The 95054-nt window shown below is 47.0% G+C and carries 43 protein-coding genes and 3 pseudogenes; 4 read left to right on the top strand and 42 right to left on the bottom strand.

Features of this window, described 5'->3' with window-relative positions:
- Positions 1–559 (top strand): transposase (locus tag KKG35_03185; GenBank protein ID MBU1737116.1); only part of this gene is annotated, 559 nt, incomplete at its 5' end.
- 52 nt (positions 560–611) lie between these two features.
- On the opposite strand, the pseudogene KKG35_03180 reads toward KKG35_03185, so the two are convergent.
- The 24 genes and pseudogenes from KKG35_03180 to KKG35_03065 form a co-directional block, all read right to left on the bottom strand.
- A pseudogene (locus KKG35_03180) lies at positions 612–932 on the bottom strand (site-specific DNA-methyltransferase).
- 55 nt (positions 933–987) lie between these two features.
- Complete coding sequence (locus tag KKG35_03175; protein ID MBU1737115.1) at positions 988–1326, bottom strand: nucleotide pyrophosphohydrolase; 339 nt, start codon at positions 1324–1326, stop codon at positions 988–990.
- A 22-nt stretch (positions 1327–1348) separates the two neighbouring features.
- Positions 1349–2284: an HNH endonuclease gene (locus KKG35_03170; protein ID MBU1737114.1), complete on the bottom strand. Its 936-nt coding sequence runs from the start codon at positions 2282–2284 to the stop codon at positions 1349–1351.
- Between the two features lie 41 nt (positions 2285–2325).
- Positions 2326–2567 (bottom strand): annotated as a pseudogene (locus tag KKG35_03165) (DNA methylase).
- 76 nt (positions 2568–2643) lie between these two features.
- Entirely contained in the window at positions 2644–3012 is a 369-nt protein-coding gene (locus tag KKG35_03160) for a four helix bundle protein (GenBank protein MBU1737113.1), read from the bottom strand.
- An 8-nt stretch (positions 3013–3020) separates the two neighbouring features.
- Positions 3021–3872 (bottom strand): Bro-N domain-containing protein, encoded by an 852-nt coding sequence (locus tag KKG35_03155; protein ID MBU1737112.1) that lies wholly within the window; start codon positions 3870–3872, stop codon positions 3021–3023.
- Positions 3873–3880: 8 nt separating this feature from the next.
- Positions 3881–4114: pseudogene (locus tag KKG35_03150) on the bottom strand (DNA damage-inducible protein D).
- A 117-nt stretch (positions 4115–4231) separates the two neighbouring features.
- Positions 4232–7285, bottom strand: coding sequence for a DEAD/DEAH box helicase family protein (locus KKG35_03145; GenBank protein MBU1737111.1), 3054 nt, complete (start codon positions 7283–7285; stop codon positions 4232–4234).
- 112 nt (positions 7286–7397) lie between these two features.
- The gene (locus KKG35_03140) at positions 7398–8195 is read right to left on the bottom strand and encodes a DUF2034 domain-containing protein (protein MBU1737110.1); all 798 of its coding nucleotides are present in this window, start codon (positions 8193–8195) and stop codon (positions 7398–7400) included.
- 743 nt (positions 8196–8938) lie between these two features.
- Entirely contained in the window at positions 8939–9211 is a 273-nt protein-coding gene (locus KKG35_03135; protein ID MBU1737109.1) for an HU family DNA-binding protein, read from the bottom strand.
- A 207-nt stretch (positions 9212–9418) separates the two neighbouring features.
- Positions 9419–10393 (bottom strand): thrombospondin type 3 repeat-containing protein, encoded by a 975-nt coding sequence (locus KKG35_03130; protein MBU1737108.1) that lies wholly within the window; start codon positions 10391–10393, stop codon positions 9419–9421.
- 14 nt (positions 10394–10407) lie between these two features.
- Entirely contained in the window at positions 10408–11388 is a 981-nt protein-coding gene (locus KKG35_03125; protein MBU1737107.1) for a hypothetical protein, read from the bottom strand.
- A gap of 70 nt (positions 11389–11458) precedes the next feature.
- Positions 11459–16447: a chitobiase/beta-hexosaminidase C-terminal domain-containing protein gene (locus tag KKG35_03120; GenBank protein ID MBU1737106.1), complete on the bottom strand. Its 4989-nt coding sequence runs from the start codon at positions 16445–16447 to the stop codon at positions 11459–11461.
- A 273-nt stretch (positions 16448–16720) separates the two neighbouring features.
- Complete coding sequence (locus tag KKG35_03115) at positions 16721–17602, bottom strand: hypothetical protein (GenBank protein MBU1737105.1); 882 nt, start codon at positions 17600–17602, stop codon at positions 16721–16723.
- Between the two features lie 3 nt (positions 17603–17605).
- Entirely contained in the window at positions 17606–22840 is a 5235-nt protein-coding gene (locus KKG35_03110) for a chitobiase/beta-hexosaminidase C-terminal domain-containing protein (GenBank protein MBU1737104.1), read from the bottom strand.
- A 129-nt stretch (positions 22841–22969) separates the two neighbouring features.
- On the bottom strand, positions 22970–23752 hold the full coding sequence (locus tag KKG35_03105) for a hypothetical protein (protein MBU1737103.1): 783 nt from the start codon (positions 23750–23752) through the stop codon (positions 22970–22972).
- A gap of 50 nt (positions 23753–23802) precedes the next feature.
- On the bottom strand, positions 23803–28956 hold the full coding sequence (locus KKG35_03100) for a chitobiase/beta-hexosaminidase C-terminal domain-containing protein (GenBank protein MBU1737102.1): 5154 nt from the start codon (positions 28954–28956) through the stop codon (positions 23803–23805).
- Between the two features lie 88 nt (positions 28957–29044).
- A complete protein-coding gene (locus tag KKG35_03095; protein ID MBU1737101.1) occupies positions 29045–29416 on the bottom strand; it encodes a hypothetical protein in 372 nt (123 codons plus the stop codon).
- 29 nt (positions 29417–29445) lie between these two features.
- A complete protein-coding gene (locus tag KKG35_03090; GenBank protein ID MBU1737100.1) occupies positions 29446–30249 on the bottom strand; it encodes a hypothetical protein in 804 nt (267 codons plus the stop codon).
- Positions 30250–31052: 803 nt separating this feature from the next.
- Positions 31053–31652 carry a radical SAM protein gene (locus KKG35_03085; protein ID MBU1737099.1) on the bottom strand — a complete coding sequence of 200 codons (600 nt, stop codon included), beginning with the start codon at positions 31650–31652 and terminating at the stop codon, positions 31053–31055.
- Between the two features lie 2 nt (positions 31653–31654).
- Complete coding sequence (locus KKG35_03080) at positions 31655–33523, bottom strand: AAA family ATPase (protein MBU1737098.1); 1869 nt, start codon at positions 33521–33523, stop codon at positions 31655–31657.
- On the bottom strand, positions 33516–34664 hold the full coding sequence (locus KKG35_03075) for a hypothetical protein (protein MBU1737097.1): 1149 nt from the start codon (positions 34662–34664) through the stop codon (positions 33516–33518). Before KKG35_03075 ends, KKG35_03080 begins: the two co-directional genes overlap by 8 nt.
- Positions 34661–37123 carry a hypothetical protein gene (locus tag KKG35_03070; protein ID MBU1737096.1) on the bottom strand — a complete coding sequence of 821 codons (2463 nt, stop codon included), beginning with the start codon at positions 37121–37123 and terminating at the stop codon, positions 34661–34663. The genes KKG35_03075 and KKG35_03070 overlap by 4 nt, the downstream gene beginning before the upstream one ends.
- The gene (locus KKG35_03065) at positions 37120–42636 is read right to left on the bottom strand and encodes an AAA family ATPase (protein ID MBU1737095.1); all 5517 of its coding nucleotides are present in this window, start codon (positions 42634–42636) and stop codon (positions 37120–37122) included. The genes KKG35_03070 and KKG35_03065 overlap by 4 nt, the downstream gene beginning before the upstream one ends.
- A gap of 307 nt (positions 42637–42943) precedes the next feature.
- On the opposite strand from KKG35_03065, the gene KKG35_03060 reads away from it, so the two are divergent.
- On the top strand, positions 42944–43498 hold the full coding sequence (locus tag KKG35_03060) for a hypothetical protein (GenBank protein MBU1737094.1): 555 nt from the start codon (positions 42944–42946) through the stop codon (positions 43496–43498).
- Between the two features lie 170 nt (positions 43499–43668).
- Here the strand turns inward: KKG35_03060 and KKG35_03055 are convergent, their stop codons facing one another.
- The 16 genes from KKG35_03055 to KKG35_02980 all read right to left on the bottom strand — a co-directional run bounded on the left by KKG35_03055 (position 43669) and on the right by KKG35_02980 (position 81397).
- Positions 43669–45276 carry a hypothetical protein gene (locus KKG35_03055; GenBank protein MBU1737093.1) on the bottom strand — a complete coding sequence of 536 codons (1608 nt, stop codon included), beginning with the start codon at positions 45274–45276 and terminating at the stop codon, positions 43669–43671.
- Positions 45277–45605: 329 nt separating this feature from the next.
- Entirely contained in the window at positions 45606–46154 is a 549-nt protein-coding gene (locus KKG35_03050) for a hypothetical protein (protein ID MBU1737092.1), read from the bottom strand.
- Positions 46154–47401 (bottom strand): DUF4297 domain-containing protein, encoded by a 1248-nt coding sequence (locus KKG35_03045; GenBank protein ID MBU1737091.1) that lies wholly within the window; start codon positions 47399–47401, stop codon positions 46154–46156. The genes KKG35_03050 and KKG35_03045 overlap by 1 nt, the downstream gene beginning before the upstream one ends.
- A gap of 353 nt (positions 47402–47754) precedes the next feature.
- Complete coding sequence (locus tag KKG35_03040; protein MBU1737090.1) at positions 47755–48240, bottom strand: hypothetical protein; 486 nt, start codon at positions 48238–48240, stop codon at positions 47755–47757.
- A 90-nt stretch (positions 48241–48330) separates the two neighbouring features.
- Entirely contained in the window at positions 48331–50472 is a 2142-nt protein-coding gene (locus KKG35_03035; protein ID MBU1737089.1) for a UvrD-helicase domain-containing protein, read from the bottom strand.
- Positions 50473–56862 (bottom strand): DEAD/DEAH box helicase, encoded by a 6390-nt coding sequence (locus KKG35_03030; protein ID MBU1737088.1) that lies wholly within the window; start codon positions 56860–56862, stop codon positions 50473–50475.
- A gap of 12 nt (positions 56863–56874) precedes the next feature.
- Positions 56875–59556, bottom strand: coding sequence for a DEAD/DEAH box helicase (locus tag KKG35_03025; protein ID MBU1737087.1), 2682 nt, complete (start codon positions 59554–59556; stop codon positions 56875–56877).
- Positions 59557–59565: 9 nt separating this feature from the next.
- Positions 59566–67182, bottom strand: a complete 7617-nt coding sequence (locus KKG35_03020) for a hypothetical protein (protein ID MBU1737086.1) — start codon at positions 67180–67182, stop codon at positions 59566–59568.
- On the bottom strand, positions 67183–71910 hold the full coding sequence (locus KKG35_03015) for a hypothetical protein (GenBank protein MBU1737085.1): 4728 nt from the start codon (positions 71908–71910) through the stop codon (positions 67183–67185).
- A complete protein-coding gene (locus KKG35_03010; GenBank protein MBU1737084.1) occupies positions 71910–74759 on the bottom strand; it encodes a DEAD/DEAH box helicase family protein in 2850 nt (949 codons plus the stop codon). The genes KKG35_03015 and KKG35_03010 overlap by 1 nt, the downstream gene beginning before the upstream one ends.
- A 262-nt stretch (positions 74760–75021) precedes the next feature.
- A complete protein-coding gene (locus KKG35_03005) occupies positions 75022–75504 on the bottom strand; it encodes a hypothetical protein (GenBank protein MBU1737083.1) in 483 nt (160 codons plus the stop codon).
- 18 nt (positions 75505–75522) lie between these two features.
- Positions 75523–75690 carry a hypothetical protein gene (locus KKG35_03000; GenBank protein MBU1737082.1) on the bottom strand — a complete coding sequence of 56 codons (168 nt, stop codon included), beginning with the start codon at positions 75688–75690 and terminating at the stop codon, positions 75523–75525.
- Positions 75691–75740: 50 nt separating this feature from the next.
- Positions 75741–76031, bottom strand: a complete 291-nt coding sequence (locus tag KKG35_02995; protein ID MBU1737081.1) for a hypothetical protein — start codon at positions 76029–76031, stop codon at positions 75741–75743.
- A gap of 286 nt (positions 76032–76317) precedes the next feature.
- Positions 76318–78306 carry an SUMF1/EgtB/PvdO family nonheme iron enzyme gene (locus KKG35_02990; protein ID MBU1737080.1) on the bottom strand — a complete coding sequence of 663 codons (1989 nt, stop codon included), beginning with the start codon at positions 78304–78306 and terminating at the stop codon, positions 76318–76320.
- 35 nt (positions 78307–78341) lie between these two features.
- Positions 78342–79904, bottom strand: coding sequence for a hypothetical protein (locus tag KKG35_02985; protein MBU1737079.1), 1563 nt, complete (start codon positions 79902–79904; stop codon positions 78342–78344).
- A gap of 20 nt (positions 79905–79924) precedes the next feature.
- On the bottom strand, positions 79925–81397 hold the full coding sequence (locus KKG35_02980) for a trypsin-like peptidase domain-containing protein (GenBank protein MBU1737078.1): 1473 nt from the start codon (positions 81395–81397) through the stop codon (positions 79925–79927).
- A 243-nt stretch (positions 81398–81640) separates the two neighbouring features.
- Between KKG35_02980 and KKG35_02975 the strand changes: the two genes are divergently transcribed.
- On the top strand, positions 81641–83854 hold the full coding sequence (locus KKG35_02975) for a DUF87 domain-containing protein (protein ID MBU1737077.1): 2214 nt from the start codon (positions 81641–81643) through the stop codon (positions 83852–83854).
- A gap of 276 nt (positions 83855–84130) precedes the next feature.
- Here the strand turns inward: KKG35_02975 and KKG35_02970 are convergent, their stop codons facing one another.
- Both KKG35_02970 and KKG35_02965 read right to left on the bottom strand, forming a co-directional pair.
- On the bottom strand, positions 84131–91825 hold the full coding sequence (locus KKG35_02970; GenBank protein MBU1737076.1) for a fibronectin type III domain-containing protein: 7695 nt from the start codon (positions 91823–91825) through the stop codon (positions 84131–84133).
- A gap of 491 nt (positions 91826–92316) precedes the next feature.
- Entirely contained in the window at positions 92317–92520 is a 204-nt protein-coding gene (locus tag KKG35_02965; protein ID MBU1737075.1) for a hypothetical protein, read from the bottom strand.
- Between the two features lie 740 nt (positions 92521–93260).
- Here KKG35_02965 and KKG35_02960 point away from each other — a divergent pair.
- Positions 93261–94448, top strand: a complete 1188-nt coding sequence (locus KKG35_02960) for a site-specific integrase (protein MBU1737074.1) — start codon at positions 93261–93263, stop codon at positions 94446–94448.
- Positions 94449–95054: the final 606 nt, after the last annotated feature.

Here is a 95054-nt window from a genome sequence, read left to right as displayed (position 1 = left end):
TGCCGGTTACCTATCCAACGCCAGGAAATGGGATTGGCTCTCCAAGAAGCTCCTGCTTTCCATGTTATCCGAGAAACCGGCCGTTGCCGTAAAGGAGTACAGAAAATTCATCCAAGGCGAAGAAACTCAGGAAGTGCTGGGTTTTTTCGGTAAAAAAAATCTGCCTTCTGTTTTCGGAACAGATACTTTCGTTCAATGGGTAAAAGATGAGTTCTTCGAACGGAACAGACACCAAGAAGTACCACAATCCTGGCAACTAGCTCCGTCAATTCCGGATATCAAGGAAACAGTCTGCCAGAGTTACGGAATTCCTATCACAGCACTGGCAAAGACCGTACGTGGTCAGGCAAATGGACCAAGGAACCTGGCTATCTATCTCTGCAGGAAACTCAGCCGGGAGAAATTAGAGGATATTTGCAAAGAATTTGACCTGGGCAGTTACAGCTCAGTCAGCAGTGCTGTTATTCGCACGGAAAATCTACTTGCCAATGACAATCGTCTTCGGAAAAAATTTGCAGAAATAAGGATAAAACTGAGCAAGGGTCAAGCAAAGACTTGACCCCTTTATCTTTATGACCCCTTTACTAGGTCTAGACCCCTTTACTAGGTCCTCACACCCTAAAAACTTTCATCACTTCATCGCCAAGGTGGTTGATTACTTTGACGGCGATGCGACCGGTTTTTGGTTTGTCGAAGGGGCGGGAGGTGTCGCTGTTTAGAGTGGCCCAGGCTTCTTCGTTGATCTCTGCTTTGAGGGTGGTTTTGAGGGCCTTGTATGGGTCGTTGGCGCCCAGGAAGTAGGCGTGGCGGACGAAAAAGCTTTCTTCGTTGTAGTCGGTGTCGATGAACCAGCAGGCGATGCCGGAGGCTGAGTCGCTGCGGACTTCGCCGGTGTTGGGGTCGAAGACGTCGACGCCGTTGACCTTGACCTGGGAAAAGTGGTCGGTGGTTAGTGTCGAGTGAAAATCGGACAGAGATTTACCGTTTTCAGTATTCATCGTATTTCAAAGCCTTGCCTTTGACTTTCAGGGCGGGATACTTTTCTCTGTTTTTTTCCAATTTGTCCCGTGCCGCCTGCAACGGGTCGATACCCAGCCGATCGGCCAGGTTGAGCAGATAGATGAAGACATCGCCGATTTCGTCTTTGACGAGAGCTTTTTTCTCATCCGGCAGATTCTGGCTTTGTTCCTGAGTGAGCCACTGAAAATGTTCTGTTAGCTCCCCTGCTTCAACCATGAGCGCCATGGCAAGATTTTTCGGGGAATGAAACCGGCCCCAATCCCTTTCCTCACGGAATTTGATGAGTTCCTGCAGTAACTTTTCCAACTATCCCTCCTTGCCGGCCTGGTTATGGCCGGAAGATATTTTCATTGTGCCACGCAATATAGTCACCAGCCGGCCTCTCAATTGCCTCGCTTGGCATAACGATTAAGGGCTTGCCGTGCATGGCGTAATAATCACGGCCGTTCTCAAACTCTTCCTTGATTCTGCGGCTTACTTCAACATTCAAGCTGTCGGTTATCGTCATATATCCTCGATCAAAAAGGATATGGAGATCGGAACGTAGCAGCAGACCATTATTCACCCGATTGGGGCAACTCTGAGCAAATGGTTTGATGTGCGCGGCCTCAAGGACCGGCAAAGTACGTTCACCGGTGACAGCGCATCGGCGTTGATAAGACTCCGTGACCAGAACTCGGAAAGCTCCTTGGCCTAAACGGACTTTGGTCAGATATTCCGATCCGTACTGGGGTTGATCTTCCGCAGCAACAAGAGCCGTGCTTGCTCCCGTGTCATCCAATAACGGATTTTGTTGGAGACGGTCCATTACCGCACGCCAGAGTGACATGCCATGAGAATCCGCAGTGCTGTATGTTTTGCCCTGCACAATGCTGCGCCCCCAGTTGGTCGGCGCCGGAATCCAGTCCTCTTCCCTGAAGAAGAACGGTTCTGCGAGAATTGAACACCCAATAAAAGGATTTGGATTGTTGTCATTCCGAAGCGCGGAAATCATGCGCAGAAGGGATTGCGAATCAGGAGCGCCGTTTTTTTCCTTAAATGCTTCCCACGCGAGAGAAAGTGGAAGGATTGAATGCCGGACAAAATAACCGCCGCCGGCAATGTGGTTGTGAGGTGATTTAAGTTTAAAAAGAAACAGGTCGCCAGGCTGGACGGCCGAGAATTGACTTTTGCCGCTTGGCCTCCAGAAATTCACCTCATCCGGCTGCCGCTGGCGAAGAAAGTTATACCAATTATTGTCGGTGACACCCACCCAGAATTTCATGCTGTGCCCTTTGTCATTTGCATCTTGCTCCTCATACCTTCCTTCTCCTGGATGTAGAGGGTGGGGCCTGGACAATCAGATCCGACCAGTCCTGCTCATCCTTGCCGCGCCAGACCAGTTGCGGGTCCAGATCGCGGTTGCGGCGTTGGTAGGCGACCTGCACCGGGCTCTTGTCGGCCTCGTGCATGATCGACTGATGCTCGGCGGTGGGGATGTTTTTGCGACTCGCTTCAGCGTGGGTCAATGTTTCCACGGTTTTGCTATCTGTCTTCTTCATGGCCATGTTGTTTGTTCCTTGTCGCAAAAAAGAGTGAAGTTTGAAGAGTGAAGGGTGAAGAAAACTTCTCTCTTGCGGGTGACTATTTTCCTGAATTGCTCCTGGTTTTCTTTAGGATCGTTGTCAGGATGGCAATCAGTTGATTCGATTCATCACTCAAGTCCTTCAAATTGAGGTCGGTTACAATTTCTGCCGCTAACAGCAACCGAAGCCAATAATTAGTTTCACGGGCTTCCTTACAGGCAATGGAGTATTTGGCGATAAAGTCCGCCTTGCTCTGGCTGCCTTGCCCCTCTTCAACGTTGGCGCCGATTGATGTCCCGGCCCTTAAGAGCTGGTTGGCCAACGTACGGCTTACACCAGGCGCCTGTTCAAGCACCTGGCACAATTTCACAACCCGACAGGCAAACGCAAACGTACGCTCCGGCAAGTCTCTCCTCGGCTCTAACATTTCACTCTTCACTCTTCACTCTTCACTCTTCCAATTTTCCGCATCGCCGCTTCCGGAATCTCCTTGAAATTCTCCCTGCTCGATACCCTCCGCCCTGATTTCCTCTCCAGATCTTTTCTGGCACTGCCGGCAACCGTTCCGCCTTCAATGGCAGCACTGCGATTCTTTTCATAGCCCTGGGCATTCTGGTTACGTGCAATCTCGGTGGTGGAGGCCTCGCCCAACATGGTGAAGATCAACTCCAGGTCGCTCATATGGTCACGAAGGTTGTCCGCCGGTTTATCAAGGCTCTTGAAGGCCTTATACTCCGAAGGCGTCATGCCGAAGGTGGCGCGGCTGATCTCGGCGGTGAGAATGGCATATTCGAGCTGTTCCTTGACTCCGCGTTTCTTCCATTCATTGGTCAACTCGTCGCGAATGGCGATTCCGCGCACTCGCTTTTCAATCCATTCGTCGCTATATCCCTTGGCCTTGTATAATTCCCGCATACGCTTGGCGGTCAGTTCGGGATTTTCTATCTCCTCCAGGCGTTCGTAGCCGACCCTGGCCAGCCAGCGTTTGAAGGGTTCGGCTTTGGGCGAGGGAATGGACTGGATGATCCGAAGCAATCCTTCTGTATCCGAACAGTCGGTCTCCCGTAATTTGCCGTCCGGGGCTTGCAGTTTGAACTGTCGACAGATTGTCGACAGTTCAGTCCCGCTGATTTTTTCCCGTTTTTTTATGTGGTACCAATAATCCCGTGGCTTCGGGCTGTCGGTCAGGACTGCAACCACATCAATGACCGAAAAATACCAGCGCTGCTCAGCATCACTCCACACTGAACGAATTTGTCGTGTCTCAAACAGTTTAATATTGCTCATGGGCCGTTGCTCCCTGACGACTTGACCATTTTCCCGACGTCGGCAAAATGGTCGGCGATTTGATGGTTGGAGATCTCACAGGCGGTTTTGGCCTTGGAAATAACATTCAGGAAATTATCCCATTTGGTATAGCCGAGAAGGTGCTGGAGATCGCGGGCAAGCCAGAACTCGATGCCATTCTCGGTCTGCTGGGCATGCGCCTCGAAATTATCGGTCAGAGACCGGACAATCTCAGTTTTCATATCTTTTCTCCCTCATACCGACCAGATTGCGGGCATACTTCATAATGAATAAAAATCAGCTGTTTATTATGCATGTGGTTGGTCATGTGCATAGAAAAACGGCTTTTTGTATACAGATCAGCCTTCTCGATTCGCAACGGTCTCGATCATCTTGTTGAACAGCGATTCCACCCTGGCTTCAAAATCGCTCTCGATCCGATAGACCTCGGTAAACTCGGCAAAGGCCCAGTGACCATACCGCTCCAGGTTGTTCACCCCCGGCACCCAATAGTTCTCCATGGTGGCCTTCTTCAACTTGGCATCTTCGCGGCGGAGACCTTTGATCTCGACGATGAGATGCAGCGGGTCATCGTCCCCTTTCCCGTCATCAACCAGAACGATAAAATCCGGGATATAAGTCCTGGTCTCTGAGCCATAGCGATAGGGCACTTCCAATCCCAGATTGTGGTTCTTGACGTAGGCTCTCACCTTGGGATGGGATTCGGCCACCCGGCAGAACTCGGCCTCCCAGTCGCTATCCAGGATCACCCAGTTGATATGGCACCGGCGGGCGTCGGTTTGCCAGCGATCTTTTTTTGAGGTGTTGAAGTTGACGTGGATAGTGGAGCCGACCGGATTGTAGGGATCGAGAACCGCCTTGATCGGCATCTCACCCTGTTTTGCCCGGGTGATACCGTCGGTAATCAGCTTGCATGCCATGTCGGCGAGCATCTTGTATTTGAGTTGTGCAGGATAGGTTCCACCTGTGCAAACCAGATATCCATCCAGCCATTGGCGGGCGATCCGCTTTAACTGACCGAAAAGATGGAGTTGGGGCTCATCGTTGGCATCCCGCCAGCTATGGAGGACCAGGTGTGAAGTCAGTTCATACACCACCTGGGAGGGGCGGACATCACCGGTATGGACCAGTGTTAAATCAACCGGTACGCCAATGATGCCGGAGTTACGGGTCTCAGTGGCGCCGACTAACTCCGGAGTGAGTTCAAGGACGGAATCATCATTGAAGGTGGCGGTAAGCCGATCCTCGGGCAATTCGACTCGATAGCCTTGCACCCTCGGGAATCGTATTTCCAGATGGTCGCGCTCTGGACGCACTGCCTTGACCTGGACGGTTTCCCGGGGCGGTTGCGGGGGGGCCACTACCGGCTTGGCCGTGAAGTCGAAGGGAATGCCCAGTACATCGGCATACTCGACATTGAACAAGCCTTCCTCGTTCAAATCATAGGACTGACGACGCAGGGCGCGGCCGATGACCTGTTCGCAGAGCAGCTGGGTACCAAAGGCACGGACACCAAGGACATGGGTAACCGTGTTGGCATCCCAGCCTTCGGTGAGCATGGAGACCGAGACCACACAACGGATCGAGTCTCCCAAGGTTCCAGGCTTGCCGACGGTATTCATGACTTCGCGCAGCAGATCCTGATCGGTAAGGTTCTCTGCCTGGCGGCGATCGCCGGTGCGTTCGACAATTTCCCGGCGGAAACGGTCAATCTCATCGGCGGCCATCTGGCGGAAATTATTGTCCAGACCTTCGCCGGATTCGAGTTGTTCACTATCAATGAGGAGGGTCCGGGGCCGGCCATGCGGGTTCCCATGTTGATCGTGATTCCGGAACAGTTCCAAACGGCCAAATTCAAGCTGGCTGGTGCCATCTTTGTTGATTCTCTGGAAACCGGAGATCCAATCGTACACCAGTTTGGAGGTCGAGGTGTTGTTACAGACCACAATAAAACAGGGAGAGACTGAGATATTTTCTTTTCGCCAGAGTTCGTAAGTCTTCTCGTAATGACCATATAAGGCAAGAAGAGCGGTCTGCAGTTGAGTGGGGATATCAAGCGGATTAAGAGTGGCGCCCTTGCCCCGACCCTTTTTCGGCATCTTGGCGCGGATGTGTTCCCAGAGGTTGCGAAACATCGGCATCTCGCCGCCGGGGATATTGTCGGCCACCGGGACGCGAGGTAATTTGACAATGCCGCATTCGATGGCATCCATCAGCGAAAAATCGCTCATGGTCCAGGGGAAAAGGGTGCCTTCTCTATATCCTGAGCCACTGAGAAAGAACGGGGTGGCAGAAAGATCGTAGACACGGGTGATGCCAAGCTTACGTTTGACGGTTTCCAGCCCGGTAATCCACATCCGGGCAGCCTCGTTGTTCTGATCCGCCTCTTTCTTCTCATCGCTCTTCAGTTTCTCTGACTCATCCTCTTCCGGTGGCTTCTCCCGATAACAGTGATGGGCCTCGTCGTTGATTACCATGATGTTCTTGATACCCATCAAGTCCGGCATCACCCGCTGGATCATCTGCCCCTCGGTCTCCAGGGTGTTCAACTCTTCACCGCCACGGCCCTGGAGCAGAAGCCGGCCACCCTTGGATATTTCCAACCGCTCGCGAAGTTTGAATGCGTGGTAGTTGGTGATGACGATCTTGGCCCGCTCCAGATCACCAAGCATGTCGCTCGGGATCAATTCTCGGCTTTGATAGTAGCTGTCCGGGTCGTTGGGCTGCAGGACCCTTAATCGATCACGGATGGTAAGACCGGGAGCAACGATAAGAAATCCGCGGGTGTACTTCTTGCTGGTTGGGCGCCGCACTGCATTGACGGTCTGCCAGGCGATCAACATGGCCATGACCGTGGTTTTACCAGCGCCGGTGGCCAGCTTTAAGGCGAGGCGCATCAACTCTGGATTGGCTTCGTCGTTGGCATTTGCCATGTGTTCGAGAAATTTCTTGCCTGCCTTGTGGGTTGGCGCAACCTCAGTCAACCATATGGCGGTTTCGACCGCTTCGACCTGGCAAAAGAATGGTCGAATGCCGCTGAAGCGATGGTGTCGCCAGTGCTGGAGCAGTCGGGCGGTTTCCGGGGTGACATGCCAGTCGTTGGGGTTTGGCAGGTCGCGCCAGGCATCGACCTGACGACGAAGTTCATTGATGTGGGGTATTTCCGCGTACTGCTGTTCGGTGGAAGAAACCGTGGCATCGACGAACAATGATTGCTGTTGGGCCAAGCCTTTACGTTTGCGGGGTTTGGGAATCGGAGTGATGAATTTGGCGGGGCGACGTTCTTCTGCAATTGCCTGGGTTGGCTGCCCTTGATCATCAAGTTCCCAGTGCCGGGAGGGATAGGCGTAGGGAGAGTTTAAGATGGGCTTCTCGAAAAAACGATTATCCAATTTTTTGTATTCTCCATGCACCTATAGAGGGGAGTATTCAAATACAGATCACCTAACAAACAACCACAATTTACACAACAAATGGCCATTGAACAATTACCAATATCAAAGATCATCCATTTCCAACATACTTCTCAGTCTTTTTGCATGTTGGGAAGTTCGAACAACCCCAGAATTTCGATCCGGCATGTTGCCCTTTCTTGGCTATCCGAAGGACCATCTCCGCGCCACATGCAGGGCACCCCTTTTTTACATTCTCTAAGACAGATGACGGTTTTTCAATCCGGTGCTCTTTTTTAACCTCACCAATCATCGCTAACAGCTTTGTGCCATTAATCAATTCAACAGAGTTGCTATTCGCAAAATCGATCGCATCTTTAGTGAATTCTCCGGAAGAAATCACAATCCCTTTTTGCGCTCCTTGTGAAGCCATGACACCGAACAGTTCCCGGATCACTTTCACCCCAACCTTCAATATTTTCCAATGCTTGCATTGGACAAGGGTGGTCATGCCATCCTTGTTCAAAACCAGATCAACTCCACCATCAGGACCAGCGCCATGGTTTTCGACCACAGAGTAGCCTTGTCGCCGGTAGGCTTCACCGACCAATTCCTCAAACTCCTTCCAGCCAAGAGCCCTGATCGAAACAATATCTTTTTGCGAATCAAGCCTTTTGGTTTTTTTCATAGAGTTAACTGCGGATAACGCCGCACAACCAAGCAAGACCATTGAAACCATTTTTCCCAGTATCGGAGAGGATGGAGCCATGGCTTTAAGATAGAAATTTTCGAACTGGATAGCTGGTATGAGATAATGAGAAACAGCAAAAACTATGAATGCCGTTATAACACTTACCCTCCAGGAAAGAATACAAAAGACATCTATAAGGCTGTCATTTCGTTTGGCCAATCTTCCTGCCTCGTAATGTTCTATAGTTCATGATTAAATCCTTTGGAAAAGCAATTTAACCGAGAAGCATAAATTATCAAAGAACTTGTCAGGTGCATACAGGCAGTAATTCTGTCAGAGTCGTGTTTCCTCTGGCTATCGGTTATTTTTTATGCCACCTCGTCGATCATGTTCACGGCCCAGCGATGGACTAGATCGGTAAAATTTGTAAGGCGCATGACCTCGCGCAGACATTTTATCGTCTCCTTACGGTTACCATAGCCTTCCCAGAGAACTTCCGCCTTAACGAGCGAGTCAGGCTTGCGCTATTGCATTATCTCCAAGCACGAGCAACTTTTTTTGGTGCTGCTTGAGAAAAGCAAAATATCCACCCGGCGTCGCTATCGCCTGGACATTTCTTGATGCCCGCATGGGGAGGAGAACAAAAAAAGGGCCTGCGAAATGAATCGCAGGCCCTTTGTATTTTCTGGTGACCCCTACGGGATTCGAAGCGCTCCTCCCGCTTGTGCGGAACGATGACAAGCAGTGAAAAACAATGATCTATTTTACTAATATTATTAGCTTTTTTAGAAACCTGCTTCTCTGTCTAGATATCACTCGTTTTCATCAGATATCATGGTTTTGCATGCAAATTAGGCACAATTTTAGGCACAATTTTCATCCGGGAAGATGGTTAGGACAAAAAGAAAGGGCGTTTGACATGAGGAGTATGTCAAACGCCCTGATCAAGATAATGTTATGTATCAATTCACTGCGTCAGCCAGTTTGGTGCCAGGTTTAAATTTAGCCACATTCTTTGCTGCGATCTTAATAGTCTTGCCTGTTTGAGGGTTACGGCCATCTCTGGCTGCTCTCTTGGTCACGGAGAAAGTACCGAATCCGATCAATGAAACCTTATCACCTTTTGCTAAAGATCCTGACACTGCACCCATCATTCCATCAAGCGCTTTTCCTGCTGCTGCATTGCTGATGTCTGCTACTTCTGCCATTGCTGCGATAAGTTCCGACTTATTCATATTGCCTGTTCTCCTTTCGTTATTCATGGGTTGAATGTTTATCAGTTTTTCTTTTTACCACATTTGCCGAGTACTTCTGCCAAAGTTTTGACTGAAATTCTCAAGCCATCTTCAGTTTCGGAAATCACCTTTTGGTATCTTCAGAATTGGGAGAAGTTCAGCACCATCAAAAAATGCTGCTGCTATTCTCTCCCAACTCCTTACCAGTTATTCAATTGAAACGTTATCTATTGTTACCGCTCCACTCTGATAATCGATTATCAAAGAATCAATGACCGTTGGTGCACCAGAGTTAACCGGACTATATGCGCAGTCATAACCACCTTTGATGGTAATATCTATTGCCTTGTCAAGCCGCAAAGGTCCACTCAAATAGTTGCTTTGGATCTTTACAGTGAAGGTCGCCGGCTGCAAATCATAAACGGCCTGGAGTCCCTGGCTGTAATCACTACCCCCTTGTTTGCGTATCGGCATGGTTAACTGACATGGGTCTCCATTATTACCTATTCCATCACCATCGGTATCGGTATCTTCTGCAGGGTCACTTGGGAAGGCATCACACCCATCTGGAACCAGATCACCGTCAGCATCGGCATTGTCATCAAATCCGGGACACACATCGCTTGAATCCGGCACTCCATCACCATCAGCATCAGGGACCAAGTTTACTGCACCAAAAACCACCCCGCCGGGCATTGTGTCAAGATCTTCATGGGCAGCAGTCCGGTAATTGACATATGTCCCTCCCTCTGCATAAGTCAGAGTAAATGCCGGGACATTGGCACTTACTCTGGTAAATATCATCTGCCCGAGAAGAATGTCTGGGCCACCATAACCATCAGTCGGGTTTGCTATATCAAGTCGACCACCTATCATCTTGACTCCGGAAACATCAACAGCGGGGCTCATGTAAACCGAGTTCGTAACACCATCTCCTAAATACCAAACCGCATTATTACGACTGACACCACTTGAGGAAACATCTGCAGGATCAAAGTTAAGGGTCACCCCGAAACTCATAAGATTACAGTCGAGAGTCGTCGCGTAAATGTTAACGATGGCATTGGAATCACTGTAAGTTCCAGAGCCATAAACGTTAACATTCGGCACCGCTTGAACGTTCCCGGCTGAAAACATCAAGACGAGTAATGTGGCAAATATATACGAGAATCTATTGATCATTGATCACTCCTTCCTTAGCAACCCTCGTCAACATTGCCATCACAGTTGTTGTCGATGCCATCTGCACAAACCTCGGCTATTCCAGGTTTGATGTTTGGATCACCGTCGTTACAATCTCCGGTCACTTCTGTGAAGGTATCACCGTCATCATCCACATCAAGCCCGACCTTGCCGTAATTACCGGCGAACCAGTCCAAATCGACGCCGTCGACATTACCGGTTTTATCGTGGTCCCCGAGTTTGAGATATCCCTGATCCGTTGTCACCTGGTCATATTCGGCCTGTGGGACATAGCCCTGATGAACCGTGACATTAGGATCAAGGCTGGCCTGGAACTCCTGGAGATCGGTCAAGCCGTCTCCATCGGTATCACTAACCCCGTCCGCCGTGGTCAGGTTGGAGAAGTTTGCTGTCTCCCACTCGTCAGCGATACCATCACCATCAGTATCCTGGCTGTAAGCCGCATTAAGCATAAATGCATCACAGGCGTCCCCTGCTCCGTCTCCATCGCTGTCGACCTGAGTTGGGTTGGCTATTGAAGGACAGTTGTCAGCAGTGACCACTGTCACCAGTTCGGCAGCGGCAAAATGATCAACCGGCCGGGTACATGAAGTTGTATCTGTTGCTCCGCTGTAATATCCATCACCATCCACATCCGGATACCAGGTCTGACCGGGATGCTCATAGGGGCCTGTTGTTGGATCATCATTACAATCAGTACTGTCGAGGACATAACCCGGTTGTGGGCAGGTAGTGATCGTAATAGCCAAATCACCAAAACCATCTCCATCTGCATCACGATATAATGGGTCTACGCAACCGGATGCGGTAACAACCTGGGTCATGTTGCCGTTCGAGTCATAGGTATAATTGATCGTACCTGAAGAGTAAGTGGCTGAGGTCAGCCGGTTCAGGTTGTCGTAGGTATAGGTCACATTTTCGGCCGATACCGTAGACGCCATGATCAGAGAGATCAGTACTATCAGTTTCTTCATCCCCAACTCCTTAAATGTTGCATGCAATTCATATCCTTAAAACCTGAAAAACTTTTATTATTATCTTCCTTTAATTTCCATAAACCCCGGCCTGTCGCATCCCGCCGGAACTGAACTTCGGCAGGGAGGAAATATCTCTGACAATCACCGAGTGCTTGCTCAGAGCCGAAGTCAGTTGAGCATAGAGCTTCTTACTTGCACGACTCACATCCCGGGCCCGCTTTTCTTTCATCCGTTTCTGGTCATCCTTGTCCCGATAACCGTAGCGGTTGGTCTGGAGATTCATGATCTCGTTGTCAATACTTCTTTCTATAGCTGAACGGGTCTGCCTGTCGGCAAAATTTGGAGAAAGGAGTTTGCCGAACTCACGGCGGAAATAGCCTGATGCGTAGCTTTTTACGCTGAGATATTTTTTCGGTGAACTAGATTTTTTAGTACTAAAAGTCCCTGAATTTTGTGGAGAATCTATTAAAGGTTCAACTTTAGCCTGTAAGGTTGGGCTTTTAGGTGGCGTAAAACTGTTCTTTGGTGCAGGTCCCCATACAGTTTTACTTTGTTTTACCATCTGTCCATTTCCTGTGTTACCTAAAGAGAACTCTTGTTTTGCCCCCTCGGGGACAGAAGTGCCTTGATTTAAATAATCAAACTGGAAGCTATCTTCAGCGTCTTGTGGTGGCCCTTTTAGTGGCATATCTATATCTTCTTGGATTGAATAAGAATGGAGACCAGCATCAGTTGTCCCACCAGGCCTTAGTTGTCTACCAACATCATCTTGTCCTGTTACAGCGATGTATACCCATGGCCCAAAATATGAGACCACAAATGCTGCTAGCATTATTGTAGGTAAAATCACAATATCTTCACCATTCGGATCAAGCTTCAAGAGAGGATTGTTAAGACCATATTGAAATAAGTTCATTCTTTGTGCATCATCCATATCCCCCTTCACCGGATCTTTACTCATAAATCTTCTGGTCTCAGGATCATAGAACCTGGCTCTCATAAATTGGAGACCGGTCGGCTCCTGCATTACTCCGAACTTGCCTACATAGGTGAACTGGTTGTCATGAACTGTCTCGCTGCGGTTCAGCTCACCGAACGGAAGGTAGGCATATTTGTCGGTCACAGTTGCCGTGGCATCGGTGATCGCCACCGTGCTACCGATTGGATCGTAATGGTAATAGAGCCGTTCACCGGTAGCTCCATCGATCGAGTAGAGCAGACCGTCGCCGTAGATGTAATATTTGCTGACCGCGTTGTTCTCGTCCATCTCGGCCAAAACGAACTCCATCTCGCCGATCACGTCCAATAGGTAACGTGTCTCGATTCCGCTGTTAATTGATGCCAGACGCTGGCCGTCGCTGTTGTACTGGTAGCTGAAGGTATCCGAACCCTGCACCACGCCAGTCAATTGGTCGTCGTAGTTGTAGTCGTATTGGCTGACCACATTACCGTCATCGCGGCTGGTCCGATTACCCTGATTGTCGTGGGTATAGGTCTCGCCAGTACCGGTCAGTACCCGGTTGCCGTCATCGTGGATGAAGGCATCGCTGTAGTTATCGAGCAGCGGCACCAGCGGCTGGGTCATATCAACGGCCGTTCTATTGCCAATCTCGTCCATGGTGTAAGTGTAACCGGCGATCAGAGCAGTGGCCGGATCGCGATCTTCCTTGGTCAAAAGTCGCCCGGCATCATCATAGCTCAAGCCGACCGTGGCCCCATTGCCCATAGCTTTACCGACCAGTCGTCCAGCCACATCGTAGCTGTAGGTGGTGGATACCCCGCCCCAGTCGCTTACTGAAGCCAGCCGGTTCAATTCATCATAGGTGTAGAAGACGATCAGATTGCCGGGGTAGCGGATCGAGGTCCGGCTACCGTTGGGGTTATAGGTATAGCTTACTGTCTTCCCGTAGGGATCGGCGACCGAGGTCACCTGGTCGAGTGAGTTATAGGTAAAGGTGGTGGTCCCCACCCCACCGGTGGCGGTCAACCGGTTGCCAACCGCATCGTAAGTATAGGTGGAGATCGCCAAACCTGGATGGTTGATCTGGGTCAGGCGGTTGTTAGCATCATAGACGTAAGAAGTTGTACCATTACCGTCAGTCAACACGATCAGGTTACCGAGTTTGTCATAAAGCATGGCAGAGCGGTTGTTCAGTGGATCGGTTTCGGCAACCAAACGGTTCAGCTTGTCGTATTCGTAGGTGGTGACCTTGTTCCGAGTGTCTGTCGTCGAGATCCGGTTGCCCAGGACGTCGTAGGCGGCCGTCACGACCCCGCTCTCAGCATCGGTCACAGTCACCAGTCTGCCCAGTTCGTCATAGGTAAAACTGGTGGTATTGTTCCGGGCATCGGTAACGGTCAGCAGTCGGCCCAACTCATCATAAGTATTAGTGGTGACGTTGTTAAGCGGATCGGTGACGGTCAGTAAACGGTTTAGAACATCATAGGTTGATGAGGTGGTATTAGTCAGGGCATCCGTTACAGACAACTGGTTACCGTTGGCATCATAGGTGTAGGTGGCGATGTTGCCTAAGGCATCAGTGGTCGAGACCAACCGGTTCAGAGCATCGTAGGCCATAACCGTCTCGTTACCCAGGGCATCGATGGTCTTGATCTTATTACTGTTGGCGTCGTAATCACTACGCACCGTGTTGCCGAGGGAGTCAGTGGCCTGGATCACATTGCCGAGTGCATCATAAACCGCCGAGGCTGTCGCCCCCTTGGCGTTGGTCACCACTTTCCGCCTGTCTAAGAGGTCGTAGGTGTAGGTCTCGGTATTACCCAGCGGATCGGTCTTGGAAACTAAGCGATCCTTGGCGTCATAAGTGAAGGTGGTCTTATGGCCCAGGGCATCGAGATGCTCCAGCTTGTTGCCGTTATCATCAAAGGCAAACTGGCTCACCCCGCCCGTACCGTCGGTCACCGAGATCAGTCGATCCATGCTGTCGTATTCGTAGGCTGTTGCCCGACCCAGCTGATGAGACTCGGTCAACTTCCGCCCGACCCCATCGTAGGTGAACTCGCTTCGGTTTGTCAGGGTATCGATCACCGCCGTTTGGTTGCCGAACTGGTCATACTCGTAGGTTGTGACGTTGTTCAGGGCATCGGTAACCGTTTCAAACTGACCGTAGGCATCGTAGGTATAGGTGGTAGTGTTGGTCAGGGCATCGGTGGCGGTAAGCAGATTCCCGTTAACCGGATCGTAGGTAAAGGTAGAGACGTTGTTGTTGGCATCAGTCTTGGTCAACGGGTTATTCTTGGCATCATAAGTTGCCGAGGTAACCCGCCCCAGCGGTTCGTTCTTGGTCAGGACGTTGCCGCTTGGGTCGTAGATATAGCTGGTGGTATTGCCGCGCTTGTCGGTGACCGAATCAAGATTGCCACTTGTGCCGTAAACATAGGTCGCGACATAACCAAGGGCATCGGTTTCCTTAACCAGCCGCAGTAACTCATCAAAATTGTGATAGCTGATATTACCCAGGGCATCAACGATCTTGGTGGTCCTGGTTGCCACATCGTATGTGTAAAGGGTCATGCCACCCAGAGCATCCTTCTGGCTCGATACTACCCGCCGGGCGGAATCATAGACATTAGTCATCACCACGTTGCCCATCGGATCGGTAACGGTCAGCAACTGGTGATTGGCATCAAAGGTATAATTGGTAATCTTGCCATCCAGGTTGGCTGAGCTGACCAGCCCCCCATTGGCATCATAGGTAAAGGTAACCGAACGGCTGATCGGGTCGAGGATACTGGTGATCCGGCTGTTGGCGTCATAGGTGAAGCTTATAGTGCGACCAACAGTATCGGTTATCGAGGTCAGTTCACTGCCGCTGTAGTTGAAAGTGATGGTATTGCCGTACTCGTCAACAATCTCGGAGATCTGGTTTGCGATATTGAACCGGTACTCGATCATATCTTTCTGGCGCAGGGTGAAGGTGCTGTCACCATTGTCGATCAGGGTCGAGAACACCCCATACATCGGAGTGAATCCACCACCACCGTCAGGACTCCAGACCTCGGTCCGTCCATCACCCCAGCGGACTATAACTTCTCCGCTACCGCCAATTGAAAGCGAGATATTGTAGTTATGAGTCCAGCCAAAGCCCAGCGGCCCGTCCGTACCATCCTGAGAGTTATAGGTTCTCTCAAAGGCGAAAGACATGCCGCGCCCGGGAATGGCCAGATCAGCCATACCATAGACAAAGTTGCCGGTAGAGGTGTTGACCGAATCGGATGAGTAGCCGGAATTAGTATTGGTCCCGAAGACCGTCGCGTCCCTGGTCAGGATAATGTCATGTGCTACCGATGTCTTGCAGAGTTTAAGCCGCTCCTGGTAGGTAACGTAACCCGGAGAAGCTGTAGTCGCCTCTTCGATCAGGTAATAATCGCGCGGCAACCCGGTAAAGGAGTAGTTGCCGTTTATATCAGTAGAAGTGGAATGGCCTGAATCAAGGGTGATAGTGACTAGTGGCATCCCTTCATCAGTGGTGGCATCCTTGACCATCCCGGTGATCGACAGGTTGGAGCCAGTGCAGATCTCGTACTCCTGGCTGACCACATTCCCGGTGTTGCCAACCATATCAACCGCGAAGGCTTTAAGTGTGCTATCAGCGCTTACTGAGACCGGACCGGAGTAGACATTTGATGCGATGGTTGGCTCACTACCGTCAGTTGCGTAGTAGATGGTTGACTCTTCACTGGCTGTAATCGCCACCGACTGGGGATCCATGAAAGTTCCGCCAGTTGGGGAAATAGTCGTTGCCGGTGGGGTAGTATCAAGAATGATCGAATCACTACAAGCACCCGACCAGTCGCCATTGCCGTTCTTGTACTTGACAAAAACTTTGCGCGGCCCGTCGTTTGCCACCAAATTCCATGATTTATCTGTAGCGTAGAGTTCCGGTGATGACCAGGCAACCCCGTTGTCTGAAAGTGACATTTCAGCACAGCCGGTCGAATCACCGCAGATCAGGCCCAGGTTGACCGAAATTGACGAAGTTATCGCTGCCCCACCATCAACGATAATCCCGCAGGTGGTAACGTTTGCAACCACAACATTTCTGGTTTTACAAGAGATGGAATAATTACTACTAACCGAGTTGCTGCATAGCGGCTTGTTGATTCCATCTGAAACTACCAGATAATTGGTCGATCCTCGCGCACCACTCCCGTGATTCTCCTGTATAGAAGTTATATCGTAATTACTGCTACTCATAGCCGCAATAGAGCAAACTGGGACCGTAGTGCTAAACAGTAAAACTACACTTAATATTAATTTCACAATACCTATCCGGAACATCAATTATTTCTCTAGATTAAAATCTGCTTACTTAACTTTTATTATCCAAACTACTTCATAGTGTGGCGGGGTAGTTTCAGTAACAGATGTTTTGTAGGTGTTGTAATTTGAGCCAGCAAAACCATTTCCTATTTGCCAGTTCTTCGCAAACACCTCAGAACCTCCTGCACTGTCAAGATACATATAATGGTCGTTAAAATTTGGGCTACCTTGTCCCCATCCGCCTATACCTACATAAAGCCCAGATTGTCGTATACGCAAAGGTGAGTAATGATTATGGCTTGTTGCACCTCCCACAGCACCACTAGAAGTACTCCCTTTTAGGAACCTGTTTTCTCCGTTAAGATTAGGAATCGCTTGACCATCATAAGGACTTTCAGGATCAGATAATGTCTGCCCATTGCACTCAACCCAGACACCTTCCAGAGGTGGGGTGTTTGGCATTGATTTAGCCCAAGACATAATAGTCCCCACCGGCAATGCCAACTGGCTTACAGTTTCCGCCTTTTTAGCATATCCACCGCTGGTTATTCGCTGTCTGGGGACCATCTCAGGGTCTGCGCCAACTGAGACTCCAAGATAGAGCGTATCAGTTTGAAAGACAGTTGAAGTCAAGGCCTGGACAGTACCAAGCTGGACATTGAACTCTCCGTTAGATACTTGGACACTTTGTGCCTCGCTCCACAGTTCATTGCCGCCTGTTTCGGCATCGTAGATTTTGAAGGTCATGCTGAGAGTGTTGGTGACTGGCTGACCCTGGCTATCGTTCAGGAAACCCTGGTAGCTGATCAGATTGGGAACCGCGAATGAGTTTGATGCAACAAGAATCATCGCGGCTACGATTAACTGGAGTGTGATCAATGTTCTTTTCATGCTTAAACCTTTTTGTTTTAGGTTCTTAATTAACATTATTTAATTCCCATAAGCCCCGACCCGGTTACGATTACCAGAGTTAAAGGCAGGCCTTGACGACAACTCCTGAATCAAAACATGATGTTTGCTATAAAGTGAGGTCAACTGAGCGTAGAGCTCCCGCTCAAGCCGATCCTTCTCCCGCCGCATTCTTTCCCGTTCTTCTTGACGATCTTTCTTAGCCTCAGCACGAGCCCGTTTTCGAAGTTTTGACTCAAGGCGGCGCTGTTCCGCGACGAATCTCTGCTCTTCCCTTCGTTGCCGAGTAAGTTCACGAATTTCCGCCCATGAACGTTCCTTTTTCTCACTCATCATGCTAACAACGGCAATCTCCGAGGGTGTTTTTACCTCTGCAGCGGTGGAAACAGATCCACTCATCATTTCTTCAACTAATATTTCAACGGTCTTTTCAGCGTCTGAACCTGAAGTTAGGCCTGTTATTATTGCTTTACTTGCAAGTTCTCCGACAAGACTTGAAAATAGGTGCGTTGCGTGTTTACCGTAGAACATGGTCTTTAAATGAGTTGGAAGTCTGCCCCTGATTTTAAGCAAAGATCCTGATGCAGCCCCAATGACTCCGCCGGCAATAAAATCTGGGACGTCACCGAGAACTTCATCACCTGTCGGTGCTCGCAGTGAACGCTCTGCTGATTTTTCAAAAGCAACCGCGGTAAGTCCCCCGACAAGCCCCCCCACCGGACCCAACATAGCGCCGATCCCTGCCGCAACCCCTCCCACACCGCCTAAAGCAAAAGCTTTGGCAGCACCTCCAAAAGTAGCATCCTCATTATTTTTCAAATATTTTGTTGTAGTAGATATCCCACCAACAATCCCTGTCACAATAGGCACAAATACTACCCATGCAAATTCACCATCAGGATCAATGTATGTTATAGGATTTCCTTTCGCGTAGCTGTACTGGTTCAAAGTCTGACTATCCTTCATATCCCCCTTCACAGGGTCCTTGCTCATGAACCTCCGTGTATCTGGGTCATAGAACCTGGCCCGCATAAACTGCATCCCGGTTGGCTCCTGCATTACCCCAAACTTACCGATATATCTAAAGGGATTACTGTCGGCACTATCAACTACCGCCGCCGGCTTGCCATAAGGTAGATAAGCGTATTGGTTAACCTCGATCCCATCCTTATCCGTGATAGCCACCGTGCTGCCGATAGGATCGTAGTGGTAGTAGTGCCGTGTCCCGGTCGCCGCATCAATGCTGTACAACAGGCCATCGCCGTAAACGTAATAGCGATAAGCGTTGTTACTGCCGTCCATCTCCGCCAGCACATATTCCATGCCGCCGTTGGTATCGAGCAGGTAGCGGGTTTCAGTGGAGTTCATCACCGAGGACAACCGGTGGCCGGCACTGTTGTAATGGTATTCGTACACCGTGGCGCCATCGACCACCCGGTCGAGCAGGCCGTCGTCGTTGTAGGAGTAATTGATTGCCTTAACACCATCATCCTGCCGGGTGCGGTTGCCCATGACGTCATGGTTGTAGGTCTTGCCGTTGCTGGTTGAGAGTTGATTGGCTTCATTATGAATAAAAGAATCATTGCTGTCGGCAATCATGGGCAGTAGAGGCTGCTCCATCTCAAGACCGGTGCGGTTACCATTAGAATCTATGGTTAAGATATAGCCAGCGACCAGGCTGCCGTGGGCATCCAGATCGGTTTTGGCGATGAGCCGGTTGGCGTCGTCGTAGGAGTAGGCCACGGTGGCCTCATTACCCATGGTCATGCCAGACAAGCGACCAAGGGTATCGTACTGATAGCTGGTGGCGATTCCTCCCCAGTCCTCCACCCTGGTCAGCCGGTCCTGGGCGTCGAAGTAGTAGTAGACCGACCGGTTGCCGGGATAGCGGGTGGAACTCCGATTGCCGTTGGGGTCGTAGGTATAGCCCACGGTCTGGCCGAAGGGGTCGGTGACCGCCGCAACCTGGTTCAACTCGTCATAGCTGTAGATGGTCGTGCCCATGCCGTCCACCACGCTGAGCCGATTGCCGTTGGCGTCGTAGCTGTAGGTTGCCGTGCTAGCGGCCCCAGGATAAATCATGCTGACCAACCGATTGTCCTTGTCGTAACTGTAGGTCGTGGTCCGGTTGTCCGCTTCGGTCAAGGCCGCCAGGTTCCCCAGCACGTCATACTCCATGGACACGGAATTGCCCAGTGGGTCGCTTTCCGACAGCAGGCGGTTCAAATCATCATAGCTGTACTCGGTGGTATTGGATCTGGTATCGGTCAGCGTTAGCCGATTGCCCAAGGCATCATAGGTGGCTGCAACCACGCCGCCTTCGGCATCGACAACCTGGACTAGGCGGCCTAGGGAATCGTAGCTAAAATTGGTCTGTTTGTTCTTGGCATCCGTGACCCTGATGAACCGGCCGAGTTCGTCATATTCGTTGGTCACCGAGTTGCCAAGATGGTCGGCCACCGTCTTCAGGCGGTCTCTGGCGTCAAAGGTATATGTGGTCAGATGACTTTGGGCATCGGTGACCGTTAACCGATTGCCGTTGACGTCATAGGCATAGCTCTCCGTCACCCCAAGCGGCTCGGTGATTGAAACGAGACGGTTCAAGGCATCATAGACAAAGGTGGTTACATTGCCCTTGGCATCAACGGTTTTGACCCGGTTGCCGTTGGCGTCGTACTCGTGACGGGCACTGTTGCCCACGGGATCGATGCGCTGGATCACATTGCCCAAGGCATCATAGATCGTCTGGGTGGTCCTGCCCATGGGGTCGGTCAACGCGACACGCCGGTCCATCTTGTCGTATTGATAACTCTCGGTTCGACCCTCCGCCGAAGTCCGACTGATCAACCGGTTTTTGGCATCGTAGGCAAAACTGCTGATATTACCCTTGGCGTCGACATGCTGCACCTTGTTACCATTGGCATCGTAAGTGAACGAGGTGGTCTTGCCCAGAGCATCGGTGATGGAGAGCAGCCGGTCCATGGCATCATAATCGTAGGCCTTTGAGCGGCCCAGCGGGTGATTCTCCGTCAGCTTGCGGCCCACTGCGTCGTAGGTGGAGGTGCTGCGATTGCCCTGGACGTCCTGCACCGCCACCAGATCGCCGCTGGCCTGGTCGTATTCAAAGCTGGTTACCGTCTCCAATGTGGTACCCACGGCATAGGTCTCGGTCAGCACCTGGCCGTATTGGTCATAGGTGTAGGCGGTCACCACATGCAGCGCATCCTCCTCGCTAAGTAGGTTCCCGTTTGTCGGGTCATAGGTGTAGAGCGTGGTGTTGCCCTTAGCATCAGCCTTGGAAGTTGGATTGTTGTTGGCGTCGTAGAGGGCGGAGGTCACCCGGCCCAGCGGTTCGGTCTTGGTCAGCACGTTGCCGTTTGCGTCATAGGCATAGGTGGTCTCGTTGCCCCGCTTGTCGACGGCGCTCACCAGGTTGCCCCGGTCGTCATAGGCATAGGTGGCCTCATGGCCAAGCGCATCGACCTCCCGCACGAGCTGCAGGTACTCGTTGTAGTAGTGGTACGAGGTGTTGCCATAGGGGTCGGTCACCGTGGTCGACTTATTGACCCCATCGTAGCTGTAGAGGGTTTCGGCGCCGATGGCGTCGCGCTGGCTCGATACCACCCGCTTCTGCTCGTCGTAGGTGTTGGAAACCGCGATATGGTTCAGCGGGTCGGTGATGGTGAGGATCTGGTGGTTGGTGTCATAGGTATAAGCGGTGCTGTTGCCGCCCAGGTCGAGCACGTTGACCAGATCGCCGCTGCCGTCGTAAACGTAGTTGACCGATCTCCCCAGGGGGTCGAGCAGCCGGGTGATATGGCCGAAGGTGTCGTAGGAGATGCTGATGGTCCGGTCCACCGTATCGGTGATGGAGGTCAGGATGCCACCTTCGTAGTTGAAGAGAATCCGGTTGCCATGGGCGTCGACGATGGAGGCGATCCGGTTATCCCCGTTGAAGTTGTACTCGGTCATGTCCTTCTGGCGGATGGTATAGGTGTTGTCGCCATTTTTAGTCAGCGAACTGAACACGCCGTAGCGGGGGGTATAACCGCCGGATCCGTCCGGGGTCCAGGTTTCTGCCTTGCCGTCGCCGAGGCGGACCGTCACCTCGTTGTCGGCACTCACGGCCAGATGCACATTGTAGCTGTGGGTCCAGCCGATGCCGAAGGGCCCGTCGGTGCCGTCCTGCGAGTTATAGGCCCGGACGAAGGAGAAAGGCACGCCCCGGCCGGGGATCTGCAGGTCGGCATTGGCGTAGACGTAGTTGCCGGTGGCGGTGTTCACCGGCCCGTCGCCGTAGCCGGAGTTGGAAGAGAAGCCGAAAACCGTGTCCGGCCGGCTCAGGATGATGTCCTCGTTGGCGATGCTGGTCTTGCACAGCTCCAGCTCCTTCTGGTAGGTCATGTAGCCGGGGGTCACGGTGGTGATCGATTCGATGCGGTAGTTGCCGCGCGGCAGGTTGGTGAACGAGTAGTTGCCGGCGGCGGTGGTGGTGGCGGTGTGACCGCTGTTCAGGGTGACCACCACATAGCCCATGCCCTTGTTGTTCAGGGTGGCGTCCTTCACCACGCCGGAGATGGACATGTTCGAGCCGGTGCAGATGGTATAGCTTTCGCTGGCCACCGGCCCGGCATTGCCGGCCACATCGACGGCAAAACTTTTTATGGTGCTGTCCGCGCTGATGGCAAGCGGAGTTGTGTACTGCGGCGAGGTGTCGGAAGGGTCGCTATCGTCGATGGTGTAGTAGATCGCCCCCTGCTCGCTGGCGGTCAGGGCCACGGACTGGCCGTTCATGTAGGTGTCGCCGGTCGGCGAGATGGTGACCAGCGGGGCGGTGGTATCGAGCATGATCGAGTCGTGACACACCCCGGACCAGACCCCGTACCCGTTCATGAACTTGACAAAGACCTGCCGTTCGCCGTCGTTATTCGCCAACTGCCAGGGCATGGAGGTGGCATAGTCATAAGGCTCGGACCACCCCACCCCGTTATTGGAGACTTTTACCTTGGAACAGCCGCTGGGCGAACTGCATACCAGGCCGAGATCGACCGAAGTTGCTGCGGTGATGGCCTCGTCGGAATTGATATAGATGCCGCAGGAAATGCCGCCCGGCAAAGGTGCAACCGCCCGGCATTCGACGGAATAGTTGAAGCTGACCGAGTTCTCACAAGGCTGAGATGTGATGACATCGGCGACAACTTGGTAGTTCGCGGATGCCCTGTTGCCGCTGCCATTATTCTCCAGCAGAGACGACACACCATAGTTGGTGCTGGTCATTCCAGCTGAAGAAAGGGCTGGGATTAATAGGATTGATATAAATTTTGTTATTAATATTGAGCTAAATATTAATCTCACAATACGCATGTCCTGTGTTTAAAAAACTCTTTATTTAACTTTCATAATCCAGACGACTTCATAATATGAAGGTAAATGAGATGCTGAACGGTTTGTAAAATCTCCAATCCCGCCACCATAATATCCCGCAGAAATATACACAGCCGCGTCAGTTTTGTTTGCATTAGCGACATTGCCCGCACCCATAAACTGGGTGTTTACATGCCCAATATTATGGCCATGAGAAGTCGCCCCTCCCGACAACCCACTTCCCACAGCACCTCTTAAAAATCTATTTTGACCGTTCAAATCAGGAATAACCTGCCCATTTAATGGACTATCAACATCGACCAAAGTTTGACCACCACATTCCACCCATCCTTCTGGCAAGGATGGCACTCCCGGCATAGATTTCATCCAAGCCATTACAGCACCTATTGGAGAAATAGTTTCCTCGACTAAGGCCGCTTTTTGGGAATATCCTCCGGTCATTAATTGCTGCCTTGGTACCATTTCAGGATCAGCTCCGACCTGGATTCCGAGGTAAAGGGTATCAGTCTGAAACACTGATGAAGCCAGAGGATGGATAGAACCAAGCTGGACATTGAAAATACCGTTTGATGCCTGAACCGATTGGGTCTCACCCCAGAGTTCGGTGCCGCCGGACGGGACATCATAGATCTTGAAGGTGATGCTGACCGTCGAACTGATCGGGTTACCACCACCATCATTCAGGATACCTTGATAGCTGATCAGGTTGGGAACTGCCCCGGCGGTTACCGTCAGCATCAAAACCATCGCCAAAGTCATTAATGCTACAAATGCTCTTTTCATCACTAGTCCTGTATGTCTGAAGTTATAAAATCAAACCTCTTGTTTTTTGATTATCTGGAGTAAACCCCGCCGCCGCCACCTGAGTTAAAACTAGGCAGGGCATTAAGGTCGTAAACTATTACAGAATGCTTACTAACCGACCGGGCATAGTTTTCATACATTCTTTTCTGGTTGGCTTTTGCCTGTTGCCGCTTTGCCTTACGCCGATCCCTATCTTTACGTTTCCGCCGCTGTTCTTCTTTATATATCTCTCTTTCCGACCTGGTTTCGGTTTCTTCTTGGCCACAATCTGCAACACAGGAAACCGAGAGGACTATATTGTCCCAGTTAACTCCGCCGCCTGATCTGTCTTCAGTAGCGGCATCTGATGAGCCATTAGTTTCTTGGCTATACACGTCGCTAGCTTGCTCATAAGAGACGATCTCCCCATTCCCCGCAAATTCAGAAGATTTTTCTATGCTTTTTCTATAAATGCATTCCTCGTCAAAAGGACTACAGCCGTTTTTGACTCGATTGTACATGTATCTAAGGTTGTCTAATCTTGCTGCGTAGGTATACCCTTTCGCATAACCTACCCAGTGGGTGGCACTCCACTGTGCCTCATATTTCTTACCCTTAAACCCTTCATACAATCCGACACCAAACATTCCAATTTCCCAACCGGCGGCAATAGCAAGCGAGGCTTTACCAACAAAATTTGCCGCAGATGTCAGAGTCATAGCTTTTAAATTTAGTTCCGCCGCTGCAAGCATCGTCTGCAAGTTAGTTTGAGGGTTCTGGTCGAAATATTGAACCGTTGACGATGTAATCAATCCTAAAACTGAAGTTAACAACTCACCCCTTGGATCAACACTAGAAGTCACGTTGCCTTGTACATATGCATATGGACTCAAGCTCTGACTATTATTCATACCACCCTTAACCGGGTCCTTACTCATAAACCTACGGGTCCCTGGGTCATAGAACCTGGCTCGCATGAACTGGAGACCGGTCGGCTCCTGCATAACTCCGAACTTGCCAACATAGAGGAAGGGATTGTCGTGGGTGGTCTCGCTACGATTTAACTCGCCAAACGGCAGGTAAGAGTACTTGTCGGTTACTGAGCCGGTGGCATCTGTAATCGCCACGGTGGAACCGATCGGATCATAGTGGAAATAGAGCCGTTCGCCAGTGGTGCCATCTATAGAATAAAGCAAACCATCACCATAGATGTAATACTTGCTGACCGCATTGCTATCATCCATCTCGGCCAGGACAAATTCCATCTCACCAATCACATCGAGCAGGTAGCGGGTCTCTATCCCTTTGTTGACAGAAGCAAGCCGCTGACCATCGGCATTGTATTGGTAGCTGAAAAAATCAGTCCCCTTGGCTACCCCGGTCAACAGGTCGTCATGGTTATAGGTGTAATCGGTGATTACACCACCATCATCCAGGCTGGTACGGTTGCCCAGATCATCGTGGGTGAAGGTCTCACCGGTGCCGGTTAGCACCCGGTTGCCATCGTCATGGGTGAAGACATCACTGTCGTTGTCGAGCAGTGGCACCAGAGGCTGGGTCATATCGACTGCAGTGCGGTTGCCGACCCCATCCATGGTAAACGTATATCCGGCAATCAGGGCGCTGGCCGGATCGCGATCCTCCTTGGTCAACAGCCGCCCGGAATCGTCATAGGTAAAACTTTCTACCGAACCGTTACCAAAGGTCTTGGCCGCCAGACGCCCGGCATCATCGTAGGCGTAGGTTGTTGAAACACCGCCCCAGTCGCTGACCGAGGCCAGCCGGTTAAGTTCATCGTAGGTGTAATAGACAATCTTGTTACCCGGATAACGGATCGATGTCCGGCTGCCAGCCGGGTTATAGGTATAACTCACCGTCAATCCATGGGGGTCGGTAGTCGCGGAAACCTGGCCAAGGGAGTTGTACGTGAAGGTCGTGGTGCCAACCCCACCATCGGCAGTCAACCGTTTTCCCTCTGCGTCATAGGTGTACGAAAAGGTTGCCGAGTCGGGATCGGTCTTCAGCAACAACCGGTAGTTCTGATCATAAGAATAAGTGGTGGTGCCATCTGCATTGGTGAACGACAATAAGTTGCCGACCAGATCATAGACCATAGTCTCGGCAGTTGTGACAGCATCACCGATCGGGTATTCGACCCGGGTCAGACGGTTTAAGACATCGTATTCATAGTTCGTTGTCTTACTGCGGGTATCGGTCAGTGAAATCCGGTTGCCCAGTTCATCGTAGGCAGCGGTAACTATCCCGTTTTCTGCATCGGTGACCGTAACCAATCGGCCTATTTCGTCATAGGTAAAACTGGTGGTGTTATTGCGGGCATCGGTGACGGTTAACAACCGCCCCAGGTCATCGTAAGTATTGGTGGTGACGTTATTAAGCGGATCGGCAACGGTCAACAACCGGTTCAGAACATCATAGGTCGAGGTGAGGGTCTTGCTCCGGGCGTCAGTAACGGTCAGACGGTTACCATTACTATCATAGGTGAATGAAGTAGTGTTGCCCAGGGCATCGGTGGTGGAGAGCAGCCAATTAAGGGCGTTATAAACAAAGAGTGTTTCATTGCCCATGGGGTCGGTAGTTTTAAGCTTGTTGCCGTTGGCGTCGTACTCGCTACGGGAGACATTGCCCATGGCATCAAGGGTCTGGTTGACGTTCCCGATCTTGTCGTAGACCAGGGAGGTAACCGAACCGAGCGGGCTGGTCACTGCGATCCGCCGATCAAGCAGATCGTAGACATAAGTCTCGGTCTCGTTCATCGGGGTGGTCTTGCTGATCAGCCGATCCCTGGCATCGTAGGCAAAAGTAGTCTTGTTGCCATTGGCATCGAGATGCTCGGTCTTGTTGCCGTTGGCATCGTAAGTGAAAAGACTTCCCCCTCCCAGAGCATCAGTGACCGAAACCAGCCGATCCAGATTATCGTATGTGAAAAGAGTACCCCGCCCAAGTGGATGAGATTCAGAGATCTTTCTCCCCACCACGTCATAAGTGTAGGTATGGGTGTTGGTTAACGCATCAACCACCGAGACCCGGTTACCATAAATATCGTAATAATTGGTGGTGACGTTGCTCAGATCATCGGTCACTGTCTCCATTTGCCCATAAGCATCATAGGTATAGGTCGTAACATTATTCAGGGCATCGGTGACAGTCAGCAGGCTACCCTGACCATCGTAGGTGAAGGTGGTCGTGTTGGTGTTGGCATCGGTCCTGGTCAACGGGTTGTTATCCGCATCGTATGTAGCGGAAGTCACCCGTCCCAACGGTTCGGTCTTGGTCAGAACATTGCCGTTTGCGTCATGGGCATAGTTGGTAATATTACCGTTCTTGTCGGTAACACTGATCAGGTTACCTCTTTCATCAAATTCGTAATGAGCTGAATAGCCAAGTGCATCGACTTCGCAGATTAACCGTAGAAGATCATCGTAATAATGATATGAGATGTTGCCCAGGCGATCGATGATCTGAGTTCGACGTTGTTCCACATCATAGGAGTAGAGAGTTTCGCCACCAAGAGCACCCTTCTGAGCGGCAATGACATTCTTCTGGTCGTCATAGGTGTTGGTAAGAACAATGTTACCGAGGGGATCAACCACGGTCAGAATCCGATGGTAAATGTCGTAGGTGAAGGTGGTGGCATTGCCGTCCAGGTCTGTGGCTGAAACCAGATTGCCGTTAACATCGTAAGAGAAAGTGGCCGATCGGTTGATCGGATCGGTGATGCTGGTTATCCGTCCATTAACATCACTGGTGAAATTAATAATGCGACCAACAGTATCGGTTACCGATGCAAGGTTTCCGGAAGAGTAAGAGAAAGAGATGGTATTTGAGTACTCGTCAGCGATGGAAGTCAAAAGTCCGGTAGGATCGAAGTTGTATTCAGTCATATCCTTGAGACGAAGATTGAAGCTGGTATCCAGGTTCTTGGTCAGAATCGAGAAAACCCCGTACATCGGGATGTAGCCGCCACCACCATCCGGAATCCAGGTCTCGGTCCGGCCCTCACCCCAGCGGATGGAGACCTCGCCGCCTGCTTCTTCAGTGAGGGAGATGTTGTAATTATGGGTCCAGCCAAAACCAAGAGGTCCGTCGGAACCATCCTGGGAGTTATAGGTACGGTCAAAGGCAAAGGGAATGCCGCGACCAGGAATCGCCAGATCGGACCGGTTATAGGCATAGTTGCCGGTGGAGGTATTGACGTTATCGCCGCTGTAACCGGAACTGCTACCGGTACCAAGAACAGTAGTGTCCTTGGTCAGGCTGATGTCGTTAACAATATTGGCCTGGCAGAGAGTGAGTTCCTTCTGATAGGTGACATAGCCGGGGGCGGTGATGCTGACCGAGTCGATTGAATAATAGCCGGCAGCCAGACCAGTGAAGGAGTAATTGCCGGAAGGATTGCTGACTGTCTGCTGGCCGGTTTTCAGGTTGATCACCGCCAGGGGAACATTCTGGTTGAGCAGGGCATCTCTAACCGCGCCTGTAATTGACAGGCCGGTGCCTGTGCAGATCGTGTAATCCTCGGTGGCAACCGGACCGTTGTTTCCGGCCAGGTCTACAGCAAAGAATTTGAGAGTGGTATTTACAGTCAGGTCGAGCGGGGTTGTATATAAGGTTGAGGCTGTAGTCGGTTCACTTCCGTCGATTGTGTAATAAATTGTGGCCGGCTCACTGGCAACAAGAGAGACGTTCTGGGTACCTATGAAAGTATCGCCCTGCAGGGTAGCCGAAGCGGTCGGAGCCCTAGTGTCCAGATTAATTGAATCGCCGCAGATTCCGGACCATTCGCCAGTAGTATCCTTGTACTTTACGAAGACCTTCTTCTCGCCATCTCCAGGAGAAAGAGTCCAGCTGGTAGTAGTGGTGAAAGGCTGGGTGACCGGCCAATTGAAACCGTTGTTGGAAATAGAGACCTCTTCACAGCCATCCGGATCGCTACAGATCAGATCGAGGCTGACGGCCGGATCATTGGCCGCAACATTATCCTGGCTGATGAAGACCCCGCAGGAAGGTGCGGTTGAAAGTCCATGATCCAGCACCTCGGCCTGCACCTGAAAATTGGCGCTGGTTGAAAGACCTACCGGCTGGCGGGGGATAACACTTTTTGACAACTGGTACTGGCTGGAACCGGCCGCTCCGCCGCCATGGTTGGATGAGAACACCGGCATCTTGAAGTTGGCGCTTTCCATGGCAGCGACATCCGCCGACAAACAAGCAGTCACCAAGAGTAAAGTAATTATGCCGGAGATAAACTTCATTTGCCCAAATGTATTATCACTAATATTTCGTCTTAAAAACATACCCCTCGCTGCTCATCTGCTTGCGAGGGGTCATTTCATCATCTATACCCACTTGGATACCGATATAAAGTTCATCATTCTCAAAAATAGAATCATTAAGGGGTTGTTTGTCTCCCAGCTGCACTTCAAACATGCCGTCCAAAATCTGGATGTTTTTTGTAACATTCCATATGGGAGTGCCACCCACAGACACATCATAGATTCGGAATGTCATACTTACAGTGGAATTAACAGGTTGGCCGCTCTGGGAAAATAAAAAACCTCTATATGTACGCAAAGCATCAGCCTTGACAAAAGATGACCCAAGCAACAAACAAGCAGTAAGTATAATGGCAATCCCGGATCTCATATGATGAATATTTTCCCTTACAATAAACTTTAAAAACTTTTAACTTGGTAATAATATCCAACATTATTAATACCAATAGTACTCCCATCACAGATTGAACCAGATCTATTCGCTGCAAAATATCCTTCAATTACTACAGTCTTTCCAGGCAATATTTGTAATGGGGGACTGTAAATAGAATTTACGTTTGAAAAATATGAAAGATCATCATTCTTTACACTCAAATAAGAATCAGTCGTGTCGTGGACAACTCCCTCAACAACCATTCTGATTGCATCAATTCTTCGACCATACTTACCGACAGTATAACGCATTGCCCACATGTTACTAACTTCCCAAATTTCTCCCTGAGGCACAGAAAATGTATGCACTATATGCCAATCGCATCCTGATGGAGCAGAATAGCTGTTCAAATTAACAACATTCTTTAATGTTGGAACTAGTGGTTCTGCTCTAAACGCGAAAGATCCACTTGTAAACTTCTGCCGCGGCATCATCTCCGCATCAAATTCAACCTTGATTCCAAGATAAAGGCCATCTTTGTCGAATATGGTTGAAACAAGCGGAACATGAGACCCCAGCTCAACCTGAAACAACCCATCGGTCACAGTAACCTGGCTGGTTCCAATATCCCAAGTCTCAGTCCACCGGGCTGTGCCAGCCACCGGATCATCATAGATTGTGAAGGTGATCGAATAACTGCCGGTCAGCGGCACGCCGTTCTGGTCATTAAGTTTGCCCTGATAGGTAATGATATTGGGCACTGCAAAAGACACAGACTGCAGCAGGAGAAAGGTTGCCAGAACCAGCAGTGAAAAAATTGCTTTCTTCATATAGAACTCCTAATAATGCATAAAAGCACAAATGCACAAAGTGGGGAAAAAACATTTCACTCATTCAGCTTGATAACTGGCAAAAGAACAGCCCCTCGATCAACAAAACACAACACGAGCAAATATGATTTAGACCAGGAATACTCCAGAAATGAAAGACTCCCCCCAGTCTTATTGAGTGACAAGCTAACAGGACCTGCCATCACAGTTGAGTAAAAGAACATGATTTAATTTTTCTAACAAGAATTTTCTTTGTAGGAAAAACCCTACAAACCACGTAGATACAAACCAATAAATCCATCAGATCTACTTGCACAGATCACAATACTTGCTAGTTTGAAAGAGCTTTGTATGAATGCCGAGGTAGAACGAAAAAAAAGGGAGAGCCCACTACTCAAAAATGCAGTTAATAGAATTACTTTTTCGCAGTAGCCATATGCGTATCATTTTAACTGTACTGTATAGCTGACTCTAATACGTGGTATCCCAGACTAAAGTCAGCTTGTCGATCAACTTCCAACATTGACCGATTTCCGCGTCGAAATATTATCTTGTTCCGATTTATGCGAAAGATCTTTTTCACTCTAGAATCTATTCGGGGTGGAGGCTAAGGACATTAAAAAGGCAGGTATTTGTTTTCACAGAGGGGTCACCTTGGGCGTTGTTTGGGGGCCAATATTCAACGCAAATCAACAAACCATGCGTTATAAACTCTATATATTTGAGTCTTTTGGCCTTAAAAACGTCAATACAAGCTCCAGAAAGGTCTACTACAAACAATGATTAGAAATGATTTCAGATAGTTAGCGTGTCCAGACCCTATTGATACTCCCCAAAGGCCATCCATTCGTCCGTACTCTGCCATCATCAAATATTCGCAGTTCAAACCCGCGGCTATAAGCAGGATCGAACTCGATGCCAGCTTTGTAGCGCTCAGAAAGAAAGTGGAATTGCTGATTTATTGATCCAGCCCAGTTTCTTGTCCGCTCAGGATTTTCCAATACAAAAGGGCCATCAACTAAAATGTCAGTGTGAATAAGTAGATCTGAAACTCCTGGCATTGGGTTCTGATTGAGATCGTCGAGGGGATATCCTGTAAAAGTCATAACAGATAGCTCAATATCTTGGCATCCGCGCGCAATTTCAGACAAACCTCTAGCCTGTAACATCGGCTCGCCACCAAGAAAAGTAACACCTTCAATGGAGTGCAAATTCTTCGCATCATTGATCCACTCCAAAACAACATCAGTACCAACAACATTGCGTGGAACGATCTCAAGCATATGAGCGTTGCAACATTCCGGGCATCTCAGCAAACAGCCCTGCACCCACAGTGCCAGACGCTTTCCAGGTCCTTCAACCTCTGTGCAATCAACCCAGTCCGCAAGATTCAACCGAGCCATAACTACCTCACCTCAAAAACAAAGGTAGCCTCGGCACCTGCCTGATGAACAACAATGCTGCGTCCTGCATAGTGTGTCGGATCATCCTCCTCCATAAACAAAAAATCGGCCAGTGGGTCAATTATCCTTTTCACAATCTCGATTAATACGCCACGCCCGCCCTTTTGGCGGTCCACACTGTTTGAGAGTGCCAAGAGGGCCTTATCTTCATCGTCAAAAGCTAGGTCAGTAATGCGATATTTCTCTTTTAGCCGATCCCGCAGAGGCTGTAATTTCGCCCGAGCGATAGAGACAAGAAAATCGTCTCCGATAATGAAATTAAACGGGACGATATTGTCACCCAGTCGACTCAGCAGTTCTGGACGCTTAGCTACTTTGACAAAGTGCTCCTTGACCTTCTCCATAAACTGCTGACGCACAGCTTCTTGATCATCCTGAAGCTCGACCTCAGACGCACCGATATTTGATGTGAAGATAATGACGGTTTCCGAGAAATGAACAGTCTCGCCCTTCCCATCAGTCAACCTTCCATCTTCAAGGATTTGGAGAAACTTATCGAGAATCCGGACATGAGCCTTCTCAATTTCGTCAAACAGCAAAACCGAAAATGGCCGCTTTATGACTGCATTGGTGAGTTGGCCGCCTTCCTCGTAACCAACATAACCAGGAGGCGCTCCAACGAGACGTTGATCGCTGTGTTCGTGGTTGAACTCGGACATATCAAAACGGATACATGCGTCCTCGTCACCAAACAAGAACTGTGCAAGTGACTTGGCTAATTCCGTCTTACCTACTCCGGTGGGCCCCACAAAAAACAATGTCCCCTTCGGCATTCTCTGTTTCTTGGAGTGCTGAAGTCCGGAGAGGCCCGTAAACGCCCTGATAATGGCTCTAGACACCTTGTCGACAGATTCATCCTGCCCTTTGACCCGTTTCTTGAGAGTGTCGCGGATTGTCGCCAACTTTGATCTACTAAGATCCTCCCAAGGACTTTTTTGCTCACCATAGCGGTACAGGTTAATAAGACGATCAAACGTGAGTGGGTCACCAGGAACCTGTCGAGAAAGACGTACAAGTTGTTGAAGATCGCGTAGAGACATACCCTCCAAGGCATCAACAAAATCGCTGAATGCCAACTCACCAGGGTTTGGCATTGCGCGGAGCGCCCATTTGTCGATGCTGCGCTTAAGAAAATGTTCCCGCTCTATCCGACTAGGTGAAGGAACTACTATTTCTTGAATAGATGGATTCGCCTGGTAGAGAGATGGAGGGATAGCGCCCAGCCTTTGACACAGCAAAACGACCAAATTTGAAGGACTCTTCAGGCTTTCTACATCGTCGGTCGGTACGGGAGCGTTGCGAATTGCCTTTGAGATGATAAGCAACCATTGCCGCTCTTGTTCCGATAGTGCATTAGCATTACCAAAAAGGTATTGCGTCCAGTCCAGAACAAATACTACCCGCTCTTTTTTTGGCCGCAACATGTGATGGTAAAGGACAGCCAGAAAATCGTCAGTATTCTGAGGGATTATACCAGCGCTTGCATCCGTCGGGATGTCACGTGGCCCGACATCATAATCATGATCAGAATCATCTTCCTGTGAAGATGAACCAAACGTAGCTTCTTGAACCATCGATTTCCACACGTCGCTAGCGATATTCTCAACGCCTGAGAACCGATCCCACACAACCACATGGTGAAATCCACGATCTTTCAATGTGCGCAACACAACATCAAGAATGGGCCGATATGTTGAACTGGCGATGTCGTAGCAGACGTCCAGAACATCCCCATGCAGGATGACCGCCCGACGGATGCCAGCCTGTCGATTCAGGTTAACTAACCAGTTGTTCTCACTATCATTAACCATGGTAACTCTCCGTTTTATCCTCATCCATTGGCTTGGAAGATTTTGAAATCTTAACAGGGTTTTGCCACAAGACCCTTTCCTCAGATAAATCGACCCCGTAAATATCCTTTAGAAGAGGAAGAACCTTGTCTATGTCGTCCTTACATTGCATTCCTTCATAGTGGTCGAATTTGTAAATCATACTGCCGTCGGCCGTAACTCGGAAAGCAGCCTCAGCCCCTGCAGGCTTGCGAGCGAGTATGACAACTTCATCAACATCACCGTCGCTCCTTTTTGGTTTCGAAACCATGAATCCGGATTTCTCCAATGAATCCATAATTGAGCGAACGACCATGCGACGACAGTCTTCATCTGCAACGGCAGTATCGACGGCCTTCGTCGCTTCGGCGATTTTGCTCTTGATGTCCTCAAGGGATGATGATCCATTGATTTGTCGCCGTACTGATTCCAGACTTTCCAACATAGCACAGAGTGCCTTAGGATTATTGCTGGCATCTGCCGTCGCATGCTCTGTGTAGAGAGCCACCAAAGACTCCGTCGCCTCTCTGGAATTCTCCTTGGACTTTTCCTTCTTCCAAATTACAGCCTTTGATTGTGATGCTTTACGTATTTCTGCAAAGCGGGATTGAATGTTCGCCTTGATCTCTGACAACTCACCTGCATCTACAATGCGCCCCTGGTAATCTGATTGAACTGCCCTGACTTGCTCATAGGCAAAATCCAATTCAATAGGGTCGTTTATCTCGGCAATCATGTTTTGAATGAATTGAGCAAGTTCGCTACTGGCATGACGCCGCATTTCAGCTATCTCTTTACGTCTCTGGATCTCACGAGACTCGAACTCTCGCTTGGCAGCCCTTGCCAATCCAGGTAAGTGACTGAGTTGGCTGCCTATTTCGAAGCTCAATTCACGAGCGCTCTCCGGGTCGGATGAAAGAAGTCTTTCAAGTCGAGCCAATTGAGTACGAAAATCGGCAAAGTCACTAGGCAAATATTGTTCAAGACCTTGATTGACCAAATCTTCAAATTTCGCGTTATACCTGTCATGGAACTTCGCTACATTACCCTGAATGCGATCCAGATATGCCTGGCGACGCATCTGTGCTTTAAGATTCCATCGATAGTGGACAGACTCGCTCATTTTTTACTCCTTTTCCCCTCGGGATTTCCCTTGGGATTTTGAGGGCGGCCGCGATGCAACTGATCATTGTGTTGCGTCTTAGGCTTTATTCTCATCTCAAACTCTCCTGCCGTCATTGCCGCAATGCCTTCAGCTTGTGCCTTCAGGGAGAGGTTGTTGTCATTAGTAATCAAGGTTGGCTTATGTGTGCGAAAGCGGACTGCGACCGACAGAATCAGGTTGTCACCTTTCATACGGTAATCCTTAGGGAGAAGCGACATCTCTCCATCGCAAAACTGAATCTGCTCTTTCTTTATCCTGCGTAGATTACGCACAACCTCGGACACACTCGGGCGAAGAGTCTCATCAAGTTTCTTGTCGTCCAGTTCATCAATAACCCGCTTGGTAACAACAAACAATTCATTAGGGCAAACACTTGCGACAATGCTCGGTTGAGCTATAAGAGCTGACGTATCAAACACATAGACTGATTGAACATTTTTAGCGAGTGCTCCGATAAGTTTGGCAGACCACCTGCCAATTTCTGTAACTTTGCTATGAATCAACTCCAAACGAGTCCCAAGTAAAATTGAATCGTAGTCCATTAGCGCTGAAGACAAAGACTCCATTTCTGTCACCCAGGAATGAGCCAAGTCGGCCAATCCGGCTTGTGGCTGGGCCTTGATTAATGCAACGTAATCATCGTCACCGACAAGCCCTTCAATACCTTCGCCTCCGACCACTTTAGAAATTTTTTCGTAGAGTTGATGCAACGATGAGATTAGACGAAAGAAACCATTATCTTCTGTCAAAAGATCATCGTCTAGTTTTTTCGGAAAGCTTTCAAGTATCGACTTTAATATCTCCTGAGTCAGCAACCGGGAAGGAAAGTTGGAGGTCCATCCAGGATATAGAAGGCGAAATGAAGCCCATATTGCTTTCAATTCATCGAGATTGAGTGGTAGCGGAACTTTTTGGATAAGTGTCTGAAGTAGAAGTGATTGGTGCTTTTCGGAATAAGGACCGTAATTCGACAGGACATGAAGGAGGCCTTCATTGGCGGACAACTCGAAGTCCTCAGAAGAATTGATACACTCGCAGAGTAAATTGAACAGTGTTTCATCCCAGGCATTACGGTTGATTGTGCCATTAACTCGTTCTGTGTCGGCTAACCCTGAATAGAACGCTGGAACAAGATCATCCAGTAGAGAGTTAGACGTCGCTAGTCGCCGAAGAAGATTCTCCATATACAGGGATTCGCCTTCCCAAAGTACAGCAGCACAGAGATCCTCTTGACTTACTTTTTGGTTAAAGATACTTGAAAGAGACCGAAGAGGATTGCTTATCAATTCATCGTCACTGCTGATCCGACCTTGATACGCTACAAGGAACTGACGCTCAATGCCTCCGTGCGTCGCTTGAATACGATGGCAACGGACTTCATGTTGATCCGTTAGACGCAGGAAACTTGGGTCAGGAGCCGGTGCCTTTACTCTCAGCTTGCAGCCGTTTCGATTCTCATTCCATTCAAAATGGATATCATCTGCATCTTTGTCATCGTGGTAGATGATGATGGCCTGTTGTGGCAGCGCTTGATCCGGGGTTGAGGGATCAGCATGATTTAAATTGGTAATAACAACTCGCGCACTCTCTGGCCAATTGAACAACACACGCTGAACCGGCAGGATATGGAAATTTTCCCAATTAAGGTTGTCGACAGCAATTTCCGGGAATAGCTCTAATTGTAAATCATGATTATCAAATACCGGTGCAATGAAGCGATCATAGGCTTTTTCACAATCAAGCGAACTGATATAGGAACTAAGGCCTTCATCTATGGAATCAATGACCAATTCCCCAGATTTCAACTCGACCGAGCTGGGAGTGTCTTTCCAATAGATCTGAACCGCCTGGGATTCAAGCTTTTCAATCTGGCTTGCGGCACTAAACCAACGATAACCTCCACCCTGAATCTTCGAGCGAATCTGGTCTTCTGGAAATACATCCTCAAAAACTGTAACATCAACTGACAACTGGGGAGGAACTGGACGATAAGCCTTGGATTGAGATTCAGGAAGTAGTCGTTGAAGGATTGGATCATAAAAGAACACCTCATCGTTCTGCATCGCCTTGGCTGGCAGCATATCTTCCGCAATCATACGATGTCCACGCTCAGTAATCTCTATGTCGCGTAAGGTCAAAGTGTTCAGTGATTCGACATCACTCAAGCAACGTATAACATCCAGGGTAATGAGTTCAGTGAGTGTGGGCGTCACTATCGGCGTAGGGTCAACTACGCAGAGGACATCAATAAAAAGACGATCTAGAGGGAGATTGTTGAAGTTGGCGTCAACTCCGAACCTATCGGCCACGGCAAGAATGACTCGCTCAAATGCAGTCGGTTTGCGAGGAGTCGCGTGAAAGACACGCGTTTCTATCCGAAGCATTGGTACACCGATGCGGATATCAGTCAATTTCATTTACTAATTCTCCCTCGGTGACGATTGTTATTTTGATTTGGACGGCCATTTGATCTTTTCGGCGAGAATCCGGCGGGAAGAAGCCTGTCGTATTCATGCGAGGAGATAATATAGTCGGAGGACCAAAGGCCACCACTTCGTTGGATCTCATCTATTATAAACCGATAGACCTCAACCTTGCGTTTGCCTGGTTTGTCTAAATGTGGCAGGAAAACAGGATATTTGCAGAAGACGTCCTTAGCTCCCACAACTACCAGCAACTCTTCTGCCCGGGAGAAGGCGACATTAATCCTTTCAAACTGAGCTGTGTTTGCCCTTTGAGACAACTTAAAAGGCGGGCTCCTTACCATGCTCACCAGAATGATAGGCCGCTCTTGCCCTTGATATCTATCCACGGTGTTAACATCCCAATCGATAGCTGAGAACCGGGTTTTGCGAACACTTTCAATACGTTTTACTGCTCTCTTGATGGCGTTTTTTTGGCCATTGTAAAATGTAACTATCCCTACCTGCTTGGGTGGTTTGTCATTCGCTCCGAACCCCTTATCCCGACAAGCCATTTCAATGTCGAACAGAGACTTGGCAATTAAGATCCATTCAAGTTCGTTGACCTTGCTGCTACCGAGCTTACTACTCTCATAGTGACGTTTTCCGTGGGGGTCGAGAGTTGAATCAATCCATGCCACATGCTGCTCAGGTACGATATACCGTTGGTCTTTTTCACCCTGCAATGTGAGGCCATGAACACGATGTCCTCGTGGGTCGGAATCTGGGTTCTTCCCGTCGGGGTCCGACAGCCCACATATAAGTCTGTTTTCATAGAACTGGTTCACGACCCGCATAATCTGCGGATGCATTCGGTACTGAGTAAAGAGGAACGACTTAAGGCTATCCGGAGCATTTTCGAAGTGCTCCTTGAAAAGGGACGACGTCACCATCTTCTTGAAACGATCGAAGTTTTCGGCCGTCAATTCGCTGTCGGAGTTCTGGTCTTCTTCGTTCGACTCCTCTTGATCAGCGATTGCTTCTTCCCAGGACCCTTCTTGCTCCTTGAAAAGTGGCGGCAGTTGCCGATGGTCACCCACCAGGATGGCCGTCCTGCCCATCATCAACGGCATAATAATTTCAGTCGGAGTTGCCTTACTCACCTCATCGACGATAACCGCGTCGAACCATGTATGGCCAGCATCTTCGAGAGTGTTTCTTCTTTCTGTGCAAGTCACACCAACCACGTTGCACGCATTGATGTAAGTAGGAAGGAAGTTATCTTGATCGCACTTGACTGTTTCAGGATCCGTCAGGTCGGATACCCATCGCTGGAGAACATCTCCCCAAGAATCTCGGAATGAACGACTCTGCTTCAGACTTTCGGCTAACGAGTCTCGATCCCGTTCTGCCATCGCACGTAAGGATTGGAGTTCACCATTATCTAGTTTCACACCAGATAAATTTTCCGAACGCTCGGAAAGAATATCGCTAAGCCTTTTTTCCTTGGCGAAAAGGTCTGAAGACAACTCCTTCTGGCGTTCCGTCAGATGGCGGAGCTGCCCCTCCAATCGCCGCATTTCATCTTTGTCGACCTCGGTTGAAGCAAGCGAATCAATGAATCGACCAAGCTCTGAGCAGACCTCCCTGCAACCATCCTCGATCTCAGCCTCTATCTCCATAAGTAATGCATATGCTGCATCAAGCGTTTCAACAACCTGGGTTCGCATACTTCCTGCATTGGTCAAGATGGAAAGTGATTTATTGTCTGGCGCGTTAAACAGGCAAACATAGATGTCCATATCCAGTCCAGAACCTTTACGTTTTACTTCTCGGATTTCTTTCTGGATAGCCTGATATTCGAACACCTTGCTGTCATCTTCTTCCATTGCCTTGAGCGTGTCTTGAAGCTTACGCTGTAATTCCGCCAGACGTATTGCCGATTCAGAAGAGAGCACAGAATCCCCTTCAGTCGCTTGGAGTCGATCACGGTCACCATTTATCTGTGACTTGAATGCGGCTACTTTACGCCAGTTCAGCAATGCTTCTACCGCAAATCGTGTTCGCTCTGAAAGTGAGCCATAATCATACTCAGACCACAGGACATTAGCTCTTATGCCGATTTCGGAAAGACGATCCAGGGGCAAAACAATTCGGTCGTAAATTACCCGCAGCAATGGCTCGGGAATAGTCCCTGCAAAAGAGGCGGCACCTTCGATGAATGACCTTAGCGCCATGACCTCTCGTTTTTGCTGATCGATGTCTCGGGCACGCTCATCCGACTCCTTAAGTCGTTTCAACTCTTTCTTGCAAACTGCACGTTGATTCGTCAGGGAGTCTGACTTCGAACGCAAAGAATCCATGTCGCCAGAAACTAAATCCACAGATTTGATCCATTTGGATACCGCCTCCAATCGCTCGTCAGCGCTGGACCACACGTCAAGAGTACGGCACTGACATGCCTCTGCGATACTTCGATAGTATGTTCCAATCGCGTTCGCTTGGTTGTAAGGATGCTCACGTTCGTTGTTTCTCTCCTTTCGACTCAGTCGAATCGCGCGGATGGCAGGGACCTGTGCCAATCTCTCTAGTACATTGTTGACAGCCAAACTAGCCTGTGAAACGAGAAGAACCTTCTTGCCGTCTCGAATAAACTGCCAGGTGGCCTCTGCGATCATCGTCGTCTTGCCGGTGCCTGGTGGTCCTTGAACCATTGCAAGATCAGGAGTACTGACCATTTTTTTGACAGCAAGCCTTTGTTCATCATTGAGACTGGTCTGACGCCAATCGTTATCGTTTATCTCCTTTAGTTTCGACGGCTCACTCGCAGCCTTGATGTCGAACAGATAAGAGGAGAGAAAGGGGGCGTGTCCGGATTGTTCCTGAAGTTGCTGCAATTCACTTCGTTGACGTTTTATCAGTATCATATCACCAACAACCGATAGCGCGAGAAACCCTGAAGAATCTACACGGCTCAAATACCGTTGCGCCGCTTCTTCAACAGTTCCTCCGCCGTTGATGATACGATCAAACTCATTCTGGGATTCTTCGGGAAGCCGAAAGTCTACATATACAAAATATGGCGTCTCCCAAGGCATTCCGTCTATATCAACATCGCCCGGACTGATTAGCTCATCCTGACCTGCGAAATCTCCCAATTCGGCCCTGCGTGGTCGTTGCTTGTCGTCGTATTCAAACTCCCAGGGGTCCTGTGAGTAGTTGAGACCATAGGCTTGCAACTCATTACTGCTAAGCGTTCGGCGCACCTGGTCGAAGTTTTCTTTTGACTCACAAACTGTCAAGAAACGGATACGACCGTCAGACAACACCTCGATGTCAAGGTACCGAAGACCGACAAGACGTGAACTAACGAGCCTCTCTCTCCAATCCAGATAATCTCGCCAACCCTGAAGTCGCTCTTTTGTTACAACCGATATCAATGGGAGTTGGGCGACGAAGTCATTAGATAAAATGTTTTCTTGTCGTTTAGAAGACGGGTACACACTCTGAGATTGGGTGAACACGAAGCCTGAAATTGATTGTTCGAACGGAAGTTTTGCAGAATGAGACAAGTCAACGATTTTTTGGACAAGAAACACAGGGTTGTCCGCATCTCTTTGATTATCCCAAAGCTTCCCAGATACTGCCAACGAAATTCCCCGTGGCAACTGCCGCTCTAGTCGCGGACCTATCATTTTGGGTCGAATCTGGAGATAAGGCTGATCAGCACGCAGGCTCAAATTACAAATGAAATATGACTGTGAGATCCCTTCGGGGAAGACGGTCTCAATAAATATGGACAGAAGATCTGCCCCGGGTGGCGCATCCTGGAAGAGTACTTTGCCATGTGCACGGCGTAATCCCTCTAATTGTGAGCGCAACCCCGGATAAGTCTTGCCATGGGGGGTCTGATTATCATCCTCGTTCTTTGCAAAATCCAGATAGATATTGCCATTGACCTGGGAGCTCTTTTCTTCAGTTGAAGACTCGCTTTCCTGACTAACATCCAAGAGACTAGGTTCATCACTGGTTGCGTTGTCGATTTCACTATCTTCACTCAAGGTCAGACTTTCTTGTTCCCGTTGTCGCTCACAAACTAAGCCAGAGCGCATCGCAACAATTGCTTCTCGGATATTTATTACTGATCCTTCGATACCATGTTCTTTCGCATCATTAATGAGCTGTTCTTCATCAATAGGGATCGCCTTGTTTAATTCATCAAGGGGTTCAGCTATGTTCAGCAGTTGTTTAGATTTTTCTTCCGACAATCTGGTGCGAAGTTGCTCAAGGGTTTCATTTGCCTCAGTCCTTTGGTTGTTGGCAATGGCGATGTTTTTTCCAGCGGCCACTATCGCTAAGCTTAGCTCATCCAGACTGGCCTTGACCATTTCAACAAGTTCATTCTTAGCGGTCTCTACGGCCAGCTCCGTAACTAGCTTGAGTTCCTGACGTTTTATTTCAAGCTGATCTTCCAGCGATCTCAAACCTGTTTTAATTGATGCTAATTCCCCCTTGCCTTCGCGGATCGTTATAGGGATGGCATCGACCATATCCTGACAAATGCTGAGTTGGTTTGTTCGTTCGGCGAGAACAGCTTCTTCTATAAATTGAGGACGACCTGTAATGATCGAGGTATGATTTTTTTTAATTCTCGTTAGCTTGGACTTAGAATTTGACCTTTGTTTCACCAGAAGGTTCTTCTTGTTTGTTAGTTCTTGAATCTCTTTTTCGTAGTTGGTAAAGAAGGACCCTCTCCAGGCAGATGACCCGAATTTGTTTAAAAGGTTCTGTTTTGAGACATTTTCCAGTTCAAGGCTACTTGCTTTCAGTTCATCAATTTTTGGACTCAATATCTTTATTTCATTTCCTGCCTTGTCGATCTGATTGGTCAGATCTTTCAGCCTGTCGCTTGCTAACTTAATTTCTCTATCTTGGTCATCGGCAGACTTTCTCCTGACTACTTCGATCGTCTCCAAATACCGTGCAGGGATATCTCCATTTTCGAAAGTTTCCAGATCTTCCCGAAAACTAATCAATTCCGCTTTTTGGGCCTGAATAGTTCCAGCAATATTTTCGATTTGTCCTTGAGCTTCTAAAATTCGACTATCAAGATCGCTAATTGCTGTCTTTACCGGTTTTGACTTTTCCTCAACAGCAATCTTTACATGGTCGATATCTTCCGGGGACAACTGACCCGACTTCAGTCCCTCAAATCGCTGCTGCTGTTGTTCACGAAGGAGTTGTAACTGTTTCGCATCCGCCTCAGCCCTGAACAGGGTGCCCTGTGCCAGTGAAACTGCATCGGACGCTTCTTCAATTTGACTCAAATGCTGTTCATCAATTTCTCGCGCTTTGTCGGAAAGACGTCTCTCCCCATAGACGAGTTCGGACTTTCGTTCTTCCAGGTCACTTAAGCGTGAAAGGAGGTTATCACAAACTTCGATTTGCGAGCCGATCCTTGTAATGGTAAACACCGCCGACTGTTCGAAGGGCTTGGCACCCTTATGGTTTAAGTCTTTGGATGTCATCTGGTTGGTTGTTTCATGATTCAACACCGTATCTCTGTTGCAAAGGGCACAGGGGCAGTTCCTGAAATCACATTCCCCCTTCCATCTCAAATAAACGAACTCAATCTAACCGACAATGCGTGTTTGTTATAATTATTTCCATATTAAATTTGCGACGGACTGTTGGTCAAAGTCTGTGAAAAAGATAGGCAAGCGGAAGAATCGGGTTGTGTACATCACCACACAATTATTCTGTTCTAATATCAAAGAAGGCCTTCTTCCAATTCTTGTACAACCCTTATAATCTCTAGCACTCCATAATGATAAAATGGAAGGCCATTACTTATCCCCAGAAGTATACCCAAACATAGTTGCTACTTCCCCTGGAAACCCCAGAAAAACGGCGACTCCATTCGCCCACAAAGAATTGAAGAAGTCTTTGGAGGCGATTGCTTCAAGCCCTGACCCTAATAGGAAAAACTCATTACTTGAAGACATGTTTTCTGATAAGGCTAGGACTTTGAAGGCCTCGGTTAATGCACTATTGGAAGAGATTCAACTTCGTGAAGATCTAAATGACTCACACTTTGGAAAGATTGATGGAGAAGTCCGCCGGTTGCACACTGAGTTAATGGAGTTGGATAATATTGCGGATTGTTACCCGTTTGATTTGACGAGGGCCATTGATGAGGCACGAGCCAAGATTAAGTCAGATGTTCTTGAGCTTGAAAAAGAGCGGCGGCAGGAAGGCCTGGAGAGCTGGAGAGACTTGATGTTTTTAAAAAAATATTTGATGGGGTCGTTGAAAGATTACTGGGAGATGACCAGGCGACGCGGGGTTTTGGGCGAGTTCAACAACAAGGCTCTCAATGGCCACAACTAACAATCATCGACTATTTATCGGTATACATATTTCAGTAGATAGTGTGAAGGTTCTTCACTCCTTTAATGCATAACATATGATAACATCCATTGGAGATGTTGATCATGAATTTTGATATACGAAATAGTGAATCCGTTTGAATCATTTCCTTCATGAAAACTATTTGCATTTCATGGTCCATGGTAGTGTGGAATCAAGCTTGGAGCATCTAGTTCACCAGCCATCCGACGTTCCAAGAAGCCCGGCAGATCATCGTTAGGCGCAACTCGTTCAGAATCAATCAACAGAAACTGAATCCTTCGTCCATCTTGCCCTTCTGCTAGCCTATAAATCTCCGCGTAGAGCGCTTGCACCAATTCAGGGTTCTCATCCTCACTAATGTTTTTAGTTGGACTATCTATGATAATAAAGTCAGGAACGGGCATATTTTTACTCAAAGCAACAGCATGAATCGCTAAAGCATAACATACGTTGAAGAGTGTTTTCTTGCCTCCACTCCCAGTATCCCAAAAGCTCCACTCCTGCCCCCCGTGAACAACTGATGGCTTCCAATTTCGTGGATCTATAACAACACTGTCTTCCTCCGTTACTCCTGGGAAAGAGACCGCAATCATTACACGTTTAAACTCTGCAGCTATAGCCGCAATATTATCGTCGGCGTCACTTAGACGCTCACGCTCTTGGGTAACAGATGTCTTTAACAAGTCAATCTTACCTTGCAAAGCACCAGCTTCTTCCTCTAAAGAATTAACTGCAATTGGCATTTGTTGAAGTTGCTGTAGAGATCTTATACGCTCAACAAGGGTCGCGATTTCTCGCTCGCTATTCCGGATACTTTCCACATACGCAGAGTCATATCGAGCAAGTTCTTCCTGCAACTGACGATCTAGATACATTTTCTTTTGCTGTGCAAGCTCAAGCTGTTTTACCATTCGTCTCAACTCATGCTCCCGACGCGAAATAGAATCAGCAATCTGATCAATGCGTTCATTAAGATCTCGTCGAAGTGCTTCTAACTCGAGGGGCGAAGTGGCATTGTCATCATCATCTGGATCACTACCACACAGGCCACATTGTTCCTGGTTATCTAGCCTACCAGAAACATCAACCCCGCATTCTGGACAACGTTTAAATTGAACACCTCCAAGTATTCTTCCAGAGTGATCAGCTCTCTCGGCTTTAATCTTTGATGTAATCAATTCCGCCCTAAGAGCTTCCTGTTCGCTGGTTGCTCCTGATAACTCAGAAATTGCCAGGCCGATATCTTCAATCATTAAACTCAACTGTCTCAGATTGTGCCGAAGAGTATCTGTCGGGTGAGTTTGTACAGATCGAGTACTTTCAAGTGTGTTTCGGATTTTCGTGGCTTCCTCAAGTTCCTGTCGGGTGTTCTGGAGTTGAGCAAACATATCATCTTCAGACCCAAGATTGAACCGAGCCATAAACGAACGGATTTGCTGCACTGCTTCACGTTTGGTTCGCTGCTCATCCCTAATCCGCATCAAATCAATTTCGAGTTGGTTTAGACGATCGGAATACAACCCGGTGAAAAATCGCATGGCATCTTGACTTTTACGCCCGCGAAAAGGGTCCTCAAGACGAAAAAACGACGAATCTAAATGTGTCTGGTCTAGATAGCAATACCTTAATATATCACGAATACTTAGACGGATTAGAGGTGAATTTGGGTCACGACTTCTCTTCCGAACTTTGATTGGAGTAACTCCACACAAATGGAAAATCAAGTCACTAAGACTATACACTTCTGCATCAATCAAAGGCTCCTCTTGGGCACTTAAGGGAGCATTTACTGACCCATTTTCATCACTCGGCCCAACCCAATTAACCCTTACACTTTGGGTGTCCTCCGAAGATCTCTCAATCGTACAATCGTAGCCCCCTAAAACGAGTGACAACTCAGCCGCAACAAACTCCTGTTGTATCGCAGGAGTGCGTTCAAGATTCCCTCCAAGGCAGTAATCCACTAAACGGGCTACTGTTGACTTGCCCTTGCCGATTGGACCATATAAAAATGTAACAACCTCAGAGAAGTCTATGTGCTCGGTAGATTTCCGAGTACGAACAATTAGATGTCGGAGTAATATCTTCATGTCGGTATGGGCGAGTTGGATTTCAAAGAAATAATTTCTGGAAATGTTTCATATATAAACCGCATTAGATTAGTTGCGGTTAAATCGAATCTCCTCTTTAGCAGCTTTGCTCGTCTTGCATAAGGCTTGAACATTTCTTCCTCAGCCAATTGTTGAGCTTTATTTCTCCCCATCTCTGTGCTAACAATTACAAACGTGCGTCCTTCGATACTGATGTTTGTAAGGCCCTTAGCGATGAGAATATTGAGAAGCTCCCGATACCGGTGATCCCAAGGACCAAAGCGATATCTAACCATCTTTGACTCCACACTGTGACGCTCATGATCATCTAAATGGATGTCTCGGGTAGAACATCCTTTAGCTTCAAGAGCTCGCTCAAGCATGACAGGATAGCGTAGCAGGAAGTCCAGTTTAGCAAGTTTAGTCAACCCCTCAATAGCACCGCACTGATCATCCTCTGCAAATGCATCTAGGAGAATAAGAATTCTTGCCATATGTAAGTCCGGCGATTGATCGAGATCAGCTACCATTTTTACAATATCCATTACTCTGTCTCCCATGGCCGGTTAATACTCCACTGAATTTTACATTGAGAAGTCAATGAAAACGCAAATCCCTCAAGATGTTCATTGCTGCATTCATAAAGCTGGCTACCCTCATCACGTCGTTGTTGAAATCGAGTACGTAGTGTGGAGAGCATATCAAGACCAAACGAACGTTCTTCAGTATGAGTAGCCTCAAAAACCCTTGCAGCATCGCTGAGAACAAGAGACCGGACATGTTCATTCCGCTGGAGTCCGGGTTCTCGACCATATTTTTTTGTCCAAACGATGCCCAAGAAATCAGCTTTATCACGAAGGTCCTCTGCTGAGTTACATGAAACGGCGGAAAAACCTCCAGCATCAAGCTTTTTGAGCAGGAGCTCCCTCTTACCAGCACCAGGCTCGGTAAATTCTGCAGGGTCAACTGCTAAAGTAGCCATAGCATTTAATCCGTTTTCTAGGATTTCAAGAACACGAGATCGATCAACACATTTTCCTGCAATGCGTTGGACAAGCTCCTCATCTTCAAAATGAGCGGTTACTGGAAGGTATGCAGGCAAAACATCTTGGTGGGCAAGAGATGACGCCTGTTGGCACTCCCATATGAGCTGCCTCGCTGAGCGGAGAACTGAGTGATAGGAACACTCTCCTGCACGCTCCCAAACACTCGTAAGAGTGTAAACAAGCCGAACCTCCGCGTCAGCTAACTTTGGTAAACTGTCGTTAGCATAAGTTTTTGATAGAGAGTTAAATACCACCTCTAGAGTACAATCGGCTAACTTGGCAACTTGCTTCAGAAAACTCTGGGCCAAAGGTGGGACGTCACTAACTATGGACGTCCTTTTGATCAATTCAAGGACGTAACGGAGGTCCTGCCCATTCTTGGCAGAGTGCAATGGATGGTTAGTAAAGAAATGATATGATCTGAAACAACCAGGGAAATCTTTTTCGAGCTTTGCAAATCGAGCACATGATCCTTTCACAGCCTTATCACTGGTCTTCCATACAGCCTGATCTGAAGCTCTAGTCTTTACTTGCAAGCCTGAAAACGTTCCATCACCATGCTTAACAAGGACATCCTCGTGGTGTTCACAGAAAACTTCTACGACATCCTCGGTAGTGTCTAGCATCATACAGCAAACTATGGCAGCATAAATCGATTGAAATCGATAACGACGTGCTGTTTCATCTCCAGGATCACCGTCTGCGGCAACCACATCCGGTGCTGCAGGTCCATTATGCTCAGGCATGATCACCCCATTTATAATTCTACACAAGACCTTAATCAAATGAGCTTCAATACCAGCTTGCTTCTTCTAAGTACTGAAACAACCAAATTATCATGCCTTTTCTCTAAGACACAATTCTCCCAAACATCCTAACCTTCAAATTGACTTTGACCTAGCATTTTGTGCTAAATCACCATGGCATATAAGAAGTTTTCTATTTCATTAAGTTTTAAATTTAACCTCAACAAATTGATACTTTTATCAGAGTGAAAATATGGCTAAAAAGAGGTAACTGTCTGGGAACATGCAACATATGATCTTCGATATTTATTAGTAACTTACTAACACTCAAACTTGTCTACCTCGGTCAATTTTTAAATACCATCAATCTGGTTTCGTCTGTCCACCAGGAAAATCTTAATTCCATACTTCTTAATCAATGGTGCTTCACGCCATTTCTCGGCGAGTTGTCTGAACTTCGGGGAATCTGGGACGGCGATTCCCAGGATATCATTATCTGGAACCTCTTCAACGGTCATTAACTGCCCGATCGCTTCTCGCATCAGGGGGTATTCCTGCGAACTTTTACTGCGCTCAAGAGGGCCTTTCTTGGCTTCAACCCTGTAGGTCTTATCTTTTAACTTAGCGACAATATCACCCTTACCTGACGTTGAGTGTACTTCAATATCTGCGCAGCCCTGTTTCGTGTATTTTCCTTTCCAGTCAGGTCCTGAGGACTTCTCCCAACCGCAATCACACATAAAGTCTAACAGTGGGAATATGATCTTTTCCTTAACCTTTACCTGGGCTCCGTCAATAGCAAACACTGATATGACCAGAAGTGTCAGAGTGTTCGGCAAAGTAGATCGCCAGGCGTAAACTGACTTCCGCTTCCGGCATTTTATCTGGATCAAGATAGTTAAGTGCCAACAATTCCTTATGTATTGTTTTCACCCCAAAAACTCACTCGTCTCTCCAAAACTAGTAACCAGCACTTCCTTCTTTGCTCGAGTTGCTGCAACATAAAGGAGGGCTCTTTCCTGGGTTTCTTGCTCTCTTTGAATTGACGTATCATCAGTTTGGGCCCACTGTACTTCCAGTGGAACCACTCCAGCATTTACTCCGGCAATAATGACCCGGTCAAACTCAAGGCCTTTCACCCGGTGCATCGTCGCAATTCGTATTCCACCTATTCTTCTATCTTCAACCTCATTTGGTTTGATAAAACAGGTCTCTTTTCCCATTGCCTTGAGGGCGCCTTGATACTGCCTTAACAGTTCATTTGTCCTGGCAACCAAACATATTTGATTTAGCTCACCGCCTTCATTTTGAACCTGGTCAAGATATTTTACAATGAACTCGACCTCTACCTGAAATGAAGTGAAGTTTTCAACCTTGGGTAATACACCATGCATCAGGGACTTGTAGCCCATCTGATCATCAACCCCACCATCCAGGTCATCAAAACTCAAACCTTCCAACAAGTTTACTGCCCAGTGTCTGTTCTCTTCTGTCGTACGATAGTTGATGCGCAACCTTTTCCCACGTCCCCGAATGTTGATGCCGCACTGACCAAGAACAACCTTGTGGCGATATATTCTCTGATGAGCGTCTCCAACTATAAACAAATCATTTTTATGCTCTGTCCCTGCAATTTGTCTGATCAAGTTGAAAGCCTGAACACTCATATCCTGTGCTTCATCAACAATTACTGCCTTATAAGGGAGAACCGCTCCCTTCTTTTGAATCAGGACACAGGCATCACGCATGGCATCGTCCACTTCCCGGAGGTTGTTCTCATTGAGGAGCACGCGGTATTCTTCAAAAACCGGCCAGATATCTTTTCTATTTTTTCTGCTTAAACGTACCCCTCTGCCTATTCTGGAAGCTTTTAAATACTCAGCAAAAGAAGTAATAGATTGGGCCTGAATGACTCTCTCCCATTCTTCCCGATAAAAAGTATCGTCCAGCCCTAGCTCTGCAGGAACCAAATCCAGCGCTTTTTTCCAAAACGCTATTGTTCTTTTCCCATAATCCAGATCATAGTTGTAATCGTTCTTTTTCAGGAAGTTTGAAACCCACCTATCCAAGTTAATAACCTCAATCCGACGCATCGGTTCATCAGTACAAATCTTCCCCAGGTTCTCCTTGATATCGGCGGCGAGATTTCGAGTGAAAGTAGTGAAGAGTATCTTATCGTTTTTGGCGTTATAGGTTGTTTCTGCAAGCCACTTTGCCCTATGGATTGCCACAACGGTTTTCCCGGTTCCTGCGCCACCTAAAACTCGCACTGGTCCATTCCAATCCCTTTCGACAAGACTGCGTTGAGATGGATGGAGAAAAACTCTCCACTTCTCAAGGGGAGCTTCAAGAATCTCCTGCAAGGCAATATCATCATCTACAACTACGAAGCGGCGTTTGGTATCTGGGTTGTGTAGTGCCTTTTCAAAATCTTCTGTATCTGCTTTTTCATCAACGTCTGGGCTTCTCTCGAACTCTCTGAAAACCTCATCCAAAGTGTATCCGGCTGCCAGGGCAAAAAGCGCCTCGCACGCCTCTTCAGGTAGATTCTTGCACTTTTCTTCCAACTCCTGATCGGAATTAATGTTTCGGACAAGGGGCAACAATTCTTCCGGAACTCCGAGCTTCAACAGATGCCTGTCATGAATTGAGGCGAATAAAGATATCTTCCCATCATTACTTTGAACTGTCTCTTTCTGTTCACTGATTTCCTGGACAGTGTCATCGACATCATAAACCTGCAGGCTTCCTGTCTCGGGGTTTATTTTACACCGTTTATTCTTCGCCCAACTATATGCTTTGTCATGATGATCCACCCACAGAAGCATATAGACGTTTCCGGTATCAGGTTTTTTCACTATTCCCCGATATTCCTGATCGATCCGCACCGATCGTAATGTTGGGTCCTTGAATTGAATTATTTTCTCATAATTTATACTGGCCGAAGTTGGGTTCTCCCGAAATTTTGTAATAAAATCGAGCACTTTACCTTGCTTCTTTTTTGGGATTGCGGCAAAGGCCGCCATTAATTCAGAAGAGATCGCCACAATTGGGTTCTCGATAGGCACCATTTACTGTTCCCCCTGAAAATCTTTCAAAACCATATAGTTCTCTGGATCATTCTTTACTTCATCTAATGACAAAGTTTTCCAGCCAACCAAGGCAAATTGTTCTCCATATTCAAGCTCATCATCGGCAAGTAAAACCAACTTGAGATCTTCCCAAGCTATTTCTGCGGTGGCTGTAATTACTCCGCCAGACCCAACTAGCTCATATCCTGCCTCTGGCACAGGCCAGCCATTTTCCTTCAAGTAACTAATCAAACCATGTAACGTTTCATCTGTTAGCTCCTTAACCTCATTCCACACTTCTTCTCCAGGACCGCTCGATGCCGGCACAACTACAGGAGTGCCTTCTTCGTACAGCTTTAACCCTTCATAAACCTTACTCTTAACCCCGGATGTAGTCACAAAATAGGAACATGGCAGAAACTGATAAAAATTGAATAGTCTCAGAAAACCGTTCCATGCTGCTTGGAACCCTGGTTTGGCTTTATTTTTTTCACCATCTTCAAGACAACACCCCACTTTAACTCCAGAGAGCATTCCAGGAGGAGCGACCGCTGCCCTCTCAACAACAACATATTGTTTCATACCCTGATAACCATCATAATTAGATGGTTGAAATGCCCCATACAAACAAGGGCCATCTGCTTTTTTGACCTTCTCGGCAATATCTTCGGGGAGTATTTCATCTAAATCCTTCAGTAGACCACCAACGGACTCATCACTGGCGAATCGGTTGTGATCCAGATGAAGGAGAGAAAAAACGAACATCAATTTCTGCCATTTTTCCTCATCGGGTGACTCCAGAAACTTGATCAAGAGATCAAAACTGTTCATCTTGATCAGTTTCTTTACTCCGGTTAGTTTGTATCCATCAATCAAGCTTTGGAACTTACCCCCTCCCGGCAAACTTCCAGTATCCATGAAATCATCATAGAAATTGCTCTTAGACTTGAATTTGTTTTCAACATCATGCCAGGACAATGACCAGACATGACATTTGCCACTCTGGACTATTGCCATCCGTTGCGCCATATCCAGACCTATCCGATCCTGATGATAAGTATAACCGTCCAGGAACAAGGCCACCGGCTTCATAGGATCATTAAGTCGAGCCGGTCTGATCACAAAATCAGCCCTGGACCCAATACTCACCCCTGCAAGTTCAGCCAGTTCCACCTGGGGCTCTATGTAGTATGACCTGTCACTTACCTTGAGGAAATATCCGGGTTTGCCATTAACCAGATCATTCTTCAGCTCAACCGGCAAAGAAGCCGATCTGAAGAGCTTCAGCGCCCCCAGGAATCTCGCTTCAAGCTCACTTTCGATAAATGTATTAAGGGATATGTCCCGAATACTGTTCGTCTTAACCAGTCTATCCCTGTGCCCCAATATCTCAGCCAACATTTCAATGGCCGTATCTCTTGAGGTCTCAGGCATATGATAGCTGCTCCGGTAAGCAAACAGGCAACGGTAGCAGCCGTCCTTGCCTTCTTCCTGGTTACAACTGCACCCTCTCAACGATTCAAGGGCAAGTTCCAAGACATCCATCAATTGATGTTCTGAGCGCATCAACTGCTTGAGATAACCGGTTCCACCCGGGACAGTGTCATAAAGAATCAGATACTTGCGCTTGAACGAAGAATCCGGCAGAGGTTCTTCATGGATTGTAGTCTGCAGATGATCTATTTTGCCGCGAAAACTCTTTTTTAATCCCAGCTGAATTGCCGCAACGAAAGAATGGAGCATCCGCTCCGACTCGGAGATAATGTTTACCGGCAAAAGTATCCGTATCGCTTCAGAGACAAACTGCCGGTAGAGATAAAGACAATCGATGAGATTCTTGCCACTTTCCTGGTCCCTGGCTGTACAGGTATAAGCATGAACAGGGTCGTCATTGCCTTCCTGGACTTTGCCGCATACACGACAGATATCGAAGCCCTTTCTCGGCATCTCGATTCCAGCAATGGATATCTTCTCTGCAATCTCGGTTTTTTCTCCAAAATTGATCTCGCAAAAATCAACTTTAGACAGAAAATCAAATCCGAAAGGAAAATCGGCATCCAACTTAAACGCCTCTACAACCTGTTTTTCGTCAAATTCAAGCAACATCTGTTTATTGTAAAAAACAGGATCACGATCGTCAGAATCATCGCTGATCCGGCTCTGTCGATCAGAGGTAGATGCAAACACCTGGCGCATCCTGAGCATCATCCGTTTCTGACCACCATCTCCCCACATTGCACTGCCGCACTTTGGACAGACTTCTTTCTCATCTTCTTTGCCGATAAGCTCCTTGTGTGTGCAATTATTGCAGAATCGCCAGGTCTCCACCTCGGATACCGCCATATCAACCTGATCAACCTTTACCTTCCGTCCCTCGGCATAAAAGGTGTTGGCAGGAGCCAATTCTTCAATAGCGCTCCTTGCCGGTCTTTCGTATTCATAGCTCCATGTATCATAACTCCCCTCTCCCTCCTGAACCTGGACCTTTTTCCGGTATATAAGGGAGTTCAACACGACCCCGGCTTCTGGAAAAGCATAGTTTGGGAGCAACCCTTCATCGGTGAAAAAGTTAAAAGTATCGCGCTCGCTAAAACTATTCGATAGCGACTGCAAGGCCGATTTTTCAATGCTCAACTCTCTGAGTTCATTTTCAAAATTCTGATCTTTTGGACCTTTCTTCTTGGTTCTGATCTTCGAGTTGAGCGTCTGGACCTTTCTCCGAAGAGAATCCCTTTCCTGCTTGCGGTTATGAAGCCCGTTCATTATCCGTCCGCGCAGAAACAACTCTCCGCTTCCACCCTCAACAAAGATTCGTAAATTGCTCTCAGACTCAGAACTCAATGCCGACCCGCCGTGATTGAATAGTTCTATAAATCGGTCAAGAAGATCAGCCTGTTTGGTTTCAATATAATAAATAAAATTGTGGGGGAATTTATGTGGGTCAACAGGTTCCAGATTGTTCATTACCTGTCCAAGCTTCTTGGGTATCTCAGCCTTAGGATCTCCGGCAATCCAGCGATCAAAACAATAGGCCGTGAACTGTCTTTCCAAAACCGCCGAGGCGTTCAAAAAGATTCCAGGGGTCTCGATATGTCCGGCCATCATCACTTCAGGCTCAGCAAAAAAATACAGATCATGGGGTCGTGCATTGGCAACAGTCAAACTAAGTGCATTACCATCTCGACGTCCTGCTCTGCCAATCCGCTGCAGATAATTTGCCTGCCCAGGCGGTACGGAGCAAAGAACCAGAGAAGAAAGATTGCCGATATCTATCCCCATTTCCAAAGTCGGAGTACAGGACAATAAATTCGGATACCATGGTTGCCGATTATCATCAGAAGCCTTAAACTCCTGCTCAAGGTTCTCCCTTTCATCTCTCTTGAGAAGCCCTGTGTGTTCCCTGGCAAAAATCCTTTCAACGTCACCGGTCGCATATAGCTTGCCGTAATAGTCTGGCCCAGTCTCATGGGGTTCATATTTGCCGTAACAATGGAAGCGCTGACACCGGGCCTCTTGAAAAAACTCGCTCTCTTCTTCCGCTACAGAAATATTGTGGCCACAGTCTCTACATCGTAGCTGCTTGACCCTGGCTGATATCCGCAAGGCTTCAGGATTAATCCCCCAGACCCTTTCCCCTTTTGCATCCTTTTCTTCAAGGATTCCCGTGGCAATAAGCACCTTCAGAACCTGCTCATAAAGTTCGTTTGATGATGCAAGCACAAACGGCGAAAGGGCAAAGAAGCATTTTTCTGCCCAAGCCTGATACCAAGTCCGATGTGTCGGCGAAGCACTGTAAAGCTGATCGAAGCGGCTGCCCTTTTTGGTAGTAAGAAAGGACGGCGTGCGTGAATACTGGCCAAAATTTGGCATCCATATTTTTCTGTTTAACAGAAAAGAGATCCCAAGAGATTCAATGAAAGATGATAAATGCGATTGGTATATGCCACCCTGGTTCTTCAGGTGGACCATAAAGCCAAGCAGAAACTTTATGAGTTGCTCCTCTTCAAGCTCTCTGAATGTGCCGATCTCATTACGAATGGGTTCAAGCATCAGTTCGGTTGCCGTTCGCAACTTGCCATGATCAAGGTAAACAACCGAAGAACCTGTTTTCTCCAGGGTTCGCCCAATTCTTGTCTGGAAGCCGTACTCACTGATAATTTCCCAACCGATCCGATTGTTGACATTCTGCAGGAGGGAAGAGTCCTTTTGCAGAGATCCTTGCGCCTTCAGCTGTTCGTAGTCACTCAACCACTCCATGTTGGGGGCCAGGAAGGTGGCAATGTAGCGGTTCTGATCGACCTTTCGGGTCCAGTAATCAGTAAAGACGCCAGGAAGTTCCGCCAGGGTCTTGCCATCGCCGGTTTCCAATATGACCTTCTGGAGAGCGGTCCTGAAATTAAACCTATACGTTCTTCCGTTAAAAAATCCTGCCCGGTGAGCTGCATCCTGAACATTATCCGAGAAGGTGAGGAGCTTCTTGTCGTCGTTGTACGGGGAAGAGTAAAGCTGGACGATCATGACCGATGTCAGGCTCGCAGCCCGAGAACCGACCAGAGTAAGACTGTTCGGGGCACTACAATAGGGGCAGTCATTATGACTCACCTGACGGTTACCCCTTTGTATCCTCACATCGGGCATATGAACCAGGATCAGCTCATCATGCTCGCAAGCCGGGCAATGTATCGGATTCTCCTGAGCCGTCACATTAAGGCACCGAGTACACAGATAGCGCATCCCAACCTTCCTGAACGGATCTGCTCCTTCCCCCCGCAGATTATCTAACTGGACCTTAGGCTGGTTATCGTCCGGAAAGAGATAAACAATCTGGGGGTCATGGCTGAAAAAGCCATGGTAATAGTCCTGCAGATCTCCCCTGATCTCTGAACTCGTCATCCGCTTCAGGCCAGACCAGCCCATGGTGCCACAATCCCGGCAATGAACCAAAGGAAGATGGTTTTTGAGCTGCTCTTCGTTCAGATCGTCAGCAAAGCGTAAAACAGGATCATTAGCGACACTGGCCACCATTCTCCGCAACTCACGCATCCACAGCTGAACCCGGACATTAAGGAAAGGTCGGACTACTGACTTCTCGCTACCGTCATCATTCTTTGAAACAACCTCTACCCTGGCTTCAGACACCAGGGACAACAGGCTGTTCAGCATGCTCACCTTGTAATGGCTATCTGTGTTTTTCAGACTCCTGGTCACCTTCTCCAGTTTGACAAGAATATTGTCAAAGCCGTAAATCGTTCCCCCGAGAACTTTAAGCAGGTTCTGGAAAAAGAGATGTTCTTTCAGTTTAGCACCGATGTCAAAACGCCATCCTGATTCATCGAATGCCCCTTCAATGTCTTCATCAAACCAGAGTCGATGTTGTGCCTTAATGTATTCTTCATATCTGTTGTATTGTCCGGGATCGAGCTCAAGTGCTCTTTCAGGAGGAACAATATCCACTTGGGAAACAAGACTGTCTCCTAAAAACTCTCCGGCACTCAAGCGGGTTTCGGAGATAATCGCACTCGGACCAAAAGTCTCTCCAAACACAGAGGATGCATACTCAAGCAATTCTTTCTGTTCTTCATCACTACCAAGGGTGGCTGATGTCCCTACACCACAGAGATATTCCGGTTCAATCGCCAGTCTGGCTTTCAGCCTGCGGATCAAACAACCAAGATCAGAGCCTTGTGCGCCATCAAAGGTATGCAGTTCATCAACGACAAGAAACCGCAAAGTTTCCGAACTGTTTTGCAGCCATAACTGACGATCCTCAGGGCGGATGAGGAGGTAGTCCAGCATCTTGTAGTTGGTCAGCAAAATATCAGGTGGTGATAACCTCAAGGTGCTTTTATCAGAAATCAGCCGATCTTCAGTCATAAGCATGGCCGGTTCTTTTTCACTCTGTCCCACATATATTCCCGCAGAAACATGGCCCTTCAATTTACTGTTATGGATAAGCTTGGCGAGTCTTCCTGCCTGATCTGTGGCCAGTGCATTCATGGGGTAGATGAGAATCGCCTTGATACCGGGTTCCCCCCGGTGCTTGTAACAATAATCAAGGATGGGATAGAGAAAACACTCGGTCTTTCCAGAACCGGTTCCGGTTGCGACTATTGTTGCCTGCGGATTTGGCCCGGACAGTCTATCAAAAGACCGCTCCTGATGGAGATATGGAGGATTCTGCATTGGCAAGTCTGGGAAATAATTGGTCCCTCCCTTGCCCTGCTGAAAGGGTAACTGGATATCGAGATATGGCCCCTTGAAGACACTGCCATGTTCGGTTAAGAGCCGTTCAATTATTGTCGAGAAGAATGGAGTGGTAACAGGGAAAGTGGTACGCAGAAAATCCTTGATGCCTTGTTCAACATGTTGCGAGAGGACGGAGGGAATCATTATTTATTATCCTTAGTTTCCCGCTGCCGGGATGAACAGACTTAAAAGTTTTATTTCCGGCATATTAAATGGAGTGTTCAACTCATCCATCTTTGCTTTGACAACCGCCTCAGCCTCTGTAATAAAGCGAAGCAACTTTTCCTTCTCGTAATCAGCAGGGCTACCCGCCTCCAGTTTCTTGGTTTTTAAAATATTGTTCATTAAATCAATGAGCTGCCAATCTTGAACCAATTCCTCTCTTCCGGCTTCAACACCAACGATAATCTGGCGGATATTACCGTCTTGGGAAGTTATTCTGTCATAAATTTTAAATACTGATACCGCTTCAGTTAAGCCGGTAACAGAGGTGAAACAGGCATCAAAGTCAGTAGCTTGTAATATTGCCTGATCAAAAACCTTGTGTCCAACTCCAACAACCCGTAATGCGGCATCTTTACCCCTTAAATTTCTCTCAAAAAGAAGCCCTTCGTAGCGTTGTCTGATACCGGCATTCTTCAGCCACTCATCCGGTGTTTTGAAAGCCAACCCGGAATCCTCGCGCAGCACCCGTCTTTTGTTCAGAGAAAGCATGGCCTCAAAGAATGGCTGCAGATCTTCGAGATCCTTTGGAGGAATCTTTTTCAAATCCTGGTAATCAAAGCGGGAACAATTGCCGATCAAAGCCTTGACTGTATCAATGGCGTCTTTACCGCCAAAGGTTTGTGTTTTTGTATTAAACCAATTATCCAAACGATCTTCACTCACTGCCGCACCAGCGGCAAACAGCTCCGTAAACAGGGTGGGAGAAGTCATGCCAAGAACCAGTTGCAGCAAATCCTCCGGTTCGTCCATAGCTCCACCTAGGGCACGCATGATACTGGCGATTTTTTCATTTAATTTACCCCAAATCCGAGATTCAACCGTGGCAGGGTTTCGCAGGGTAATAACTTCCACTGGCATCTTCTGACCATAACGGTTGAGTCTCCCAACCCTCTGATGCAAGCGCATAGGGTTCCACGGCAGGTCGACATGAATGAGAGAATAACAGGATTCCTGCAGATCAATGCCTTCCCCTGCTGCTTCGGTGGAGACAAGAAAACGGACCTTGCCCTCGTTAAACTGATCGGCAGCATCGGCCCTTTGCAGGGAAATTGTTCTCGGATTGCCATCTAATCCGACCACGCCTTCTATGCGGTGGTCACCATTGATGAAGGTCACGCAGTCATCACCGAATCTCTTCATGAGCGCCGACATCAAAAGCGCCTGGGTCGCTTTGTACTCAGTGAAAAACAGCACAGCACGATCAGCGTAACGCGTTTCAAGCACTTCTATTATTTTTTCTATTTTGGTTTCCCTGGTAACAGCTTCAGCCCGGTCAACCAGGATCTCAAGCTGGGGAATTTCATCTTCCATCAACGGCAAAGAAAATGAAATCTCGGCGATTATCTCTTCCTGACGTTGCAGCTCATCGGTAAGCGACGATACATTTGCCTCGTCGGCGGAGTCGAGAATCTGGCGGATCATATCCTGGCGTTCCCTGGCAACTTGCAGATTGTCTCCCGCCTGTCTGAGCCTGAAGAGTCTGCCAATCAAGGCCTTTCTAATTGCAGCTATGGAGCTGGAAGCCAGTTTCTGCATCGAGATCAAAACCAGCATTACAGCATTTTGATTGGTGCTCGAAAGGTTCGAGGCATATGCCCTTCCTGAAGCAATAAACTCGGTCAGCAGGTTATAAAATGCGGCCTCTTCCTCGGTGTAGGAATAAGTTTCTGAAGAAACACTGATCGGTTTAAAAATTTTGTTGCCCTCCATGTCGGTGACATTCTGCTTATTGTTGCGAATAATCACGTTGCGAAGATATGGAAGTTGTTCTTCGATGGGCCTGTTAGGAGAGAACTGGTCAGGTTCCAATAAACGCAAGAGAGCAAAAAAACCGTAGTCTTTGCCTCGATGAGGTGTACCGGTAAAAAAGATTCTTGACCGAGTGAGGTTTTCTCGGACAAGTCCTTCAACCAGCTTATATCCCAAGGTGCCTCCTTTATCTTTATCTGCGTTGAGGTGATGGGCCTCATCAACAATGAGGAGATCCCATGGTTCCGCCTCAAAGATGCGTTGATGACGATCATTACGGTCATCCCGGAGGGTCTGCATGGAAGCGACAACCTGGTTATGGGTATTCCAAAAATCAGCACGCGGTGTATCCGCTTCCGGCAAGTACCTGGCAAGGCGGATATCAAACATGTCACGCAGCCGGTATTGCCATTGTTCAACGAGTGATGCAGGGCAGATAACCAAGAGCCGCTTGACCAGATTTTTCGAAAGCAGCGGCCAGAGGATCAGGCCCGCTTCGATGGTTTTTCCTAACCCGACATCATCGGCAACCAGGAAATGGGCTGGCCATTGACGTAGAACACGATGGCACACCCAGAGCTGATGAGGCAAAAGGGCGATCCTGGATTTAGAAAACACCCCCCAATTATCATTCACCGAAACAATTGATTCTGCCAGAACGCGGCAAATGCTTTCCTGAGCGGGTGCAAGCTGCCCGGATTCGATGCCTTCCTTAACGCCTAATTTGGTCTGTAGAGAATCAACAACACACTCTTCAAGACCGTGCTTGAAACGGACAATGACGGTTTCGCCCTTACTGAATTCAATATGCCCGGAACCAAACTGTGGGTGTAAGACTGTCTGTCCAACGGCATAGTTGGTCATAATTCTCTCCTATTTGAGCATTTCTTGCAGCAAGTCTTTATCTTCAGAAAGGATTTGCAGTGGGATGTCGAAGCATCCCTCAAAAGTCGCCTTTTCCGGTCCAAGATACTGACAAAGCATTTGGTGGATGAGGCGAGATGATTCAAAAGGAACATCGCCGACCTCTTTGTTATCAAGCAGTAGGCATAACCCTCGCACTCTCTTAACGGGGACATAGCAATAGGGGGTGACGTGTTCATTTTTCAAGACACCACAACGGCTCAATTCTCTAATAGCAAAACAGATCCCATACCCTAATGTTTTGTTGATCGGGGGAGCACTTATTCCTCCACCCTGATATTGAGAATTTGCACTTGGCTGTAAAAGTTTCCCAATATTATCTTTACCTGTATATCTATCTAGGCTCAGTAACAGCTCTGTATAATCGTCAATCCCCCTTGCAATGCGGTAGATTGCTGGGAAGCGATTCATCCAATGTTCGTATGAACTGCTGTCAATCTGCTCATCTATATATTCATCTAGAACCTTCATCCATTCATCAGATCTGCCTTGCGGGTTTTTCGCTGCAAAAGTTTGCCACCACCCCTTACTCATGCATAACTCTATAAAGCTTCGGTGGTGGTAGTTTTGTTGGCGGCCCATGGTGTGGAGATGGGCAAGAACAAATAATATCAGCCAGGATGAGCGATTTGTCTGCCCGACATCATCCACTTGCAGACTAGGAATAGCTCCCATAGGAAAAGTGTGATCGTAATACCTTTTCAAAAGGTCGTTCTTATTTGTCGCCCACCAGTCCCAAATCTTATTAAGGGCGAGACCTGGATCAAGGGGGGCTGGGATGTCGTCCATATCAGCTTCTTCATCCCATCCTCTATTTGAATCAAGTAGCTCGACTGTGGAAGGTAATTTTCTTAAAAGCAACTCGGTAATATCATCATCTTTCCAGCCGGTGAATATCAACGAATTAGGCCTCAACTCCCTTAACCACGTTCCATTAATCCCATTTTCCCTCAAAAGATGCGCAACTTTTTCGCCATGCTCGCCTTCAAGAAGATAGAGTAAAGCTTTTTCCTTTTTCTCATTCCCTTCCGCATCAATTACCCATTGGGCCATCTTCTCCAGCGGAATGGAAATTTTCTCCCGGCACGAAAAGAAAAAATCCAGTCCTGTACCTTGATATTCCCTGAAGAGAATATGGTTTTCAGGGGCAAATGCAGCTCGCTTTGCTTCATCCGGGTTAGCCTGGCTGTGTTTTTGAAGAACAAGAATTTCATCGGCAGAGTGAAAAGAAGCATCCTGAGTTTTGAATAAAAAGGAGTGCAAGGCTTGCCCTATTAATTCTTTTTCTTTTTCAAAATCTTCGTGCTTCAAAGCATCGTGGTTCAATAATCTGCCTAAAATGACGGCTGTGTCCGGTGAAATTTCCTTCTCTGTTTCAGAAAAACTTCGGAGTACATCAGCAAGCTGCACTGATCGCCATTGACTTTTTGCCTGGCCAAGAGCGGGGAATACCTTTCGTGCAACAGTGTAAACAGCATCCGTTGTCACCGATTCCGGGGCCCCAAGGAAATTGCGGAAAAACTCCCATTCAACGAGTTCCTTGAAGATAAAGGCATTCCCCAGGTTTCCCTTAAGGACAACCTGGATTTTATCCGGCCTGGTCAATGTTCGATAGTTATTCCAGAGTCCATTTGGCATGGCGTCTTCGTGCGAAATCAGATACCCGAGTCCATTGTCACCACAGAACAATTGTGACACCAGGTTACTTACCTCTTCACTTCCACGGGCCTGTATGCCTTCGCCGATTACTTTCCATAGCGTTGCCCAAAAATCGTAAGTAGTAAGATCCTCCTCAAAACGAAAATTGGCTTTCAAATCATCCCATTGCACCAGAGACATCCCATAGAGTTTTCGTAAGGCCTGTCCGAATGATCTGCCAAGGTTCTGTGCCTTTTGTTTGTTTACGTTACTGTTACCTGCGAGTCTGGCACGCCCGGCATCCAGGTCAAACATGCAGTTGACGGCGAACCCTAGCCCCTCACTTTCCCTGGTTGGCGCAACAACCCAGATAGCTGGCAATTCAACCGGCAACACCCGGAAGCCTTCTGGCCCTACGGCAAGGAGTATTCCACCGTCATGAAGTTTGAAATAGACAGCAAACCCGCTCTGGTGCAGCCCTTCCGGCATAGGCAATTGACCAAGTTCAAGACATGCATCGTCAGCCAGGGAAATCTTCTCCGGCGCCCACTCCCAGGCTTGATTGGTGTTGCCATGAATATCGATCCGGCGGATCTGTTTTGAAAAGATGGTCATGACCCCTGCCAGCTGGGAAAAGGGCGACATGATTTCCTGTGGCGTACTATCTTTTAGCGGTAATTCAAGAAGAGTTCCCTGCCATCTCCTATCCGGAGAAAGTTCATGGAGCTTGCTGCGAAGCTGCGCCGAATCCTTGAGCAGAATTGGGCAGAGACCTGCTATGATTTCCGTTGCCAGTCTGCCGCTCAACAACCTGGGCCTTTCACTGGCTAACAGAACACTCTTAAATCCCAGACCGAACTTTCCAGTCACCTTACCTTCTTCCGACTTATCAGATGAAGAGAGTACCAGCATTTTTTCGAGGTCTTGATGGAAGCCTCTTTCCCTACCGGGGAAACCCGCACTACCGAACTCGTTGACCGGCCGACCCCAATGGGCTATCAGCAAAGAATTGTCCTGTTCAATTATCAGGAAACGTCTGACATGGTCGGGGAGAATTTCATCACCCATCTCAGCCGGAGTTTTGGGGTAGGCCTTCATCATGGCTAGCTCGACTACAGCATCATCGGCGTTTTGAAATAGCTCGAAAGGAATACTGGCAGTCGAATATTGAAAATCAACGATCTTAGTCCGCACCGCATTCAAGACAGCAGCTTGGACATCTTCATCCGTTTTTAACAGCTCTTGTATTTTTTTAAGAACATCCCGTATCTCGCCATCATAAATATCTCTTTTATCTTTGGTTTCGTAATATTCTTCTTTGTTACGACAAGCATCATCCCATTGATTCAGGAGATTCTGAAGAATGGGGTGCTTATGCCAACCCATTTGACGCAGATAAAAGGGAATATGGTTCAGGACAAGTTGCTGAGCGATGCGGATATCGAGTTGTTCCGAGCGATCTAGCTCCTCCCAAAGCCGCCCCAGGTCGTAATCTCGCTGGTTAAAAGCCTTTTTAAGGAGATATTCAGCTGAAGCCTTAAGCACCCCAGAAAGCTCTGTCGGAGAGAGATCCTCGACACATGGGCGTCGCAAAGAAATACGCACGTTGTTGATCTGTCCGTCGGGATACTCATAAAAAAGGCCGCCGGTTATCAACGTAGAAAAACGGCTCTTCAGGGGAACCTCTATTTCTCCACCAAGAATGGAACAGGTTTGGACCATGTCGCCATCAGAGCAGCGGATTATAAAACGATGCTGGGCCATAGCCTGATGTTGATTCAGCCCATACAGCCACTCTTGGCGATTCAGTTCATCGTTACGGTGATGAATCTGCCAAGGGATATTATCACGCACCCAATTCACGGAATGCCTGCCTCGGTATCTTTCCGCCAGGGCTAACATCTTAGGGTCATCCCCGAGAAGCGAGAGAAATGCGCAAATAATTTCAGGGGCGACAAGTCCCTCCCATTCAGAAAAAAATGTTTCAAGTTGATCAGCGGAAGCCGTAATTTCCGGTTGCAGATCCCTTTTACTTGGAATTTTTTCATCTTCTGTAGCCTGCTGGCGATCAGCATGAAAAATAATATTCCGTAAAATACGTTTCTGTTCATCATCCAGGAGATGACTGTCTGCCACCCCTTCAGCCTCGGAACAAAGTTCCTTTGCCGGTTTCCAATCACCATCGCGGTTGAGCAATGATAGTCTGGATATGATGTCCGTCCCACCCTCTATGTTAACCAAGGCAGCCAGATAGGAATTAAAGGAGGCAAGTAAATCTTTCTTTACGCCTTTGCCCACCTTGACATGTTCTTCCTGCAGCCAGTTCAGGATGGCGACAATTCGCTCACCTTCAATCGGTTGCATGATCTCGGTCAAAAGAAATTCCTTCGCCATTTCTTTCGAGTTGTCCAGAGCGCAGGAGAGCAAGACCCAGCCAGGTAGGCTAAGATGAACCGGGAATCGGGCACATATCCGGACGATCCGGTCAAAATCATCTTCCTGATAGATGATTGTTCCCACATGATATTCGCTGGTTTCGCCAAGAAGCAGCGCCAGTTTCTCAAAGCCTTCCTGGCCTATGGCAAAAGAGTGTTCTTTTAGGAGCGCAAAGGATTGGTGCTGCTGCAGATCGTCTAGCAGCTTGCCAGGAGACCAGAAAGCTCCTCGGGCAACCACCAGCAGTCTGTCCACTTCATCCTGCATGTTCTCCAGGCACAGCACATCCGAGGGTTTCACCGAAACAAGATTACTGTCAGGCAGCCAGGGAGTATCCCGGAGCAAGGGGCTGCGAATAAGACTGGTTCCGGCTTCTAGGTTGTCCATCACCAGCCGCCAGAATTTGGCCGGTTCCTCATGTTGCATAACAATCCGAATGACACCTTCTTTGGAAAGGGGTGTAAGCCATTCTTTCTGCTGCCTTCTAATCGCAGAGTCATTTGAACTCTTGATGATATCAGCGCTATTGTGCAACTCATCAGGAAGGAGAATACTGCTTTCAAGGTATGATTTTTCGGCGCTGATGGATACCAGATTCCCCATGACCGTTTCGTGGAACGGCAGATTCTTCCAGAGTTCCTCATCACTGACAAGTTCGCGCAAGACAGCATCACGCTCATCGGGGATGAATAGATCGCCGGTTATGCTTCCTGGCCCTTTGATGCGAAGTTCCTCCAGAATGCCGTCCGGTTTGATTTCACGGATCGCAAGCTTCGGCCACTTGTTTGGCGGGATCTCCTCAACCAGCTTTCTATCCAAAAGGTTCCAGCCGTCCTCATGGTGGCTTTCAAGCTGTTGCCAGAGTTTTCCCCAGACAGGACTCTGGTCGTATCCCGAAACCCAGAGTGTTTCATCGTCATCAAAATACTCCTCAAGGCCATGAAGAAGATATCTCAGCCCACGAACCCGTCTTGGCAAGTCAAGATCGGCCCCTGCCACATCCGGGAGCAGTTGACGTCTGTTGTCAATTGTCTGCAATGGCAGGATTTCAGACCCAAGGGAATCAAGAACCCCATCAGCCGTGCATGGAGTGAGTTTACAGTTTTCTCCAAACACAAATTTTATCGTTTCACGACTTGTTAACACAACAGGTTCCCGGACGGCCTTTTGCAAACTCAAGGCTAGTCCCAAGCGTTGGGATGAAGTCGTTCCCTGGGAATATAGGAAGAGAAGCTGATTGTCGTAGCGATCTTTCAGATCAGCTGGTGACAAGGCCACAACCTTTCGCTTAATACAATCTACACCTTCAAGGATTTTCAGCCCATCAGCCTGAACAAGAAGCGTCCGGCGTTGCTCCTCGTTCTGGCCTTGCAGGATTTCCTTGGCAATGGTGCGGCAATGCTTGATTATTTCCTGCTCATTACGATGTTCGTAGCGGGTAATCAGATCATGGAGCTTCTCGAGTAGGGTAAAGGCGTCCTCAATGGTAAGACGAGCATTCCCGGCGCTATCATGCGAGTCAAATTCGTTTGCCAGGATCAGCACTCCGGTTTTACACTGCTGCAACTCGCGAATAACCTGCGGCGCATCCGGTTTCAAGGCGAAGCGACTTTCCGGCAGGATGAAGGAGACAAATTCCTGAACCTTCTTTCTATGTTGGCGTAGATCGGTTCCCAGAGCAATAAAGGCATGGTTGGCAATCTGTCGCAATCTTTGCTGTAAACTGCCTACAGTCAAAAACGGCTTGATGGAAGGATCCGCCATGAATTGAAGCAAATAATCAAGGCAACCCTGATCTGTGAAGACTTTTTTTTCCGGAAGAGACAATACTTCTAAAAGATTTGCCTCGTTCCATTGTGGCAAAGAACGGGCAAGGAGATGAGGGGCATCCTTTAGAAGGAGTGCAATACCACGCTCCTGGAGTAATTCCAGCTTGGGAAGGGTTTTCCATGGCCGCTCGGGAGCAGATAGTGGTGGACCAGGCAAGGGGAGATTTTCCTGATCACCGGGCAGGATGCACCATTCCCGTCCCTTTTGGTTCAGGCAGCAAGTCCAGGAGGAACTTGCACAGATACTTTCCTTGTGCCGCTTGAAAAGTTTAGACTTCTCTATTCCCTCACTGAGATTCCAGATGTCATCGGCGGAAAGGCGTGCCTTGGCGATAAAAGCCTCCAAAGCAGGGAGGACGAGCGGCAGGGTTCCCTGTCTGGCTAACCGGATATTCCAGACCCGCCGCAATTCTACCTCGTTTTGAGGAACGGCAGTGAGATCGACTTGATCGGCGCCATCTTGTAGCCCTTCGATGTCTACCCGTCCGGCATCAACAAAAAAGTAACCGTGCAAGGTAATCCGGTAGCAACTTTCACCTGCACAGGCAACTTCTTCCTTGGCAGCATCCACCGGCAAAAAAACCGCCCAGCGGATCTTTAACCGGCCCTGTTCTTTTTCATTGGAGCGCGAGAAGATAACCGCGCCATGTCCCCGTGCCTTATCCGGCGCTTCCTGGCTCTTACCAAGATCATCCCGAACGTAACTCTTGGGCCAGAGAGGGGACTCCCGAAGTGAAAGCAGCTCAGGGATCTCCAGAAGTTTTTCCTGGCCAGAATAAGTCAGGGCATACAAATTATCTTCCATGCCGTTATACTGATAGTGAACAACCCCTTCGAGGTCTTTCGACTGGTATTCTCCATTCGCAAACCCGATGCGGCTTGCCCCTTTCATGGAGACCTGAAAGCGCGGAGAAGCCACAGTGGCGTCACCGTTGGCATGCCAGAAACGGATACTGTTGATTCGGCGTAATAAAGGCAGTAGAGAGGCGATCTTTTGGGCAAGTTCTTGCTGATCAAGAAAAGAAAGGAGATGATCGTTGTCTCCGGGAAACTCAGAAATAATGCTACCAACCTCTTTGCCATTCACCAGTAGGTGTTTTTTTTGCCGCAATGGTAGCCACAGCAGAAAAGAAGACCCTTTTAAGTCCATCTCTTCCATAACGGGTTGAACATGGTCACGGATCAAACCGGCATCGGAGGTGGAAAAATTGTCCCAGTCATTGTGATCTTGAAAGGAGGATAAATCACCGCCGGACCATGGATTAAGAATTTCTGTATAGTCCCTGTCCTTGTTTTGGGCCAGAAAGAAAAAGGCTTCGCAGAAGTGAAAAACACTCTTCATGCCGAGGCCGAACTTGCCGATGGAAGACTGCTCGATGGCCTTACGGTTCAGGCCGAAAGAAAGGATGGCCTTGTAATCCGTATCTGCAAAAGCACCGTTATTGAGAAAATAAAGGGCTGGGCCTTTCAGGAGTGGGTGTTCGGCATTGGAGATGCCGCGGGAAAGTCCAAATTCAAGCTGGATAGGATCGTCAGTGGAGCCGGCATCGTCCGCGTTCTGGATGATTTCCTTGAGAACAGGGAAACCGCTCTTGTAGCGGTCACGCAGGTTGTCCGCAATAAGGTTAATGATCTGCAGAGGGTCATGAATATATCCGGCCATTTATACCTGCCCCTTGTCCCCGGATTCCTTGAAGCGTCTTTCAAACTCAGACCAGACGACTTCATAATCTTTTTCCCGGTCACAGCGGTCGAAGGGGGCTTCATAGGTAATGATTCGTTCGACAGGACCGCCGAGTTGGGTGTCGTCGATGATGGTGCGGGAGACGGTGCCGGAGTGCATTTCCTTGATTTCATTCCATTCAGGGCGGGAAAAGCCGACACCAGGAAGGCCTTTCGAGCAGGTGAAGACGATGCGACCATTTTGGTCGTACCATGTATCGTTTTCATTTTGGCGCAGGACTGGGAACTGTATTTGATAGATGGTTTTCAATTCATCTAAAGTAATATCCAGCGCTTGGGCAACCAATACATCTATCTCCACTAATGCCTGTCGCCGTATATAGTCAGAGCGCAGAGCGTAGTTTCGTTGCCAGACAGGGGTCTGGTTAGCGAAGAAGGTGTTAGGAAGACGAGAGTTGATTTTGGCCCATCGAGTATTTAGAAAATTTTCATCCCAGCATTCCTGCCAAAGGCCGGCATAATGATTGGTAAGGCAGGAAAGTGTTAAAATACGTATAGCCATATCTTGAGATAGATCGAGTAGTGGAAGATTTTCCCAGATAAAATGAAGATTAGATCGGCCTGTGGATTTAATGTAAAAGTCTCCAACCAAAGAAAATCCAATTGATGCAGCGCTTAGCAGGTTTTGTAGATTACTGAAGGCGGTTGTTTGTGCTCCGTTAATATGCGCAACTTCAGGCGGAATGATTGCTCCTGTAAGAGTACGTTCACCTGACTGTGAAAGCATTCCCCTGTAGACCAACCTGTAAAAATTTGTTACCGGGACTTTTGTGCCTTGCCTCCTGTTTTCTGTACTTTTTAAAAAAGGTGTCCGTCGTCTATATTCTCCCTCATCGCAATCCGGCACATAGTTTGTACGTGGCAAATAATCATCAGGCAAGGATGTAAGGTCAAGGGATGCATATTCATGGTGCTTTCTGCAAATGCGATTTGGAGTTTTATACAATGGGTTACCGACAAAAAAATGAGGCCCGGATAGAATCCACTCTCTTGGACTTTCCGGAAACCTCGTTTCCCTACGAATGGTATGATCCTTCTTGACAGCATTAGTCTCATCCCACATTACTGTCGTATAATATTCTTCCTGTATATCTCCGAGCCGCTTAGGCTGTGCGGCGAACTTACGAAGCACGCCAACAAGCTGGCGAGAGTGCAAGGCCGGCAACTTTGCCTGGAGAGGCGGTGTTCCTGTTTCGTCGTAGAGGCGGGCAAACAGAGCAAGCTCTTCTTCTCTAACAGAGATGATTCGAGCGAGATGACCGGTGATGTTCCATTTGTCATTTCCATCCTTGATCCCGCCTACAGTACCTAATCCAGGGTGCTGTAGCGAATCGTCTATTGTCCTTGGCAAAAAGAGGTTTGCTAATGTTATAAAATCAGGAGAGTCGTTTGATTTCCTGTAAATATTGATAGAGTATGTTACCCAGTGGAGGATTTCTGAGAAAAGTTTTTTGACATTAACAAACTGAAAGTGATAACTGAGTCGGGAATACACATTTTCTCTGAATATTCCACCATTGGGGTCATCATAAATTCCTTCAGGATGTAGAAAGGCACTAACTCCATCATTTTTTTTGTAAGTCCATGACTGTGGGAGGAAACATTTATACAAATTGCTCTGCATACCTTTGAGCAATGGATAGTTCTGCAACCCGTTGAGAAAATTTTGGGTGGCATTAGATTCTTCGAAGGTGGCAAGATATACTTCACGGAGATTATATTTGCCAACGGTGATCTGGCGCATTTCAGCAAGTTTTGAAGCGGAGAATTTTCTCAAAACAAAAAGCGGTTCCACATCACCCATTATGCCACCTTCGTTCCATTCCACTTTCAGCCATGGAGGGTTCCCCAATATAAGATCAAAACCACCTCGACTCTCAAACAAATTGGCAAATTCAAGTTCCCAATGGATATAGCGGTACCTGTCAGCTATATTTCGAACCAAGCCCAAGCGAGGGTTTTGTTCACACAACTTATCCACATTCACATATCCAAACTCATCAATCATGGTCAGAGATTGCTGTTTGGGTCTTGTATCAGGGAAAAGCAGTTGAGGACCCTTTTCATCTGCCCCGGAGTCATAGAGATTCCCCTCCAACAGCAGGGTAAGATCAAAAAGATACTCCGCTCGGCTTGGCAACATCTCCGCTTTTTCTATGGGCCAGAACCAGAGAGCACACCAGTAGTCCATCACCAATTTCAAACGTCGATATGGGCTCGAACTACCAACATTTTTGGAGAATATTTCCTGCTGAAAGATGCGGTCCTTGTCTTCCGTGGTGCTCAACCGGAATTTCTCTTCCGGCTTCTCCTGCCCGAACACCTGGAGTGGGTCGGTTGTGCGGTCGTCAATCTGGCGCTGCATCTCCGTATGCTTTTTCCAGAGCTTGTCCACCGCAGTGGAGAGTTTCTTGAGCTGTTCGATTTCACTTTTCGAGAAAGGTTGGATGAAGTCCTTCCGCCACTCATTGATGGCCTTGATCTCTTCTCCAGCCATCTCCTTAATGACTTTGTCTTTATAGTCAGCCATGCCTTTGTCTGGCAGGAGGAAATGGTACACCGTATCCGCTTTCCTTTCTTCTCCCGGCATCACCCGCACCGGGACCTCATCCAGCCAAAGAGAATCGGACTTCTTTTCCTTCTTGAGGAATTTTGTGGAGAAAACCTGCCTCCGCGCACCAATAAGCGAATTACCGCAGACCAGTTGCATACCGAACCAGGGGACAAAGGCCCCCTCATAAATGGTGTTGAGCCAGAGGGAGATCTCGGCAAGCTCCACCGCCACCGGATTCAGATCCACACCGTAGACGTTATTGTCGGCGATATACATCTTCACCTTCTGCAGCTCTTTCGGATACTCATCATGGGTAATGACCTGTTCGATCTCTTTCTGTTTCAGATCCAGGTAGGCCTTGGCAAGTTGGTTGACCGCCTCATTCAAGAACGCTGCACTCCCCATGGCGGGCTCACAAACCGTGAGTTCGAGTATCTCGTCTGCGGTTTTCCCCTTGAGTAGTTCCTTCAAGGCATATTTGACCAGGCATTTGGTCAGGACCTCCGGCGTATAGTAAGAAGCGGACTTCTCACGATCTCTTCCCGCCAGCCGGTAGATAAAGGTACCTTTTTCAAATTTGACCAGAGAACCATCCTGGTGGTAGACCTTTTCGTCTTTCGTATACTGCTCAATGTCTTCCGGTTTAACGAAATAGGCAGTCTCAAGTTCGTTATACTGTTCCCCGGCTTTCTTGACTTCATAGAGCTCTGTCTCGGCAAAGAAACCCTGGTAGGAAAGCAGGGCCTCATATACAGCGCCCAACTGGTTGATACCTAATTGAGCATAAGAGATGCGACCACGCCTTGTGTTCTTTCCCTTCTTTGCTCTGGAAAGAGACATCAGCTCGATGATCTCCTGCATAACAAAATTCCTAAGCTTAACCCTGTTCAGGATCGGGGTCTGTTCCGGATTAAAGAGATGGCTTCTTAATGGAGAAATATGGAAAGTATGATGTTCATGACTACCGAACATATCACGCTGTTTTGGTCGAAAGCCTTCATATAACAACCTGAAAAGGGTCTGGATGGATTCATGGAGAAAGAATCTGCCCATTGCTTCCTCAGTGTTAAGCTGGACCATCTCAAGATCACGAAGGGCTTCCAGGCTATACCCCTTGCGATACTCCTCAGACTTATCAGGCAGATAGCCAAGTTCCGGCCGGGCTTCGATATAGAAAAGGAAGAGCAGCCGATACATATACCTGAGGCACTCTCGGGTAAGCTGTTGGGCCATGTCCCGGCCGTATATCTTTTCATGGAGTTTTTCCCGCAGATAATAGACCGCCTCGTTTCCCAGAAGCTCAATAGCCCTGCGCAACGAGTATTTCAGGTCTTCCGATACGGCAAAGGCATGTTTATGAGAGTTCTCATCCAGGGTATCAAGGAGCGGCATCCCATCTTTTGGGCAAATGGAATCTCTATGCAGGAGTGCGGTTGTGGCCTGGAGTGTTGACGTTTCTCTACGATCAAGAATCTCCCGAAGATCAAAGCGGAGCAGGCGCTTCTCATGCCATTTGGTGCGATCGACCAGGAGCAGCTGGGAAAAACTGACCAGTATCACCCAGCGGGGGGGCTCCGTCATGCTGAAGATATGCCGGGTGATGATCTCTTCAAAAGAGACTTCCAGAAACTTTGCTGCGTCCTCATCATTGGCGGAATACTGTTCCTCGCAAAGCATTAACTCTAACGGATCAGCCTCTTCGCCATGGCCAGTAACGGCCTCGATGATCCACAGATCAGGAGACCCGTCTGCCTTGCTGATACCACCGAGCAAAGGGACGGAACCGGCGTCATCAAGTTCTGCCGTTCGACAGTGGCTTTGATAGCCTAGAACCTCCAGTAACTCACGGGTAAATCCTCTCTGGATGCTGATCCTCTCGCCAACATCGCGTTCCTTCTCCAAAAGACTGAGAGCAGAGAAAAAATTCTTTCTTAGACCGCCCAGCAACTTATGGGGCGGCTTTATGGCTTCATCGTCTTCTTTACGTTTCCACTCGCTAAATACATCTTTAAGGTCACTCTCCAGAATGGCCGCAAGATAATGGTGGGTGTAAAACTCGTTCTCGTTATTGATGCCGGTAATGTCGATCGCCATTACTCTACCCCCTTCAGTACTGCTATTACCTGAATGTAGGGGTTGTCTTCGGTGGTCATGGTATCTTCGACCCAGGCCCAGAACTCCTTAAAAACCTTTTCGGCCTCTCTTCTTTGCTGATCTTTTTTACTGCTTTGTTTCTTATCCGTATAAAAAAGCTCCAACTGCTCAAATTTCTTACTTTTGAGTCTTTCAAGGTTCTTCAGCTGCTTTTCCAATTTGGGATTGATCAGCTCCTCAAAACTTTTCCGCTCGTCACTCATGAACTGCTTTGCCTGCTTGACAGTTTCAGGAAGAAGTCTCTTCAGAAAATCCAGATCAACATCTTTACCGGGATTGGGGAAGCTCCTCTTGCCCAGTCCTGTTCTGGTGAGGATTTTTTCAAAGTCCTCGGTTTGGTGAAAGGTGTTACCATCGAAAGTTACCCCGAACCAGCGATGCACAAGAGGGTGACCTTTACGGTTAGGAATAAGTCCGGAAATAATGAACACCGTCTCTCCTGGAGACAAGGCACCTTGCAAAGACAGGACTGGAGCCTCGTGCCGCCCGAATTCCGCGATAACCATATCATTAATCCAGCCAAAGACCGGGTTCTGTTGCCAGAGAAATTGTTTGCGTGGCCAGGCATTTTCGTCTTTGCGGCTGCGCCTGATCTCTTTCTGGATTTCATCCGGGTCGGCAGAAAGCACCATGACATCTTTCTCTGGCCAGACTTCCCGGGGCAGGATGTTCCGGAGACGAGACTTGAGACTCTTGGGGATGGGGAACTCGGCCTCACGGTTAATATCGTCGAAAAAGATATTAAGATCATTCTTCTGCTTCAGATAGCCCGTGGCTTCCTTAAAGTAGTTATAATCATCGACATAAAGCGATGGCATTTCTCTGGTCTGTTCCTGGCTATCTACCCTGCCCGAAGGCAGTTCCTCACCCATCAGCAGTTTTAAGGGATCAAAAGAAGTTGCAGCGTTCTTATCAAGATTATTTTCAAAATCTTTGTCGCTAAGCCCCTTTTCTATCGCTGCAGCGGTGATCTTTTCCTCTTCATCGATATCATAGACATCCATCAAGGCGGCGGGATCACCAATGTTCTTTACCGCCTCGTCATCTTTCTTGATAAGAAGCTCAAGGATTCGCATGTCTCCTTTGATCTTCGCATTGCCACTCTGATTCACAAGGTAAAGGATATATGGCGTCTCCTCCTGCCCGTAACGATCGATCCGGCCATTACGTTGCTGAAAGACCATCAGCGACCAGGGGATATCAAAGTGGACAAGACGATGACTCAAATAATGGAGATTGATGCCTTCGGAGGCGACATCAGATGCGATGAGCAGGCGAACAGGCGCTTCCTCCTTGCCAAAATCTTCGACAATCCTTTGCTGGTCTACATCGGGGAGACCCCCGTGAAGAATATCAACCTGGTTATCTTTCAAACAAAGATCTTTCAGTAAGTTTGTGCGAAGGAACTTCAAGGTTTCTATTCTTTCGGTAAAGATGACAAGGCGATCTTCTTTATCCTTACCTGTCCATCCGAAACCATGCTGCTTATCCTGAATAACTGACAGCAGCTTCTGGTACTTGGCAAACCCTGAGGAGGTGATCTGCCCAACTGCATCAGCAAGCTCTTCCAAGCTGGTAATGTCCTTCAGATCGTCCTTATCCGGATTCTTCTGGAGCTTGGCAATACGATTTTTGATAGTGACGAGACAAGCTGCTGGACTTGAAAAAAGTGCCTTTTCCAGGGTAGTTTTGAAAAGCTGCCCTGCACCCCGCCGTTGATCAGGTTTCTGGAACTTCAGGTCGGCGAAGACATCGAAGGCCGCTTCTTCCGCAGCGGATGACTGGCAATAGGCCTTGCTGATTTCTCTTGTTTTAAAAGCCTTCTCAACCTGGCCCTGAATATCTTTCTTGAAACGACGAATAAAAAGTCCTTTGATATCTTCTGGGCCGTATTCTTCAGGATTGGCAATAGCTGTTGGATCCAGCATGTTCATCAAACTTGCAAAACTTTTTGCCCGGCCATCATGGGGAGTAGCGGAGAGCATTATCAGTGTGTCGGACCGACTGGCAAGAAGTTTGGCCAACTTAGCTCTTAGAGAAGAGCCCTTGCCCCGCTCCGCGACGTTATGCGCCTCATCGATGACAATGATGTCCCAGTAGGCACTCTCAAGATAGGTACGGTATTCGGAATCCTGCTTCAGGGTGTCGATGGAGATAATGGCATTATCGTAATAGTAAAACGGATTGTGATTTGTGGGGATACGGGAACGAACTCGCTGAATACCTATCGAATCCAATCTGACGAGGGGAATTGTGAAACGACTCCACATCTCTTTCTGAAACTGGGTGAGCATGCTCTTCACCGCCAGAACCAGGATCCGTTTACCTCGTCCGCGACGGATAAGCTCACTGACCAGAATGCCACAGGCCAAGGTTTTACCCAGTCCAACGGCATCGGCAATCAGGATACGCTGTCTTGGTTGTTTCAGGGCCTGGATGGCAGGATCAAGCTGATAGGGGACTAAATCCATGGCAGCTTGGTGGCCGATATACAGGTTTTCATCTGTAGGCGTCTTCTGCCGCAACAAGCTCTCCATGTATAGAAGGGATTTCTGGAACGAGCTTGAGGTGTCTGGAACTAACTTGGTGTCAACCGGATCAAGAACTTCAATTTCAGTGTCGATCTCATCGAGGAATATCGCCTCCTTGTCTTTAACCAGTTCAGTTATCCCTACTACGGATATGGCCTGACCACCAGAGGAAGTTCTGTCAACCTTTCTGACCAACCACTCGGCATCCCTGACTACAATCCTTGCTCCGGGAGCAATTACATTAACGGCGTTGTCCATCTTGCCTCACGATAGATTCTATTTATAATCCATAACTATTGAGTTCAAACCATCCTCTATTGTTTTACCCAGACCAAACTTATCAGCGTTGAAAAGTCCGTTGTTGTTGGATGTCTTCAAGCTGAATCTTAGCCTAAAAAGCCCCCCAGAATGGATACCCTCGATAAATTAAAAATAGAAAATTCAGGATACTTTATACTTAAAAAATATCACCAAGATTCCTGACACAGACTACGCCTTGCTATTTTATTCATGGCAGAAACTATTTTTCAGTCACCTCGTCAAGCATGTTCACAGCCCAGCGATGAACTTTATCTGTAAAATTTGTAAGGCGCATTACCTCACGCAGACATTTGATCGTCTCTTTGCGGTTACCGTAACCTTCCCGGAGAATCTCCGCCTTCAGGTACAGCGCCTCCGGATATCCCGGGACCGTTACCAAAATATTGTTGACCATGACCAGCGCCTTGGAAAACTCCTCCGCTCTCTTCAAATGACGTATTCGATCGAGATCTCCTGCCACTTGATCGACAATTGTCCGAGTTCTTTGGCACGTTCCATATAACCGGTTGGCGACACTGCCACCAAGTCCTCCGGCAGATGCCATAGAAAAAAGGATGAGCATGGAACTCAACAACAGGGCAACAAGCACCCCTTTGATGCCAAAACCAAACGCCAGAGCCGCCATCCCAAAACCGGTAAAGGATGGGACGAAATAACGGATGAAAAGAGTTTTATTGACCATGCGATGTCCTTAGTGACACTAGATAATAAAATATGATCCGACTATGGTAGCGACACCCAAGACCGGGGCCAGAAGAATCAGGCAGCAACCGGAGTTGCCGCCTTTGTTGTCCTTAACCTCCTTTTCGACCTCTTCAATAATGCACATATCGAGAGCATCAAAGTCTCCATCGTGATCATCTTCCATAATTTCCTCAAACGCCTGGCTTCTCGGTTGACCACCAATGAAGGTGCTTCTTACGGCTGGGAGATTTGCACCCCCTTTCCATCTGCAAATGCGGCAGACTGGTTGTTTTTTCCCGCTCTTTCAAAACATGCTTTACAGTGCCCTTCTCCATAATAGCAAAGACCGGTTATGCCCAGGCTGCCCCTTCCGTAAACTTCGTAAGTGGCTCCATTATCCAGCTCCATCAAAAACTGCGAAGGGAATGAAGATTCATCCTCCGGTTCCGTGTAAAGCACTTTGGTAACTTTTCTGCCGATCAACTGGGGGAGATACTCCCGCAACTTCGCCACACTCCTTCTCATCTGTTTCCTCCATTTCTCATTTGTTTGTCATTTACATACAGCAGTAAAAACACTGCGGCTTTTATCACATGATAAGGCAAGGGGTAGGACATCTAGCGGACTATGGTAGAAAAAAACAATGATGATTTGACAGACATCTTCAATCGGAATTGTTGACCTGAACAAATAAAGGCAAAACAGGCAGAGATTGCGTGAAAAATGGCTTGGAATTTTGGGTGTCTTGAGAGTTCAACCTGGTCTGAATATTTGACATGAATAGATTTTTCCCACTCAATTTACAACTTTACTAAGGACTCGTACAATCCATGCATAATCTAAAACCTATCTTGGACGATTTTTTAGAGGCACAAACACACAATCTCTCACCTTCTGCTCCACGGAAAGAATCGTAGTAGCTGAAGAGTGAGTATGGACTACCAAACAAAGATATCACTCTTTCACTAGGCACTGCTAGATAGTATCTTGTTTCACCATTTAGATCTGGATTACTTCTTTTAAAGTCAATTCCTTTTTCCATGGCTTCTTTTTCAGTTAAATGTTCAATTTTATAAGATAGATCTAAATCTTTAATCTGTTCAAAACAATCATTAAGTCGAAAATCATCAGGAAATCTCTCTTCAACTATTACTCCTTCAAAATCATTTTGACACAACTGATAGACATTCCCGAAAACATCATACAATCCATGTTTATTAGGTTTTTTAAGCGCAACCTCCTTTGGGTGAAATAATATTTGCCTTGGACAGTTAGAGCCTTGATCCCCCCAACTTCCCCATGCTACTTCACGCCAAGAGTCATATTTTTCTTCATCAGGCCCCTCAGAATATAAACCTGACGCAATTTTCCATTCAATTTCTGTCGGGAGTCTAAATTGAGCCGATTTTTCTTGGCTATTTAATATTTTTATGAACTCTTGAACTTCTTCCCATGAAACATACGTAGCAGGGAAATCATCACCCCACAGCACTCCATGCTCATACGCAAACCGGTTGCCAGAAGATAAGACTTCAAATTCATTTTGATTTTTCAGCCAATTATAAAAATCTATTGCAACTAAGTAGCTTTTCTCTACACCGTCCTCATTCGTGTCAGAGACAATCTTTTCCAAGCCCCAAATTGCAAGGTTGTCCTGCCACCTAACAGTATGTTCACCAATAAATTCGAAATTTTTAGGTTTTTCTCTAACAGCTTTTGATCTTCTCAGTCTAGCAAGAGAATCTTGAAATGATCTAAAATCAGCATCCTTGCACTCATTAGTATATCCAATACAAGCTATGTCATTTAGCCATGCGATAAACATCCGAGTACGCCAATATATATATGAAAAGTCATCATTTGTTATTTCAGTTCTTCTAATGTTTGTGTAATGATATTTCAATCCTCCTTCTTCGTATTTTCCTTTATAGCCATGTAAAACATATTGAATAATAAGCTCATGTTCTAATTCGGTAATAAAAGACTTTAGAGGCTTATTTTCACTTTGTTCAATTGCTTTAATATTTATATATTTTTGTTCCCATTTCGGATTAACAGGTGTGCCCCAAGGCTTAGAACCCATGATTTCATACCACTGTCCTTGGGTTATTAATTTTTCGCCAATAAAAAATCCCTTTTTGTTAATCGACCAAGAAAATTTCGAGTACACCTTGCTGAAACGTGGTTCTCCTCCCGTTGAAACCCCACCATAACCCCTTTGGATATAATGCCCACTCGGAGAATCTTTACTTGTCATTACTTCTATACATTCGGTAGCCGTGGAATCGAAAATTTCCGGATCCCATCCCCGTGAATAAGGGACATGCCTCAACTTATAATCTAGCGATATTGTGGAATAGATTTTTTGGGCCATATGTCTACCATTTTCTTGCGTCCCTTTATTGTCAGCCTGGCGAGACTTATTTGCAAAATCTGAATTAAACCTGCTAATTTTATCGGATAGCAGTTTGCCGAATATCGTTTTTGGCTTTTTATCATGATTTAAAGAGGATTGGTCAAGATCAGTGTGTGCTAGATTATCCTGCTTTATTTCTCTCTGACGTTTTCTGATATGCTCTGCCACAAGTCTCTCAAAACCACCTCTCTTAGCGTAGTTATCTAGATCTGGTAATTCATCCTGTTTATCATCATCAGTTTTTTCACATGAAGGTTTGTCATCTTGGTTGAAGGCGTTATTTAGTTCCTGGTATTCTTTTTCTTCATCAGCGATTGATTCAGCTAAACTTCCTGCCATAGCGGCATCCAACGCATCAAAATCGTCAAATTTATCACCGCCCACTATTTTCTCCTTTGAATTGTCTTTAGCTTTACAGCTTAGTTATCACTAATTGTACGAAGTTTTTCTCTTGTCGTTTGTGAGTAGGCAATGAATTTCATTAAATATGAGTCTTTTTCAGATAGAGATACCTTTAAGTTGGTATTGATTTTTACAAGCTCACTCCTAACCATTTGTGCGATCTCGATAATTCCACTAAAGGCTTCCTCTTTCTGTTTGTCTCCAAAATATTTTGAAACAAAAATATTATCAACTATTCCTCTTAGTTTTGAGGCCCAATTAGATTCAGAAACAGAATTGTAGGATCCAAGCCTGATAATCATATCATGTGTCTCAGACGCAACTTCCTGTTCTGATTTTACTGATTCTTGACTACCAACCCATGCCCCGGTCGCTCCACCTATTGCAGCTCCGGCGAGTGTGCCAAACCCTGGCAAGAGTGAACCAATCCCTGCACCCCAAGCGCCCCATTTCAGAGCCTTGTTTGGTTTTTCAGTACTCGCCAGGTCAGGATCACGAACTGTTCTAGGCATATATTCCATCAACTGATCAGGTATGTTATTTGAGAATTCACATTCAATTTCTTTAGCAGTTAGGAATATTTCTCTGTCGTATGAGACATAACCAATATCATTACGTAGCCATAGTGTTTTATCTCTATTTTCAGTATCACAAAATCCGATAATTTTCCGGGTCAGAGAAACATCGTATTTACCATGGGGATAAGTTACTTCTTCTGGTCTAAAAACACATTTAGCAGTATCACCATCTGATTTTCTATAATAGACATGAAGTCTTGTCAGATTATGCAGAGCATTGCTGACAGTTTGGTATAATTTCTCTGAGATTTTCTTAAATTCTTCCCTTTCACTCTCGTAAATCATTCTGTCCGCATGCTCATGGAACTCGGCTTCTGTCATTGCTTTTTTGGGCCGATTTTTACAGGTCGTTTTTTCAACCTTTTCTACGGAGTTTTTGGGGGGGCTTTCTGCATTACTGTAGATTTGAAACCATGGTTCCTCAGGAATATGATGATTCTTAATCCCATAATGATTTAAAGATTTACGAATTAAGGGTATTGCTACATGAAGTAATGCTTGGAAGGTCTCATCTTGTAGGGTGTTTATTTCTGCCTCGTCAGGCCCATCAATTCTGTTTGATAATATTGAGCTAATATTTCTACCGGCACACAAAAAAACATCTGGATATCTTTTGTGATCAAGGACTTCAATAGGTTGTCCTGTGTCTATATCATCTTTAATAAAACAAACACCCATGCAGAAGGATAAAATATAGCTTATCCAAAAAACCTGGCCTTCTGTTAAAGAATCAAAAATATTATTTTCTATAAATAGGTCTTTGACTAATAAGATTGATGGCAGGGGAATAATTACCGACTTATCAATACTGTAATAACTTACTGGACCAATTTGTGGGGTGTTCGTGCTATGAGAAAAAAATATTTTATCTATTAACAGTTGTTCATCTTCTGCGATCTTTAGAACTACATCCAGGAAGTCCTTATGTATTGTTTCTGATCTGGTAATTTCTATGCCTCGAATTATTTTGGCGTTTTGATTAATGTCAAGATAATCAGTCATAAATCACCTTTTAGAATTATTTATCGTTTGTTTTTATGTATCAGATACTTTGACAATATCTCGTCTTGTGTAGCTAATGCCATTTCGTGGTCGACAACAACCTGATCATTATTAAAGAGCTCAAATGTTGTGTATTGAGTCTTGGTCTCTTTAAGTATAGAAACAAAATCTTCGAAGCTGTCGAACTTATGACCATTGATTTTGATTACTATCTCTCTCTCATACTGTCCGTATCCCTCATTGATTTTATCTGGAAGTACTCGATATAGTATAACTACATCTTCATTTTCTTTCGTTTTAGGCCGGGTCGTCTTAGCAACAATGTCAGGGGATATTAATTTTTTCCAATCTTCATCCGAGTCAATGTAAGGATCGACCAAATTCAGACTCAGTGGGCAAAAGATTATACCGGCATAAATATAATATCGTGGAGGAGTGTCATATATTCTTCCAGGGATTAGTTGGAAATCTTTGGAGGTCTTGGCCATCTTTACAGTACACACATCGATCTTGCCGTTGCGAATGAATTCCACATCAACACTGTCCCCTATCTGCATCCCTTCAAGGACATAATTATGCCAGGTCCTTTCATTCTCACGGAACTCCACGGTTCCATCATTCGCAATATTCTGGCCAGCAATTTTCGTTAGAACATCATGCTCCTTGATACAATTGTTACCTGGATCAGGATATTCCCTGATAACTAGAATGCCTGACTGATCTTCCGACATCTTATATTTATCTCTCAGGTGTTTGTTGCTCATTTGTTCAACCCTGAGACCAATCTCGGGAATTCCATCAAGCTTTCCGTCTTCGATGTCAGTCAAAAACTGTTTCACTATATTAACCGGCACCATGTAGCCAATGTTGTCGAGATCAGGGATGTTCTGCATAACCACTCCGACCAACTTCCCACCAGCGACAACGGGTCCCCCGCTATTGCCAGGATTAATCGCAGCATCGATCTGACCGGCAAAGAAATAAAGTCCACTGTGGACATAACTTTGGTGTTCTAATCGTGACAAAATGCCTTGGGTCACACTCATGGAATCTCCACCTGACGGATAGCCATAAACAAGTACTGAATCTGAACTGTTGGGAATCTCTCCCAAATCAATAGGTTTTTTCCCTTTAAAAAAACTCTGGTCTTCAACTTTAAGAATTGCCAAGTCTATATCGTGAGAAACATATTCAACAGTGGCTACATACTTCTTCGGGTTACCGTTAGACCTGATCTGTATAAACTTCTGATCAGAAACAACATGAGCGTTTGTCAGTATCATATTGCCAGCGATCACGGTCCCTGACCCAGAAGTGTTTTGAATAAATTTGGAAGTCCATGGTGCATAATAATCCCCTGCAGATGCTGCTGTAAAAATCTTCACTATGGATTTTTCGATGGGATTATAGCTGCTAGCTAAGCTTATCGAGGGAAAACAGGTGAAGATGCCAAGTAAAACGAAACTAATAGAAGTAAAAATCATACGGTTCATAACGCCCCCTTTGATAGAAAATTCAACATAACACAATGCTAGTTATAACTTGTATTCTATCGCAGGGGGTAGGACATCTAGCGGCCCAGGTGCAAACTTTTTTTTAAAAACAGGAAATTATTTAGAGGAACAGCGAAAACTTCATGGACAAACTCTATCACCGCAACCGGGACAATAACTGAGGCATGTCGATACCCCATTCCTTATACATCCCTTATAAATCAAGCTCATTGTTTCTAGGGTGTGAAACAAACAGAAGAAATCGAAGACCTCTGCAAAAAACTAAAGCCCGTTATTGGAATCCAAGCTGACAAGCTCTGGCATATGTACCTGGCAGAAGACATCGAGAACAGAGAAACATTTGCCCAGGACATAGAGTTAATCGCTGAGAAATTCTTAAAAGAAGAACCATTAGAAAACCAACAGATTCTCCTCGAACCTCCAAACGAAGAAGACTCAAGAGGAACATATCTCCTCGGAGACATTATCTATAACAAAAAGAAGCTACATCAACTGCATCTAAAACCGGAAGATTTCCAAAAGCAGGTCGGGATATTCGCAATCACAGGTGAAGGGAAAACCAATCTGGCATACCTTCTCGCCCTGCAACTCCTAAAATCAAAAACACCATTCATGGTCATCGACTGGAAGCGGTCGTGGAGGAACCTTCTTTCCTTAAAAAACAAACATCCGGAATTAAACAATGTGCAAGTATATACAATTGGCAGAGACACCCTCCCCTTTCTCTGGAATGTATTCAGAGCGCCGCCAGGCAACGACAAAGAGTCCTGGATAGAAACCATTGCGGAAGCACTTGAAAGGTCTCATCTCTCAGGTCCTGGAGTCGCTTATTATTTCAACAAAATCTATTCGAGACTGTTCAGAAAACTACCAGACGATTTCTATCCAAATTTTTTCGATGGTCTCAGAGAGATAAGGGGCATTAAGGTTTTTGGCCGTGAGGCAAATTGGAAGCAAACAGCCCAGAGAATTTTTCAGAGTTTTACACTTGGAAGAGCAGCAAAATATTTCAACACCAGAAACCCTGTCAAGCTTGAAGAGTTATTAGATAAACCTATAATCCTTGAACTGGATCTGGAAATGCCAAAACCGCTGAGGGTGTTTTTCTCAGAAATGATTTTACGGTGGATTCATCTATACAGACTAAGCCGGGGAGAAACAGATAATTTACGCCATGTTTTGTTCTTAGAGGAGGTGCACAACCTTTTCTCACAAAACGGCTTCTACAAGGAAAGCAAAAGCCTTGAAAACTTGTATCGAGAGATCAGAGGGTTTGGTCAGGGATTGGTTAGCATTACCCAGCACCCTTCCCTTTTACCAATTGAACTTTTGGGAAACTGCCACACTCAGATTTATCTTGGCCTGCAGCATGCCGACGATATCACGATGGCCAGAAAGTCTTTGTTTTTAGATTATGAGGAGGATTTCTATTTGAATGCGCTCAACGTTGGAGAGTGCATTGTTAAGATTAAAAATCGCGTTGAACCCTGCCTTGTTAAAACGCCTCTTGTGCCAGTTACAAAAGAGTTGGTGACGGATGAATGGCTAAGGTTGTTTAGTTTGGGTTCGCAGTTCTGGGAGCATTCTTGGGGCAACGATGCGAATAACCAGAACCACTTATGTTTGAAGAATAGGATTGGTGAGATCTTATCCGGAAAAGGTTGTGGTTTAGAAAATGAAGATGCTCGGAATACCTCCGGTGGAGAGAATACCCCTCTGCCTGAAAGAGAGAATACCCAGGGGTATTCTCCCGAGAAATCAGACGGGAATAACTTCTTTCCAACGGGTAGTTGTTCGAAAATCAAAGCAAAAGCAGGTCATTTATTGCCTGTTAATATAGAGCAGGAGAAAAGAGAATCCCCCCCTGAGACTATTCCCCGGCGCAAACTTCTTATTGATATTCTAGAGCATCCTTTTTCGAGCACGAGTGAAAGATACAGGAGGTTGAATCTGTATTCTAAACTTGGGAACAAGTGCAGAAAGGATTTGATTTCTGAAAAGTGCATTTTACCGAGAAAGATTGTTACCGGGAACGGCTGGATTACCCTGTTTGAACTGACCCAAAAAGGCAAGACGATTCTGGGAGACTTGGGATATGAATTCAAAAATGAGAGCGAGGGGGTCGTTCATAAGTTTTGGAAACATAGGGTTGCTGAGTTTTATAGAAGAAAGGGCTTAGACGTTCGAGTCGAGGAGTATTTTGTCAACGGCAGACCGGATATTATTGTTCATGAGGATGGTAGAAAGATTGCGGTTGAGATTGAGACCGGCAAGTCTGATTATGTGAAGAATATTAAGCGAGCCCTTGAGGCTGGATTTGATGAAGTTGTGAGTGTTGGTGTAAACAAGTTTGTTGAAGAGAAGATTCGGGGAGAACTGGAAAAGAGAACGCTCATAAATAATAAGGTGAGAGTTGTTGGTGTGGTAGAGTTTTAAGAATACGCTCATCATTATGCACAAGTACAGCGAAAGCTATTTCACTCGTTTCACATGCAAAAGATTAAGATTTGATCTGACAAGGAACAAAATATTTTATAAATAAATTGTACTAACAGGTGACGATGAGAGAGTAAACATCTTCACTTTCGCCAAAGTTATGATATGCAGTAGACATCTACAGTTTCGGACACCACCCTTCTGATATCTGCGAAAATTGGAGAGAACAATGCCGTCAAAAAAAAACAGCACTGTTCTCTCCCAACTCGTTAATAGTTATTGAATTACGATGTTATCAATTGTTACCGTACCGCTCGGGGGAACGATAGTGAGAGACTCAATAACTGTCGGTGCTCCGGAGTTATCCGAGTAATCGCAGTTATAACCACCTTCAATTGTAACATCTATGTCTTCCTTGTCTAATAACAGAGGGCCATTTACAAAGTAGCTGTGGGCCTTGATCGTGCCAGATGATATCATGCTTACATCATAAACCGTCTGGAGTCCCCCCTCCCAATAATAACTACCACCCAATCGTATTGGTAAGATGTCTGAACACGCGTCAAGAGTCAGGCCGGTCAAGGAATCGTCTTGGGTCTTACCTGTATTCCATTCATCAGGATAACCATCACCGTCTGTATCGACACTTGCCGCAGGGTCATCTGGGAAAGCATCAGAAGTATCAAGGACACCATCGCCATCAAAATCGCCAGGGGCCACACCCGTAGTCGTAAAAATATATTCGCTGCTAGTTACCGTGTTACCTGAAATGTCGGTCGAAACTACTTCATAGTTGTAAATTGTCCCTGATGACAAGCCGGTAAGTGTCAAAACATGATCCAATGAAACTCCGATGATTGAGTCTTGTTGAGTCAAACTACCGCTTACTGTGCCAAAATTGATTGTTGTCGTTGCAGCTTCATCGGTCGTCCATTCAATTGTTGCGAATGATTCGTTTAGAAATGTTGCTACAGGCGCCGTTGTTATTACCGGATCTGTCGTATCCGGCACTGCAAGGGTGGTAAAACTGTATGTTGTGCTTACGGTCGGGCCGTTATCTGCAGTGTCAATTGATTCCACTGTATAATCATAGGTCGTATTAGCCATCAGGTTGGTCAAAACGATGGTATGCACACCAACATCAACAATATCTCCTGACTGTAAGTTGAGAGAACCGCCACTCAAGCCATACCGGATTAACGAATCACTGATCTCGTCAGTTTCCCACTTTATAGCGGCGGCAGTATCGGAAAGACCAACCACTATTGGGCTACTTGTAATGACTGGAGCGGCAAGATCGGGGGTTGCTGAAGTTCTTACTGTAGTCTGAGGGACAAACACTCCTGCGTCACCGACAAAAGCAATAAGCACAAAATTATCCCCTAATTTTGCGTGCGTCCTGTCACCATCAATATCAGTTGCTTCAACAGCGATTTCATAATCTGTATCAGATTTTAAACCTTTTACTGTTACCTGGTGTTTCTTTACCTTTTCACCTTTAGAACAACGCTTGGGACTCTCACCTGGTTCATTATATTCGAGAACCGTATCGGTCGGTTCATCAGTTTCCCAAATAATCGTCACCTGGTCGTCATCATCACTGTGACCAATTTCCGGATGTTTGATCAACTTAGGTTTCTTACTTTTCGGCAATGGATGAGTTGTAAAAGAATATACTGCACTGATTACTGGACCGTTACCACTGGCATCAGTGGAAAGCACCCTGAAGAAGTACTCTGTCCCGGCTTCAAGTCCAGTGATCGTCATGTTATGAGGTTTTTTTAACTTCACATGACCTTCGGTTTCAGTCAGTTGATCAAAAGCAAGACCGTATTCAATGACACCGTTAGCTGGTTCATCAGTTCGCCAACGGATCATTACTGACTGATGCGTGATGTTCACTACCAATGGAGATTCAATAATCACCGGTGGATTTGTATCCGGGCTCGCCAGAGTTGTGAAACTTTTCGGGCCAGCCAGGGTCGGCCCGTTATTCTGCCCATCTTTTGAAGAGATGGTTAGCTGATAAGTGGTAGATGCAGTCAGGTCAGTTAATGATACGGTATGTTCTGTTACCAGCGCATCATCCTGATAGACCCCATATGCAGTGCCGTCATTATAAGATACTCCGCTAGTAGCCGGTTCGTCGGTAGTCCAGAAAACCGTCGCTCCAGTATCGGAGATATTGAGAATCATCGGTCCTTCGATTATCTCCGGTGGAATATTATCCGGAACAACCTCGGTATAAAATGAAAGAATCGGGCTTAAAGATGGGCCGTTGCCGATGTTATCAACCGAGGACACCTGAATATAGTAGAGAGTGTTTGGATTGAGGTCGGTCAGAGTAACCCCATGCTCTGTAGACAGAGAACCGCCAACGAAACTTCCCAATCCTTCGGTGATTCCGTAGTAGAGTGTGCCAATGCTTGGTTCATCAGTTTCCCATTCTACAACAGCTGAATTATGCCCTATTTCTTTAATGATCAGCCCTTCTGTAATCACAGGGGCCTTGGTGTCTGGAGTTGGTTTAGTGTGAAATGAAACAACTACACTCACAACAGGTCCGTTTCCATCAATATCACTACCCGTGACCTGAACGAAATAATCGGTATCTGGGGTTAAACCAGTTAAAACCTGAGAATGCATAGTTGCAGGGGCTGGTACCGTGATTATTGACGATGGTGGATCATTTAACCCATAGCGAACTTCCCCTGATGTTTTCTCGTTGGTCTGCCATTCCACAACAGCCATTGTGTCAGATATGCTGGTAATCGTCGGCCCTGAAATAATTGTTGGAGACACATTGTCCGGCATGGTGAGAATGAAATTGATTAACTTGGGGTTGCTGATATCAACAGGTGAAACATTTCCCGAGCCAAATCCGCTTCCAGCAGGTGCTGTCACACTTATCGAATAATCAATATCTGCAAATACATCTTTGCAGAAACTGCCATCTGCTAAAGCGAACGTGGAAATATAACTATAAAAATAGTCGACTGTTGTTGTAACAAAACCAAGACGAACGCCACCCACGGCTACGCCATTTGAGTCAGTAGTCCCACCGCAGACAGCAACAACTTCCGGGAGAGTGATATTTCGAACCTCATCGGTGCCACCTGCCACAAAGGTTGGGAAGTTGTTCCAGCTTTTATAAAATGAATCCGGCAGGACAACTGCTGCGGTTGTGGTTCCGCTATGCAAAGAAAATCTAAGGTTTTGCGGAGTACCTGTGCTGACCGTAATACTATACTCACCATTGATATCTGTAACGCTATGCCACGTGGTCACATCTCCGTCGTAGAGTGAGATATCAATCCCGTCCAAAGCTATCCCTTCAAATGAACGTATAATTCCACTTATTGTTGTGGTTATTATTGTTGCATAATCAAGGACAAAATCAATTGTCCGGCTGGTGCTGATATCAACATTTGTATAGTTCGTACTGGTATATTCTGTACTTCCGGCAGGCGGTGTCAAAATGACCTGATAATCAATATCGGCGAATACATTTTTACAAAAACTGCCATCTGCCAGAGTGTACGTGGAAATATTATTATAAAACCCGTCAGGTGTGGTGGCGAATAAACCAAGACGAACATCGCCAACTGCCCCCCCACCCGAGTCCGTAGTATTGCCACAAACATTAACAACTTCTGGGAGAGTGATGTTTCTAACCTCATCGTTTCCATCTGCCACAAAGCTTGGGAAGTGGTTCCAGCTTTTATAAAATGAATCCGGAAGAATAACTGCAGCTGTTGTGGTGCCACTATTCAAAGAAAAAGTCAGATTCTGAGGCGTGTCTGTGCTGACCGTAATACTATACTCACCATTGCTATCTGTCGTTCCATGCCATGTTGTTACGTCACCATCAGAAAGTTCAATATCAATCCCGTCTAAAGGCACCCCTTCAAATGAAAGGACAACACCACTTATTGTTGAGGTAAACACCATTGCGTCATCCAGTACAAAATCTCTTGTCTGGCTGGTACTGAAATCAACATTTGTATAGTTCGTACTGGTATATTCTGTACTTCCGGCAGGCGGTGTCAGATTTACCCGATAATCAACATCGGCAAATACATCTTTGCAAAAACTGCCATCTGCCAGAGTGAAAGTGGATATATAATTATAAAAACCGTCAACTGTTGTCGTCGCAAAGCTTAAGCGAACATCACCAACCGCTGCCCCATTCGAGTCAGTACTCTTGCCACAGATATTAACAACTTCCGGGAGAGTGATGTTTCTAACCTCATCGGTACCATCTGTCACAAATGGAGGGAATTTGGAGTAACTTTTATAAAATGAATCCGGCAGAACTACTGCTGCGCTTGTTGTTCCACTGTGCAGAGAAAAAGCCAGATTTTTAATGCTATTTGTATTGACCGTAATACTATATTCGCCATTGATATCTGTTGTGCCATGCCATGTGGTGACATTTCCGTCGTAAAGCTGGATATCAATTCCGTCAACCGCCACCCCTTCAAATGAATATACAACACCGCTTATCGTTGTTGATATTTGCGTTGGAGGGGCTATGAGCACTACATCCTGGAGAACATCTGAACCACTTATACCAATATTATTGACGACCGATTCTTCATAGCCATTGGCATTGACAATCAGTTTATACGCGCCATTACTCACAGCAAAACTGTACCAACCATTACCATCGGTTACTGTGGTGCCGATATTGTCGAAAGAAACTGTATCTATGAGATCCACCGCGGCACCGGGGGCAGGGTTGCTGCCACCAAAGATGGTGCCGGAAAGTGACCATGGCAGAGCAGTCAGATAAAAGCTGGCTTTTACCTGACATGCTCCAGTGATAGGACCAGTAGTGTAAATGGAACCGACAAGATTTCCACCACAACCCGTTACTGCATCAATGCTGTAATCGGTATCAGGAATAATTGTGAAGCTGGCAGTTTCTCCATAAATGATTGGCTGAATAACTGCCGGGCTGATTGAACCTCCAGCCCCTGCAGAAGGGGTCACATCCCAGGTATCACAACCATCTGGGATGCTATCACCATCAGCATCCTGGTTATCATCAAAACCTGGACAGGCATCGATACAATCAAGAACACCGTCAACATCACTATCACCGGTATCAGGAGTTCCGCAACCGCATATACCAGGATTAGTTTTGGCAGGATCTGAGGCACAAAGATCTCCTGCATCACAAATCCCGTCACTATCGCTATCAAGCCCATCGTCATTTGGGATAGAATCCACCAGCGGCCCGAAGCCATCGACCTGCACAGAACAATCATCACAGGTATCATTATCGGTGTCACCGCAGATTGTAGGATTGGTGCTGTTCGTGTCCAGGGCATCAGCAACGCCATCGTTGTCATCATCGGGATCTTGAGTATCAAAGATGCCATCACCGTCAGTATCACCACCAGGAGCATCCTGAATGTATAAGTCATGTATCTCCGTGCTGCTAAGGGGCCTGTTGTAAATTCTTACTTCATCCATTAAGCCTGTGAAACGTGTAGATGTTGAGCTCCCGCTCCACCAGTGCCGGGCAAGAGCGGCGTTGTTTGATGCAATATGCAAAGTCTTGGGAGCAGAATCAACCAACTGGCCATCCATGTAAGCATCAAGCGTTGTTCCATCGTAAGACATACAATAGAATTTCCAGGCATTGCGATCTGTCGCCTTATAAAATGGTACTTGTAAAGCCAGTTCTCCTGTAACATTACCGTTGCCTACTGCAAGACCGATACTTGTTTCTGCCAACTCGACATCGTTACCCTCATGCCATATCCCAGCTCGTCCAGAAGGAACGGAACCAAAAACAATATATGACTCACCGCCCCAGCTAGTGGCAGCCATCCCCTCTTCGTTAACCCAGAGACACATGGACATCTCAGACATGGAGGCAACGCCCATATCAGGCAACAGAACATGATCCCCATCTGCTCCTGTATGACTTCTGCCAACAAAATGCAAAGCAGAACCATTCACTCCGGCCTGACAAGTCGGTGTGTTCATGATGGTGCCGTCATTTCCATTACCACTTTGGTCACTAGCATCGCATTCAAGCGGGTAATAAGCTACTAGGCCAGTGGACAAACCGGGGCTCGTGTCAACATAAAGTTTGGCCACAAACGCATCTTCGCTGCCTGAATGGGCATTCAGCGGCGAGCCCCATGTGGCGGGGCTATAACCTGTAATGTAGAGATTGCCGCTGGTGTCAGCAGTGATATCAATGCCACCATCCGCACTGGATGAACCCAAAAAGGTGTGCCATTGTAAAGCGCCAGCACTGTTCAGACTGGCCACAAACACATCTTCACTGCCTGCATGAGCATTCAGCGGCGATCCCCATGTAGCAGTACTATAACCTGTTATGTAGAGATTGCCGCTGGAGTCGCTAGTGATTTCAAAGCCACGATCTGCGCTGGCTGAACCCAAAAAGGTGTGCCATTGCAGAACGCCGGAATTGTTCAACTTGGCCACAAATGCATCCTCACTGCCTGCATGAGCATTCAGCGGCGATCCCCATGTGGCGGGACTGAAACCTGTTATGTAGAGATTACCGCTGATGTCGGCAGTAATTCCTTGGGCTCTGTCTGCGTTGGCTGAACCCAAAAAGGTGTGCCATTGCAGAACACCGGAACTGTTCAACTTGGACACAAATGCATCTTCACTGCCTGCATGAGCATTCAGGGGCGATCCCCATGTGGCATCGCTCTGCCCTAATATGTAGAGATTTCCGCTGGTGTCGGTAATGATTCCACGGGTATAATCTAAGTTGGCTGAACCCAAAAAGGTGTGCCATTGCAGGACACCGGAACTGTTCAACTTGGCCACAAAGACATCAGAATCTCCTGCATGAGCATTCAGCGGTGATCCCCATGCGTAGCTACTACCTGTTATATAGATATTGCCTATGGTATCAGTAGTAATGGCATAGGCAGAATCTGGTTGGGCTGAACCCAAAAAGGTGTTCCATTGCAGGACACCGGAACTGTTCAGCTTAGCCACAAACCCTTCTGCACTACCTGCATGAGCATTTAGCGGTGCTCCCCATGCGCCCCAGCTAGAACCTGTTATGTAGAGATTGCCGCTGGTGTCGGCAGTGATATCATAGCCATAATCTGTGTTGGCGGAACCCAAAAAGGTGTTCCATTGCAGGGCGCCGGAACTGTTCAACTTGGCCACAAATGCATCATAACCTCCTGCATAAGCATTCAGCGGCGATCCCCATGTCGCAGTACTATAACCTGTTACGTAGAGATTCCCGCTGGCATCTTTAGTGATTCCAGAGGCAAAATCATAGGCCGATGATCCTAAAAAGGTGTGCCAGCTAAGTACCGGATCAATGACCAGGGCGTAGCGGTTATCATAGTTGCCGAGGGCAAATCCGACTTCAGTGGAAGACAATATCCTGAAGTTAACGGATATGGGTCGACGCAGACCATCGATATCTTGCCAGGCCACAGGCTTTGACTCCTGCATCTGGCCGGTCTCATAGGTGATGACAAGGTTGCCGCTAGAGTCTAGGCTAACCGGGAGATTGTAACGGAGGCGAACCAGATCAATCGGCGAATCCTGCTTGCCATGAGGGGAGATGTGGTAGGTACTCTCCACCAGACCGCTTTCGGTTCGATCATATTTGAGAGTAATTTTATCCCAAAGATTATCATAGGTTACCCGATTGAGAATCGGGACTCCTCGCACTGTTTCAGTTGAAAAAGTATTACCTTCATTGACGGTTGGGAGCACTTTTGCCGCTCCGACAAAATCAACTTTTACTGCATGGTTTCCGCCAGCCACCACCACTCCGCTGTCACTGAAACCCAAAACATGGCCTCCAGTAGTGAACTGCAGCAACTCTGAGGCATAAACCGCTTCCGACACCAGACACATTGCCGATAGAAGCAGGCTGAGAAACAAAAAACTATCAATGATCATTTTAACTGGTGTTTGGGCTGTGAACTTGCTCGTGCTGTTCAACATCTTGACTCCCCTGTTTCAATAACAACGCAATCAATTTTTATTTTGACCTAGGAAGTAATACAGAAAAGAAAGACTCCCCAGACCATAGATTGACAGGCCCACAGAACTGCAAATTCAATAAAGACCACAAATCCAAATACCTGACAACAAGTTTCTCTGTAGAATATGCCTTACAAACTGAATATCGGTCCTTACGAGATTGAAATTCGAAAAACGTCTGCTAGAAAAATGGGGGATGTCCAAGAGGAGACGGTTATGATGGTCCTTGATTGACAATATTCAAATTAAGATGTGCCTCCCCCTTAAATTAGTACCAGCACAAATTAGAGTTCTCCTGTCACAACTTCTCTCCACCTGCACTAATCCTTATACAACCCATATAAACTCTTCAGCCTTTTCCTTTCTATCAATTTGGGCAATGTCGCCAAACAAACGGAAAGGAGTAGCTTATGCGAAAAGAGCAAAAGCAAGTCTATGAGGACGCAGAAGTGTTAAGACAGGTTGTCAAAAATCTTGGAAACAGGAAATTTCGTCTTGATTGCGGGCACCATGTTACTTTTGGTCATTGGCTCGGAAACGATGTCACGATCAGAAATGGTAAAGATCCTGAAATAACCTGCCTTGAATGTTGTTATTAAAGGCACATCAAAACCCACAAAAAAAAAGCCCTGGGCATGGCTGTAAAGTGCCTCCATATTTTTTTTCCTGAGTATGAAATCCGCTCCAGTAAAAACCAGTTCCTCCGACGAGCAATTTGAGTGGCCCATTCTCGAAACAGGCTTTTCCTTCCACTCTTTTTCCTGGCAGTCCCAACTCTTTACCAGAGAAAATTTTCAAAACATCTATCCTTATACAACCATTATAAACCCCCATTCCGTTACCATTTCATAATTAAACACAATGGCAAAAGACAATCTGGAAACAAGGGTAAAAAAATCCGTGCTTAAGATCGAGAAGAGCATTTCGGGCATTTACAATGTGATAACCGATTTCAATCTCAAGCTCTGTCACATAATTGAAAGGATGGGAGATCAGTATGGAGTTATTGGTTCGAATCCTTATTATGCTGGTTAGTTTTGAGATAAAGAGTGAAGCATTTGGAAGATGGAAAAGTATTATGGGAAAATGGGCATGCTGAATCGAGAAAGGATTAATGATGTTTATGTTCCACGGTGGGCTCAGACTTTAATTGATTTGTATACTTCTCCTTTGAAGTATGAGGTCATGTGTGAGATGAGGGGCGAAGAAACTACGTCATGATTGAGTTTTGCTATGTTGTTCAATTAAGTTTAAAAAACATAAATGTTTTCCTAAATCAAGATTTTGGCAGGCCTTTTTCTTAAGTCTTGCACGAAATTTATGAGCCTGTAGCTCAGCCTCGCATTTTCTGTGCAAGCCTCAAACTTTAAATAGTCATCATTCTTTGTTTTTTTTGATGAAAAAAGCACTTATTGAGTTTGATTGTAATCACAATACTACTAATGATGCTCTGGCGAATCTCGATAAGGCAGAGAGGGCTGTCGTGGATAGTTTTGAGAAATATTGTTTAATATCTGCTTCTCCTTCACGTGCTCAAAAGTCTAAATCCAATGCTGTAAGATTTTTGCTTATGGTCGAGAAACCTTTGTCTTCTGTAAATTTGGAGGATTTGAGGGAGTTTTTGGTTATTTTAAAAAAAAGTGGTTTTTCTGATTATTACAAGAATGATGTAAAGGGTTTTGTTCAGAGGTTCTTGAAGTGGCATTTTAAGGATTGGAGTGATCGTTTTGAAGGTTTTTCCGACATAAAATATAATGGCGATGCTCAGAGAAAGGACAAAATAGATCCTGAGGACATTCTAACTAAAGACGATGTCGCCCGATTAATTAGAGGAGAGGAGTCTCTTTCATGGAAGACTTTCTTGGTTAGTCAGTACGAAGGGGCTTTGAGAACTATTGAATGTAGAAATTTGAAATGGGCTGATATTGATATGGAGGATCCTGATGTTTATTTCTTTAATGTCAATTCTAAAAAAAACAAGAATTCAACTGACAAGGAGAGAACATCTCCCCCTCTTATTCAATCTGTTTATTTTTTGAATGAGTTAAAAAAATCACAGGAAACAAGTGGCATTAAAAGTCCCTATGTTTTTCCTTCTAGTAAAAATTCCAATACTTGCATCTCTTCGGGCATGGTTAATATGTGGTTTTCTCGATTAACGAAAAGGGTTCTTGGCAAGAAAACAAAAAATTATTTATTACGTCATAGCAAAGGCGAGGAGTTACATAAATTAGTTAGGGAAGGCAGACTGTCTAAAGAAAATGCTTTCCAGATGATGGGGCATAGCGAGAAGATGTTTGACAAAACCTATTCTCATTCAAATAAGATTGAAGTTAAGAAGCTTTTGAAGAAACAAGTTCTGGATGTTGATTATATTGCTCCTGAGAAAAAGCATAAGCTGGAAAGGGATATCGGACAACTCAGAAAACAGATCCTGGAACTCAAAGAAAAAATAGGGGATATAAAAAGTTTTGGTGCTGTTACTAATAGTCTATTCGAAGACAAAAATATTCAAAAGACGCTTCTGCAGTCGATGATCCAAAATGGGTTCGGGAAACAATTAATGGAACTCGCCGGCAAGTGATTTCCCTTCCTCACTAACCCAATAGTACCGTCTCCGATCTGTTCCCATCTCAGTCTCGGCCAGACCTTTATCTATTAATTCCTGAAGGATGCTTTTAGTGCTTATCCGTGATAGGCAAGGGTTAAAGTTTGAGGATTTTATGCGGATTTCTTCAGAAGTACGTTTCTCCGAATTTAGCGAAAGAGTCTTTAGAACAACCTGCCTCTGCCGGGGGCTCGCTGTTACCCAGCCTACCATGGCATAGTTTTTAAGATGGTTGCGCCTGGTTGGCGAAATTTCAAGCAACTTTCTACTTTTATTAGACAGAACATAAAGTCTCCCCTTGGAGCTTTCACTGTTTAGGCACCCCAGAAGTCCTCGTTTCAGAAACGGCTTTAAACTGAATTTACTGATGCCAAGTTCGCGCCTTACTTGCGTGGGGGTTTTGGGAACAGAAAACGAGACCAGAATTTTTTTGTTTTGAGATGAGGGTGTAAAATATTTTGTGTAAACGGCATATCGGTCAGATTGTCGGCATCCTGTTTTCAAATATGATACTAAATTGATTTAGCGCTGATTTCCAGTTCCTTATCGGCATCGTCCACTTTTTAGAGATATTTCTTAGAG

It is taken from the genome of Pseudomonadota bacterium (genome assembly GCA_018823285.1).
Classification (GTDB): domain Bacteria; phylum Desulfobacterota; class Desulfobulbia; order Desulfobulbales; family JAGXFP01; genus JAHJIQ01.
Note: the sequence above shows the minus strand (reverse complement) of the source record. Positions and strands in the feature narration are given on the sequence as shown.

Bases quoted from the DNA above. Each gene is read 5' to 3' on its own strand.
- KKG35_03170 (MBU1737114.1), bottom strand. From the start codon at position 2,284: ATGAAATTCTGGGTGGGTGTCACCGACAATAATTGGTATAACTTTCTT.
- KKG35_03160 (MBU1737113.1), bottom strand. From the start codon at position 3,012: ATGTTAGAGCCGAGGAGAGACTTGCCGGAGCGTACGTTTGCGTTTGCC.
- KKG35_03155 (MBU1737112.1), bottom strand. From the start codon at position 3,872: ATGAGCAATATTAAACTGTTTGAGACACGACAAATTCGTTCAGTGTGG.
- KKG35_03135 (MBU1737109.1), bottom strand. From the start codon at position 9,211: ATGAATAAGTCGGAACTTATCGCAGCAATGGCAGAAGTAGCAGACATC.
- KKG35_03130 (MBU1737108.1), bottom strand. From the start codon at position 10,393: ATGATCAATAGATTCTCGTATATATTTGCCACATTACTCGTCTTGATG.
- KKG35_03125 (MBU1737107.1), bottom strand. From the start codon at position 11,388: ATGAAGAAACTGATAGTACTGATCTCTCTGATCATGGCGTCTACGGTA.
- KKG35_03115 (MBU1737105.1), bottom strand. From the start codon at position 17,602: ATGTTAATTAAGAACCTAAAACAAAAAGGTTTAAGCATGAAAAGAACA.
- KKG35_03105 (MBU1737103.1), bottom strand. From the start codon at position 23,752: ATGAAAAGAGCATTTGTAGCATTAATGACTTTGGCGATGGTTTTGATG.
- KKG35_03100 (MBU1737102.1), bottom strand. From the start codon at position 28,956: ATGGAAAGCGCCAACTTCAAGATGCCGGTGTTCTCATCCAACCATGGC.
- KKG35_03095 (MBU1737101.1), bottom strand. From the start codon at position 29,416: ATGAGATCCGGGATTGCCATTATACTTACTGCTTGTTTGTTGCTTGGG.
- KKG35_03090 (MBU1737100.1), bottom strand. From the start codon at position 30,249: ATGAAGAAAGCAATTTTTTCACTGCTGGTTCTGGCAACCTTTCTCCTG.
- KKG35_03085 (MBU1737099.1), bottom strand. From the start codon at position 31,652: ATGGCTCGGTTGAATCTTGCGGACTGGGTTGATTGCACAGAGGTTGAA.
- KKG35_03080 (MBU1737098.1), bottom strand. From the start codon at position 33,523: ATGGTTAATGATAGTGAGAACAACTGGTTAGTTAACCTGAATCGACAG.
- KKG35_03075 (MBU1737097.1), bottom strand. From the start codon at position 34,664: ATGAGCGAGTCTGTCCACTATCGATGGAATCTTAAAGCACAGATGCGT.
- KKG35_03070 (MBU1737096.1), bottom strand. From the start codon at position 37,123: ATGAAATTGACTGATATCCGCATCGGTGTACCAATGCTTCGGATAGAA.
- KKG35_03065 (MBU1737095.1), bottom strand. From the start codon at position 42,636: ATGACATCCAAAGACTTAAACCATAAGGGTGCCAAGCCCTTCGAACAG.
- KKG35_03060 (MBU1737094.1), top strand. From the start codon at position 42,944: ATGGAAGGCCATTACTTATCCCCAGAAGTATACCCAAACATAGTTGCT.
- KKG35_03050 (MBU1737092.1), bottom strand. From the start codon at position 46,154: ATGGATATTGTAAAAATGGTAGCTGATCTCGATCAATCGCCGGACTTA.
- KKG35_03045 (MBU1737091.1), bottom strand. From the start codon at position 47,401: ATGCCTGAGCATAATGGACCTGCAGCACCGGATGTGGTTGCCGCAGAC.
- KKG35_03035 (MBU1737089.1), bottom strand. From the start codon at position 50,472: ATGGTGCCTATCGAGAACCCAATTGTGGCGATCTCTTCTGAATTAATG.
- KKG35_03030 (MBU1737088.1), bottom strand. From the start codon at position 56,862: ATGATTCCCTCCGTCCTCTCGCAACATGTTGAACAAGGCATCAAGGAT.
- KKG35_03025 (MBU1737087.1), bottom strand. From the start codon at position 59,556: ATGACCAACTATGCCGTTGGACAGACAGTCTTACACCCACAGTTTGGT.
- KKG35_03020 (MBU1737086.1), bottom strand. From the start codon at position 67,182: ATGGCCGGATATATTCATGACCCTCTGCAGATCATTAACCTTATTGCG.
- KKG35_03015 (MBU1737085.1), bottom strand. From the start codon at position 71,910: ATGGCGATCGACATTACCGGCATCAATAACGAGAACGAGTTTTACACC.
- KKG35_03010 (MBU1737084.1), bottom strand. From the start codon at position 74,759: ATGGACAACGCCGTTAATGTAATTGCTCCCGGAGCAAGGATTGTAGTC.
- KKG35_03005 (MBU1737083.1), bottom strand. From the start codon at position 75,504: ATGGTCAATAAAACTCTTTTCATCCGTTATTTCGTCCCATCCTTTACC.
- KKG35_03000 (MBU1737082.1), bottom strand. From the start codon at position 75,690: ATGGAAGATGATCACGATGGAGACTTTGATGCTCTCGATATGTGCATT.
- KKG35_02995 (MBU1737081.1), bottom strand. From the start codon at position 76,031: ATGAGAAGGAGTGTGGCGAAGTTGCGGGAGTATCTCCCCCAGTTGATC.
- KKG35_02985 (MBU1737079.1), bottom strand. From the start codon at position 79,904: ATGACTGATTATCTTGACATTAATCAAAACGCCAAAATAATTCGAGGC.
- KKG35_02980 (MBU1737078.1), bottom strand. From the start codon at position 81,397: ATGAACCGTATGATTTTTACTTCTATTAGTTTCGTTTTACTTGGCATC.
- KKG35_02970 (MBU1737076.1), bottom strand. From the start codon at position 91,825: ATGTTGAACAGCACGAGCAAGTTCACAGCCCAAACACCAGTTAAAATG.
- KKG35_02965 (MBU1737075.1), bottom strand. From the start codon at position 92,520: ATGGAGGCACTTTACAGCCATGCCCAGGGCTTTTTTTTTGTGGGTTTT.
- KKG35_02960 (MBU1737074.1), top strand. From the start codon at position 93,261: ATGAAAAAAGCACTTATTGAGTTTGATTGTAATCACAATACTACTAAT.